General features: G+C 74.6%; 100 protein-coding genes and 4 tRNA genes (1 of these 104 running past the window's edge). 58 read left to right on the top strand and 46 right to left on the bottom strand.

Features of this window, described 5'->3' with window-relative positions:
* The 3 genes from KOV94_RS10245 to KOV94_RS10235 all read left to right on the top strand — a co-directional run.
* A protein-coding gene (locus KOV94_RS10245) for a winged helix DNA-binding domain-containing protein (RefSeq protein ID WP_218051963.1) crosses the window boundary here: on the top strand, positions 1–974 show its 3' portion. Its footprint begins 106 nt before the window's first position; the window shows 974 of its 1,080 coding nt (coding positions 107–1,080); the start codon falls outside the window, past its left edge; the stop codon is at positions 972–974.
* A gap of 99 nt (positions 975–1,073) precedes the next feature.
* Entirely contained in the window at positions 1,074–1,589 is a 516-nt protein-coding gene (locus tag KOV94_RS10240; RefSeq protein ID WP_124343419.1) for a mycothiol transferase, read from the top strand.
* A gap of 94 nt (positions 1,590–1,683) precedes the next feature.
* On the top strand, positions 1,684–3,138 hold the full coding sequence (locus KOV94_RS10235; protein WP_124343420.1) for a hypothetical protein: 1,455 nt from the start codon (positions 1,684–1,686) through the stop codon (positions 3,136–3,138).
* Between the two features lie 36 nt (positions 3,139–3,174).
* Here the strand turns inward: KOV94_RS10235 and KOV94_RS10230 are convergent, their stop codons facing one another.
* Together KOV94_RS10230 and KOV94_RS10225 are read right to left on the bottom strand one after the other, a co-directional pair.
* On the bottom strand, positions 3,175–6,666 hold the full coding sequence (locus KOV94_RS10230; protein ID WP_218051962.1) for a WD40 repeat domain-containing protein: 3,492 nt from the start codon (positions 6,664–6,666) through the stop codon (positions 3,175–3,177).
* Entirely contained in the window at positions 6,651–8,726 is a 2,076-nt protein-coding gene (locus tag KOV94_RS10225) for a CHAT domain-containing protein (RefSeq protein ID WP_218051961.1), read from the bottom strand. Before KOV94_RS10225 ends, KOV94_RS10230 begins: the two co-directional genes overlap by 16 nt.
* 159 nt (positions 8,727–8,885) lie before the next feature.
* On the opposite strand from KOV94_RS10225, the gene KOV94_RS10220 reads away from it, so the two are divergent.
* Entirely contained in the window at positions 8,886–9,161 is a 276-nt protein-coding gene (locus tag KOV94_RS10220) for an acylphosphatase (RefSeq protein WP_124343423.1), read from the top strand.
* Between the two features lie 87 nt (positions 9,162–9,248).
* Here KOV94_RS10220 and KOV94_RS10215 read toward each other — a convergent pair whose 3' ends face one another.
* From KOV94_RS10215 to KOV94_RS10195, 5 genes are all read right to left on the bottom strand, one after another.
* Positions 9,249–9,971: a 5'-methylthioadenosine/adenosylhomocysteine nucleosidase gene (locus tag KOV94_RS10215; protein ID WP_124343424.1), complete on the bottom strand. Its 723-nt coding sequence runs from the start codon at positions 9,969–9,971 to the stop codon at positions 9,249–9,251.
* Positions 9,968–10,420 (bottom strand): S-ribosylhomocysteine lyase, encoded by a 453-nt coding sequence (locus KOV94_RS10210; protein ID WP_124343425.1) that lies wholly within the window; start codon positions 10,418–10,420, stop codon positions 9,968–9,970. Before KOV94_RS10210 ends, KOV94_RS10215 begins: the two co-directional genes overlap by 4 nt.
* Positions 10,421–10,547: 127 nt before the next feature.
* Positions 10,548–11,462: an ABC transporter permease gene (locus KOV94_RS10205; protein WP_124344136.1), complete on the bottom strand. Its 915-nt coding sequence runs from the start codon at positions 11,460–11,462 to the stop codon at positions 10,548–10,550.
* Positions 11,449–12,444 carry an ABC transporter ATP-binding protein gene (locus KOV94_RS10200; protein WP_372449460.1) on the bottom strand — a complete coding sequence of 332 codons (996 nt, stop codon included), beginning with the start codon at positions 12,442–12,444 and terminating at the stop codon, positions 11,449–11,451. The genes KOV94_RS10205 and KOV94_RS10200 overlap by 14 nt, the downstream gene beginning before the upstream one ends.
* Positions 12,441–13,703 (bottom strand): LolA family protein, encoded by a 1,263-nt coding sequence (locus tag KOV94_RS10195; RefSeq protein ID WP_218051960.1) that lies wholly within the window; start codon positions 13,701–13,703, stop codon positions 12,441–12,443. Before KOV94_RS10195 ends, KOV94_RS10200 begins: the two co-directional genes overlap by 4 nt.
* A 95-nt stretch (positions 13,704–13,798) precedes the next feature.
* On the opposite strand from KOV94_RS10195, the gene KOV94_RS10190 reads away from it, so the two are divergent.
* Both KOV94_RS10190 and KOV94_RS10185 read left to right on the top strand, forming a co-directional pair.
* Positions 13,799–14,452, top strand: a complete 654-nt coding sequence (locus KOV94_RS10190; protein ID WP_124344133.1) for a response regulator transcription factor — start codon at positions 13,799–13,801, stop codon at positions 14,450–14,452.
* Between the two features lie 4 nt (positions 14,453–14,456).
* Positions 14,457–15,806, top strand: coding sequence for a sensor histidine kinase (locus KOV94_RS10185; protein ID WP_308160474.1), 1,350 nt, complete (start codon positions 14,457–14,459; stop codon positions 15,804–15,806).
* A 99-nt stretch (positions 15,807–15,905) separates the two neighbouring features.
* Here the strand turns inward: KOV94_RS10185 and KOV94_RS10180 are convergent, their stop codons facing one another.
* Both KOV94_RS10180 and KOV94_RS10175 read right to left on the bottom strand, forming a co-directional pair.
* Positions 15,906–18,566: a sodium-translocating pyrophosphatase gene (locus KOV94_RS10180; RefSeq protein WP_308160473.1), complete on the bottom strand. Its 2,661-nt coding sequence runs from the start codon at positions 18,564–18,566 to the stop codon at positions 15,906–15,908.
* Between the two features lie 158 nt (positions 18,567–18,724).
* Positions 18,725–19,573: a pentapeptide repeat-containing protein gene (locus KOV94_RS10175; RefSeq protein WP_218051959.1), complete on the bottom strand. Its 849-nt coding sequence runs from the start codon at positions 19,571–19,573 to the stop codon at positions 18,725–18,727.
* A 136-nt stretch (positions 19,574–19,709) separates the two neighbouring features.
* Here KOV94_RS10175 and KOV94_RS10170 point away from each other — a divergent pair, with 136 nt between their 5' ends.
* From KOV94_RS10170 to KOV94_RS10160, 3 genes are all read left to right on the top strand, one after another.
* A complete protein-coding gene (locus KOV94_RS10170; protein WP_218051958.1) occupies positions 19,710–20,135 on the top strand; it encodes a ChaB family protein in 426 nt (141 codons plus the stop codon).
* Positions 20,136–20,231: 96 nt separating this feature from the next.
* Positions 20,232–21,485: a sensor histidine kinase gene (locus KOV94_RS10165; RefSeq protein WP_124344130.1), complete on the top strand. Its 1,254-nt coding sequence runs from the start codon at positions 20,232–20,234 to the stop codon at positions 21,483–21,485.
* The gene (locus KOV94_RS10160; protein WP_124344129.1) at positions 21,482–22,150 is read left to right on the top strand and encodes a response regulator; all 669 of its coding nucleotides are present in this window, start codon (positions 21,482–21,484) and stop codon (positions 22,148–22,150) included. The genes KOV94_RS10165 and KOV94_RS10160 overlap by 4 nt, the downstream gene beginning before the upstream one ends.
* Before the next feature lie 45 nt (positions 22,151–22,195).
* On the opposite strand, the gene KOV94_RS10155 is transcribed toward KOV94_RS10160, so the two are convergent.
* Positions 22,196–22,735: a hypothetical protein gene (locus KOV94_RS10155; RefSeq protein ID WP_218051957.1), complete on the bottom strand. Its 540-nt coding sequence runs from the start codon at positions 22,733–22,735 to the stop codon at positions 22,196–22,198.
* A 116-nt stretch (positions 22,736–22,851) separates the two neighbouring features.
* Here KOV94_RS10155 and KOV94_RS10150 point away from each other — a divergent pair, with 116 nt between their 5' ends.
* Together KOV94_RS10150 and KOV94_RS10145 are read left to right on the top strand one after the other, a co-directional pair.
* Positions 22,852–23,271, top strand: a complete 420-nt coding sequence (locus tag KOV94_RS10150) for a helix-turn-helix domain-containing protein (RefSeq protein ID WP_124344127.1) — start codon at positions 22,852–22,854, stop codon at positions 23,269–23,271.
* Positions 23,272–23,294: 23 nt separating this feature from the next.
* Positions 23,295–23,705, top strand: a complete 411-nt coding sequence (locus KOV94_RS10145; protein WP_124344126.1) for a VOC family protein — start codon at positions 23,295–23,297, stop codon at positions 23,703–23,705.
* An 81-nt stretch (positions 23,706–23,786) separates the two neighbouring features.
* Here KOV94_RS10145 and KOV94_RS10140 read toward each other — a convergent pair whose 3' ends face one another.
* Together KOV94_RS10140 and KOV94_RS10135 are read right to left on the bottom strand one after the other, a co-directional pair.
* The gene (locus KOV94_RS10140; protein WP_124344125.1) at positions 23,787–24,014 is read right to left on the bottom strand and encodes a hypothetical protein; all 228 of its coding nucleotides are present in this window, start codon (positions 24,012–24,014) and stop codon (positions 23,787–23,789) included.
* Positions 24,015–24,108: 94 nt separating this feature from the next.
* Positions 24,109–25,068, bottom strand: a complete 960-nt coding sequence (locus KOV94_RS10135; protein WP_308160471.1) for a DNA-3-methyladenine glycosylase family protein — start codon at positions 25,066–25,068, stop codon at positions 24,109–24,111.
* Between the two features lie 52 nt (positions 25,069–25,120).
* On the opposite strand from KOV94_RS10135, the gene KOV94_RS10130 reads away from it, so the two are divergent.
* Together KOV94_RS10130 and KOV94_RS10125 are read left to right on the top strand one after the other, a co-directional pair.
* A complete protein-coding gene (locus KOV94_RS10130) occupies positions 25,121–26,008 on the top strand; it encodes a DUF72 domain-containing protein (protein WP_218051956.1) in 888 nt (295 codons plus the stop codon).
* Positions 26,005–26,325 carry an STAS domain-containing protein gene (locus KOV94_RS10125; protein WP_218051955.1) on the top strand — a complete coding sequence of 107 codons (321 nt, stop codon included), beginning with the start codon at positions 26,005–26,007 and terminating at the stop codon, positions 26,323–26,325. The genes KOV94_RS10130 and KOV94_RS10125 overlap by 4 nt, the downstream gene beginning before the upstream one ends.
* Positions 26,326–26,329: 4 nt before the next feature.
* On the opposite strand, the gene KOV94_RS10120 is transcribed toward KOV94_RS10125, so the two are convergent.
* The gene (locus tag KOV94_RS10120; protein ID WP_124344457.1) at positions 26,330–26,701 is read right to left on the bottom strand and encodes an RNA-binding S4 domain-containing protein; all 372 of its coding nucleotides are present in this window, start codon (positions 26,699–26,701) and stop codon (positions 26,330–26,332) included.
* Between the two features lie 175 nt (positions 26,702–26,876).
* Here KOV94_RS10120 and KOV94_RS10115 point away from each other — a divergent pair, with 175 nt between their 5' ends.
* Positions 26,877–28,007, top strand: coding sequence for a GDSL-type esterase/lipase family protein (locus tag KOV94_RS10115; protein ID WP_218051954.1), 1,131 nt, complete (start codon positions 26,877–26,879; stop codon positions 28,005–28,007).
* 135 nt (positions 28,008–28,142) lie between these two features.
* On the opposite strand, the gene KOV94_RS10110 is transcribed toward KOV94_RS10115, so the two are convergent.
* From KOV94_RS10110 to KOV94_RS10080, 7 genes are all read right to left on the bottom strand, one after another.
* Positions 28,143–28,451, bottom strand: coding sequence for a DUF2249 domain-containing protein (locus tag KOV94_RS10110; RefSeq protein WP_124344455.1), 309 nt, complete (start codon positions 28,449–28,451; stop codon positions 28,143–28,145).
* A gap of 149 nt (positions 28,452–28,600) precedes the next feature.
* Positions 28,601–29,356, bottom strand: coding sequence for a respiratory nitrate reductase subunit gamma (gene narI, locus KOV94_RS10105; protein ID WP_218051953.1), 756 nt, complete (start codon positions 29,354–29,356; stop codon positions 28,601–28,603).
* Entirely contained in the window at positions 29,353–30,027 is a 675-nt protein-coding gene (gene narJ / locus KOV94_RS10100) for a nitrate reductase molybdenum cofactor assembly chaperone (RefSeq protein WP_218051952.1), read from the bottom strand. Before narJ ends, narI begins: the two co-directional genes overlap by 4 nt.
* Positions 30,024–31,709, bottom strand: coding sequence for a nitrate reductase subunit beta (gene narH / locus KOV94_RS10095; protein ID WP_218051951.1), 1,686 nt, complete (start codon positions 31,707–31,709; stop codon positions 30,024–30,026). The genes narJ and narH overlap by 4 nt, the downstream gene beginning before the upstream one ends.
* Before the next feature lie 34 nt (positions 31,710–31,743).
* The gene (locus tag KOV94_RS10090) at positions 31,744–35,523 is read right to left on the bottom strand and encodes a nitrate reductase subunit alpha (protein ID WP_218051950.1); all 3,780 of its coding nucleotides are present in this window, start codon (positions 35,521–35,523) and stop codon (positions 31,744–31,746) included.
* A 32-nt stretch (positions 35,524–35,555) separates the two neighbouring features.
* A complete protein-coding gene (locus tag KOV94_RS10085; RefSeq protein ID WP_218051949.1) occupies positions 35,556–36,866 on the bottom strand; it encodes an MFS transporter in 1,311 nt (436 codons plus the stop codon).
* 132 nt (positions 36,867–36,998) lie between these two features.
* Positions 36,999–37,712: a helix-turn-helix transcriptional regulator gene (locus KOV94_RS10080; protein ID WP_218051948.1), complete on the bottom strand. Its 714-nt coding sequence runs from the start codon at positions 37,710–37,712 to the stop codon at positions 36,999–37,001.
* Positions 37,713–37,798: 86 nt separating this feature from the next.
* On the opposite strand from KOV94_RS10080, the gene KOV94_RS10075 reads away from it, so the two are divergent.
* The 3 genes from KOV94_RS10075 (at position 37,799) to KOV94_RS10065 (ending at position 43,187) form a co-directional block, all read left to right on the top strand.
* Entirely contained in the window at positions 37,799–39,079 is a 1,281-nt protein-coding gene (locus KOV94_RS10075; RefSeq protein ID WP_235843484.1) for a DUF8744 domain-containing protein, read from the top strand.
* A complete protein-coding gene (locus KOV94_RS10070; RefSeq protein WP_218051947.1) occupies positions 39,076–41,838 on the top strand; it encodes a multicopper oxidase domain-containing protein in 2,763 nt (920 codons plus the stop codon). Before KOV94_RS10075 ends, KOV94_RS10070 begins: the two co-directional genes overlap by 4 nt.
* Before the next feature lie 89 nt (positions 41,839–41,927).
* On the top strand, positions 41,928–43,187 hold the full coding sequence (locus KOV94_RS10065) for an amidohydrolase (protein WP_218051946.1): 1,260 nt from the start codon (positions 41,928–41,930) through the stop codon (positions 43,185–43,187).
* Between the two features lie 153 nt (positions 43,188–43,340).
* Here KOV94_RS10065 and KOV94_RS10060 read toward each other — a convergent pair whose 3' ends face one another.
* Both KOV94_RS10060 and pgi read right to left on the bottom strand, forming a co-directional pair.
* A complete protein-coding gene (locus KOV94_RS10060; RefSeq protein WP_124343337.1) occupies positions 43,341–44,681 on the bottom strand; it encodes a pectate lyase in 1,341 nt (446 codons plus the stop codon).
* Between the two features lie 254 nt (positions 44,682–44,935).
* Positions 44,936–46,606, bottom strand: coding sequence for a glucose-6-phosphate isomerase (gene pgi, locus KOV94_RS10055; RefSeq protein WP_124343336.1), 1,671 nt, complete (start codon positions 46,604–46,606; stop codon positions 44,936–44,938).
* A 205-nt stretch (positions 46,607–46,811) separates the two neighbouring features.
* Between pgi and KOV94_RS10050 the strand changes: the two genes are divergently transcribed.
* From KOV94_RS10050 to KOV94_RS10040, 3 genes are read left to right on the top strand one after another with little or no spacing between them, the layout of a single operon-like run.
* Positions 46,812–47,384, top strand: coding sequence for a hypothetical protein (locus KOV94_RS10050; RefSeq protein ID WP_218051945.1), 573 nt, complete (start codon positions 46,812–46,814; stop codon positions 47,382–47,384).
* Complete coding sequence (locus tag KOV94_RS21240; protein WP_124343333.1) at positions 47,381–47,917, top strand: OmpA family protein; 537 nt, start codon at positions 47,381–47,383, stop codon at positions 47,915–47,917. Before KOV94_RS10050 ends, KOV94_RS21240 begins: the two co-directional genes overlap by 4 nt.
* Before the next feature lie 34 nt (positions 47,918–47,951).
* Complete coding sequence (locus KOV94_RS10040; protein ID WP_124343332.1) at positions 47,952–48,275, top strand: hypothetical protein; 324 nt, start codon at positions 47,952–47,954, stop codon at positions 48,273–48,275.
* A 101-nt stretch (positions 48,276–48,376) separates the two neighbouring features.
* Here the strand turns inward: KOV94_RS10040 and KOV94_RS10035 are convergent, their stop codons facing one another.
* Positions 48,377–49,429, bottom strand: a complete 1,053-nt coding sequence (locus tag KOV94_RS10035; RefSeq protein WP_218051944.1) for an LLM class flavin-dependent oxidoreductase — start codon at positions 49,427–49,429, stop codon at positions 48,377–48,379.
* Between the two features lie 225 nt (positions 49,430–49,654).
* Here KOV94_RS10035 and KOV94_RS10030 point away from each other — a divergent pair, with 225 nt between their 5' ends.
* The 9 genes from KOV94_RS10030 (at position 49,655) to KOV94_RS09990 (ending at position 58,673) form a co-directional block, all read left to right on the top strand.
* A complete protein-coding gene (locus KOV94_RS10030) occupies positions 49,655–50,842 on the top strand; it encodes an ROK family transcriptional regulator (RefSeq protein WP_124343339.1) in 1,188 nt (395 codons plus the stop codon).
* A 92-nt stretch (positions 50,843–50,934) separates the two neighbouring features.
* On the top strand, positions 50,935–52,257 hold the full coding sequence (locus tag KOV94_RS10025) for an extracellular solute-binding protein (protein WP_225916457.1): 1,323 nt from the start codon (positions 50,935–50,937) through the stop codon (positions 52,255–52,257).
* 115 nt (positions 52,258–52,372) lie between these two features.
* Positions 52,373–53,314 (top strand): carbohydrate ABC transporter permease, encoded by a 942-nt coding sequence (locus KOV94_RS10020; RefSeq protein WP_218051942.1) that lies wholly within the window; start codon positions 52,373–52,375, stop codon positions 53,312–53,314.
* Positions 53,311–54,258, top strand: a complete 948-nt coding sequence (locus tag KOV94_RS10015) for a carbohydrate ABC transporter permease (protein ID WP_124343839.1) — start codon at positions 53,311–53,313, stop codon at positions 54,256–54,258. Before KOV94_RS10020 ends, KOV94_RS10015 begins: the two co-directional genes overlap by 4 nt.
* A gap of 1 nt (position 54,259) precedes the next feature.
* Positions 54,260–55,219 carry an ROK family protein gene (locus tag KOV94_RS10010; protein WP_218051941.1) on the top strand — a complete coding sequence of 320 codons (960 nt, stop codon included), beginning with the start codon at positions 54,260–54,262 and terminating at the stop codon, positions 55,217–55,219.
* 40 nt (positions 55,220–55,259) lie between these two features.
* Entirely contained in the window at positions 55,260–56,042 is a 783-nt protein-coding gene (gene nagB / locus KOV94_RS10005; protein WP_124344286.1) for a glucosamine-6-phosphate deaminase, read from the top strand.
* 50 nt (positions 56,043–56,092) lie between these two features.
* Positions 56,093–56,461, top strand: a complete 369-nt coding sequence (locus KOV94_RS10000) for a DUF3039 domain-containing protein (RefSeq protein WP_124344285.1) — start codon at positions 56,093–56,095, stop codon at positions 56,459–56,461.
* The gene (locus tag KOV94_RS09995) at positions 56,458–58,272 is read left to right on the top strand and encodes a DEAD/DEAH box helicase (protein WP_168679404.1); all 1,815 of its coding nucleotides are present in this window, start codon (positions 56,458–56,460) and stop codon (positions 58,270–58,272) included. Before KOV94_RS10000 ends, KOV94_RS09995 begins: the two co-directional genes overlap by 4 nt.
* A 242-nt stretch (positions 58,273–58,514) precedes the next feature.
* Complete coding sequence (locus KOV94_RS09990; protein WP_168679405.1) at positions 58,515–58,673, top strand: hypothetical protein; 159 nt, start codon at positions 58,515–58,517, stop codon at positions 58,671–58,673.
* A 97-nt stretch (positions 58,674–58,770) separates the two neighbouring features.
* On the opposite strand, the gene KOV94_RS09985 is transcribed toward KOV94_RS09990, so the two are convergent.
* Positions 58,771–60,129: a nicotinate phosphoribosyltransferase gene (locus KOV94_RS09985; protein WP_124344636.1), complete on the bottom strand. Its 1,359-nt coding sequence runs from the start codon at positions 60,127–60,129 to the stop codon at positions 58,771–58,773.
* Positions 60,130–60,196: 67 nt separating this feature from the next.
* On the opposite strand from KOV94_RS09985, the gene clpS reads away from it, so the two are divergent.
* From clpS to KOV94_RS09945, 8 genes are read left to right on the top strand one after another with little or no spacing between them, the layout of a single operon-like run.
* A complete protein-coding gene (clpS, locus tag KOV94_RS09980; RefSeq protein ID WP_124344637.1) occupies positions 60,197–60,490 on the top strand; it encodes an ATP-dependent Clp protease adapter ClpS in 294 nt (97 codons plus the stop codon).
* On the top strand, positions 60,490–61,119 hold the full coding sequence (locus KOV94_RS09975; RefSeq protein WP_124344638.1) for a DUF2017 domain-containing protein: 630 nt from the start codon (positions 60,490–60,492) through the stop codon (positions 61,117–61,119). Before clpS ends, KOV94_RS09975 begins: the two co-directional genes overlap by 1 nt.
* Positions 61,120–61,129: 10 nt before the next feature.
* Entirely contained in the window at positions 61,130–61,945 is an 816-nt protein-coding gene (murI, locus tag KOV94_RS09970) for a glutamate racemase (protein WP_124344639.1), read from the top strand.
* Positions 61,942–62,730 carry an MBL fold metallo-hydrolase gene (locus tag KOV94_RS09965; RefSeq protein WP_218051940.1) on the top strand — a complete coding sequence of 263 codons (789 nt, stop codon included), beginning with the start codon at positions 61,942–61,944 and terminating at the stop codon, positions 62,728–62,730. The genes murI and KOV94_RS09965 overlap by 4 nt, the downstream gene beginning before the upstream one ends.
* Positions 62,731–62,789: 59 nt before the next feature.
* Positions 62,790–63,338, top strand: coding sequence for a hypothetical protein (locus KOV94_RS09960; RefSeq protein WP_218051939.1), 549 nt, complete (start codon positions 62,790–62,792; stop codon positions 63,336–63,338).
* A 10-nt stretch (positions 63,339–63,348) separates the two neighbouring features.
* Positions 63,349–64,176 (top strand): ribonuclease PH, encoded by an 828-nt coding sequence (gene rph / locus KOV94_RS09955; RefSeq protein ID WP_218051938.1) that lies wholly within the window; start codon positions 63,349–63,351, stop codon positions 64,174–64,176.
* Positions 64,173–64,799 (top strand): RdgB/HAM1 family non-canonical purine NTP pyrophosphatase, encoded by a 627-nt coding sequence (gene rdgB / locus KOV94_RS09950; protein WP_124344643.1) that lies wholly within the window; start codon positions 64,173–64,175, stop codon positions 64,797–64,799. Before rph ends, rdgB begins: the two co-directional genes overlap by 4 nt.
* Positions 64,796–66,505: an ABC-F family ATP-binding cassette domain-containing protein gene (locus KOV94_RS09945; protein ID WP_218051937.1), complete on the top strand. Its 1,710-nt coding sequence runs from the start codon at positions 64,796–64,798 to the stop codon at positions 66,503–66,505. The genes rdgB and KOV94_RS09945 overlap by 4 nt, the downstream gene beginning before the upstream one ends.
* A gap of 48 nt (positions 66,506–66,553) precedes the next feature.
* On the opposite strand, the gene KOV94_RS09940 is transcribed toward KOV94_RS09945, so the two are convergent.
* The gene (locus KOV94_RS09940) at positions 66,554–67,108 is read right to left on the bottom strand and encodes an NUDIX hydrolase family protein (RefSeq protein ID WP_124344645.1); all 555 of its coding nucleotides are present in this window, start codon (positions 67,106–67,108) and stop codon (positions 66,554–66,556) included.
* Between the two features lie 131 nt (positions 67,109–67,239).
* Here KOV94_RS09940 and trxA point away from each other — a divergent pair, with 131 nt between their 5' ends.
* Complete coding sequence (gene trxA / locus KOV94_RS09935) at positions 67,240–67,620, top strand: thioredoxin (protein ID WP_124344646.1); 381 nt, start codon at positions 67,240–67,242, stop codon at positions 67,618–67,620.
* A 292-nt stretch (positions 67,621–67,912) separates the two neighbouring features.
* Positions 67,913–70,879, top strand: coding sequence for a glycosyl hydrolase (locus KOV94_RS09930; RefSeq protein ID WP_218051936.1), 2,967 nt, complete (start codon positions 67,913–67,915; stop codon positions 70,877–70,879).
* Positions 70,880–70,935: 56 nt separating this feature from the next.
* Here KOV94_RS09930 and KOV94_RS09925 read toward each other — a convergent pair.
* Both KOV94_RS09925 and bcp read right to left on the bottom strand, forming a co-directional pair.
* Positions 70,936–71,021, bottom strand: a tRNA-Leu gene (locus tag KOV94_RS09925).
* Positions 71,022–71,102: 81 nt separating this feature from the next.
* Positions 71,103–71,570, bottom strand: coding sequence for a thioredoxin-dependent thiol peroxidase (gene bcp, locus KOV94_RS09920; RefSeq protein ID WP_162351546.1), 468 nt, complete (start codon positions 71,568–71,570; stop codon positions 71,103–71,105).
* A gap of 130 nt (positions 71,571–71,700) precedes the next feature.
* Here bcp and KOV94_RS09915 point away from each other — a divergent pair, with 130 nt between their 5' ends.
* The 3 genes from KOV94_RS09915 (at position 71,701) to KOV94_RS09905 (ending at position 72,465) form a co-directional block, all read left to right on the top strand.
* Positions 71,701–71,997, top strand: a complete 297-nt coding sequence (locus tag KOV94_RS09915) for a GroES family chaperonin (RefSeq protein ID WP_124343865.1) — start codon at positions 71,701–71,703, stop codon at positions 71,995–71,997.
* A 100-nt stretch (positions 71,998–72,097) separates the two neighbouring features.
* Positions 72,098–72,313: a hypothetical protein gene (locus KOV94_RS09910; RefSeq protein WP_218051935.1), complete on the top strand. Its 216-nt coding sequence runs from the start codon at positions 72,098–72,100 to the stop codon at positions 72,311–72,313.
* Positions 72,314–72,389: 76 nt separating this feature from the next.
* Positions 72,390–72,465, top strand: a tRNA-Lys gene (locus tag KOV94_RS09905).
* A 13-nt stretch (positions 72,466–72,478) separates the two neighbouring features.
* Here KOV94_RS09905 and KOV94_RS21235 read toward each other — a convergent pair.
* Entirely contained in the window at positions 72,479–73,465 is a 987-nt protein-coding gene (locus KOV94_RS21235) for a YrhK family protein (RefSeq protein ID WP_218051934.1), read from the bottom strand.
* Positions 73,462–74,883: a glutamate decarboxylase gene (gene gad / locus KOV94_RS09895; protein ID WP_218051933.1), complete on the bottom strand. Its 1,422-nt coding sequence runs from the start codon at positions 74,881–74,883 to the stop codon at positions 73,462–73,464. Before gad ends, KOV94_RS21235 begins: the two co-directional genes overlap by 4 nt.
* Before the next feature lie 162 nt (positions 74,884–75,045).
* Between gad and KOV94_RS09890 the strand changes: the two genes are divergently transcribed.
* Positions 75,046–76,524 carry a dihydrolipoyl dehydrogenase family protein gene (locus tag KOV94_RS09890; protein WP_124343855.1) on the top strand — a complete coding sequence of 493 codons (1,479 nt, stop codon included), beginning with the start codon at positions 75,046–75,048 and terminating at the stop codon, positions 76,522–76,524.
* Between the two features lie 184 nt (positions 76,525–76,708).
* Here KOV94_RS09890 and KOV94_RS09885 read toward each other — a convergent pair whose 3' ends face one another.
* The 3 genes from KOV94_RS09885 to KOV94_RS09875 all read right to left on the bottom strand — a co-directional run bounded on the left by KOV94_RS09885 (position 76,709) and on the right by KOV94_RS09875 (position 79,255).
* Positions 76,709–77,713: a glycine betaine ABC transporter substrate-binding protein gene (locus KOV94_RS09885; protein ID WP_124343856.1), complete on the bottom strand. Its 1,005-nt coding sequence runs from the start codon at positions 77,711–77,713 to the stop codon at positions 76,709–76,711.
* A gap of 70 nt (positions 77,714–77,783) precedes the next feature.
* Complete coding sequence (locus KOV94_RS09880) at positions 77,784–78,569, bottom strand: ABC transporter permease (RefSeq protein ID WP_124343857.1); 786 nt, start codon at positions 78,567–78,569, stop codon at positions 77,784–77,786.
* Between the two features lie 11 nt (positions 78,570–78,580).
* Positions 78,581–79,255, bottom strand: coding sequence for an ABC transporter permease (locus KOV94_RS09875; protein WP_124343858.1), 675 nt, complete (start codon positions 79,253–79,255; stop codon positions 78,581–78,583).
* A gap of 131 nt (positions 79,256–79,386) precedes the next feature.
* Here KOV94_RS09875 and KOV94_RS09870 point away from each other — a divergent pair, with 131 nt between their 5' ends.
* From KOV94_RS09870 to KOV94_RS09860, 3 genes are all read left to right on the top strand, one after another.
* The gene (locus KOV94_RS09870) at positions 79,387–80,520 is read left to right on the top strand and encodes an ABC transporter ATP-binding protein (RefSeq protein WP_124343859.1); all 1,134 of its coding nucleotides are present in this window, start codon (positions 79,387–79,389) and stop codon (positions 80,518–80,520) included.
* Complete coding sequence (locus tag KOV94_RS09865; RefSeq protein ID WP_162351554.1) at positions 80,517–81,446, top strand: ATP-grasp domain-containing protein; 930 nt, start codon at positions 80,517–80,519, stop codon at positions 81,444–81,446. Before KOV94_RS09870 ends, KOV94_RS09865 begins: the two co-directional genes overlap by 4 nt.
* 103 nt (positions 81,447–81,549) lie before the next feature.
* Positions 81,550–81,625 (top strand) — tRNA-His (locus KOV94_RS09860).
* 92 nt (positions 81,626–81,717) lie between these two features.
* Here KOV94_RS09860 and orn read toward each other — a convergent pair.
* The 4 genes from orn to KOV94_RS09840 all read right to left on the bottom strand — a co-directional run bounded on the left by orn (position 81,718) and on the right by KOV94_RS09840 (position 83,606).
* The gene (gene orn / locus KOV94_RS09855) at positions 81,718–82,398 is read right to left on the bottom strand and encodes an oligoribonuclease (RefSeq protein WP_124343861.1); all 681 of its coding nucleotides are present in this window, start codon (positions 82,396–82,398) and stop codon (positions 81,718–81,720) included.
* A gap of 61 nt (positions 82,399–82,459) precedes the next feature.
* On the bottom strand, positions 82,460–82,720 hold the full coding sequence (locus KOV94_RS09850) for a hypothetical protein (RefSeq protein WP_218051932.1): 261 nt from the start codon (positions 82,718–82,720) through the stop codon (positions 82,460–82,462).
* Positions 82,721–82,978: 258 nt separating this feature from the next.
* Entirely contained in the window at positions 82,979–83,188 is a 210-nt protein-coding gene (locus KOV94_RS09845; RefSeq protein WP_124343863.1) for a hypothetical protein, read from the bottom strand.
* 342 nt (positions 83,189–83,530) lie between these two features.
* Positions 83,531–83,606 (bottom strand) — tRNA-Arg (locus tag KOV94_RS09840).
* A gap of 163 nt (positions 83,607–83,769) precedes the next feature.
* Between KOV94_RS09840 and KOV94_RS09835 the strand changes: the two genes are divergently transcribed.
* From KOV94_RS09835 to KOV94_RS09805, 7 genes are all read left to right on the top strand, one after another.
* Positions 83,770–85,539, top strand: a complete 1,770-nt coding sequence (locus KOV94_RS09835) for a dynamin family protein (protein WP_218051931.1) — start codon at positions 83,770–83,772, stop codon at positions 85,537–85,539.
* Positions 85,536–87,056 (top strand): GTPase, encoded by a 1,521-nt coding sequence (locus KOV94_RS09830; protein WP_218051930.1) that lies wholly within the window; start codon positions 85,536–85,538, stop codon positions 87,054–87,056. Before KOV94_RS09835 ends, KOV94_RS09830 begins: the two co-directional genes overlap by 4 nt.
* A gap of 221 nt (positions 87,057–87,277) precedes the next feature.
* On the top strand, positions 87,278–87,832 hold the full coding sequence (locus KOV94_RS09825; protein ID WP_218051929.1) for a single-stranded DNA-binding protein: 555 nt from the start codon (positions 87,278–87,280) through the stop codon (positions 87,830–87,832).
* Between the two features lie 115 nt (positions 87,833–87,947).
* A complete protein-coding gene (ettA, locus tag KOV94_RS09820) occupies positions 87,948–89,630 on the top strand; it encodes an energy-dependent translational throttle protein EttA (RefSeq protein WP_218051928.1) in 1,683 nt (560 codons plus the stop codon).
* 217 nt (positions 89,631–89,847) lie between these two features.
* Positions 89,848–91,842 (top strand): dynamin family protein, encoded by a 1,995-nt coding sequence (locus KOV94_RS09815; RefSeq protein ID WP_218051927.1) that lies wholly within the window; start codon positions 89,848–89,850, stop codon positions 91,840–91,842.
* Positions 91,839–93,641: a GTPase family protein gene (locus tag KOV94_RS09810; protein ID WP_308160470.1), complete on the top strand. Its 1,803-nt coding sequence runs from the start codon at positions 91,839–91,841 to the stop codon at positions 93,639–93,641. The genes KOV94_RS09815 and KOV94_RS09810 overlap by 4 nt, the downstream gene beginning before the upstream one ends.
* Positions 93,642–93,693: 52 nt before the next feature.
* Positions 93,694–94,194, top strand: coding sequence for an acyl-CoA thioesterase (locus KOV94_RS09805; RefSeq protein WP_124343162.1), 501 nt, complete (start codon positions 93,694–93,696; stop codon positions 94,192–94,194).
* 96 nt (positions 94,195–94,290) lie between these two features.
* On the opposite strand, the gene KOV94_RS09800 is transcribed toward KOV94_RS09805, so the two are convergent.
* The 6 genes from KOV94_RS09800 to ptsP all read right to left on the bottom strand — a co-directional run bounded on the left by KOV94_RS09800 (position 94,291) and on the right by ptsP (position 101,517).
* The gene (locus KOV94_RS09800; RefSeq protein ID WP_200829725.1) at positions 94,291–95,046 is read right to left on the bottom strand and encodes a glycosyltransferase family 2 protein; all 756 of its coding nucleotides are present in this window, start codon (positions 95,044–95,046) and stop codon (positions 94,291–94,293) included.
* Positions 95,043–96,878 (bottom strand): SDR family oxidoreductase, encoded by a 1,836-nt coding sequence (locus KOV94_RS09795; RefSeq protein ID WP_225916440.1) that lies wholly within the window; start codon positions 96,876–96,878, stop codon positions 95,043–95,045. Before KOV94_RS09795 ends, KOV94_RS09800 begins: the two co-directional genes overlap by 4 nt.
* A 127-nt stretch (positions 96,879–97,005) precedes the next feature.
* On the bottom strand, positions 97,006–98,007 hold the full coding sequence (locus tag KOV94_RS09790) for a DNA topoisomerase IB (protein WP_218051925.1): 1,002 nt from the start codon (positions 98,005–98,007) through the stop codon (positions 97,006–97,008).
* A gap of 95 nt (positions 98,008–98,102) precedes the next feature.
* Positions 98,103–98,975 (bottom strand): acyl-CoA thioesterase, encoded by an 873-nt coding sequence (locus KOV94_RS09785; protein WP_218051924.1) that lies wholly within the window; start codon positions 98,973–98,975, stop codon positions 98,103–98,105.
* Between the two features lie 381 nt (positions 98,976–99,356).
* Positions 99,357–99,740 (bottom strand): globin, encoded by a 384-nt coding sequence (locus tag KOV94_RS09780; RefSeq protein ID WP_124344512.1) that lies wholly within the window; start codon positions 99,738–99,740, stop codon positions 99,357–99,359.
* An 85-nt stretch (positions 99,741–99,825) separates the two neighbouring features.
* A complete protein-coding gene (gene ptsP / locus KOV94_RS09775) occupies positions 99,826–101,517 on the bottom strand; it encodes a phosphoenolpyruvate--protein phosphotransferase (RefSeq protein ID WP_218051923.1) in 1,692 nt (563 codons plus the stop codon).
* 150 nt (positions 101,518–101,667) lie between these two features.
* Between ptsP and KOV94_RS09770 the strand changes: the two genes are divergently transcribed.
* Positions 101,668–101,898: a PTS sugar transporter subunit IIB gene (locus KOV94_RS09770; protein ID WP_124343219.1), complete on the top strand. Its 231-nt coding sequence runs from the start codon at positions 101,668–101,670 to the stop codon at positions 101,896–101,898.
* A 118-nt stretch (positions 101,899–102,016) separates the two neighbouring features.
* Here the strand turns inward: KOV94_RS09770 and KOV94_RS09765 are convergent, their stop codons facing one another.
* Entirely contained in the window at positions 102,017–103,204 is a 1,188-nt protein-coding gene (locus tag KOV94_RS09765) for a mechanosensitive ion channel family protein (RefSeq protein WP_124343220.1), read from the bottom strand.
* Positions 103,201–105,378: a prolyl oligopeptidase family serine peptidase gene (locus KOV94_RS09760; RefSeq protein ID WP_218051922.1), complete on the bottom strand. Its 2,178-nt coding sequence runs from the start codon at positions 105,376–105,378 to the stop codon at positions 103,201–103,203. Before KOV94_RS09760 ends, KOV94_RS09765 begins: the two co-directional genes overlap by 4 nt.
* 153 nt (positions 105,379–105,531) lie before the next feature.
* Here KOV94_RS09760 and malQ point away from each other — a divergent pair, with 153 nt between their 5' ends.
* Both malQ and KOV94_RS09750 read left to right on the top strand, forming a co-directional pair.
* Positions 105,532–107,688, top strand: a complete 2,157-nt coding sequence (gene malQ / locus KOV94_RS09755; protein ID WP_124343222.1) for a 4-alpha-glucanotransferase — start codon at positions 105,532–105,534, stop codon at positions 107,686–107,688.
* 32 nt (positions 107,689–107,720) lie between these two features.
* Complete coding sequence (locus KOV94_RS09750) at positions 107,721–108,302, top strand: P-loop NTPase family protein (protein ID WP_218051921.1); 582 nt, start codon at positions 107,721–107,723, stop codon at positions 108,300–108,302.
* A gap of 178 nt (positions 108,303–108,480) precedes the next feature.
* Here KOV94_RS09750 and pepN read toward each other — a convergent pair whose 3' ends face one another.
* Positions 108,481–111,081, bottom strand: a complete 2,601-nt coding sequence (pepN, locus tag KOV94_RS09745) for an aminopeptidase N (RefSeq protein WP_124343224.1) — start codon at positions 111,079–111,081, stop codon at positions 108,481–108,483.
* Between the two features lie 209 nt (positions 111,082–111,290).
* On the opposite strand from pepN, the gene KOV94_RS09740 reads away from it, so the two are divergent.
* Positions 111,291–111,905: a mycothiol-dependent nitroreductase Rv2466c family protein gene (locus KOV94_RS09740; RefSeq protein ID WP_218051920.1), complete on the top strand. Its 615-nt coding sequence runs from the start codon at positions 111,291–111,293 to the stop codon at positions 111,903–111,905.
* 148 nt (positions 111,906–112,053) lie between these two features.
* On the top strand, positions 112,054–112,560 hold the full coding sequence (locus tag KOV94_RS09735; protein WP_124343226.1) for a hypothetical protein: 507 nt from the start codon (positions 112,054–112,056) through the stop codon (positions 112,558–112,560).
* A 111-nt stretch (positions 112,561–112,671) separates the two neighbouring features.
* On the opposite strand, the gene KOV94_RS09730 is transcribed toward KOV94_RS09735, so the two are convergent.
* The gene (locus KOV94_RS09730; RefSeq protein WP_218051919.1) at positions 112,672–114,657 is read right to left on the bottom strand and encodes a M13 family metallopeptidase; all 1,986 of its coding nucleotides are present in this window, start codon (positions 114,655–114,657) and stop codon (positions 112,672–112,674) included.
* Between the last annotated feature and the right edge of the window lie 38 nt (positions 114,658–114,695).

Genomic DNA, 114,695 nt, shown 5'->3' with positions numbered 1-114,695 from the left:
CGCAGGAGGTGCCGATGTCGCGCTGGTCGCTCGGCATGCGCAGCGGCACCGACGACGCGACCGTCCGGGCCGCGCTCGACGACGGGCGGATCGTGCGCACGCACGCGCTGCGGGCCACGTGGCACTACCTCGCCGCGGAGGACCTGCGCTGGGTCCAGGCGCTGACCGGCCCGCGCGTCGTGCAGGTCAACCGGTCCGTCGAGCGGCAGGTCGGCATCGACGACGAGGCGGTCGCGCGGACGCACCGCGCCGTCACCACGGCGCTGCGCGGCGGCGAGCACCTCACGCGCGGGGAGCTCGGCGACGTCCTGGCGCGCGCCGGTGTCGAGGCGTCCGGGCTGCGGCTGGCCTACCTGCTCATGCGCCTCGAGCTCGACGCCGTGGTCGCCAGCGGCGCGGTGCGCGGCGCGCAGCAGACGTACGCGCTGGTCGACGGGCGCGTCGCCGAGGGCCCCGACCTGCGGGGAGACGACGCGCTCGCGGAGCTCACCCGGCGGTTCTTCACCGGGCACGGGCCGGCGGCGGAGAAGGACCTGGGGTGGTGGGCCACACTCACGCTCACGCAGGTGCGGCGCGGGATCGCGCTGTGCGAGGGCGAGCTCGTCGAGGACGAGGTCGACGGCGTGCGGCTGTGGTCGGCGCCCGGCCCGGCACCCGCAGCCGACCCCTCGCCGACCGTGCACGTGCTGCAGGGCTACGACGAGTACGGCGTCGCGTATACCGCGAGCCGGTTCGTCACCAACGTCGCCGGGCTGAGCATCGCCCCGCCCGGGTCGAACATGGTGATCGCGCCGCTGCTGGTCGACGGGCAGGTCGTCGGGTGGTGGCGACGGGTCGTCGCGCGCGACGGGGTCGTCGCGCAGCCGCGCCCGGCACGCGCGCTCACGGACCCTGAGCGGGCTGCCGTCGAGACGGCGTTCGCGGCGTACGCGCGGTTCGCCGGCCTGTCCGTGCGCGTCGACTGGGACGCCTGAACCCCGGGCGCGGCGAGCGCCTGCGCGGGCGGGCCACCGCGCCCGTGGCTACCGTCGAACGGGTCGGTCGCCGCCCGTGCGACCCACCGAGGAGGACGCATGGACGTCGCCGACCTGCTCGTCGAGGCCCTGGGCCGCGTCGGACCCGTGCTGCACGGCACGGTCGACGGTCTGCCGCCCGAGGCCCTGACGTACCGGCCCGACCCGGGCGCGAACTCGATCGCGTGGCTCGTGTGGCACGCGGCGCGCGGGCAGGACGCGCAGATCGCGCACGTCGCGGGCGTCGAGCAGGTGTGGACGGCCCGGGGCTGGGCCGAGCGGTTCGGGCTGCCGTTCACCGCCCGGGCGACCGGGTACGGGCAGTCGCCCGACGACGTCGCCGCGGTCGACGTGCCGGGCGACCTGCTGCTCGGCTACTACGACGAGGTCGCCGCGCAGACCGTCGCCTACCTCGAGCGTCTTCAGCCGGACGACCTCGACACGGTCGTCGACGAGTCCTGGGACCCGCCCGTGACGCTCGGCGTCCGGCTCGTCAGCATCGTCGACGACGACGTCCAGCACGCGGGCCAGGCCGCCTACGTGCGCGGTCTCTGGGAGCGCAGCACCGGCGCCTGACGGCGGGTGAGATCCGCCGGCGCACCTTCCCGCGTCGCACGCCGCCCCCTAGCGTGACGAGCGGACGAGGGCACCCGCAGCGGGGAGGTGTGCCGTGGACGATCCCGTGGGCCCGGACGACCTGCTCGTCGTCGACGGGCTCGACGTCGCGACCGGCACGTACCTGACCCCGCCGACCGCGCTCGGCGACCTCGCGGCGGCGCTGCGGGACGCACCCGTGCCGGGTGGCGGTGACGAGCGGCGGCTGCGGCGGCGGAGCCAGGCGGACGAGCGGCACCTCGGGGTGACGGTCGGCTTCGACGCCGACGACCTCGGCTCGGTCGGGTGGGGGATCGTCACCGCGCCCGACGTCGACGCGGCCGTCCTGGCGGCGCTCGAGCCCCTGCTGGCCCGGCGCCGGCAGCAGGCCGGCGACCGGTTCCGGCACCTCGTCGTCGAGGACGGGGAGGACGCCGACACGTTCCTCGTGCGGTACGGCGCGACGCCGACGGTCGTCGACCCGCGCGTCGTGCCGTACTACCTGCTCCTCGTCGGCGGACCGGGCGCGCTGCCGTTCGACCTGCAGTACCAGCTCGGGGTCGCGTACGCGGTCGGCCGTCTGGACCTGCCCGACGCGGCCGCCTACGCCGCGTACGCCGCGTCGGTGCTGGCCGCGGAGGACCGCGACGCGGCTGCCGCCGCCGCACAGCACGGGGCGCGTTCCGCCCGGCTGTTCGGCCCGCGCAACCCCGACGACACGGCGACCGACCTCAGCAGCCGCCTCCTGCTCGCGCCCCTGCTCGACGAGGTCGGCCGGTCGGCGTCGGCGTGGTCGGTCGCGGCGGACGCGGGGGAGCCCGCGACGAAGCAGCGCCTGCGCACGCTGCTGCACGCGCCCGACGGTCCCGACGTGCTGTTCACGGCGAGCCACGGCCTCGGCGGCCCCCAGGCGACGGCGCTGGGGCTCGGCGGCGCGCTCGTGTGCCAGGACTGGCCGGGACCCGTCCAGCAGCGCGGGCCGCTGACCCCCGCCCAGTACCTCGCCGCGACCGACGTCGACGCCGCCGCACCCGTCCGCCCCCGCGTCGTGCTCGCGTTCGCCTGCTACGGCGCGGGCACGCCCCGGTACAGCGACTACCCGGCGGGGCCGGGTGCGACGCTCGTCGAGATCGCTGCCCAGGACGCCACGGCTCCGCTGCCCGCACGGCTGCTCGGCCACCCAGCGGGCGGTGCGCTCGCGTTCGTCGGGCACGTCGACCGCACCTGGTCGTGCGCGTTCCTGTGGCACGGCACGACCGCGCAGACGGGGGCGTTCCGCGGCGCGCTGCTCGGCCTGCTCGACGGGAGGCGCGTCGGCCACGCGCTCGAGGACCTGACCTCGCGGTACGCGTCGCTCGCGACGCTGCTCACGGCCCGGATCGACGCGTCGGAGCGGCTCGGCAAGCCGTTCCCCGACGCCGACCTGGTCGCGCTGTGGACCGCCGTGCACGACGCGCGCGGGCTCGTGGTCCTCGGCGACCCGGCCGTGCGGGCGGCGCCGCCGGGGGCCGGTGGCCTCGTCCCGCTCTGACGGGACGACGGCACCCCGCGCCGACGACGCGCGCGCTCAGCCCGTCTCGACGAGCCGCTGCTCGACCCCGTCCACCAGACCGCGGTCGTCCAGCGGCACCTCGACGACCTGACCGCCCCAGAGCGTGACGACGACGTCGCCCGCGCGCCCCGACACGGTCGCGACGTCGAGCCACGTGCTCGACGGGATCTCCCGCACGACCCGGCCGCGCCGGGCGTCGACGACGTCGATGCCGCGCTCACCGGTCGCCACCACGAGGCCGTCGCTCGTGAAGGCGAGCGTCTGCGGCCGCAGGTGCGGGAGTGGCGTGCTCCACAGGAGCCGTCCGGTCGTCCGGTCGAAGAGCCCGAGCACGCCGGCCTGCGTCGTGACGGCGACCTGCCGCGCGCCGGACCCGACGGCCACGTCGGACGGTGCGTCGCCGCGCGCCAGCGGCATGCGCAGCCGCACCGGGATGCCCCCCGCGGTGGGCAGGATCTCCCCGACCTCCGCGACGGAGGTCGCCGGGTCCGTCGACGCGGCCGCGGCGTAGGCGACCACGGCGGCCGATCCGTCCGGGAGCAGCTCGACGTGCCCGGCGTCCTCGGCCGGCTGGAGGGCGCCCACGGCCGCCCCGGTCGCGACGTCGACGAGCCGCACCTCGCCCGCGACGGCGAGCGCGAGCAGCCCGCCCGCGACGCTCGCGTCGTCCACGAACGGCTGGTCGGGCCCCGACAGCACCTCGTGCAGCAGCGCGCCGGTCGTCGTGTCCCACACGCGCACGGTGCCGTCCGGGTTGACGGTCGCCACGCGGGCGCCCGGCTCGTCGGCGTCGATCGTCCACGGGCTGTCGGGTGCGACGACGGGCGTCGCGGTCGCGATCCCCGTGTCGTCGCTGCGGACGACGGTGCCGTCGGCGCGCACGCCGTAGGCGACCCCCTCCGACACGTCGACGGCCCGCGCGTCCCCGTCGTCGGCGAGCTGCCACACGCCGGTGCGGCCGTCCGACGCGAGCACGAGCGCCTGCCGCGGCGTCGTCTCGTCGGGGAGCACGCCGCTCACGCCCGTGCCCGGCAGGAACGCCGTGCCGTCCCGTGCGCCGGTCGCGACGTCGAAGCGCTGCACGGCGCCCCACGAGGCGGACGCGAGCACGGTCGTCAGGTCGGGGCCGAACACGAAGCCGGTGAGACCGGGGTCGGTCACGGTCGCGGACTTCTCGCCCGTCGCGAGGTCCCACACGACGGCGCCGGAGTCGTCGGACGTGCCGAGCGTCGCGGCGCCGGGCCCGAACCGCAGCTGCTGCACGGCTCCGCCGACCTCCAGGCGCTGCAGGAGGCGGCCCGCCGCGACGTCCCACAGCTGGACGGTGCCGGTGTCGTCTCCCGTGGCGAGCGTCCGGCCGTCCGCGCTGAACGCCGCCGTGAAGGGCCAGGCGGTCGCGGCGTCGGCGTCGCCGGCCTGCGCCGCGGTCGCGTCGAACAGACGGTGCCGGTCGGCCCGCCGGCCGCCGTCGACGGCCCACAGGGTGGCCGACGTGTCAGGTCCCAGCGACACGACCGAGCGGCCGTCGGGTGCGGCGACGACGGTGTGCAGCCCGGCCGGACCCGCCCAGCGTGCGGTGGACCCGTCGGCCCGCTCCCAGACGACGATCGTGCCGTCCTCGAGGCCCGCGACGACGACGGAGCCGTCCGCGCTGACGTCGGCGGCGACGGGCGACTCGCCGTCGAGGAGGGTCGCGGCACGCGCGAACGTGGTGCGCCCGGCGTCGTCGACCTCCCGCGCCCAGACGGTCACGGCGGAGTCGACGGTGACGACCGTCTGCCCGTCGAGCGACTCCACGAGCACGTCGACGGGTCCGTCGGTGTCGAGCAGCGCGACGACGGGCGTCGACGTCGCGGCGAGGTGGAGCAGGTCGCGCGTGTTGGACCCCAGCGGCTCGTCGCCGCTCAGGTCGTCGCGTCCGACGTCGACGGCCGCGCGGGCGGCCTTCTCGGCGTCCTGGTCCAGGTCGGCGAGGGCGGTGAACAGCGTCCGCTCCCGGGCCCGGTCGGCCTTCGCCGTGCCGAGCACGCGTTGCGTCTGGCCGTACAGCCCGATCGCGGCGACCAGGAGCACCGCGAGCGCGAGGACGAGCACCCGCATCCAGAGGCGCCGCCGCCGGTCGCGCCGCCGGTCGGCCTCGAGCGCCTGGGACGCCTCGAGGAACTCGCGCTCGTGCGGCTGCAGCGGCCGGCGCCGGGTGGCGACGTCGGCCGTCGCGGACGCGAGGTGGGACCCGGTGAGCAGCAGGCGGCGCTGCCGCCCGTTCTCGTCCCACAGCGCGGCGGCCTGCTCGAACCCGGTGAGGTGCTGCGCGCGCCAGCGGGCGTTGCTGCGCCGGACGGGCTCGATGAACCGGTCGTGCGAGAGCTCGTACCAGGTCGCCTGCCGCCGGGTCTCGGGGCGGATGAGGTGCTCGAGCTCGCGCAGGATCGGCCCGTCGGCCTCGGCGGTGCCGAGGGGGCCCTCGAGCACCTGGCCGCGCAGCCCCTGCGGCGTGATGAGGCGACGCTCGAACCAGTCCCGGATGACGTCCTCGCGCACGTCGGTGACGCGTGCGGCCTCGGCGACGCGCCGGTCGTAGTAGTCGGCGAGCGCCTGCTCGACAGATCCGCCGGCGACGCCGTCGGCCGTGGTGATCTCCGTGCTGCCGGGGTCGCGTCGCGCCCAGATGGTGGTGCACGCGAGCTGGAGCTGGACGGGCTCGACGTACGCGCCGAGCACGTCGACGGTGCCGTCGAGCCGCTGCGCGCGGACCTGGCGCAGGTCGTCGACGAGCGCGTGCGCCGCCTCGGCGCGGAACTCGACGCCGGCGTCCTGCGCGGGCCGCACGACGGCGTCGAACGCCTCGTCCGCGGTGAGCAGGTCGAGGCGGTACCGGGTGCGCAGCCGCGTCGGCACGGCCCGCAGGTAGGGCTCGAGCCCGGCGAGGTGGTCCTCGCGGATCGCGAACAGGGCCCACAGCCGGTGGGCCCGCAGCGCCTCGCCGACCTGCGCGAAGAACTCCCGCTTGGCGTCCTCGTCGGTCGGGTCGAGGCTGAGGACCTCCTCGAACTGGTCGAAGACGAGCACCTCGTTGCCGGGGATGCCGTCCTGGTCGGGCCGCTGCTCGAGGTACTCGGCGAGCGTCATGTCGCGCAGCCGGTCGAGCGGGACCTGCCGGTCCTCGGGGACGTCGGACTCGAGCGACATGAGCGTGCTCATGAGGTACCGGTTGCGCGGGGGTGGCTGCATGGTCGCGACGTGCGGGGTGTTGACCCGGATCACGGGCAGCACCTCGAGCCCCTCGCGGTTCAGGTCGGGGATCAGGGCGGCGTTGATGAGCGACGACTTGCCCGCGCCGGAGGGGGAGTAGAGCAGCACGATGCGCTCGGCGACGACCAGGTTGAACAGCGTGTCGAGCGCGACGGCGCGCCCGTAGAGGTGCTGCCCGGCCCGGAACGACTGCGGCCCGACGTACGGGTTGCCCGTCTGCACGTCGGGCAGGACGCCCGTCACCGGGACCCCCACTGGTCGTGCAGCTCCTTGACGAACCGTTCGGTGCTGCCCCAGTAGAGGCTGACGCGGGCGCCGTCGCGGAAGTAGCCCTCGAGGTAGGCGCGGGCGCGGGCCGGGTCGCTGGTCGAGCCCTCCTCGGGGTCGACCTGCACCGCGACGTGCGTGTGGTCGTTCGCCGACTTGCCCTCGTAGTTCATGACGCTGCGGTACAGGACGCGGAAGTCCCACTCGTCGAGGCGGAAGCCGACGAACATGAGCGCGGTCCGGGTCAGCGCGCCGCGCACGTGCCGGGGGACCAGCTCGCGGTTCTGGGTGACACCGATGAGGTAGTCGAAGTAGTCGTCCTCGGTGAGCACCAGTGACTCGGGCACCTCCAGGAGTCCGAGCAGGTGGTAGACGAGCGGTCGCTGCACGGTGGGCCGGTACGCGGGCTCGCGCTCGTAGACCGACTCGGGCCAGTCGATGTCGTCGTTCCAGCGGCACAGCTCGACCTCGGGCTGCTTGCCGGCGGCCTCGAGCGCGTTCGCGAGCAGCCGGGTCGGCTGCGTCGTGATGTAGACGGGTGCGGTCAGGTCGGCGAGCACCGAGTACGGCTCGATCGCGCCGCGGTCGCGCAACGCGTGCCAGCCCGCCGCGAGCACGTCCTCGATGGGTGGGCGGCCCGTGCGCAGCAGCTCGGGGATCTCGTCACCGAACCGCTCGATCACCGTGCGGCGCACGTGCTGCTCGAGCTCGGAGCGCGGGAACGACCGGCTCTGGTTGATCGCGAGGTACTGCGCGACCTGCGGGAGGCTCTCGCGGTTGTGCGGCGCCATCGGGAACCGGTACCGGTTCGCCCACGCGCGGGCCACCTCCTGGCGCGACCCCAGCAGCAGGTCGCTGATCCCGGGCCCGATGATCGGCGTGCACTTCTCGTCCTCGATGTCGCGCACGACCGACGGCCACTTCTCGAACAGCCCCTGCGAGCCGCCCGAGTCGTACCACATGCGCCCGCTGCGCAACCGCATGAACAGCGTCGGGACCCACCAGTCGTACCGGTCGCGCACCGCCGCCCGCCCGACCGCGCACGCGCGGTCGACGAGCCCGTCGCTGTCGAGGCTGCGGAAGAACGCGGACGCGAACGTGCCGGCCGTCGCCATGGTGACGTCGCCCTGCATCGCGACGACCGCCGGGACACCCGCCGCGGCGAGCCGCGGACCGAGGGCCGCCAGGACGCCCGCGTCGTCGGACCGCGCGTCCTCGCCCTCGCCCGCGCTGCGGCACGACGCGAGGAACACGAGGCCCGGCGTGCGGGACAGCTCGCCGAGCTGCTGCACGAGGTCGCTGCCGAGCATCGGTGCGCCCGCACCGTCGTCGTCGACGAGCAGCAGCACGGGTTCGTGGTGCTGCAGGTAGCCGTGGCACACCAGGTAGACGATGTCGTACCCGCGCCGGAGCTCCGCGACGACGTGCGCCGCCGTCGGCGTCGCCTCCCCGGGCAGCACGGTGACGGCCATGCCGCCGAGCGCCGTCCGCGCGCGTTCGACCTCCTCCTCGACGTCGAGCGGTGCGAGCGCACCCCGGCCCTGCGGTGCGTACTCGCCGACGTCCGTGGGCGACGCGACCACGACGAGCGCGCGCAGGTCGCCGCGCGAGCGCGGCCGCACCGGGCGCCAGTCGCGGCTGCCGAGGAAGCGCGAGAACAGCACGTTCTCGTCCGTGAGGAGCGTCCGGTCGTCGTCGGGGTCGCGCAGCGTCTCCCAGCGCACGCCGTGCAGCGCCGCGGCCTCGGGTGCCGGGTCGACGACGAGCCGCACGCGCAGCCGCACCCCGTTGCTGGACGCGGTCTGCGCCGCCTGCCGGAACGCGGCGCCGAACCCGCCGCCGAACAGCCCTTTGCCGAGCGCGCGGCCGTACTCCGTCGGGTCGAGGTCGCGCAGCGCGTCGGGGTCGATGTGCGCCACGAAGCCCGCGCTGTCGCCGTCGAGGCGCGCGTCCGCGTCGCTGCGCGGCAGCGTGAGGGCGGGCCAGATGCCGTAGGTGACGTCGTCCTTGCGGTACAGCTGGATCTCGAGATCGGCGTACTCGTCCATCACGGGCCCCCGCGCGGCCAGGTGGTCGGGCCCGGCGACCCCGCCCCCGAAAGGCGCCGGCGTTCACCCTCGAAGGTGCTCCCCGACCGGGCGCAGATACCGGGCACCGGTGGCACGATCGACGCGGGGTCCCGGCCGGGACGCGGGAGGGGGAGCGGGATGGCGCACGTGGCGCGACGCGTGGTCGTGCACGGGGTCGTGCAGGGCGTCGGCTACCGGTGGAGCGCGGCGCGCGAGGCCGCGCGGCTCGGCGTCGCCGGGTGGGTGCGGAACCGGTCCGACGGGGCCGTCGAGGCGGTCGTCGAGGGCGACGCGGAGGCGGTCCACGAGTTCGTCGGCTGGGCGCGGCAGGGGCCGCGCGGGGCGTCCGTGACGTCGGTGGACGTGACCGACGAGGCGCCCGGGCACCGGGTGTCGTTCGAGATCGAGCCATGACGGTCACGTCGACCGCGGGTCGGTGGCCGGAGGTTGCCGGACGCGAGCGGACCGGGCACCACGACGGCGCCCGGTCCCGCTCGGGCGTCAGGGCACGAGGTGCGGCGTGGGCTCCTCGGCCATCGCGCGGAGGAGCTCGATGACGACCGCGGCCGAGCGGTCCGCGGCGTCGTCGACGTGCGTGAGGAAGTCGTCGTTCGCGACGGGCCCGCACAGGTCGGAGATGCCGCGCACGGACAGGAACGGCACGCCGTACAGGTGGCTGGTGTGCGCGAGCGCCGCGGACTCCATGTCGGTCGCGAGCGCGCCCGGGAACGCCGAGCGGATCGCGTCGACGCGAGACGCGTCGATGAACGCGTCGCCCGACAGCACGGTGCCGGACAGGACGCGCAGGTCGACGGTCGCCGCGGTGGCGGCGTCGTGCAGCGCGTGCTCGGCGGCGTAGACCTCGGGCATGCCGGGGACCTGGCCGAGCTCGTAGCCGAACGCGCGCGCGTCCGCGCCCGAGTACACGTACTCCGACCCGACGACGACGTCCCCGACCCGCACCTCGACGCCCACCCCGCCGGCACTGCCCGCGCTCACGAGCGCGCGGGGGTGCGTGGCGTTGATGGCGACGGCCGCGGCGGTCGCGGCGTTGACGAGCCCGATGCCGCTGACGACGAGCAGGACCTGCCGTCCGGCGAGCGTGAGCATGCGGTGCTGCGCGTGGCCCACGCGCGTGACCGGCCCGACGAAGTCGGCACGCGCGACGAACGGTGCCGCCTCGTCGGCCATGGCCGTGACGACGACGGCGTCGACGGCGATCACGCGGTCACCGTGCTCCAGCCGGCGCGCTCCGCGAGGAACCCGCGCGCGGCCTCCTGGGCACCCTCGAGCGTGTGGTTCGCGCCCCACCCGCACTGCACCTCGTTCGCGGCGGGCACCTCGGTCGCCTCGACGACGTCCTCGAGCGTCGACTGCACGAGGCCGAGCACGTCGTCGTAGTCCCACTCGCCCTGGAGGATCAGGTAGAAGCCGGTCTGGCAGCCCATCGGCGAGAAGTCGATCACGCGGTCCGAGTGGTTGCGCGAGTGCTCGGCGAACAGGTGCTCGAGCGAGTGCACGGCCGGCATCTCGAGGTGGCCCTTGTTGGGCTGCGTGAAGCGCACGTCGTACTTCTGGATCACGTCGCCCGCGGGCAGGACCTTCTGGTCCGCGAGGCGGACGTACGGTGCGGCGACGGTGCGGTGGTCGAGGTTGAACGACTCGACGTTCATACGAGGCTGGTTCACGGCACGCTTCCTGTCGGACGATGCGGAGACACCATTGTCAACCGTCCGGGCACCGTGCTGCTTCCGGCGGTCACGGGCGTCCCGCGTCGTGGACGCCCGCGACCGCACCGGGTCAGGACGACACGTCGGCCGTCGTGAAGCGCGCCCACGCGAGCGACGCGAACACCGCGACCCACGCGGCCTGCACCCCGAGCCCGCCGAGCACCACGCCCCAGTCGGGGGAGATGCGCAGCAGCTCGGCGAAGTCGAGCCAGTGGTGCGTGAGCAGGCCGGGCCGGATCGCGTCGAGCGCGGGCAGCGTGTCCAGGACGCCGGACACGATCGCGACGACGACGGTCGCCGCCATCGCCCCGACCGGGACCTCGGTGAGCGTCGAGAAGAACAGCCCGACCGCGACGAGCCCGGTCATCGACAGGCCGACGAACGCGACGATCCCCGCGACGCGCAGCGCACCCGCCGCGAGCGGCACCGTGTCGCCCGAGAGCAGCACGACGTCCCGCAGCCCGAACAGCAGCGCGCCCGCGACGAGCCCGACGACCGCGATCGCGAGCACCGCGGCCGCGACGAACGCGAGCGCCCCGATCGCCTTGACGACGAGCAGGCGGCTACGGCCGACGGGCGTGACGAGCAGGTAGCGCAGCGTGCCCGTCGACGCCTCGCCCGCGACCGCGTCGCCTGACGCGATGCCGACCGTGAGGGGCAGCAGGAACGGCAGGCAGACGAACACCGACGCGACGACGAGGAACAGCCCGTTCTCCGTGACCCGCCCGATGAAGCCGGGTCCCTCGCCCGCCATCGCGGTGTCGCGCGTGAAGAACACGACGAGGCCCAGCAGCAGCGGGACGGCGCCCAGGCCGGACAGCAGCACGAGGTTGCGGCGCCGGCCGAGGACGAGCCGCAGCTCGCTGCGCAGGAGGCGTCCGAACGCGCCGCGGACGGGCCGCAGCGGGGGTGTGGCGGTCGCGACCGCCGCCGTGGCGCCCGCTCCTGCGGGTGCGACGCCCGGTCGCGGGTCAGCGTGCGACATCGAAACCCTCCCCGGTCAGCTCGACGAAGATCTCCTCCAGGCTCGGGTGCCGCACCTCGAACCCGACGAGGTCGACCCCCGCGGCGACGAGCGCCGCCGACACCTTCTCGGGCGCGACGTCGCCGAGCAGCGCGTCGACCTGGATCCCGTCGACGGCGACCTCGTCCAGCCCGAGCGTGTCGAGCACGCGCGCCGCGGCACCGGCCAGACCCGTCGTCGTCGTGACCCGCAGCCGCGACGCCCCGCGCGCCACGAGCACGGACCGGTCGCCCTGCAGGACCATCCGCCCCGCGCGCATGATCCCGACGTGCGTGCACACCTGCTCGATCTCGGCGAGCAGGTGCGACGAGACGAGCACCGTCGTGCCCGCGTCGGCGAGCTCCCGGACCAGGTGGCGGACCTCGCGCGTGCCCTGCGGGTCGAGGCCGTTGGTCGGCTCGTCGAGCACGAGGAGGTCGCGCGGGCGCAGGAGCGCGGCGGCCAGCCCGAGCCGCTGCTTCATGCCCAGCGAGTACTGCCGGTACCGCTTGTCGGCCGCAGCGCCGAGCCCGACGCGGTCGAGCGCCTCCGCGGCGCGGCGGTCGGCGGTCCGCGGGTCGGCGGTCGCGTCGGCGGCCTCGAGCCGGGCCAGGTTGTCCCGCCCGGACAGGTACGGGTGGAACGCAGGCCCCTCGACGAGCGCGCCCACGCGCGGCAGCACCGACGCGGACGCCTCGGGCACGGGGGCGTCGAGCAACCACGCGGAGCCCGCCGTCGGCCGCACGAGTCCCAGCAGCATGCGGATCGTCGTCGTCTTGCCCGACCCGTTGGGCCCGAGGAAGCCGTACACCGCGCCGCGCGGCACGCGCAGCGCCAGGTCGTCGACCGCGACCTGCCCGCCGCGGAACCGCTTCGTCAGCCCCTCCGTGCGCACGGCCAGGGGCCCGGTGTCGTCACCGGACCCCTGACCGACCCGCGCGGGGTCGAGCACGGTCGTGCTCACGCCAGCCCTTGCAGCGTCTCGGGGGACACGGCGCCGACCAGCACCCGGCCGTCGTCGGTGAGCAGGACGCTGAACAGGTCGGAGGTGACCACGCGGCCGCCCGGGACGGGCGTGGCGATCGAGTCGAGCAGGGCCGACGGGTCGATCTCGCCCATGTCCGCCTTGTCCGACGGGTCGCCGCCGAAGTCCTCGAGCAGCGCCTGCGCGCTGTCCGACCCGATCGTCGGCTCGTGCTCCTGCAGCTCGGCGAGCGCCTGCGGGTCGCCCGCCAGTGCGCCGGTCACGTCGACGCCGCTGACCTCGACCACGGTGTCCCAGCCCTCGCCGTGCACCGTGACGCCCTGCGGCAGCGCACCGTCGGTGTGCTCCTGCTGCGCGGCGGCCATCTCGGCGTCCGTCGGCAGCGGCACGACGACCTCGCGGACCTGCGCGCCCGCGGGCGGCGAGAACGTGAGGACGGAGTCGGACGGCGTGGAGAACGACACGTCGGTGAACCCGACCTCGAGCGCGGGCTCGGTGTCGTCCGACGCGCTCCACACCTGCACGCGCAACGGCGTCCACTCGGTCGCGTCGACCGCGACGACGACGCGCCCGACGAGCGTCGTCGTGCTCTTCGGCGTGACGACGAGCTGGTACGCGTCGCGCCCCGCGACCGTCGTCTGGCCGTCGACGGACACCGTCGAGAGCTCCTGAGCGTGCGCGAGTGCCTGCTCGGCGGCGTCCTGCGGCGTGGGCAGGTCGCCCTTGACCGCCGGGCCCTCGGTCGCGAGCTTCTCGAGCGTCGCGGCGTCCGCCGGGTCGACCGTGTAGTGCACGACCTCGTCGTCGTCGCTCGAGTACGTCCATGCCTGCGTGCCGTCGTGCACGACCGAGTACTCGGACGCGGCGCCGAGCAGCGCGACGCGCGAGCGCTGCTCGCCGTCGGACCACAGGCGCAGCGTCGACGAGCCGGACATGAGGTTGACGGGGTCGGCGCTCGCGCCGCCGGGGCCGAACGGCAGCGACGGCAGGCCGAGGCGCGCGGTGTAGACGACCGTGCCGGACAGGGCGGGGGCGTCCTTCTCGACGACCTTCGCGACGAGCTGCTCGGGCGTCACGGGCGGCAGGCCGTCGTCGCCCGCGCTGGCGAACAGCGGCGGGCCCATCACGGCGGCGCCGACGGCGACGGCGGCCACGGCGGGCACCGCCCACCGGGCTCGGGGGGACAGGGACCGGCGTGCCGGGGCCGCCGGTTGCGGGGTGGGCTGTGTCTCGGTCATGAGACCACTGTGCGTCACGGCCCCTGTGGGCATCCTGAGACGCACTCCGTCCGCCGGGCGGCCCCCTGGCGTGCGGCGGGTGGCATGCTGCCGACGTGCGGGTACTCGTGGTGGACGACGAGCGCGGGCTGACGAGCGCGCTGCACCGCGGCCTGTCCGCGGAGGGCTTCGCGGTGGACGTCGCGCACGACGGCGACACCGGACTGCGCATGGCGCTCGACCACGAGTACGACGCGATCGTCCTCGACATCATGCTGCCGCGGCGCAACGGGTACGACGTCGTGACGGCCCTGCGCGCGCAGGACGTCTTCACGCCTGTGCTGCTGCTGTCCGCGAAGGACGGCGAGTACGACGTCGCCGACGGGCTCGACGTCGGCGCCGACGACTACCTGACGAAGCCGTTCGCGTTCGTGGTGCTCGTCGCCCGGTTGCGTGCGTTGCTGCGCCGCCCGCCGCAGGTGCGCCCGGCGGTGCTGACGGTGGGCGACCTGGTGCTCGACCCGTCCGCCCGGACCGTCACGCGGGGTGGTGCGGAGGTGGTCCTGACGGTCCGTGAGCTCGCGCTGCTCGAGTACCTCATGCGGCACGCCGACCGCGTCGTGGGCAAGGTCGAGCTGCGCGACCACGTGTGGGAGGGGACCGGCGAGGACGTCAACGTCGTCGAGGTCTACGTCGGGTACCTGCGCCGCAAGCTCGGCCGCGACACCGTCGCGACGGTCCGCGGTGCCGGGTACCGCGTGGCCGGCTGACGCCGTGGCGGGCCGACGGGTCTGGCGCGGGTCGCTGCGGCTGCGGCTGACCGCGCTCACCGCGGGGCTGCTCATGGTGACGCTCGCCGTCGGGGCGGTCGTGCTCACGTCCGTGCTGTCGGCGGGCCGGGTGTCCGCGCTCGACGAGACCGTGCGCGACCGCGTCGACACCGTCGCCGACCTCGCCGACGCCGACCGCGTGCCCGACCCGCTGCCCGTCGCCGAGCGCGGCGAGATCGCGCAGCTCCTCGACGCCGACGGGCGCGTCCTCGCGACGTCCGCCAACGCGTCCCGCACCCTGCCGCTGCTGCCCACCGACACCCTCGCGGCGCTGCGCCCGCACGGCGACGAGGTGATCGTCTCCACCACGACCGACAGCGGCTACGACCCCGACGCGCGCGTCGCGCTGCGCAACGCGACCTACCGCGGCGAGCCGGTCGTCGCCGTCGCGACCGTGCCGCTCGACGAGGTGCGCGGGCTGGTCGGTGCGCTGCGGCTCGCGCTCGTCGTCGTCGTGCCCGTGCTCACCGCGCTGCTCGCGGCCTCGATCTGGGCCGTCATCGGCCGCGCGCTGCGACCCGTCGACGAGCTGCGCCGGGCCGCCGCCGACGTCGCGCGCACCGGCGGTTCCGGGTCGCTGCCCGTGCCGCCCGTCGACGACGAGCTCGCCGCGCTGGCCCGGACGCTCAACGACATGCTCGACCGCCTCGAGACGAGCGCCGCCCGGCAGCGGTCGTTCGTCGCCGACGCGGCCCACGAGCTCCGGTCGCCGCTCGCGTCGCTGCGCGCGACCCTCGACGTCGCGCGCGCCCACCCCGACGCCTACCCCCAGGCGGAGGTCGTCGCCGACGCCGAGCGCGAGGCGGCGCGTATGCAGTCGCTCGTCGACGACCTGCTGCTCCTGGCACGGGTCGGTTCCGCACCGCTGCGCGCCGAGGACGTCGACCTGGCCGCGCTCGTGGCCGACGTGGTGGACGGCGAGACCGGGGCGACCCCGGCGGTGACGGTCGACGTGCACGGTGCCGGGCACGCGCGCTGCGACGCCGTCGCGACCGGCCGGGTCGTGCGCAACCTCGTCGGCAACGCGCTCCGGCACGCCGCGTCGCGCGTCGTCGTGACCGTCGCCGAGGGGTCGGTCGTGGTCGAGGACGACGGCAGGGGCATCCCGGCCGAGGACCGCGAGCGGGTGTTCGAGCGTTTCGTGCGCCTCGACGACGCCCGCGAGCGTGAGGCGGGCGGCAGCGGCCTGGGCCTGGCCATCGCGCGTGAGATGGCCCGCGAGCAGGGTGGCGACGTCGTCCTGGCCGACGCGGTCCTCGGCGGCCTGCGCGCTGAGGTCCGCCTGCCCGGCTGACGTCCTCGCGCTGCGCCCGGGGCGGGCCGGAGGGCCCACGACAGGGCAGGCCCGGACCGGACGGGGGTCGGCTTCCGCGTCCGGTCCGGGGGCGTGGGGTCAGACGCGCGTCGGGACCGCGTCGTCGACGGGGTTCGCCTGCTGCGGGAGCAGGGCCCCGGTCGTGTCGTCGTCCGCAACCGCGTCGTCGTCCGTGGCGGGCACGCCTTCGGCGTCGCCCGGCGTCGCGTGCGACTCGATCCGCATGCCGTAGAAGGACCGGTGCACGAAGTACGTCGACGCGAGGAAGAAGACCCCGGCGAGCACGAGCACGAGCGCGTGCCGGCCCTGCCCGGACAGCTGCACGGCGAGGTCGACCGCGAGGAGGCCGAAGAGCGTCGTGAACTTGATGACCGGGTTGAGCGCGACGGACGAGGTGTCCTTGAACGGGTCGCCGACGGTGTCGCCGACGACGGTCGCGTCGTGCAGCGGGGTGCCGTTCGCGTGCAGCTCGGTCTCGACGATCTTCTTCGCGTTGTCCCAGGCGCCGCCCGCGTTGGCCATGAAGATCGCCTGGTAGAGGCCGAACAGCGCGATGGAGACGAGGTAGCCGACGAAGAGGTACGGCTCGACGAACGCGAACGCGAGCGTCGCGAAGAACACGCCGAGGAACATCGTGAGCATGCCGCGCTGCGCGTACTGGGTGCAGATCTCGACGACGCGGCGCGAGTCGGCCTCGCTGGCCGCGGCGGTGCCGTCGAGGCGGATGTGCGTGCGGATGAACTCGACGGCGCGGTAGGCGCCGGTGGTGACGGCCTGCGTGGAGGCGCCCGTGAACCAGTAGATGACCGAGCCGCCCGCGACGAGGCCGAGCAGGAACGGCGGGTGCAGCAGCGAGAGGTTCTCGAGGCCCGTCGTGAGCCCGTCGGTGAGGCCCATGATGATCGAGAAGATCATCGTGGTGGCGCCGACGACGGCCGTGCCGATGAGCACGGGCTTGGCGGTCGCCTTGAACGTGTTCCCCGCGCCGTCGTTCTCCTCGAGGAGCTGCTTGGCGTGCTGCCACGCCGGTGCGCCGCCGAGCTCCTCGGACAGCGCGTCCTCGTCGGCCTGCTCGATGCCCGACAGCTCGTAGACGCTCTGCGCGTTGTCGGTGACCGGGCCGTAGGAGTCGACGGCGATGGTCACGGGACCCATGCCCAGGAACCCGAACGCGACGAGCCCGAACGCGAACACCGCGGGCGCGTGCATGACGTCGGCGAGCCCGAGCTCGCTCACCAGGTAGGCGGCGCCCATGAGCACGACGATCGCCATCCCGAGCCAGTAGGCGGAGAAGTTGCCCGCGACGAGGCCGGACAGGATGTTGAGCGACGGGCCGCCCTCGCGGGACGACGCGACGACCTCGCGCGTGTGCCGGCTGCCGGTGCTGGTGAACACCTTGACGAGCTCGGGGATGAGCGCGCCGGCCAGGGTGCCGCAGGAGATGATCGTCGCGAGCTTCCACCACAGGCCCGGGGTGCCGTCGGCGAGGACGAGCCACGTCGTCGCGAACGTCGCGGCGATGCAGACGGCCGACGTCAGCCAGACGAGCGACGTGAGCGGCTTCTCGAAGTCCATGCGCTCGGCACCCGCGTACCGGCGCGACGCCCACAGGTCGTTGACGGTGTAGGACACGCCCGACGCGGCGATCATCACGGCGCGCACGACGAAGATCCAGACGAGCAGCGCGGCCTGGACGCCCGGGTCGGGGACGCCGAGCAGCACGAAGGTCACGAGCGCGACGCCGGTGACGCCGTACGTCTCGAACCCGTCGGCGCTCGGGCCGACGGAGTCGCCCGCGTTGTCGCCCGTGCAGTCGGCGATCACGCCGGGGTTGCGGGCGTCGTCCTCCTTGATCTTGAACGCGATCTTCATGAGGTCGGAGCCGATGTCGGCGATCTTCGTGAAGATGCCGCCCGCGATGCGCAGCGCCGCGGCGCCGAGCGACTCGCCGACCGCGAACCCGATGAAGCACGCGCCCGCGAGGTCGCCGGGCAGGAACAGCAGGATGACCAGCATGATCGCGAGCTCGAGGCTGATGAGCACCATGCCGATCGCCATCCCGGACCGCAGCGGGATCCGGTGCAGCGGCAGGGCGCGCCCCCGCAGCGCGGCGAACGCCGTGCGGGAGTTCGCGTAGGTGTTGACGCGGATGCCGAACCACGCGACCGAGTACGACCCGGCCATGCCGACCAGGCTGAACGCGATGACGACCGCGACGCGCCCCCAGTCGAACCCGACGAGGACGCGGTAGTAGACGACGATCACCGCGGCGATGAAGCCCCACAGCACGAGCAGGAAGCGTCCCTGCTGCACGAGGTACGCCTTGCACGTCGTGTAGATGAGCTCCGACACGGCTCGCATCGACCCGTGCACCGGCAGCCGCTTGAGCTGCGCGACGACGGTCACCCCGAACGCGAGCCCCAGCGCGCACACGACGAGGCCGACGCCGAGCCAGACGCGCCCGGGCAGCCCGGCGATCGTGACGGTCCCGAGATCGGGGAGGGCGAGACCGGCCTCGCCGCCGTGCGGCGTGCCGCCGGTGGTGGCGGCGTCGGCGGAGGTGGTGCCGGCGCACCCGGACAGGAGGGCGACGACGGCGGCGAGCGCGACCCAGCCGGCGGTCGTCGTGGCGGTGCGGGCGCGGCCGGCGGTGCGAGCCGGGGGAGGGGTGTGTCGTGCGGCGGGACGGGCGATGGGACAGGTGGTGGTCGCGCTGTCGCGCGACGGTGTTGTGGACACGGTCTTCCTCGGCTCGTGCGGAAACCCTTTGCTCGTTCTTCGAACGTAGAGCGGTGGGTCTTGGCGCACGTGTGACCAAAGTCTCGGGCGCTCGGCCGTGCGGGGGAGTCTCGGCCCGCGTTGACGGCGTGTCGGTCGTGACACGCCGTCGTCGCAGGTCAGCGGGTGGGTGCGGCCGTCCAGTGCGTGGGACGCGGCACGCGGTCCGGCAGTCGCGTCGTGGCGTCGCCGCGCGCCGCGGCGGCCTGCGGACCCGTGACGAAGAGCGCGTCCGAGAGGTCCGCGCCGCGCAGGTCGGCACCGCGCAGGTCGGCGCCGACGAGGTCCGCGAGCCGCAGGTCCGCACCCCGCAGGTCCGCGCCCATGAGCCACGCGCCGCGCAGGTCGACCGTGCGCAGGTCCGCGTCGCGCAGCCGCGCCCCGACCAGGTCGGCGCGTCGCCGGTCGCGCCGCCGCCCGGGCAGCGACCGCCGTGCCGCACCGCGGACGGCCGCGCTGATCCGCCCGAGCACGTCGACGACGGACCCGTGGAGGTCGTCGACGTCACCTCGGTCGGGTGCGTCGGGCGCGGCGTCGGCGACGGCGCTGACGCGGGCGAGCAGGGCACGGGCCTCGTCCCGCAGCGGTGCGTCGACCGGGCGGTCGACCGCGTCGACGAGGTACCACGCGAGCTCGTGCAACCGGCGCTGCACCCCGAACGCCGTGAACATCCGCCCCGCGACGTCCGGCCCGTCGCGCCAGTCCCGGCCCTCGAACGCGGCCGTCACGTGCTGCCCGGCGCCGAAGCAGTCGAACACCGTGCACCCGGCGAACCCGCGCTCGCGCAGCTGCGCGTGCACGCCGCACCGCAGGTCGTCGCGCAGGTTCCCGCACGGCACCCCACCGGGCTTGTCGAACGCGAAGTCCGCGGACCGCTGGAACGGCAGACCCGCGCAGCACAGGGCCGCGCACCGCGTGCAGTCGGCCCGGAGCTCGAGGACGGTCCGGCCGTCGGGCGTCGCCGCCATCGGCGTCACCTCCCTGTCGTCCGACCGCGCGAGCCTACTCGTGGGCCGGTCGACGGCTCGGTGCGGTCGTGCTGCGGTGGCGTGGCGCAGGTCGCACGATGGGGCAGGAGACCGGTCCACGCGAAGGAGCCGCACCGTGCCCAAGACGAAGCGCAACGGCGACCCGATCCCGGACGAGCTGCCCAGCACCCTGCAGCGCTCGGACGACAAGGCGCAGCGGACGTTCGCGCACGCGCACGACGCCGCGCTCGAGCAGTACGGCGGCGACGAGGAGCGGGCCTACCGCGTCGCGTTCGCCGCGCTCAAGCACACGCACGAGAAGGTCGGCGACAGCTGGCGGCCCAAGGAGGAGTACGGGCCCTCCGACGCGCGCTCCGAGGAGGGCGGGCTCGACAGCGACGCCCCGACCGCCGGCGGCGTCGACGCGAACGCGTCCAAGACGCACCTGTACGAGGTCGCCACCGAGCTCGAGGTTCGCGGGCGCTCGCGCATGACGAAGGCCGAGCTCGTCGACGCGATCCAGCACGAGAACGACCGCCGCTCGCGCGCCGCCCTGCGCTGACGGTGCCCGCTCGCCCGGACGGCCTCCGCACAAGGGTGGAGGCCGGCCCGCCCGACGGCTGACCTGCGCCGTGGGCGCCGCCTCTACGCTGGCGGCATGTCCTCCGTCGTCGTCGCGCCCCCGACGCCCGACGTCTGGCTGCACCCGCGGTGGCGGGGGTGGTCGCGCGCGTGGCGGTACCTCCTCGCCGCGGGTCTCGGCGTCGCGCTGTGGATGGCGCAGGTCGTCGCGCTCGCCATGCCCGAGGCCGTCGGCGAGACCGCGTCGCCGCCGCCCGACGAGGTCGTCGGAGGCGCGATCGTCCTCGACCTCGCGCTCGGCGTCGCCACGCTCGCGCTCCTTCCGCTGCGACGCCGGTACCCGCTCGCGATCGCGGTGGCGGCGACCGCGGCGACCGCCGTGTCCGTGGTGGCCGTCGGGCCGGCGACCTTCGCGATCGTGTCGCTCGCGACGTGGCGCCGCGGCCGCTGGCTCGTCGTCGCCGGCCTCACGTGGCTCGCCGCGACCCTCTACTCGACGTTCGTCCACGTGCCGCGCGTGTGGGCGACCAGCACGTCACCCGTCACGCACCTCACCGACGTCCTCATCGGCGTCCTGGTCCTCGCGGTCACGATCGGCACGGGTCACGGGATCGCGACCCGCCGCGAGCTGGTCGCGTCGCTGCACGCCCGTGCGCAGGCCGCCGAGCGCGAGCAGGCGCTCGCGGCGGAGGTCGCGCGCGAGGCGGAGCGCACCCGCATCGCGCGCGAGATGCACGACGTGCTCGCGCACCGCATCTCGCTCGTCGCGCTGCACGCGGGTGCGCTCGCGTACCGGGACGACCTCTCGCGCGAGCAGGTCGTCGAGACGGCCGGCACGATCGCGGCCGCGGCGCACGCCGCGCTCGCCGAGCTGCGCGACGTGCTCGGCGTCCTGCGGGACCCGTCGCAGCCCGACGCCGTCGAGCGGCCGCAGCCGACGCTCCAGGAGATCCCGGCGCTGGTCGCCGAGGCGCGCGAGGCGGGTGCGGAGGTGAGCCTCGACACGGGTGCCCTCGCGCCCGAGGCGACGCGCGACCTGGCCGCGTCGGTGTCGCGCACGGCCTTCCGCGTCGTGCAGGAGGCCCTGACGAACGCCCGCAAGCACGCCCCGCGCCAGCCCGTCGAGATCGTGCTCGCGGGAGCGCCGGGCGGCGCCCTCGCGGTCGAGGTCCGCAACCGGGCGCTGCTCACCGTCGGCGCCGGGCACCGGCCGGGTGTCGGGCTCGTCGGTCTGACCGAGCGTGCGACGCTCGCGGGCGGCGAGCTCGAGCACGGCTACCAGGCCGACGGCACGTTCGTGGTCCGCGCACGGCTGCCGTGGCCGGCGTGAGCCCGGTCGTCCGGGTCGTCGTGGTCGACGACGACCCGCTCGTGCGCACCGGGCTCGGGCTCATCCTCGGGGGCGCTCCCGACCTCGAGCTCGTGGGCGAGGCGGCCGACGGCCAGCAAGGTGTCGACGTGGTCGTCCGGACCGCGCCCGACGTCGTCCTCATGGACGTCCGGATGCCGCGCATGGACGGGCTCGCCGCGCACCGGCGGCTGCGCGACCTCGGCTCGCGGGCGCGCGTCCTCGTCCTCACGACGTTCGACGCCGACGACCTCGTGCTCACCGCGCTGCGCCAGGGGGCGGCGGGGTTCCTGCTGAAGGACACCCCGCCGGCCGACCTGGTCGCTGCCGTCCGGCGCGTCGCGCAGGGCGAGCCCATGCTGTCGCCGAGCGTGACCTCGCAGCTCATCGCCGCGGTGACCGCCGCCCCCGCCGGCGACCCGCCCCGTGCGCGGGCGCGTGCGCTGCTCGCGACGCTGACCGACCGCGAGCGTGAGGTCGCCGAGGCCGTCGGGGCGGGCATGTCGAACGCCGAGATCGCGCGGGCGCTGCACCTCGGTGTCGCGACCGTGAAGACGCACGTCGGGAACGTCCTCACCAAGCTGGACGCGACGAACCGGGTGCAGATCGCCCGCTGGGTGCACGAGGCGGGGGACGAGCGGGCCTGACGCCTCAGCGCCCGGGACCGACCCGCCAGACCTCGCCGCCGAGGGTCACGACCCAGGCCGTGCCGTGCACGACCTGGAACGACGTCGGCTGGTCGAGACCGTCCGCGACGAGCCGCAGCGCGCCGTGGTGGCCGACGGAGTACAACCGGCCCGTGCCGGGCGCCGCGGGGGAGCCCGCCTCGCCGCCGAGCGGCCAGTCGCCCTGCGCGAGCGCGTACAGCCGGTGCCCGCGGGCCCACTCGACTCCACCATGAGCGGACCGCCCGCCGCGACGGTCGTGGCGCTGGACGCGCGCGGGCCGAACGCGCCGACCTTGCCGTCCTGCGGCAGGTGCGGCAGCGGTCCGGACTCCGCGACGAACACCGTCGACCCCTTGAGGGCCAGACCCGTCGGGACGACGTTCGGCAGCGCCAGCCGCACCGACACGGCGCCGTCGTGGCGCACCTGGTGGAGGCGGTTGTGGTGCCCGTCGGAGACGAGGAACCCGTCGCGGTACGGCTCGAACGCGAACTGCACACCGGTCGGGACGAGGAAGTCGGACGCGGGCGGGTTCGCGGTCGCGAAGGCCCCGATGTCCGCGACCACCGTGCCCTTCGCCGCCGGGACCGACGCTCGTCCTCCCGGGTGGTCGGGATCCACGGCCTCCCGACGGCCCGTCCGCGACGGCCGGACGCGCCTGACGGGCGCCCGACGGTGGTTCGATGACGGGCGTGAGCAAGGCCGTCGAGGACACCAACCGGCGCATGCTGCGCGCCCGCGACGCGATGGACCGCGCGTACGCCGAGCCGCTCGACGTGCCGTCGCTCGCGCGCGTCGCGCACGTGTCGGAGGCGCACTTCATCCGCACGTTCCGCGCGACGTTCGGCGAGACCCCGCACCGCTACCTGCAGCGTCGGCGCGTCGAGCGCGCGATGCTGATGCTGCGCGAGACCGACCGCAGCGTCACCGAGATCTGCCTGGCCGTCGGCTTCACGAGCCTCGGCACGTTCAGCCGCACGTTCCGCGACGTCGTCGGCGAGTCGCCGACCCAGCACCGTGCGCGCGGGCCGCTCGCCATCGCACCGACGTGCTTCACCAAGGCGTGGGTCAGGCCGAGCAGTTTCGGAGAAGCGTCGACCTGACGGCGCTCAGTAGCGTCGGCGGCATGCTGAACTCCATCTCCATCACCCAGATCTACGTGCTCGACCAGGACGAGGCGCTCGACTTCTACGTCGGCAAGCTCGGCTTCGAGATCGGGACCGACCAGGACCTCGGCTTCATGCGCTGGCTCACGGTCCGCGTGCCCGGTGCTCCGGACCGGGAGGTCCTGCTGGAGCGCCCCGGTCCTCCGTCGCTCGACCCGGCGACCGCCGAGCAGGTGCGCGAGCTCGTCGCGAAGGGCGCGACGGGCGGCCACCTGTTCCTCACGACCGACGACGCGCACCAGACGTACGCGACGCTCAAGGAGCGCGGGGTGGAGCTCACCGAGGAGCCGACCGAGCGGCCGTACGGCATCGACTTCGGCCTGCGCGACCCGTTCGGGAACCACGTCCGGATCGCGCAGACGCACCGCTGACGGGCGCCCGGCGCGGGTGAGGGTCCGCGCCGGGCTCGCCGCTCTGCCGTCGAGCCCGGCGGGGTCGCCGGACCGGTGCGGTCAGTCGCCTTCGAGCGCAGGCAGGATCGTCGTCGGGATCATGAACGACAGCGTGATCGACGCGATCGCGCCGACGAACGTCCAGTGGCTCCAGTCGGGACCCTGGAACGACAGCGCGAACAGCACGATCCCCGCCGCGAACAGCAGGAACGCGAAGAACGCGCCGACGACGCGACCTGCGGACTCGGTCCGCTCCTCGTCGCGCGGCGCGATGACCGGATAGCTCATGGGACCCACCTTTCGTCGGGGTCGATCCTGCCCCGTGGCGGGCGGCGTGGCCAACCGCGCGCCGGCCGGGCGTCGCGACGTCAGCGCAGGGACGTCAGCGCAGGGGGAGCGCGCGCGGCGAGCGCGGACCGAACTTGGGGGCGCGACCCGCGAGCGTGGTCTCGATCAGCCGGATGACGCGCTGCCGGTGACCGCGCCACGGCTCGAGGAGCTCGAGCATGCCCGCGTCGTCGGTGCGGCGGCCCGTGAGCGCCCACCCGACGAGGTGCGCGAGGTGGAAGTCGCCGACCGACACCGCGTCGGCGTCGCCGAGCGCGCGGGACGTCGTCTCGGCGACGGTCCACGGCCCGATACCCCGGACGGTGAGGAGCCGTCGTCGCGCCTCGGTGAGCGGCAGGTCGACCGCCTCGTCGAGCCGCCGACCGACCTCGGCCGCGCGGCGGATCGTCGACGAGCGCTGGTCGTCGACGCCGGCCTGCCGCCACTCCCACACGGGCATCTCCCGCCAGACGACCCACGGCGGCGGCACGCGCATCGACGCGGGCACCGGCCCGGGCGCGGGCGTGCCGTGCCGCGTCACGAGCCGTCGCCACGCGGCGCGCGCGTCCGCCCCGACGACGCGCTGCTCGAGGATCCCGGCGACGAGCGCCGCGACCATGTCGCCGCTCGCGCCGATCCCCAGCCCCGGCAGCCCGCGGTGGGCGTCCCGCACGACGGGGTGCAGGGTCGGGTCGAAGCCCGACGGGTCGTCGTGCGCCCCGAGCAGGCGCGGCACGCCCGCGACGGCACGCTCGGCGCCCGGCCCCCACGCGGCGACGTGCACACCGTCGCGGTGCACGGCCAGCCGACGCGTCGCCGGGCCGTCGGGCGTCGCGAGCGCGTGCCACAGCGCGCCGTCCGGCGCGGTCCACCAGCACGGGTCCGCGGCACCCCGACGGTGCGGCGCGACCGTGCGCCGCACGTCGAGCCGACCGTCCGGACGGTAGACGTCGACGAGCACCGGGGCCGTCGCGTCGCCCTCAGGGCCACGCGCGGGGGAGCTCTCGACGGTCACCCGACCAGTGTGCGCCCTTCCGGATGCCGGTCCGGCGTCCGCCGTGCAGGCTGTGCCGGTGGCCATCCGGGTCGGGATCAGCGGCTGGCGCTACGCCCCCTGGCGTGGCGTCTTCTACCCGCGCGGCCTGCCCCAGCGGCTCGAGCTCGCGTACGCGTCGCAGCGGCTGACGAGCATCGAGATCAACGGCTCCTTCTACTCGCTGCAGCGCCCCGAGAGCTACCGCGCGTGGGCCGATCAGACGCCCGACGACTTCCTCTTCTCCGTCAAGGGTCCGCGGTTCGTCACGCACATGCGCAAGCTCGCCGACGTCGAGACGCCCGTCGCGAACTTCCTCGCGAGCGGCGTCCTCGCGCTCGGCGCCAAGCTCGGGCCGGTCCTCTGGCAGCTCCCGCCCAACCTCGGCTTCCACCCCGACCGGCTCGCCGCGTTCTTCGACCTGCTGCCGCGCACGACGGCCGCCGCGGCCGAGATGGCGACGCGGCACGACGAACGGCTCGACGACCGCGCGTGGACGACGACCGACGCCGACCGCCCGCTGCGGCACGTCCTGGAGGTCCGGCACGCGACGTTCGAGACGCCCGACCTCGTCGACCTGCTGCGCGCGCACGACGTCGGCCTGGTCGTCGCCGACACAGCCGGGCGGTGGCCCGTGATCGAGGACGTCACGTCCGACGTCGTCTACGTCCGCCTGCACGGCGACACCGAGCTCTACACGAGCGGCTACGAGGACGACGCCCTCGACCGGTGGGCCGCGAAGATCCGGACCTGGGCAGACGGGGGCGATCCGGCCGACGCGCGACGGCTGCGCGGCGCGGCACCCGCGTCGGACGGCCGCGACGTGTTCGTCTACTTCGACAACGACGTGAAGGTCCGCGCGCCCGTCGACGCGATGGCCCTGTCGGCCCGGCTCGGGCTGCGGACGGAGGTGAGCGCGTGAGCGGCGGCATCGCGGTGGCGACCGAGGGGACGACGCTGCGCATCACCCTGGAGGGCGCGGTCGACCTCGCGGTGCGCGAGTCCGCCGCACCCGTCTGGGCGGCGCTCGCCGCCGGCGACCAGGACGTGGTCCTCGACTGCGCGGACGTGACGTTCGTCGACTCGACGGGGCTGTCGCTCCTGGTCCGCCTCGTCCGCGACGTCACCGAGTCCGGTCGCCGCGTGCGCGTCCACGGCGCCCCGCGTGCGGTGACCGAGATCCTTGCCGTCACGGGCGTCGACGCCTGGATGCGCGCGCAGGGCGTCGAGGGCGTCTAGGCGGTCAGTGGCCGCGGAGGCGTTCGATGAGGCGGCGGTCGCGCTTCGTCGGGCGGCCCGCGCCGCGGTCGCGCTGCCCGGCGACGGCGACGTGCTCCTTGGGCGGGACCGCGGGGGAGCGATCGAGGTAGCACGCGACGGCGACGTCGGCGCCGACCCGCTTCACGATGAGGCGCTGCACGATCACGACGCGCTCGCGGGCGCCCCCGCGCACGTGCACCTCGTCACCGGGCACGACCTGCGTCGCGGGCTTGGCGCGCTCACCGTTGACGCGCACGTGACCGGCCCGGCACGCGGCCCCCGCCGCGGAGCGCGTCGGGAACAGTCGCACCGACCACGTCCACGCGTCGACGCGGGCTCGGGTCACCTCGGGCATGCCCCGACTCTCTCACGGCCGACGCGCCGGGGATCGTCACGACGAAACGCTTCGTCGAAGCGCTCCAACTGGCCCTCGGTGCGCCCGCGCCACCACGCTGCGACGAGGCGGGCCGCAGGTGCTCCGCCGGACGCGCGGGACGTGCCCGTGCGCCGTCCCCACGGGAGGACCACGCATGACGACGACGTTCTCGCGGCGGCTCGCGGGCGCCCTGACCGCCGTGCTGCTGCTGCTCGCCGGCGCGCTCGCGCTGGCCGGGCCGACGCAGGCCGCCGACCCCGTGCGGATCATGCCGCTCGGCGACTCGATCACCGGCAACCCCGGCTGCTGGCGCGCGCTGCTGTGGCAGAAGCTCCAGCAGAACGGGTACACGAACATCGACATGGTCGGCACGCAGGGTCCGCAGGGCTGCGGGATCGCGCACGACGGCGACAACGAGGGCCACGGCGGCTACCTCGTCACGAACGTCGCCGCGCAGGGCCAGCTCGTGCCGTGGCTCGCCGCGACCCGGCCCGACGTCGTCCTCATGCACTTCGGCACGAACGACGTGTGGAGCGCGCGGTCGACGCAGCAGATCCTCGACGCCTACACGACGCTCGTGCAGCAGATGCGGGCCAGCAACCCGCACATGACCGTGCTCGTCGCGCAGATCATCCCGGTCGCGCCGCCGACCTGCGCCGACTGCCCGGGCCGGACCGCCGCGCTCAACGCCGCGATCCCCGCGTGGGCCGCGGGCCTGTCGACCGCGCAGTCGCCGATCGTCGTCGTGGACCAGGCGACCGGGTGGGTGCCGGCGACCGACACCTACGACGGCGTGCACCCCGGCGACGCCGGCATCGTCAAGATGGCCGACCGGTGGTACCCCGCGCTCGCGGCGGTCCTGTCGGGTTCGACGCCGACACCGACGGTCACACCGACCCCGACGGTCACACCGACGCCGACCGTGACACCGACGCCGACCGTGACACCGACGCCCACGCCGACCCCGACCCCGACCCCGACGTCGGGCGGTGCCGCCTGCACCGCGCGCTACACGCTCGCGAGCACGTGGCCCGGGGGCTTCGTGACGAGCGTGCGGGTCACCGCGAACCAGTCGATCGCAGGCTGGAAGGTCGCTGTCACGCTGCCGAACGGCACGGTCGCGAACGCGTGGAGCTCGCAGAGCAGCGTCAGCGGGCAGACGTGGACGTTCACGAACGCCGCGTGGAACGGGACGCTCGCGGCGGGTCAGGCCACCGAGATCGGCTTCCAGGGCACCGGCTCGGGCGAGCCGTCGTCGGTCACCTGCACGGCCACCGTCCGCTGACGACGACGGACGCGGTCGAGCACAACATCAGGGGCGTCTGGCGTGGCCGGAGTGCTCCTGATGTTGTGCTCGACGGACGGGTACGGGCCGCGACCATGCGGGGCGGCCGGTCGTGGGGCGTTCGGGTCGTCCGCGTCAGGCGGTGCGGGTGATCTTCACGTGCCAGGCGTCGGGGCCGTCGACGAGCACCTCGGACTCGATGGGCGCGCGCTCGGCGAGCTGGGCCAGCAGCGGCCGCGGCAGGTGCGGCGCGACGAGGATCAGCGACTTCCCCGGGGCGATCGCCTCGAACGCGCCGAAGACGGTCGCGTGGCGGATGGCGTGCGGGATCGTGCGGACGTCGAGGACGGGGTCGGCCTCGTCGTGACCGCCGCAGCCGCACGTGTGGCCGGCGGGCTCCGCGACGGGGGCGGTGGTGAGGATCTCGACGTTCTCGGCTGCCATGGGGGTCTCCCTCTCGGTGCGGTCGGTGCGGGCCTTGCTGGTCGTGCGTCGTCCGAGGTCGGACGGGGTGGTGCAGGTCGTCGGGGTGGTGCGGCGAAGCGGCTGACCGCGTCGCGCGGACGTCGTCCCGGACGGCCGTCGTCAGCGTGTCATCGGTGCTCGGCCGGAGCCCTGGGACGTTCGGCCCGTTCCCAGCCGGGGCGTGTGACACGCGTCCCACGCTGGGCGTCGCGGGTGCGGTAGACGACGTACGGGCGGACCAGGTAGCCGACGGGCGCGGACAGCACGTGCACGAGCCGCGTGAACGGCCAGATCGCGAACAGGACCATGGCCGAGAGCACGTGCGCCTGGAACATCCCGGGCACGTCGGCCATCAGCGACGCGTCGGGGCGCAGCGACATCAGCCCGCGGATCCACGGCGCGATCGAGCCGCGGTAGTCGTAGCCGCCGCCGAGGACCTGGAACAGGACGGTCGCGGCGGTGCCGCAGAACAGCGTCACCGCGAGGACGACGTACATGACCTTGTCGGAGGTCGTGGTGGCCCGGCGGACGGCGGCGACGACGCGACGCCGGTAGACGAGGATCGCGAGCCCGGCGATCGTCAGCACGGCCGCGATGCTGCCCGCCCACGTCGCGACCAGGTGGTACGCGTGCTCGTGGATGCCCACCGCCTCCAGCCAGGCGCGTGGGACGAGCAGCCCGACGACGTGCCCGCCGATCACCATGAGGATCCCGACGTGGAACATCGGCGACCCGATGCGCAGCAGGCGGCTCTCGTGCACCTGCGACGACCGCGTCGTCCAGCCGAACTGGTCGTGCCGGTACCGCCACACGTGCCCGACCACGAACACGGTCGCGGCGACGTACGGGACCACGACCCACAGCAGCACGGCGGTGGACGTCATGCGGGCACCTCCGTCGGGCGCACGGTCGGGAAGGGGAGCAGGGGCGCGGACAACCCGACGGTCTCGCCGGGCGGGCCGGACGCGACGAGGTCGGCGAACCGCTCGGCGGTCGCGGCGTCGACGGCGGGCAGCGTGCGGCACACCGCGTCGAGCACGTGCGCGTACGGGCTGCGGGCGTCGTGCAGCGCGGACCGCAGGAGCTCGAGGCCCTCGCGGTGCGTGCCGAGCAGCGCGTCGACGACGGGACCGGGAGCCCGTGCGGACAGCTCCAGGACCGCGGGCAGGAAGTCGGGCAGCTCGTCGTCGCTCGCCTCGAACCCGCACGCGCGGTACGCCTCGCGGAACGTCACGAGCGCCATGCCGCGACGGCGCGTGTCGCCCGCCGAGTAGTACGACAGGTAGAGCGCGCAGCGTCGCCGCAGGTCGAACGTCGCGACGTAGTGCCCCTGCTGCTCGGCGAGGTCCATCGCGGCGACGGCGTCGAGGTGCACGCGGAACGCGTGGGCGACACCGTGCGGGAGCCCGGCCACGGTCGAGCGCAGCAGGTCGTGGTGGGCGCGCACGTGCTCGGTCGGGTAGTCGAGCAGCATCGCGGCGGCGAGGTGCGCGACCGCGCGCTCACCGGTCGTGACGCGCACGGGGTCGAGGAACGGCAGCGTGCGGCGGCTCATGCGTGCGCCCCCGTCGGGCCGTCGCCGTAGCCGGGCTGACCCTTCGTGGGTGGGAAGAGTCCCGCGTCGCCCTTGTCGCCGCCCCAGTTCAGCAGGTTGACGCGCGTCGGCCGGTCGGACGCGGACGCCGGAGCCGCCGGGTGGAACGACTCGACGCCCACCGCCGGTCGGGCGAGCGCAGCCGGACGCTCGCCGCGCGCTCGCGGTCCGCCCATGCCGGGACCGCCCGCGCCGTCGAGCGAGCACCCGAGCCCGCCCTCCGCGATCTCGTCGAGCGCCCGGGCCGACTCCGCGTGGGCGGGCGGGACGACGTAGCGGTCCTCGTACTTCGCGATCGCGAGCAGCCGGTACATCGCCTCGACCTCGTCGCCGGTCATGCCGACGGTCGCCGCGATGCGTGGGTCCTGCTCGACGCCGAGGTTGACGTTGCGCATGTGCGCCCGCATCGCCGCGAGGCGGCGCAGGACGGCGGTGACGGGGCGGGTGTCGCCCGCGGTGAACAGCCCGGCGAGGTACTCGACGGGGATGCGCAGCCGGTCGATCGCGGCGAACAGCGTGCGCGCGTCCTCGCCGTCGTTGCCGGAGCCCGACACGACGTCGACGACGGGCGACAGCGGCGGGACGTACCAGACCATCGGCAGCGTCCGGTACTCGGGGTGCAGCGGCAGCGCGACCTCGAACCGTGAGATCAGCGCCCACACGGGCGAGCGCTGCGCGGCGAGGACCCAGTCGTGCGGCACGCCGTCGCGCTCGGCGGCGGCCATCACCGCGGGGTCGGACGGGTCGAGCAGCACCGAGCGCTGTGCGGCGAGGAGCTCGTGCGGGTCCTCGACCGACGCGGCCTGCAGCACACGGTCGGCGTCGTAGAGCACGAGGCCGAGGTAGCGCAGCCGGCCGACGCACGTCTCCGAGCAGACGGTCGGCAGCCCGACCTCGAGGCGCGGGTAGCACAGCGTGCACTTCTCGGCCTTGCCCGTGACGTGGTTGAAGTAGACCTTCTTGTACGGGCAGCCCGACACGCACATGCGCCAGCCGCGGCACGCGTCCTGGTCGACCAGCACGATGCCGTCCTCCGCGCGCTTGTACATCGCGCCCGACGGGCACGACGCGACGCACGACGGGTTGAGGCAGTGCTCGCAGATGCGCGGCAGGTAGAACATGAACGCCTGCTCGAGCTCGGCCTTCACGCGGTCGCTCATCTGCGCCAGGACCGGGTCCTTCTGCATCGTCGCGGCCGACCCGCCGAGGTCGTCGTCCCAGTTCGCCGACCACGTGATCTTCGTGTCCTCGCCGGTCAGCAGGGACTTCGGCCGGGCGACGGGCGTGTGCTCGCCCTGGGGCGCCGAGAGCAGGACGTCGTAGTCGTAGGTCCACGGCTCGTAGTAGTCGCTCACCTCGGGGAGCCGGGGGTTGGCGAAGAGGTGCGACAGCGTGGTGAACCGACCGCCCGAGCGCAGGCGCAGCCGGCCGCGCTTGTTCCGCGTCCAACCGCCGCCCCAGCGGTCCTGGTCCTCGTACGTGCGCGGGTAGCCCTGGCCGGGCCGCGTCTCGACGTTGTTGAACCACACGTACTCGACGCCCGCGCGGTTCGTCCACGCCTGCTTGCAGGTCACCGAGCACGTGTGGCACCCGATGCACTTGTCGAGGTTCATGACCATCGCCATCTGCGCCATGACCTTCACCGCAGCCACCCCCCGCGCGTCCCGACGGAGCCCATCAGTACGTCACCTCCTGCGACCGGCGGCGGATGGTCGTGACCTCGTCGCGCTGGTTGCCCGTCGGACCGAGGTAGTTGAACGCGAACGACAGCTGCGCGTACCCGCCGACCAGGTGGCTCGGCTTGAGCAGCACACGGGTCAGCGAGTTGTGGATGCCACCGCGCAGGCCCGACGTCTCCGACCGGGGCACGTCCACCGTGCGGTCCTTCGCGTGGTACATGAACACCGTCCCGGCGGGCATGCGGTGCGAGACCACCGCGCGCGCGACCACGACGCCGTTGCGGTTGTACGCCTCGACCCACTCGTTGTCGGTGACGCCGATGGTCGCGGCGTCCTGCGGCGACATCCAGATCGTCGGGCCGCCGCGCGACAGCGTGAGCATGTGGAGGTTGTCCTGGTACTCCGAGTGGATGGACCACTTGGAGTGCGGCGTCAGGTAGCGGACGGCGACCTCGGCGTGCCCGTCGGAACCCGGAGCTCCCGACGCGGCGGTCGAGCCCGGGCGCGCGTCGCCGAACAGCCGGTGCAGGTCGAGCGGCGGCCGGTAGACGGGCAGGTTCTCGCCGAGCTCGCTCATCCAGTCGTGGTCGAGGAAGAAGTGCTGGCGGCCCGTGAGCGTGTGCCACGGCTTGAGGTGCTCGACGTTGATCGTGAACGCCGAGTACCGCCGGCCGCCGTGCTCCGACCCCGACCACTCGGGCGACGTCACGACGGGCACGGGCCGCGCCTGCACGTCGGCGAACGTGATCCGTTTGCCCTCGTGGTCGCGGGCCAGCGACGCGAGCTCGGTGCCGGTGCGCTTCTCGACGCGCTCGAAGCCCTGCACCGCGAGCCGGCCGTTCGTCGTGCCGGACAGCGCGAGGATCGCCTCGCACACGTGCTTGGCGTCGTCGAGGCGCGGCTGCCCGGCGGCGACGCCGTCCCGGACGGTGCCGTTGACGCGGCCGAGCTCGGCGACCTCGACGTCGGGGGAGAACGCGACGCCCTTCGTCACCATGCCGGCCTTCGCCGTGAGCGGCCCGAGCGCGGCCCACCGGTCGGCGATCGTCGCGTAGTCGCGCTCGACGACGACGAGCCTCGGCATCGAGACGCCCGGCACGCGGCCCACCGCGTCGGGCACCGCGCCGTGCGGCGTCGCGAGCTCGTCGGGGGTGTCGTGCAGCAGCGGCACGGCGACGAGGTCCTCGCGCGTGCCGAGCCGGTCGGCGGCAAGGTCCTGGAACGCGCGGGCGAGGGTGTGGAAGACGTCGAAGTCCGTGCGCGTCTGCCACGGCGGCGCGATCGCCGGGTTGAACGAGTGCACGTAGGGGTGCATGTCGGTCGTCGACAGGTCGTGCTTCTCGTACCAGGTCGCCGCGGGCAGCACGACGTCGCTGAACAGCGTCGTCGACGTCATCCGGAAGTCGCTCGTGACGAGCAGGTCGAGCTTGCCGCGCGGTGCCTCGTCCCGCCACGTCATCGACTCCGGTCGCCGCCCGGGCTCGGACTCGGGCGCGCGCACCGCGGAGTCCGTGCCGAGCAGGTGCCGCAGGAAGTACTCGTTGCCCTTGCCCGACGAGCCCAGCAGGTTGGCACGCCACACGGTGAGCACGCGCGGGAAGTTCGCGGGGTCGTCGGGGTCCTCGCACGCGTAGCGCAGCCGACCGGCCTCGAGCTCGTCGACCACGTGCTGCGCCGGGTCCACCCCGGCGGCGCGCGCCTCGTCGACGAGGTCCAGCGGGTTGCGGTCGAACGTCGGGTAGGACGGCATCCAGCCGCGCTGCGCGCTCTCCACCAGGCAGTCGGCGGTCGTGCGGCCCGCGAACCGGCCCTCGGCCAGCGGCGACGCGAGCGCGTCGGCGGGCAGCCCGTCGTAGCGCCACTGGTCCGTCGCGAGGTACCAGAACGCGGTGCCGATCATCTGCCGCGGCGGCCGCACCCAGTCGAGCCCGAACGCGTACTGCGCCCAGCCCGTGACGGGTCGGCACTTCTCCTGGCCGACGTAGTGCGCCCAGCCGCCGCCGTTGACGCCCTGGCAGCCGGTCATCGACATGAGCGCGAGGAACGTGCGGTAGATCGTGTCCGAGTGGAACCAGTGGTTGGTGCCCGCGCCCATGAGGATCATCGAGCGGCCGCCCGAGTCCTCGGCGTTCTGCGCGAGCTCGCGCCCGATCCGCGCCGCCGTCGCCGCGGGCACGGACGTGATCTCCTCCTGCCACGCGGGCGTGCCGGGCGTGGACGCGTCGTCGTAGCCGGTCGGCCACTCGCCCGGAAGGCCGTCACGGCCGACGCCGTACTGCGCGAGGAGCAGGTCGAACACGGTCGTGACGACGCGGCCGCCGACCCGCGTCACGGGGACGCCGCGGCGCACGACGCCCGCACCCCCCTGGTGCTCGGCACCCGCCTCGGGGGCGAGGTCGAAGCGGGGGAGGTCGACGGCGACGGCCTCGGGGGCCCCGCCCGCGGCCGCGTCGAGGTCGCGGACGGACAGCACGGGCTCGACCCCGCCGAGGTCGAGGTTCCAGCGGCCCGCCTGCGCGGGGTCGAACCGGCGCCCCAGCGAGCCGTTCGGCACGTGCGGGGTGCCGGCGGCGTCGAGCACGACGGTCATGAACGCGGCGTCCCGGGCAGCGGCGTCGGCACCCGCGGCGTCACCCAGCGCGTCGGCCGTGAGGAACTTGTCCGGCACCCACGCGTCGCCGCGCTGCTTGAGCGTGACGAGGTGCGGCGCGTCGGTGAACGTCTGCAGGTAGTCGACGAACCGCGCGGTGCGCTTCTCGACGAGGAACTCGCGCAGCACGACGTGCCCCATCGCGAACGCGAGCGCGCCGTCCGTGCCCGGGTGCGGGGCCAGCCACTCGTCGGCGAGCTTGGTGTTCGCCGCGTAGTCGGGGGAGACCGCGACGACCTTCTGCCCGCGGTAGCGCGCCTCGGCGAGGAAGTGCGCGTCCGGCGTGCGCGTCACCGGGACGTTGGAGCCCCACATGACGAGGTACGACGCGTTCCACCAGTCCGCGGACTCGGGCACGTCCGTCTGGTCGCCGAACACCTGCGGCGACGCGACGGGCAGGTCGGCGTACCAGTCGTAGAACGACAGCATGGTCCCGCCGAGCATCGAGACGAACCGCGCGCCCGACCCGTGCGACACCATCGACATCGCGGGGATGGGGGAGAAGCCCGCGACGCGGTCCGGTCCGTACTCGGCGATGGTGTGCACGTGCGCGGCCGCGACGATCTCCGACGCCTCGTCCCACGTCGCCCGGACCAGCCCGCCCTTGCCGCGCGCCGACTTGTACGCGCGCGCCGTCTCCGGGTCCGACGTGACCTCCGCCCACGCGGCGACCGGGTCGCCCGTCCGCGCCTTGGCCTCGCGGTACGCCCGCAGCAGCACGCCGCGCACATAGGGATACCGGACGCGCGTCGGCGAGTACGTGTACCAGGAGAACGACGCGCCCCGCGGGCACCCCCGCGGCTCGTACTCGGGGGAGTCCGGGCCGACCGTCGGGTAGTCCGTCTGCTGCGTCTCCCACGTGATGATGCCGTCCTTGACGTACACCTGCCACGAGCACGACCCCGTGCAGTTCACGCCGTGCGTCGACCGCACCACCTTGTCGTGCGACCAGCGGTCCCGGTAGAACGCGTCGCCCTTCCGGCCGCCCTCCAGGAACAGGCTGCGCAGGTCCGGCGACACCGTGCCGGGCCGCAGGCGCGAGCCGAGGCGCAGGAGCGCGTCGACGGCCGGGTGGTCGGTCCCGGGCGGGGACGACGCGGGGGCGGCGGGCTGGTGACGTGCGGGCACGGAGACCTCCGGGGGGAAGAGGGCGGACCGGGTCAGCTGGGGCGCGGGGCGCCGGGACGCGCGTACTGCACCCACGTGAGGGCGGTGCAGGCGGCGAAGTAGACGGCGCACCCGACGAAGAACGCCGTGGGCGACCAGGCGGACAGCGCCATGCCGACGAGGAACGGGCCGAACGCTGCGCACGCGGACGTGAACCCGATGACGCCGCCCGCACGCCGGCGGTCGAAGATCATCGGCATCTGCTTGAACGTGCCCGCGTTGCCGATGCCCGCGAACGTGAAGATCAGCAGCATCCCGGCGAGGAACCAGCCGAACGAGGCCGTGTCCGTCGGGCGCAGGAAGAACAGCGTGAAGACGGTGCTGACGGTCATGCCGAGGCCGGAGACGAGCGTCCACACCGCACCGCCGAACCGGTCGCACAGCGGACCCCACGCGGCGCGCGTGATCGAGCCGAGCAGCGGGCCGAGGAACGCGAACTTCAGCGGGTCGGGCGCGTTCTCGAACCCGCCGAACAGGTTGAGCGTGAGCAGGCCGAGCTGCGCGGCGAACCCGGAGAACGCGCCGAACGTCATGACGTAGATCGCGGTCATGAACCACGTGTGCCTGTCGCGGAAGATGTCCGCCTGCTCGCGGATGTTCGCCGTCACCGGCACGCGCTTGAGGTACAGCGCCGCGAGCCCGATGCCGAGCAGCACCCACGGCACCAGGACGAGGCCCGCGTTGTGCAGCCACAGCTGACCGCCGCCGTCGGCCTTCTGCTGCGGCGTCAGGACGGCCGTGCCGAGCAGGCCGAACCCGATGACCCACGGCACGAGGAACTGGATGAGGCTCACGCCGAAGTTGCCCAGCCCCGCCTGCAGGCCCAGCGCGGTGCCGGCCATCCGCTTCGGGAAGAAGTAGCTCGTCGACGGCATGAACCCGGCGAAAGCTCCGCCTCCCAGGCCCGCCGCGACGGCGAGCAGCAGCAGCACCGCGTACGGCGTGGACGGGTCGCGGACCGCCATCGTCCAGCCCGCCATCGGCAGCAGCATGAGCGTCGCCGTCCCGCCGACCAGCGTGCGCGTCCCCAGCATCGGCGGCAGGAACGTGTACGCCATCCGGAACAGGCCGCCCGCGAGGCCCGGGATCGCGACCAGCCAGTACAGCTGCTCCTTCGACAGGTCGTACCCGATGACGTTGAGCCGGGGCGCGATCGCGCTCACGAGGTACCAGACGCAGAACGCGAGGGTCAGGTTGTACGTCGTGATCCAGAGCGTGCGCCACGCGAGCTTCTTGTCCCACGTGGACTCGTCCTCGGGGTTCCAGTTCGCCAGGTCGGGCGCGAGTGCCGTCGTTGCCGCCATCGGGTCCTCCTCGTGCGTGCGCCGGGGTGTGGCGCCGAGGACCGGTGCCGGTCCCCTCGGCGTGAGCATCGCGGCTCCCCGGCGGGCCGCTCCACCGCGAGTGCCGTGGAAAACCGCCCGGCGCTCAGGTCGTCAGGAGGCGGCGGACCGGAGGGTCAGGACGCAGTGGTGGGGCTCGACGAACGGGTGCAGCTCGGCCGCCTCGACCGGGCCGCCGACGGCGTCGAGCACGCCCTGCGCGAGGCCCAGGTGCACGCTGCACACGATGTCCGGGCGCTCGCGGGCGAGGTCGAGGAACGGGCAGCGCCACAGGTGGAACCGCAACGGCTCGTCCTCGAGGTCGGGGTCGAACCCCAACCGGTCGAGGTGCGCGGTGAGCGCGTCGAGCTGCCGCTGCTCGGGCGGCGCGTCGGGCGACGAGCGCGGCGTCGGCGTGTGCAGCGCGGTCACGGCGCGGGCGGCGAGCTCGCGGCCCGCAGCACGCGCGGTCTCCGGGACGGACTCGACGGGCGTGCCGTAGCCCTGCAGCAGCACGCGGCTCAGCGCGGCGCCCGCGATCGCGTCCTCCAGCCGGCGCGCGGCGACGGGGTCGGTCCGCACGTCCTGCGACGTCACGGCGCGGTAGACGATCCGCGGGCGCCCGCGTGTCGTGCGGACCTCGGGTTCGCGGTGCACGAACCCGTCGAGCACCAGGCGCTGGAGGTGCTCGCGTGCGGTGTTCTCGTGCAGGCCGGTCCGGTCGGCGAGCTCGCCGACCGTCTGCGGGCCGCCGCTCTGCAGCAGGTGCAGCAGGTCGACGCGGCTGCCCGAGCCCAGCGTGCGGGCCGCTGCGGTGCGTCGGGACATGCGCCGATCATCGAGGTGGAGTGACGTGCGCGGCTCGGGACCTCCGTCCCATCCGCAGGCCAGGGGCGCAAATCTACGGTCGAGCCGTGAATACTCCTGGCCTGCGCGGACGGACCGCCCTCATGGTCCCCGTCGCGGTCGCCCTGCTCGCGGGGCTCGACGCCGCGCTCGTCCTGCTCGGGCTCCCGGCACCCGTCACGACGCAGCGGTTGCCCGACGTGCACGGCGCGCTCATGGTGCTCGGCTTCGTCGGTGCGCTCGTCGCGCTCGAGCGCGCGGTCGCCGTCGGTCGGCTGCTCGGCTACGCCGCGCCCGCGCTGCTGGGTCTCGGCGGGCTCCTGCTGCTGTCGCCGCTGCCGCTCGTGGCCGGGCGGGTCGCGCAGCTCGGCGGGGCCGTCGCGCTCGTCGGCCTGTACGGCGCGGTGTGGCGGCGCCAGGCCGCGGCCGCGGTCGCCGTGCAGGGCCTCGGCGCGCTGATGGCGGTCGGCTCGGCCGTGCTGTGGCTCGGCGACGTGCCCGTCCCGCGCCTCGTCCCGTGGTGGGTGGGTTTCCTGGTGCTGACCGTCGCGGGCGAGCGGCTCGAGCTCATGCGCGTCGCGGCACCGCCGCCCGTCGCGGAGCGCGGCGTCGTCGGGGCGTCCCTCGCGTTCCCCGTCGCCGCCGCGCTCGCGCTGCTGTGGCCGTCCGTCGGGTACGCCGCCCTCGGCGTCGTGCTGCTCGTGCTCGTCCTCTTCCTCGTCCGGTACGACGTCGCGCGCCGGACCGTGCGGGCCACCGGGCTGCCGCGGTTCATGGCCGTCGCGATGCTCGCCGGGTACGCCTGGCTCGCGGTCGCGGGCGCGCTGTGGCTCGTCGGCGGCCCGCAGCTCGCCGGACCGGGGTACGACGCGGTGCTGCACGCCGTGTTCCTCGGGTTCGTGATCTCGATGGTCATGGCGCACGCGCCCGTGATCCTGCCCGCCGTGCTGCGCCGCCCGCTGCCGTACCGGCCGCTGATGTACGGACCGCTCGTCGCGCTGCACCTCACGCTCGTGCTGCGGGTCGCCGTCGGGGACGCGCGCGACCTGCCGGTCGTCGTGCAGGTCGGCGGCGTCGGCAACATCCTCGCCGTCCTCGCGTTCCCGGTCGTCGCGGCGCTGTCCGCCCGCGCGGCCCGCCGGCCCCGACCCGGTCCGGCGACCGTCGACGGCCACCCCGACCGCCCCGTCGCCGTCACCGCTGACCCGGCGACGGGGCTCCCGACCACCGCGACCGGTGCGGACGAGATCCCGGGCGACGATCGCGCGCCGTCCCGCCCGCCCGCCGCGAGGCAGCGCGCGCAGGCGGGCGCCCCCGGCCGGCCCGACCCCGCGGAGGTGACCGCGTGACCCGGGCGTCGTGGCACCTGCGGGCCAACGCGCTCGTGGGTGCGTGGCTCGTCGCGGCCGTCGCCGCGACGCTCGTGCACCGGAACGTCCCGGCGGCGCCGTGGCTCATGGTGCACCTGCTGCTCCTCGGCGCCGTGAGCACCGCGATCCTGGTGTGGAGCCAGCACTTCGCCGACACGCTGCTGCGCCGACCTGCGCCCGGCGGCCGCCGCGGCCACACCGCCCGGCTGGCGGCCCACACGCTCGGCGCGGTCCTCGTCGTCGCCGGGCTGCTCGCGTCCGTCTGGGCGCTGGTCGTCGCGGGCGGCGTGCTCGTCGCGGCCGGCGCGGTCGCGCACGTCGTCGTCCTCGCGCGGCAGGGCCGCGGTGCGCTGCCGTCGCGGTTCGGGCCGATGGTCCGGTACTACGTCGCGGCGAGCGCGCTGCTCCCGGTCGGCGTCACGCTGGGCGTGCTCATGGCGCGCGGCGACCTGTCCGACGAGGCGCACGGCCGCGCGTACGTCGCGCACGTCGCGCTCAACCTGCTCGGCTGGGTCGGGCTGACGGTGCTCGGCACGCTCGTCGTGCTGTGGCCGACGGTCCTGCACGCCCGGATCGACGAGCGCGCGGAGAAGGCGGCGCCGCGCGCGCTGCCCGTCGTGCTCGCCGGGCTCGCGGTCGTCGGTGCCGGGTCCGCGACCGGGTGGCGCCCGCTCGTCGGCGTCGGCTGTCTCGTCGTCGTCGCGGGCTGCGCCGTCATCGCGCGGTCCATGGCCGACCAGGCGCGCACGGCCGTCCCCCGCACGTACGCGGCGTGGACCGTCGGGGCCGCGGTGCTGTGGCTCGTGGGCTGCACGCTCGCGTACGGCGTCGTCGTCGCGACCGCGCCGTCGTGGGCCGCTGCGGTCGACGACGTCAAGGTGCTCGTCGCGCCCTTCGCGGTCGGGTTCGCCGCCCAGGTGCTCGTCGGGTCGCTGTCCTACCTGCTGTCCGTCGTCCTCGGCGGCGGCCCGTCGACGGCCCGCGCGACCGCCGCCGAGCTCGACCGCGGCGCGCTCGTCCGGCTGGTGCTGGTCAACGGCGGGCTGCTCGTCTACGTCGCTCCCGTGCCGGCCGCCGTCCGGGTCGTGTGCTCGTTCGTCGTGCTCGGCGCGCTCGCGACGTTCCTCGTGCTCGCCGTGCGGGCTGCGCTCGTCGCCCGACGTGCCGCGCCGCCCTCGCCGGTGTCGCGACCGGGCGCAGGCGCGACGTCCGCCGCGACCGAGCCGCGCCCCACCGACGGTCCGAGCCCTCGCGCTGCCGCGTCGGGGTCCGCCCGGGGTGCGACGCGCACGACGGTCGGGTCACAGCATCACCGGTCCGGCGCTGCGGCTGTCGGTGTCGGGGTGCTCGCGCTCGTCGTCGCGGTCGGTGTGGCCGTCGACCCGCCCGCGGCGGGGATCGGCCTCGTGTCCGCCGCCGGCGCGGACGGCGTCGCGCCCACGGGGCGCACCACGACCGTCCAGGTCGAGGCGCGCGACATGCGCTTCTCGCCCGACCGCATCGAGGTACCCGCCGGCGACCGGCTCGTGATCGAGCTCGTCAACGCGGACGACGACGTGCACGACCTCACGCTCGCGACGGGGGCGACGACGGGGCGGGTCACGCCGGGGCAGTCCGCGACGCTCGACGTCGGCGTGGTCGGGCGGTCCGTCGACGCGTGGTGCGCGGTCGCCGGGCACCGGTACATGGGCATGACGCTCGACGTCGTCGCGGTCGGCGGGCCGGTGACGGCGGACGGGGCGGACGGCGCGCACGGCGAGGGCAGCGGCGTCGACCCGACGGGCACCGCGCACGCCGAGCACCCGGGGCACGGCGCACCGGACGGCACCGCGACAGGCCCGTCGGCGGCGGACGACCTGGACCTGATGGCCGCACCGGACGACGGCTTCGTCGCGCGCGACGCCGCGGCACCGCCGTCGGAGGCCGCCGGCCGCACGCACCGCCGCACGCTCACGGTCCGCGAGGTCGAGCGCGAGGTCGCCCCGGGCGTGACGCAGACGCTGTGGACGTTCGACGGCGCCGCGCCCGGGCCGGTGCTGCGCGGCCAGGTCGGCGACCGGTTCGAGATCACGCTCGTCAACGACGGGTCGATCGGCCACTCGATCGACTTCCACGCGGGCGAGCTCGTGCCGGACGACACCATGCGCACGATCGCACCGGGGACGTCCCTCACGTTCTCCTTCACGGCGACGCGCAGCGGGATCTGGATGTACCACTGCTCGACGATGCCGATGAGCCTGCACATCGCGAACGGCATGTTCGGCGCGGTCGTGATCGACCCGCCGGGGCTGCCGCCGGTCGACCACGAGTACGTCGTCGTGCAGTCGGAGCTCTACCTCGGGCCGCAGGGCGGCGTCGCGGACCCGGCGCGCATCGCGACGCGCGTGCCCGACCTCGTCGTCCTCAACGGCTACGCGCACCAGTACCGCGACCGCCCGCTGGAGGTGACCGCGGGGGAGCGCCTGCGCTTCTGGGTCCTCGACGCGGGACCGAACCTGTCGTCGGCGTTCCACGTCGTCGGGGCGCAGCTCGACACGCTGTACCGCGAGGGCGACTGGGTGCTGCGCGACGGCGGCTCGACGGGCACGGGCGGCGCCCAGGTGCTGTCTCTCGCGCCCGCCGAGGGCGGCTTCGTCGAGCTGACGATCCCGCAGCCCGGCACCTACCCGTTCGTGTCGCACGCGATGAGCGACGCCGAGTCCGGCGCGTCCGGCCGGCTCGTCGTCACCGCCCCCTGACACCCGGCGCCGGCGCACCCCCGGGCCGGCGCCGGGCCCGCCGCCACCCGACCCGAGGCGTCGGGCGGCGGCGACGTACGGTGGACGACATGACCACCAGCACCTCGTCGCCGTCCCCTGCCCAGCGTCCGGACCGCACCGTCGCGATCACCGGTGGCTACGTCGTGCCGGTGTCGGGGCCGCCGGTCGAGGGCGGCACGGTGCTCGTGGTCGACGGCCGGATCGCCGCGGTCGGCGCGGACGTCGAGGTGCCCGAGGGGACGCGCGTGATCGACGCGACCGGGCGCTGGGTCCTGCCCGGGTTCATCGACGGGCACGCGCACGTCGGCCTCCACGAGGAGGGCGAGGGAACCGCCGGCAACGACACCAACGAGATGGTCACGCCCAACACCGCAGGCGTCCGGGCGGTCGACGCCGTGAACATCGAGGACGAGGGCTTCCGCGACGCCCTCGTCGGCGGCATCACGGCGGTCGTCGTGAAGCCCGGTTCGGGCAACCCGATCGGCGGCCAGTCGGTCGCGATGAAGACGTGGGGCGGCCGCACGGTCGACGAGCAGGTGATCTCGGCGTCGGTGAGCGTGAAGTCGGCGCTGGGGGAGAACCCGAAGCGCGTGTACGGCGAGCGCAAGCAGCTCCCGTCGACGCGCCTCGGCACGGCGCTGGTCATCCGCGAGGCGTTCACGAAGGCCCGGCACTACGCGGCCGCGCGGGCCGCGGCGGCGACCAAGGGCGAGCCGTTCGCCGCCGACCTCGCGCTCGAGACCCTGGCGCGCGTGCTCGACGGCGAGCTCGTGTGGGACCAGCACACGCACCGGCACGACGACATCGCGACCGCGCTGCGCCTCGCGGACGAGTTCGGCTACCGGCTGGTCGTGAACCACGGCACCGAGGCGCACAAGATCGCCGACGTGCTCGCGGAGCGCGACGTGCCGGTGATCTTCGGCCCCATGTTCACGAGCCGCTCCAAGGTCGAGCTGCGCGACCGCGCGATCGAGAACCTCGCGGCCATCGCGGCCGCGGGCGTGCGCGTCGCGATCACGACCGACCACCCCGTCGTGCCGATCAACTTCCTCGTGCACCAGGCGACGCTCGCGGTCAAGGAGGGCCTGCCGCGGCAGACCGCGCTCGAGGCGCTCACGACGAACCCCGCGTCGTTCTTCGGGCTCGACGGCCGCGTCGGCGCGCTCGAGCCGGGCCGCGACGGCGACGTGGTCGTGTGGTCGGGCGACCCGCTCGACGTGCACGCCCGCGCGGAGCACGTGCTCATCGACGGCCGCACGGTCTACACGTGGGACGAGGCCGCGCACCGGGGCCGCGTCGTCGAGCGCGCGGAGCGCTTCGCCCGCTGACCGCGGCGACGCCCGCCGGCACGGCCCCGCCTGCGTCGGGCGGGTGACGACGGACCGTCGACGACCGACGGCACCGTCCCGGGAGCGTGGGACGGTGCCGTCGGTGGTGCGGGACGTCAGGCGGGACCGGTCACCGGTCCGCGCCGGGACGGCTCAGCGGTAGGTGATCGACGAAGTCGAGTACCCGCACGCCGCGGACGGCCCGGACGAGACCTTGCTCGGCTCGCCCGAGGTCACCCCCTTGTACTCCTCGCAGATCGCGATCTTCTTCGACGAGTCGTTGATGATCGTGACGCCGCTGATCGTCGCCTTGTCGCCCAGGTTGGAGTTGATCCCGACCAGCGACTTGCCGGGCGCGGTCACCTGCACGTTCTGCACCACGACCGTGCGGGCGTACTGCTTGGAGCAGTTGCCGCACGAGCGGTAGAGCTTGCCGAAGTCGGAGACCTGGACGTTCTTGATGACGAACGTGCCGGGGCCGTTGTGCTGGAAGACCTTGTCCGACGCCGAGCGCGCGCCGCCGCCGTTCACGGTCATGACCTGCGACGACGAGGTGCCCTTGAACGTCGCGGCGTCCTCCTCGACGTCCTCCCACCACACGTTCTCGAGCGTGCACGTGCCGGTGCAGTGGACACCGTCGCCCGCACCCGAGCCGAGGATGACGTTCTTGAGGACGGCACCGTCGGACAGCAGGAACATGGGCGGCTGCGACTCGCTCTGCCCGCCGGACGAGATGCCGTAGTAGCGGACGAGCCCGCCGTCGAGCGTGCCGCTCACGGAGATGGTCGACGAGACCTTCTTCTCGCCCGTCGCCGTCGGCCACGACGGGAACGAGCCGGGGTTGGACGTGGTCGTCGGCTTGGGGGTCGACGTCGCGGTCGCCGTGGGCTTCGGGGTGGACGTCGACGTGGCCGTCGGCTTGGGCGTCGACGTCGCGGTCGGCGTGCTGCCCGAGCCGACCTTCACCAGCTGCCACTGCTGGTGGTACGACTTGCCGTCGGTGAGCTGCACGACGGCCGCACCGGCGGACGTCGAGGCGCCGGCGATCGACACGACCTTGCCCGAGTTCCGGTTGACCAGGCGCACGTAGTCGCTCTGGTCGACGAGCGAGAACTGCTGCGACCAGCTGCTCTGGTCGGTCGCCTGCACGAGCGCGGCGCCGTCGGACGTGCTCGCGGACGCGACGGCCAGCACCTTGCCGGACGCGCGGTTGTGCAGCTCGTAGTAACCGCTGCCGACGGACACGAACTGCCACTGCTGCGAGGCCGCGTCCGTGCGGTTCGCGGTCACGGCCGCGGCACCGTCGGACGTCGAGGCGCCCTGCACGTCGACGACCTTGCCGCTCTTGCGGCTGACGAGCACGTACGTCGCGCTGCCGTCGGGCGTCGCCGCGGAGGCGGCGGGAGCGACGGCGAGGGCGGTCGCGGTGGCGAGCACGCCGGCGACGGCGAGTGCGACGGCCTGGCGGGCGCGGCGCGTGGGACGGGATGTCATGAACGACCTCCGATGGGGGAAAGCGGTTGCTGGGACACCCAACCACCGCAAATCGCCCAGCGGGAGCGCTATGAGACGTTTCTCATGGCTCTACCGGTCCAGACTTTCGATACCGCCCCCGACTGCGTCACGGGCTGTGCCGCGCCCACTTCCGGTGCCGTGCGCACCACTGCTGACCTGGGCGGATATCGCTCACCGTGCGCAGTGGGCGCCGCCCGGCGATCCGGACGGCGCCCACTGGGCAGACGGCGGGGTCAGCCCCGCAGCTCCAGGTACTTCGCGATGAGCGCCTTCGTCGACGGGTCCTGCGCGTCGAGCGCGGACGCGTCGCCCTCGACCGCGGGCGCGATCTCGAGCGCGAGCTTCTTGCCGAGCTCGACGCCCCACTGGTCGAACGAGTCGATGCCCCACACGACGCCCTGCACGAACGTGATGTGCTCGTACAGCGCGATGAGCTGACCCAGCACCGACGGCGTGAGCGACGGCGCGAGGATCGACGTCGTCGGCCGGTTCCCGGAGAACACGCGCGCGGGGACGATGTCCTCAGCGGTGCCCTCGGCGCGCACCTCGTCGGCGGTCTTGCCGAACGCGAGGGCCTTCGTCTGCGCGAAGAAGTTCGCGAGGAACAGCCCGTGCACGTCGGTCTCGCCGTCCTTGAGCGGGTGCGCGGGGTTCGCGACCGCGATGAAGTCCGACGGGATCAGGCGCGTGCCCTGGTGGATGAGCTGGTAGAACGCGTGCTGGCCGTTGGTGCCGGGCTCGCCCCAGAACACCTCGCCGGTCTGCGTCGACACCGGGGTGCCGTCCCAGCGGACCGACTTGCCGTTCGACTCCATCGTCAGCTGCTGCAGGTATGCCGGGAAGCGGTGCAGGTACTGCGCGTAGGGGAGGACCGCGTGCGTGTGCGCGCCGAGGAAGTTGACGTACCAGACGTTGAGCAGACCCATGAGGACGGGCACGTTCTGCGCGAAGGGCGTCGTCGCGACGTGGGTGTCGACGGCGTGGAAGCCCGCGAGGAAGTCGCGGAACGCGTCGGGGCCGATCGCGATCGCGAGCGACGTGCCGATCACGGAGTCGACCGAGTAGCGGCCGCCGACCCAGTCCCAGAACCCGAACGCGTTCGCGGGGTCGATGCCGAACGCTGCGACCTTGTCGAGCGCGGTCGACACCGCCACGAAGTGCTGCGCGACGGCTGCGTTGCGCGCCTCGTCGGTGTCCTCGGTGCCGAGCTCGCGCCACAGCCAGTCGCGCGCCAGTCGCGCGTTCGTCAGCGTCTCGAGCGTCCCGAACGTCTTCGACGCGACGATGAAGAGGGTCGTGCGCGGATCGAGGCCCTTGACCTTCTCGGCCAGGTCGGTCGGGTCGATGTTCGACACGAACCGCACCTCGAGGCCGTCCTGCACGTACGGCTTGAGCGCCTCGTACGCCATGACCGGGCCGAGGTCCGAGCCGCCGATGCCGATGTTGACGACCGTGCGCACCCGCTCGCCGGTGACGCCCGTCCACGCGCCCGACCGCACCCGGTCGGCGAACGCGGACATCTTCGTGAGCTCGGCCTGCACGTCGGCGTCGACGTCCTGCCCGTCGACGACCAGCGCGGGCGACGCACCCGCGGGCCGGCGCAGGGCCGTGTGCAGCACCGCGCGGTCCTCGGTGACGTTGATGTGGTCACCGCGGAGCTGCGCCTGCACCCGGTCGGCGAGCCCGACCTCCTCGGCGAGCCGCACGAGCAGCGCGAGCGTCTCGTCGGTCACGAGGTTCTTCGACAGGTCGACGTGCAGGTCGGCGAGCGGGAACGACAGGCGCTCCGCGCGGGCCGGGTCCGTGGCGAACCAGCCGCGCAGGTCGGCGTGCAGCTCGGCCTCGTGCGCGGACAGGTCCTGCCACGCGCTCGTGCTGGTGGCGTCGATGGGGTGCGAGGACACGGGTCTCCCTCTCGGAGCGGGTGATGGGTGCGCGACCGCGCTGGCCGTCCCAACCTAGCCCGGGCGGCGACCCGCCCGCACAGGACGTCCGTCGGTCCTCGCGCTGGTCCGACCGGGTACCGTCGCGGCCTCCGTCCGGGTGAGCGGGCCGTGCGGCCGGTGGGACGGCCGCGAGGGAACCAGACGGATCGGGCATGATCGCGGGATGCCTCGGACAACCCGGACCCTGCTGGCGCGCCGTCGTGCGACGCTCGCCGCTCTCCTCGTGCTCGCCGCCCCGCTGGCCGCCTGCACGGGCGGGTCGGACCCCGACCCGAGCCCGACGGCCGCGTCCCCGAGCGCGTCGGCGGACGCGGGCGGCACCGGCGGCGACGAGACGACCGTCGCGGAGGCGGAGGCGACGCTCCCGAAGGGCATCGGGACGGTCGACGTCGCGGTGCGCTCGCTCACCCTCGACGGCAACGGCTCGACGATGACGCTGCGCGTGGCCTTCACGCCGCACCTGACGAACGCCGACGACGAGGTCTCGCTGTCGGAGATGAACGACTTCTTCTTCGTGCACCCGGTGCTCCTGGACCGGCAGAACCTCAAGCGCTACTCCGTGGTCGAGGGCGAGGGAGTCCAGGACTGGCTGACCAACGACGACGCCGTCACGCGCGACGGCGAGCCGCTGGAGTCGTGGTTCGTGTACGCGGCGCCCGAGGACGACGTCGACGAGATCACGTTCACGATCGACGAGTGGTCGGTCGAGCTGCCCGCGATCCCGGTGGCGTCGTGAGCACGGTGCACCTCGCCGTCGCGGCGGCCCTCGCGCTCCCGCTGGTGGTCGTCCCCGCGGGGTACGTCGACCGGTCGGACGCCCCCGAGCCGTCGACGGCGAAGATCGAGAAGTCGATCGACCGCTACTCGACCGACGGGTCCGTCGAAGCCGTCGAGCCGCCCCAGCAGGAGGGCACCACGACGGTGCTGACGATCGGGTCGGACGTGCTGTTCGCGTTCGGCAGCGCCGACCTCGACCCCGCCGCGCTGGCCGCCGTCGAGCACCAGGCGCAGCAGGTGCCGCAGGGCGCCGAGGTGTCGGTCGTCGGGCATACCGACTCGCGCGGCGGCGACGCGATCAACCTGCCGCTGTCGAGCGCCCGCGCGGAGGCCGTCGCGGCGGTCCTGCGGTCGTCGCGGCCCGACCTCGTCCTCGCAGTCGGCGGTGCCGGGTCGAGCGAGCCGCTCGCGTCGGAGTACGCCGGCACGACGCCCGACCTGGAGGCGATGGCCCGCAACCGCCGCGTCGAGATGCGCTGGGCGACGGGCTGACGGCCCCTCCGGGCGTGCGACGTAGGGTGAGCCGGTGCACCGGATCCCCACCGCGCTGATCGCCGCGCTCACGCTCGTCGTCGGGTTCGCGGTCGCGCAGGCGACCGACGTGCGGGCGCTCGGCGGGGCGGTGCTCCTGGCCGGGGGCGCATGGTGCGCGGTGCGGTCGTGGCGCCCCGCCGGCCCGGTGCGGACCGTCGCGGTGCTCGTCGTCGCGGCTCTCTGCTTCGTCGTCTCGCACCTGCTCGCACCGCACCTCGGTGCCTGGCCGTCCGTCCTGCTCGTGGCCGTCGTCCTGGCTGCCGTGACCTGGACGCTCGTCGACCGCCCGGCGACGCCGCTGCGCGCGCGGTCCTGACCGCGGGGCGGTCCTGACCTCCGCACCGTCCTGCCCGCCGCGCCGTGCTGACGTTCGACGCCGTCAGCCCAGCGCGTCCGCGGACCAGCCGTTCGACGCCGTCAGCCGAGTGCGTCCCGGACCAGCGGCGCGACGCGCGTGCCGAGCAGCTCGATCGCGTGCATCGACTCGGCGTGCGGCACGCCCGACAGGTCCATCTGGAACGCCTGCCGGTCGTGGTGCAGCACGCCGTGCAGCGCGACGATCCGCTCGGCGACCTCCTCGGGGTGCCCGACGAAGTAGGCGCCGCCGCGCGCGGCCTGCGACTCGAACGCGATCCGGTTGGGCTGCGCGAACCCGCGCTCGGACGCGATCCGGCGCAGGGAGTCGTGCCAGTACGGGTAGAAGAAGTCGCGCGCGGCGCGCGGGTCGTCGGCGACGAAGCCCATGCCGGCGACGGAGACGAACGGCTGCTCGGGGCGCCCGGGCCGCGTCGAGGCGGCGTAGGACTCGCGGTAGAGGTCGACGAGCGGCGCGAACGACGCGGGCTGGCCGCCGATGATCGCGTAGGAGACGGGCAGGCCGAGCGTGCCCGCGCGCGCCGACGAGCGAGGGTTGCCGCCGGTCGCGATCGCGAGGCGCAGGTGCGGGCCGAGCCCGGGCTTGTCGAGCGGGCGGGGCAGCACGAGGGCGTCGTCGAGCGGCGCGCGGAACCGGCCCGTCCAGGTGGTGCGCTCGGCCTCGTCGAGGCGCAGGAGGAGGCCGATCTTCTCGTCGAAGAGCGCGTCGTAGTCGTCGAGGGACGCACCGAACAGCGGGTAGGACTCGATGAACGAGCCGCGTCCGGCGAGCAGCTCGACGCGGCCGCCGGAGTAGAGGTCCATGGTCGAGAACTGCTGGTGCACGCGGACGGGGTCCTCGGTGGACAGCACGGTGACGGCGGAGCCGACGGTGATCCGCGACGTCTGCGCGAGCGCGGCGGCGACCACGGTCGCGGGGGAGGAGATCGCGTAGTCGGGGCGGTGGTGCTCGCCGATGCCGACGTAGTCGAGGCCGACGTCCTCGGCCAGGCGGATGCGCTCGAGGATCTCCCGCAGCCGCTGCGCGGGGGAGACCGTCGCGCCAGACGTCGGGTCGGGGTGAATGTCACCGAACGTGTACAGGCCGAGCTCCATGCGTCGTCCAACGTGGGACGGCGCCGCGGTGTTCCGATCAGCGGCCAGCACGATCGTGGCGTCGTCGCACGTCGGACGGTCTGGACACGCTCCCACCTCGGCAGATGTCGCCCGCGTGTCGCGCAGGACGACCGCGCGTCGGCCGTGTGAACGGTCGGTCACGATGTGGTCACGGTCACAGATGGACACTTGACCGAGATTAGTAAGGACGCTCTACTAACAAACGTGACGACGACCACCACGCCCGGCTCGGCAGCCGGCAGCGGGACCGCCCGGCCCGTCGGACGCGCGCTGCGTCCCACGGCCAAGGCGCTGCCCGAGCACGGTCGCGCGCACAACCGGTCGATGGTGCTCGCGCACCTCTTCCACGTCGGCCCGTCGTCGCGTGCCGACCTCGCGCGGAGCACGGGGCTCACCCGGGTCACCGTCTCGGGCCTCGTCGCGGAGCTCATCGCGGAGGGCCTCGTCGAGGAGCTCGGGGTCCGCGCCGAGGGCAAGGTGGGCAAGCCCGCGACGCTCGTCGGGATGCGCACCGAGGCGTACCAGGTCGTCGCCGTCGACCTGACCGACGACGCCCGCCTCCACGGCGCGGTCATGAACCTCGACGGCTCCGTCGTCGCCCGGCGCTCCGTGCCGCTCGACGGTCGCACGGGGGAGGACGCGGTCCAGCTGCTCGACGCGCTGTGCCGCGACCTGCTCGGTGCCGCGCAGCGGACCGTCATCGGCGTCGGCATCGCGTCGCCCGGTGTCATCGACCCCGCGGGCGTCGTCGTCCAGGCGCCCAACCGGGGCTGGTACGGCGTGCCGCTCGCCGCGCGCCTCACCGACTCGCTCGGCGTCCCCGTGCACGTCGCGAACGACGCCAACACGCGCGCGCTCGCCGAGTTCACGTACGGCGACGCGAGCGGCAAGGGCACGATCGTCGTGACCGTCGGGCAGGGCGTCGGCGCAGGCATCGTCGTCGACGGCGCCCTCGTGCTCGGGCGGCACCACGCCGCGGGCGAGATCGGCCACGTCACGGTCCTCGACGGCGACACCCCCGAGCGGCCCGCGCCGTGCGCGTGCGGCCGCGAGGGCTGCCTCGAGACCGTGCTCTCCGTCCCCGCGCTGCGCCGCCGCACCGCAGGACGCGACCCCCAGGACTCCGACGCCGAGCTGGCGTCGGTCGGACGGCTGCTGGGCATCGCCCTCGCACCCGTCGTCAGCGCGCTCGACCTCGCGGAGGTCCTGCTCTCCGGCCCCTCGGAGCTGCTGGACGGCCCTCTCCGCGAGTCGGCGCTCGCCACCCTCCGCACCCGCACCATGCCTGTCATCGGCGACGGGCTGGCGCTGCGGATGGGCTCACTCGACGAGGACGGGACCCTCGCCGGCGCGACGGTCCTCGTCCTGTCAGGTCAGCTCGGGGTCACGTGACGACCCCGAGCCGACCCGTTGCAGTCGGAATCACCACCCCGGCGACGCCGTTCGGCGCTCGCCTCGCTCACGGGAGGAACCCCAACGTGAAGATGCTACGTTTCGCGGCCGTCGGCGTGGCAGCCGCGCTCACCCTGACGGCGTGCAGCCAGGGTGACGGAGGCTCGGACGACGACGCGACCGGCAACGGCACCCCGGAGCCGGCCACGATCAAGCTGTGGCTCAACGGCACCGACACCGGTGACGCGCTCCGCGAGTACCTCGTGACGACGTTCGAGAAGGAGAACCCCGGCTCGAAGCTCGTCATCGAGGAGCAGGACTGGAGCGGCCTCGTGCCGCGCCTCCAGACCGCGCTCGCCTCCGAGGAGCAGACCCCGGACGTCGTCGAGATCGGCAACACCCAGTCCGCGACGTTCACCTACGCGGGCGCGTTCTCGGACATCAGCGACCTGTACACCGAGGTCGGCGACGCGAAGCTGCTCCAGGGCTTCGTCGACGCGGGCATGGTCGACGGCAAGAACTACGCGCTGCCGTACTACTCGGGCGCCCGTGCCGTGTTCTACAACAAGGACATGTTCGCGGCGGCCGGCGTCGAGGTGCCGACCACCCTCGCCGAGTTCAACGAGACCGCCAAGAAGCTGCAGTCCGACGCGGTCTCCGGCTTCTGGTTCCCCGGCCAGGACTGGTACAACGGCGCGACCTGGCTCTACACCGCGGGAGGCGACTTCGCGGTGCAGGACGGTGACCAGTGGGAGGGCGCGCTGTCCGACCCGAAGTCGGTCGAGGGTCTCGAGCAGGTCGCCGACCTGTTCGCGAACGCGACCAACGCGCCGGCCGACGCCGACTCGAACGAGCCGTGGGTCCCGTTCAACGCGGGCCAGGCCGCGATGTTCTCCGCGCCGACGTGGGCGCGCTGGAGCATCGACCTGCCGCAGTGCAACAAGGGCGTCGACCCCGACGACACCTCCGACGAGGCCAAGGCGCTGCGCGGTGAGCAGCAGGCCTGCAACGAGGAGCACACCGGCATCTTCGCGATGCCCGGCACCACCAAGGGCGAGTTCGCCACGGCCTTCGCGGGTGGTTCCAACATCGCGGTCGCCGCGAAGTCCAAGAACCAGGAGCTCGCGAAGAACCTCATCCGCATCATCTACTCGCCCGAGTTCCAGCAGATGCTCGGCCAGAACGGCCTCATCCCGGGCAACACCGAGTACACGTCGTCGATGGGTGACGACGTCTACGCCCAGGCCGCGGTCTCGGCCGCGATCAACGCCAAGCTGACGCCGGCCGCCGAGAAGTGGGCCGACGTCGAGGGCGACCGCATCCTGGAGGACTTCTTCCAGCAGATCGCCACGGGCACCCCCGTCGAGCAGGCCGCGGCGGACGCGGACAAGCTCCTCGAGGACACGCTCAACTGATCCACCGGCCGGCCGGGCCCCGCGAGGAGCGGACCCGGCCGGCCCCGGTCAGGCGCGGCCGGGCCGCCGGCGCACAGCCCCGGCCCGGCCGCACCCTGCGAAGGAGCACTCCCGCATGGCAGCCACCGCCCTCGCGACGGACGCGCCCGACGCCCCGACCACACCGGTCCGCCGTCGCCGCCCCCAGCTCGGCGTCTACGGACTCCTGGTCCCCGCCGCCGCCGTCATCGCCGTCGCCCTCGGCTACCCCCTCGTCCGGCAGTTCGTCATCTCCTTCCAGGAGTACGGGCTGCGCCAGCAGTTCGGCCAGCCCGCGGAGTGGGTCGGCCTGCAGAACTACACCGACCTGCTGTCCGACCCCTACGTGTGGACGGTCATCGCCCGGTCCATCGCGTTCTGCCTCGTCAACGCCGCCGTCACGATGGTGATCGGCATGGCGCTCGCGGTGCTCATGTCCCGCGTCGGCCGGGCGGCGCGCACCGCGCTGCAGGTCTCGCTGCTCCTCGCCTGGGGCACGCCCGTCCTCGCGTCCATGACGGTGTGGCAGTGGTTGTTCGACACGCAGTACGGCGTCATCAACTGGGTGCTCGTGCACGTCTTCGGGATCGACTCGATGGCCGGCCACTCGTGGATCGTCCAGCCCGCGTCGTTCTACGTCGTCGCGACCGTGATCGTCGTGTGGATGTCGGTGCCGTTCGTCGTGTTCTCCGTCTACGCGGGCCTGCTGCAGGTCCCGGAGGAGACGATGGAGGCCGCGCAGCTCGACGGCGCCTCCGCACGGCAGCGGTTCTGGAGCATCGCGATCCCGATCATGCGGCCCGTCCTGTCGATCGTCCTGCTGCTGCAGGTGATCTGGGACCTCAAGGTGTTCACGCAGATCTACGTCCTGCAGCGCGCCGGTGCGCCCACGCGGGACACCAACCTGCTCGGCACCCTCATCTACTCGTACTCGGACGAGTTCTCGAAGGCCGGTGCGCTGGCCACGATCATGCTCGTCATCACGCTCGCCCTGACCGGGTTCTACATCCGGCAGATGCTCAAGGAGGACGAGCTGTGAGCGCGCTCGCCACGCCCCCCGCCCCGGCACCGCACGGTGTGCCCGACCCCGCCGCGACCGACGCGGTCGCCCGCACGGCGCCCCGGCGACGCGCGTCGTCGGACTCCGGCCGGACGCAGAGCCCGCTCGCGCGGCGCCTGCTCGGCCTCGTCGCGGTGCTCGTCGCGCTCGTCTGGGTGTTCCCCGTCTACTGGATGATCAACAGCGCGTTCCTGCCGCTCAACAAGCTGCAGGCGCCGGACCCGACGTTCCTTCCGCTCGGCGGCACGTGGTCGAACTTCCGCCGGGTCGTGAACGACGACTCGTTCTGGGCGTCGATGCGCGTGTCCCTGTCCGTCGTCGTGATCGTGCTGGTCGCGGCGCTGCTGTTCGCGTTCCTCGCGGCGCTCGCCGTGAGCCGGTTCCGGTTCAAGGGCCGCAAGTCGTTCATCCTCACGATCCTCGTCGTGCAGATGATCCCTGCCGAGGGCCTGTTCATCTCGCAGTACCAGCTGCTCGACGGCTGGAACCTGGTGAACCGCGTCGGCGGCCTCGCGCTCGTCTACACGGCGGCGATCCTGCCGTTCACGATCTGGATGCTGCGCGGCTTCGTCGCGGGCGTGCCGATCGAGCTCGAGGAGGCCGCGATGGTCGACGGGCTGTCCCGCACCGCCGCGTTCTTCCGCATCACGTTCCCGCTCCTGGCCCCCGGCCTGGTCGCCTCCGGCGTCTACGGGTTCCTGCAGGCGTGGAACGAGTACACCCTGGCCCTCGTCGTCATGACCGACCCTGCGCAGCGCACCCTGCCGCTGTGGCTCCAGGGTCTCGTCGAGGCGAACCGGGCGACCGACTGGGGTGTGGTCATGGCCGGTGCGGCGATCATCGCCGTCCCCGTGATCGTGTTCTTCCTGTTCGTGCAGGGGAAGATGACGTCCGGCCTGGTGGCGGGCGCGGTGAAGGGCTGACGTGGACGTGCGGGTGAGGTCCGGCGGCTGGTCCGTCGGGCTGGACATCGGGGGCAGCAAGGTCCTGGGAGTGGTGCTCGACCCGTCGGGCGTCGTCCGGCACCAGGTGAAGGCGGGGACCGTGCGCGGCCTCGACGGCGTGGTCGCGGGTGCGGTCGCGGCGGTCGAGGAGCTCGCGGGGCTCGCGGGCGTGGCAGTCGACGACCTCGTCGGCGTCGGGCTGGGCCTGCCGGGGGTCGTCGACGTGGCCGCGGGCACCGTCGAGCACGCGGTCAACCTCGGCATCGACGAGCGCGTGGCGCTGGCGGCGCTGGTCGCCGACCGCCTGGGGGCCGTCCCCGTGCGGCTGGAGAACGATCTCAACGCCGCCGTCGTGGGCGCGGCGCGGTTCGTCGAGCCGCACGCCGACGGTGCGCAGCACGACCTCGCGTTCCTCGCGCTCGGCACCGGCATGGCGGCCGGGCTGCTGCTCGACGGCCGGCTGCGGCGCGGCTCGCAGGGTGCGGCGGGGGAGATCGGGCACCTGACGTTCGTGCCCGACGGCCTGCCGTGCAAGTGCGGCCAGGTCGGCTGCCTCGAGCAGTACGCGTCGGGCTCCGCGCTCGACGCCGCGTGGCCCAGCCGCTCGGGCGCGCCGGCTCCGGCCGAGGTGTTCGCCGCGGCCGCCGCCGGCGACCCGGTGGCCGTCGCGCTGCGCGACCAGTTCGCCGCGGCGGTCGCCGCCGCGGTCCGGGTGCTCGTGCTCACGTGCGACGTGCGGCACGTCGTCATCGGCGGCGGGGTGAGCGCCGTGGGTGCGCCGCTGCTCGACGCCGTGCGGGACGTGCTCGACGCCGCGGCCGGCACGTCGCCGTTCCTCGCGTCGATGCGGCTCGCGGACCGGGTGACGCTCGCGCCGGAGGGGGTGCCCGTCGGTGCCGTCGGCGCGGCGCTCGTCGGACGCGGGGAGCACGGCGCATGACTCGCCGTGGCGCTGCCGCGGCCCGACAGGAGGACAGCTGATGGAGGTCGTCATCGCCCCCGCGGCGCAGCTCGCGGTCATCGCGGCCGACGCGGTCGAGCGGCTGCTGCGCGCACGTCCGACGGCGGTGCTCGGGCTCGCGACCGGCTCCAGCCCGCTGGCCGTCTACGACGAGCTCGCACGCAGGTACGCCGACGAGGGGCTGTCGTTCGCGCACGCGCGGGCGTTCATGCTCGACGAGTACGTCGGCCTGCCGGCCGACCACCCGGAGCGGTACCGCAACGTCATCGAGAAGGAGATCGCGTCGCGCGTCGACTTCGCCGAGGGCGCGGTGCAGGGGCCGGACGGTCTCGCGGAGGACGTGCCTGCGGCCTGCGCGGCGTACGAGCAGGCGATCGCGGACGCGGGCGGGGTCGACCTGCAGATCCTCGGCATCGGCACCGACGGGCACGTCGCGTTCAACGAGCCGGGCTCGTCGCTCGCGTCGCGGACCCGCATCAAGACGCTCACGCGCCAGACGCGCGAGGACAACGCGCGGTTCTTCGGCGGCGACGTCGACCAGGTCCCGACGCACTGCCTCACGCAGGGGCTCGCGACGATCATGGCGGCCCGGCACCTGGTGCTCCTGGCGACCGGGCGGGGCAAGGCCGAGGCGGTGCACCAGCTCGCCGAGGGTCCGGTCAGCGCGATGTGGCCGGCGACCGTCCTGCAGCACCACCCGCACGTCACGGTGCTCGTCGACGACGCCGCCGCGTCGCGCCTGCAGCTCGCGGACTACTACCGCGAGACGTACGCCGCGAAGCCCGGCTGGCAGGGTCTCTAGGGGCGGTGTCGATCCCGGCGGCGTCGGGGGCGCGACGTAGACTCCTGCGCATGACTGAGCCCCTCCCGCCGACCGGCCCCGCCGACCCGAACGACCCGGGCCAGGGCACGTCGACGAGCGTGCTCGAGCGCCAGGAGACCCACGAGCAGGTCGAGCCGGGCGACCACGAGCGCTTCGCGCACTACGTGCGCAAGGAGAAGATCATGGAGTCCGCGATGAGCGGCAAGCCCGTGATCGCGCTCTGCGGCAAGGTCTGGGTCCCGGGCCGGGACCCGAACAAGTTCCCGGTCTGCCCCGTCTGCAAGGAGATCTACGAGGGGCTGCGCGACCCGCAGGACGGTGAGGGTGCGTCCGGCGACGGCGGCTCCGAGGGCTCGGGCGGGGGTCGTCGCTGGGGCTTCGGCCGCGGCGGCAAGTGAGCGCGGCCGCACGCCCGTCCTCCACCACGTCCCACGCGTCCACGTCGGCGGCCTCCCACCTGCCGCCGGCGTTCCCCGGGCGTGCGCCGTGGGGGACCGCGGGCAAGCTGCGTGCGTGGCAGGCCGAGGCCCTGGACCTGTACCGGGAGCGCTCGCCGCGTGACTTCCTCGCCGTCGCGACGCCCGGGGCGGGCAAGACGACCTTCGCGCTCCGCATCGCGACCGAGCTGCTCGAGGCCCGCGTCGTGCGGCGCGTCACGGTCGTGGCGCCGACCGAGCACCTGAAGAAGCAGTGGGCGGACGCCGCGGCACGCGTCGGGATCCGGCTCGACCCGAACTTCTCGAACGCGCAGGGTCGGCACGGACACGGGTTCGACGGCGTCGCCGTCACGTACGCGCAGGTCGCGTCGAAGCCCGCGCTGCACGCGGCGCGCACGACGGCCGAGCGCACCCTCGTGATCCTCGACGAGGTGCACCACGGCGGCGACGCGCTCTCGTGGGGCGACGCGGTCCGGGAGGCGTTCGAGGACGCGACCAGGCGCCTCGCGCTCACGGGCACGCCGTTCCGGTCCGACACCGCGGCGATCCCGTTCGTGCAGTACGCGCGCGACCACGAGGGGATCCGCCGGAGCGTCGCGGACTACACGTACGGCTACGGCGACGCGCTGCGCGACCACGTCGTGCGGCCCGTGATCTTCCTGTCCTACAGCGGCTCGATGCGCTGGCGGACGCGCGCGGGCGACGAGGTGAGCGCCCGCCTCGGCGAGCCGTTGACCAAGGACATGACCGCGCAGGCGTGGCGGACCGCGCTCGACCCGAACGGCGAGTGGATCCCGAGCGTCCTCGCGGCCGCCGACCGGCGGCTCACCGAGGTGCGTCGGGCGGTGCCGGACGCGGGCGCGATGATCATCGCGACCGACCAGACCGACGCGCGCGCCTACGCGGGCCACCTGGCCCGGCTGACAGGGGAGTCGCCCACGGTCGTGCTGTCCGACGACGACGGCGCGAGCGACCGGATCGACGAGTTCTCCGCGAGCGACTCGCGCTGGCTCGTGGCGGTCCGCATGGTCTCGGAGGGTGTCGACGTGCCGCGCCTGGCGGTCGGCGTCTACGCGACGAGCACCGCGACGCCGCTGTTCTTCGCGCAGGCCGTCGGGCGGTTCGTGCGCGCCCGCAAGCGCGGCGAGACGGCGTCGGTGTTCCTGCCGTCGGTCCCGCAGCTGCTGGGTCTCGCGAGCAGCCTCGAGCTCGAGCGCGACCACGCCCTGGACCGGCCGCAGACGGCCGAGGAGCAGGGTGTCGACTTCAACCCCGAGGACGCGCTGCTCGCGGCCGCGAACGCCGAGCAGAACGGTCCCGACGCGGTCGGGCCGGACGGCAAGCAGGGCACGTTCGAGGCGCTCGAGGCGCAGGCGTCCTTCGACCGCGTGCTGTTCGACGGTGGCGAGTTCGGCACCGAGGCGGCGGTCGGCTCGGACGAGGAGCTCGACTTCCTCGGCCTGCCCGGGCTGCTGGACGCCGACCAGGTGTCGGCGCTGCTGCGGCAGCGGCAGGCGGACCAGCTCAAGGGCAAGCGTCGCCCGGCGGCGTCGGAGCCCGCGCCCGAGATGGACCACCGCAAGCAGGCGGAGCTGCGCAAGGAGCTCGCGCAGCTGGTCGGGGCCTGGTCGCGGCGCAGCGGGCAGCCGCACGGCGCGGTGCACGCCGAGCTCCGTCGGCGGTGCGGCGGGCCGGAGGTCGCGCTCGCGGACCCGGCGCAGCTCACGGCTCGTGTCGCGATGCTGCGCGGCTGGTTCGTCGGCAAGAAGTGACGTCCGTTACGCCTCGGTAGCGTGACCAGACAACCCCCGTCTCACCATGCGAGACGGTGACAAATCCCTCATCTGTGCAGGTCAGAGCCCTGGACGCGCGACCACATAGCAGCGACCGGTGTGCGCGCAACTCGTCCTCTCGGCGTGCGGAGCCGTCACCCGTTCGGCAGCCTCGTCCTCGTGCTTCACGGCGCCGGGTTCCCCCGGACGCTCACGGTGACCACGTAGAAAGGGGTCGCACCATGCCCAGCTGGCTCATCCTCGTCCTCGTCGGAGCGGTTCTCCTCATCCTCGGCTTCGCCGGGGTCGGTGAGTTCCTCCTGTGGATCGGTATCGCCGTCCTGGTCGTCAGCCTGATCCTCGGCCTGGTCGGCCGCGGCCGCGGCCGCGCCCGGATCTGACCGGGCCGCGGCGCGGGTGGCGGGGGCCTAGCCCCCCTGTGCTCCCGCCCCGCGTCCGCGGCCTGGTCCTCGCGCAGCGGTCTGGCTGGACGGTCCCTCAGTCCCGTCCGGCCAGCCGCAGCGTCACGGTCGGCACCGCGGCCTCGTCGGCCGACAGCCGTCGCGCTCCGCGCGGCAGCTCGTCCCGCGAGGCGCGGTGCCGATCCCGTGCCCGGCGCACCCCCTGCGGACCCGTCCACGACAGGTCCACCTCCCCGCCGGTCACGAGCGGCACGTGCAGCGCACGCAGCTCGCCGCCCTCGGGCTCCCACGACGCGACCGCCTGGTCCGGTCCCGTCACCAGCACCTCCTCGACGGCCCGCCCGTCCGGCCCTCGCCGCCGCGCCGCCGTCTTGCGGCCCCCGACGCTCGTCTTCGCCGACGACCTCTTCTCGACCGGGGCGAGCGCACCGTCCCGCCCCTCGCGGGCCACGAGCTTGTAGACCATGCCGCACGTCGGCGCCCCCGAGCCGGTCACGACCGACGTCCCGACGCCGTAGACGTCCACCGGTGCCGCGGCCAGCGCGGCGATCGCGTACTCGTCGAGGTCCGACGTCACCACGATCCGCGTGTCGTGGGCTCCCGCGGCGTCGAGCTGGGCGCGCACCTCCTGCGCGAGCACGCCCAGGTCGCCCGAGTCGAGCCGCACCGCACCCAGACCGGTGCCGGCCGCGGCGAGCGCGAGCTCGACGCCGCGCTTCACGTCGTACGTGTCGACCAGGAGCGTCGTGCCGGGTCCCTGGGCCGCGACCTGCGCCGCGAAGGCGGCCTCCTCGTCGTCGTGCAGCAGCGTGAACGCGTGCGCGGCCGTGCCGATCGTGTCGAGGCCGTAGCGGCGCCCCGCCTCGAGGTTCGACGTGGCCGCGAACCCCGCCACGACCGCGGCCCGGGCCGCCGACACCGCGGCCTCCTCGTGCGCGCGCCGCGCGCCCATCTCCAGCACCGGCCGGTCCACCGCAGCGCTCGTCATGCGAGAGGCCGCCGACGCGACCGCCGAGTCGTAGTTGAGGATCGACAGCGCGAGCGTCTCGAGCAGCACGGCCTCGGCGAACGTCCCCTCGACGACCAGCAGCGGCGACTGCGGGAAGAACACCTCACCCTCCGCGTACCCGCGGACCGACCCCGTGAACCGGTAGTCCGCGAGGAAGGCGAGCGTCGCGTCGTCGACGACGCCCTCGTCGGAGAGCCAGTCGAGCTCGCGCGACGTGAACCTGAACGCGGGCAGCGCCTCGAGCAGCCGGCCCGTGCCGGCGACGACCCCGTACCGGCGGCCGGGCGGCAGCCGGCGCGTGAACACCTCGAACACGCAGCGGCGGTGCGCGGTGCCGTCGGCGAGCGCGGCCTGCAGCATCGTGAGCTCGTAACGGTCGGTGAGCAGCGACGTCACGGGGACGGCGGCGGGCTGCGGGTGCGTCATGCCGCCAACGTAGGACGCCCGGGACCGGGCGGCGCGCCCGGCGCGCACGGGCACCTACAGTGGTCGGGTGCCCGTCCAGACCGCGCCCGACGAACGCGTCGAGGCCGCCGAGCAGGCGGCCGTCGCCGACCCGTGGGTCACCATCGTGTGGAACGACCCCGTCAACCTCATGTCCTACGTGACCTACGTGTTCGAGACGTACTTCGGCCACCCCCACGAGAAGGCCGAGAAGCTCATGCGCCAGGTGCACGAGGAGGGGAGGGCGGTCGTGTCGAGCGGGTCGCTCGAGGGCATGGAGGTCGACGTGCAGGCGATGCACGGGTTCGGCCTGTGGGCGACGCTCCAGCGCAGCGGGGTCTGATGCGCGCGTTCACGGAGAAGCACGGCGCGTTCGTCGCGCGGCTCGACGCCTCGGAGCGCGAGGTCGTCGCGGCGCTCGTCGCGGACGTCGCGCAGCTGCTGGGAGCACCCCGGTTCGACGAGGCCGGACCGGCCGCCGCGCCCGAGGGCCCGCTCCTGCGCACCGAGCGGATCCCGCCGCCGCAGGACCCGGCGGTGCGCCGGCTGCTGCCCGATGCGTCGCAGGACGACCCGGACGTCGCGGCCGAGTTCCGCCGCCTGACCGAGGACGACCTGCGGGCACGCAAGGTCGCACGCCTCGGGGTGATGTGGACGCTGCTGACGACGCCCGGAGACGGCCGGCGGCAGGACCTCCTCACGGTCGCCCCGCAGGACGCCCCCGAGGTCGCGGCGGCCCTCACGGACCTGCGGCTCGTGCTCGCCGAGCGGCTCGACGTGCGGACGGACCACGACGCCGAGCAGCTGTACGACGTGCTGTCCGACGAGGCCGAGGGGCAGGACGTCGACGTCCGGCGCTACCTCGTGTCGCTGTACGGCGCGCTGAGCTGGCTGCAGGAGTCGCTCGTCGGGCTCATGCTCGAGCACGCGCGGCGCGGCGGGGCGTCCGGCCGCTCCGCGCACGAGGGTTAGGCTCTCGCCCGTGAACGACGCCCCCCTCGGCATCTTCGACTCCGGCGTCGGCGGTCTCACGGTGGCGCGGTCCATCCTCGACCAGCTGCCGCACGAGTCCACGCTCTACATCGGCGACACGCTCAACACCCCGTACGGGCCCAAGCCGCTCGCCGCGGTGCGCGCACACGCGCTCGAGGTCATGGACGACCTGGTCGACGCGGGCGTGAAGCTGCTGGTCATCGCGTGCAACACCGCGTCGGCCGCGATGCTCCGGGACGCGCGCGAGCGGTACACGCTGCGCCGCGGGATCCCCGTCGTCGAGGTCATCCTCCCGGCCGCCCGGCGGGCGGTCGCCGCGACGCGGACCGGCCGGATCGGCGTCATCGGCACGCGCGCGACCGTCGAGTCCCGGGCGTACGACGACGCGTTCGCCGTCGCGCCCGGCGTGACGCTCACCACGCAGGCGTGCCCCCGGTTCGTCGAGCTCGTCGAGGCCGGCATCACGTCGGGGCCCGAGGTGCTGGCGGTGGCCCGCGAGTACCTCGCGCCGGTCAAGGAGGCCGGCGTCGACACGCTCGTCCTCGGCTGCACGCACTACCCGCTGCTGACGGGCGCGATCTCGTACGTCATGGGCGACGAGGTCACGCTGGTGTCGAGCGCCGAGGAGACCGCGAAGGACGTGTACCGCACGCTCGTCGCGCACGACCTCGAGCGCGACCCCGCGGCCGGCCCGCCGACGCACCGCTTCCTCGCGACGGGCGACCCCGACTCGTTCCACACGCTCGCGCGCCGCTTCCTCGGACCTGAGGTCGGGTCGGTCGAGTCGCGGATGGCCCTGCGATGAGGCTCGTCGTCGTGGGCTGTGCGGGTTCCTTCCCCGGCCCCGACGCGGCCGCGTCCGGCTACCTGGTGCAGGCCGACGACGCCGACGGGCGCACGTGGACCGTGCTGCTGGACCTCGGCAACGGCGCGCTCGGGCCGCTGCAGCGGTACGGCGACCCGACCCGGATCGACGCGATCGGCCTGTCCCACCTGCACGCGGACCACGTCGCGGACATGGTCGTGCTCAACGTGCTGCGGCGGTACCACCCCGACGGCGCGCTGCCGCCGGTCGACGTGCACGGGCCCGAGGGGACCGCGCAGCGGCTCACGCAGATCGCGGGCGGCGACCCGGCGACCGACGTCGGCGGGCAGTTCACGTTCCACGCGTGGGACCCCGCGGCGCCCGTCGTCGTCGGCCCGCTGACGCTGACGCCCGTGCCCGTCGAGCACCCCGTGCCGGCCTTCGGGGTCCGCGCCGAGGGGCCGTCCGAGGCCGACCCGTCGCGGCGCGTCACCCTCGCGTACACCGGCGACACCGACGCGTGCGCCGGTCTCGACACGCTCGCGGACGGTGTCGACCTGCTGCTCGCCGAGGCGGCGTTCGTCGAGGGGCGCGACGACGCCGTGCGCGGCGTGCACCTCACCGGCCGGCGCGCGGGCGAGGCCGCGTCGCGGGCCGGTGCACGGCAGCTGGTCCTCACGCACATCCCCGCGTGGAACGACCCGCAGGTCGCGGTCGCGGAGGCACGCGCGGCCTACGACGGTCCCGTCGCGCTCGCCCGCCCGGGCGACGTGCACATGCTCTGACGCGACCCCCGCCGGGAACCTCCCGCGGGGCGCGCCCGCACCTGGCACGCTGTGCGCTCATGCGCACCCGTACCGTCCGCACGCCCGTCGGGCCGTCCTTCGACGTGGCCGTCCAGTGGGCGCCACGCTGGGCGCGCGTGTTCCGCCGCGCGCGCCGCCGGCACCGCCGCAGCCGTGAGGGTGCCGACGTCGCCTTCGAGGGCGTCGGCGAGCTCGCAGGCGGGCTCGACGACCTCGGCGGCGTCGTCGTGTGGATCGTCGGGGCGGTCGCGTTCGTCTTCGGTGTGCTGCTCGTCTGGCTCTTCCTCGTGCCCCTGCTGCTCGTCGTGCTCGACCTGCTCGTCGTGGTCGTCGTCCTCACGCTCGCGTTCCTCGGGCGGCTGCTGCTGCGTCGTCCGTGGACCGTCGCCGTCACGCCCGCGGGCGACGACGACACGCCCGTCGCGCTCGCCGACGTCATGGGCTGGAACCGCGCGCTGCGCGTCCGCGACGCCATCGGCGGTCGCCTCGCCGCCGGGGCCTCGCCCGAGCAGGCCGTGCTCGACGCCGCGCTGGGCGACAAGGCGGTGACCGCCCGCGTCGCGGGGGGCGTGGGCCTGCGCGGTTAGGCTCGTCCGCATGACCGCCACCACCCCCGCGCTCCGCGCCGACGGCCGACGCCCCGACGAGCTGCGCCCCGTCACGCTCACCCGCCGCTTCCTCGACGCGGGGGAGGGCAGCGTCCTCGTCGAGTTCGGCGGGACCAAGGTGCTGTGCGTGGCGTCGTTCACGGAGGGTGTGCCGCGCTGGCGCAAGGGCTCGGGCGAGGGCTGGGTGACCGCCGAGTACGCGATGCTGCCGCGCGCCACCACGACGCGGTCGGACCGCGAGTCGGTCAAGGGCCGCGTCGGCGGCCGTACGCAGGAGATCTCGCGCCTCATCGGCCGCTCGCTGCGCGCCGTCGTCGACGTGTCCGCGCTCGGCGAGAACACGATCGTCCTCGACTGCGACGTCCTGCAGGCCGACGGCGGGACCCGCACCGCGGCCATCACGGGCGCGTACGTCGCGCTGGCCGACGCGGTCGCGTGGGCGACGCAGCAGCGCATCGTCAAGCCCGGCCGCACGGTGCTGCGCGACTCGGTCGCCGCCGTCTCCGTCGGCATCGTCGAGGGTGTCCCGGTGCTCGACCTGCCCTACGTCGAGGACGTCCGCGCCGAGACGGACATGAACGTCGTCGTCACCGGCTCGGGGGCGTTCGTCGAGGTGCAGGGCACGGCCGAGCACGCCCCGTTCGACCGTCGCGAGCTCGACGCCCTGCTCGACCTCGCCGTCGCGGGCGGCGCGCAGCTCACCACGCTGCAGCGCCTGGCTCTCGCGTCCGCGCCCGGCGACGGCTCCGCGACGCGTCTCGTCGCGGGCGTGGACGGGGTCGACTCCGTGGCCGTGGCGGACGAGGTGGGCGCGTGACGGTGCCCGTCGGCGCGCGGCTGGTCCTCGCGACGCACAACGCGCACAAGATCGGCGAGCTCCGCGCGATCCTGTCCCCGTCGTTGCCGGGCCTCGACCCCGCCGCGGTCGTGGGTGCGGGCGACGTGGGCGCGCCCGAGCCCGTCGAGGACGGCGTCACGTTCGCGGAGAACGCGCTGCTCAAGGCGCGCGCGCTCGCCGCGTTCACCGGCCTGCCCGCGGTCGCCGACGACTCCGGTCTCGCGGTCGACGTGCTCGGCGGCGCGCCCGGCATCTTCTCCGCGCGCTGGGCCGGTCGGCACGGCGACGACGCCGCGAACCTCGACCTGCTGCTCGCGCAGCTGCGCGACGTGAAGCCCGAGCACCGGGGTGCGCGGTTCGTGTGCGCCGCCGCGCTCGTCACGCCCGACGGGTTCGAGCACGTCGAGACGGGCGCGCTCGTCGGCACGCTCGCGGACGCGCCCCGCGGCGCGCACGGGTTCGGCTACGACCCGGTGCTCGTCCCGCTCGGCGAGGAGCGCACGTGCGCCGAGCTCGACCCGGCCGAGAAGAACGCCATCAGCCATCGCGGTCAGGCGTTCCGCGCGCTCGCGCCGACGCTCGTGCGGGTGCTGGGCGGATGACGCTGCCCGCCCGGCGGGACGCGCACGCGGTGGTCGACCACGTGCACGTCGCCGCCGACGCGGTGACGTTCGGCTACGGGGAGCAGGTCGTCCTCGACGCCGTCGACCTCGTGGTGTCCGCGGGCGACCGCGTCGGGCTCGTCGGGGAGAACGGCGCGGGCAAGACGACGCTGCTGCGGCTGCTCGCGGGCGACTTCGCGCCGCTGTCCGGTGCCGTCCGTCGCGCGGGCACGCTCGCCGTCGTCGAGCAGGAGCTCGACGAGCCCGCCGGGACGACCGTAGGCACCCTCGTCGACCGGGCGCTGCGCGCGGTGCGGGTCGCGTCGGACGAGCTCGAGGCCGCCATCGAGGGCTTCGACCACGAGTCCGGCGACCTGGCCCGCCTCACGGCCGCGATGGCCCGGTACGAGCACCTCGCCGCGTGGGACGCCGACCGGCGCGTCGACGAAGCGCTCACGCGGTTCGGCGCACCGCGCGACCGGGAGCGGCCGCTCGACCGGCTCAGCGTGGGCGAGCGCTACCGGGTCCGGCTCGCGTGCCGGATCGGCGAGCGCGCGGACGTGCTGCTGCTCGACGAGCCGACCAACCACCTCGACGCCGCGGGCGTCGACTACCTCACGGCCCAGCTGCGGGACTGGCCCGGTGCGGTCGTCATCGTCACGCACGACCGTCGGCTGCTCGACGACGTCATGACCGCGATCCTCGACCTCGACCCGTCGATGGACGGCCGCCCCGCGCTGTACGGCGCGACGCGCTACGCGGACTACCGGTTCGCGAAGGACCAGATGCTGCGCCGCTGGCGCGCCCGGTACCGCGCGGAGCGCAAGCGTGCGTTGCAGCTCGCCGTGCGGCTCGACACCGCCTACGAGGGGCTGTCCGACGAGTGGCGCCCGCCCAAGGGCTCGCAGAAGCACCGTCGCGGCACGCGCGCCCGCGTCCACGTGAAGGCAGCGGACCGCCTGATCCAGCGCCTCGAGGCCGACGCGGTCGAGGTGCCCGTGCCGCCACCGGCGCTCGCGTTCCCCGACCTGCCGTCGGTGCCCAAGCCCGTCGCGGGCGACCGCGGGGGCGGCGGCCCGCTGCTCGAGCTGCGCGCGCCCCGCGTCGACGGCGGCCCAGGCGGACGTCCCCGGCTCGACCTGCCCGGGCGACGCATCGAGGTCCCGCCGTGCGGCCGGCTGCTCGTCACCGGTCCGAACGGGTCGGGCAAGTCGACGCTGCTCGCGGCGCTGGCCGGGACGGTCGCGCTCGACCGCGGCGCGCGCGTGCTCGCGCCCGGAGCCCGGCTCGGCGTGCTCGCGCAGGAGGGACCGACCGAGCACGCGGCTCCCGCGGCCGCCGACGGGTCGTCGCCGAGCGCGTTCGACGCGTACGCGCGGCACGCGCTCGACCTGCTCGAGGCCGGTCGGATCGACCCCGAGCAGCTCGTGCCGGTGGCGGCGCTCGGGCTGCTGAGCGAGGCCGACCTCGAACGGCCGCTGCGCGAGCTGTCCGTGGGTCAGCGCCGCCGTTTCGACCTCGCGTGCGCGCTGCTCGCCGCACCGCACCTGCTGATCCTCGACGAGCCCACGAACCACCTGTCCGTCGGTCTGGTCGACGAGGTCACCGACGCGCTGCGGCTCACGTCGGCGGCCGTCGTCGTGGCGACGCACGACCGCCGGATGCGCGCCGACCTCGCCGACTGGCCGGAGCTCACGCTCGGCTGAGGGCGGTCGCGCCGACCGGCGGCGCGCCCGCTGCGTCGTCGCGGACCGTCAGGGCAGGCGGCCGACGTGCGCCATCGCCTGGCGCAGCAGCAGCCCCTGGCCGCCGTTCATCTCGACCTGCACCTGCTCGGCGCACGCCTCCTCGGGCGTGAGCCACGCGAGGTCGATCGCGTCCTGCTGCGGCCGGCAGTCGCCGGACACGGGCACGACGTAGGCGAGCGACACCGCGTGCTGGCGCGGGTCGTGGTAAGGCGTGACGCCCGGCGTCGGGAAGTACTCGGCGACGGTGAACGGCTGCGGCGACGCGGGGATCTGCGGGAGCGCGACGGGCCCGAGGTCCTTCTCGACGTGCCGCACGAGCGCATCGCGCACGCGCTCGTGGTACATGACCCGGCCGCTGACCAGCGCGCGCGACATCACGCCCTCGGGCGTGACGCGCAGCAGCAGCCCGACGGCGACGACGTCGCCCGAGTCGTCGACGCGCACGGGCACGGCGTCGACGTAGAGGATCGGGATCTGCGAGCGGACCTTGGCGATGCGCTCGGGGCTGAGCCAGCCCGCGGGGCGCTCGGGTCCGGGAGGGAACTCGGCGGTGTCGGTCACGGTGCAGTTCTACCCCGAGCCGCGGGTGGTCGCGGCCAGGCGCGCGCGCCCGGGTGGTCGTGGCGGCACCGGGAATATCGGCCGGGGCGTACGCGCTCTAGGTGGCGGACCTGACAACCAGGAGGTGCCACGTGGCGACGACCACGCTGACGGCCGAGACGATCGGCCAGGTCATCAACGAGAACGACATCGTGCTCATCGACTTCTGGGCCGAGTGGTGCGGACCGTGCAAGATGTTCGGCCCCATCTACGAGAAGTCGTCCGAGGAGCACCCCGACGTGGTGTTCGCCAAGGTCGACACCGAGGCCGAGCAGCTCATCGCGGCGCAGCTCCAGATCTCCGCGATCCCGACGATCATGGCGTTCCGCGAGGGCGTGCCGGTGTACCGGCAGTCCGGCGCCCTGCCGGGCCCGCTGCTCGAGAAGGTCGTGGCCGCGGTGAAGGACCTCGACATGGACGAGGTGCGCGAGAAGATCGCGGCCGCCGAGCAGTCGGCGGGCGCCGAGGCCTGACGCCGCCGCACCGGCACGACGACCCCGCACGGTCGTCGTGGCGCTGACGAGCCAGGACGCAGACGACGGCCCGGCCGTGGGGGACCACCCCCGCGGCCGGGCCGTCGTCGTACCCGGCGTGCCGGGGCCCGGAGCCGGGGTTACGGTTTCCTGACACCGCTCTCACACCGAGCGCGTCCAGAGGGGGCCGCGCGGGGAGCGGTGGCGGCGGGTCGCAACGGAGCGGCCGGCCGGTCACGCAGGGGGCTGCCGCACGACGTCGTGCCGCTCACCCCTGCCCAGAGGGGCTGACATGAGCACATCACCACACCGGCGTCGCCCGGGATCACGCGCACTGGTCATGGTCGCCGCCGGCCTGCTCGCCGGCACGGTCGTCGTCGCACCGGCCGCCACTGCGGCCGACACGGTGCCCGTGGGGCGGGGGAGCTACCTGACGTCGCCGCCCGGTCCGACGCCCGAGGGGTGCGACGCCTTGGAGGCGGACCCGCGCGTGTACCTGACGGACGACGCGCCGACCGGTCCGCTGCCGACGAACGACTGGTGGTCCTCGCTGTTGTTCAAGCGGTGGAACTGCACCGCGTCCGAGCCGCTGCACGCCCACCCCGTCTCGTACCAGCCGACGGAGGCTGGTCTCGGGCTCTCGGTGACACGTGACACCGTGGTGTCCGGCACGCCCGGCGGGATCGGCGAGTTCCACTACCCGTACCGCCAGGACGTGCTCGTCGGCGTCTCCGGCCTGCGCGCGCCGGTCGTCGAGGTCGCCGGATGGAGCGACTGGACCGTGACGCCGTCGTGGGAGAGCGGGGGCAAGCGGCTGCGCGCCACGATCGGGCACGGCCTGCCGATCAGCTGGTACCACCTGACCGGCGGCGATGCGGTGCTGACCGCGGCCGCCGACCTGCGCGTCTGGCTGCGCGACGGGTCCACGCTCGGCTTCACGGCGGGCGGCAGCGACTACGTGGCGTACGCACCGAGCGGCGCGTCCTGGACGGTGTCCGGCACGACGCTGACCAGCGGGCTCGCCGGCCAGGGCTTCCTCGCCGTCGCCGCGCTCACGACCGCGGCGGGGTCGACCGACGCGCAGCGCACCGCTCAGGCCCGTGCGCTCGCGCCGTACGCGTTCGACGAGGTGACCGACGCGCGCGTGTCGTGGTCGTACGACGAGACGGCCTCGCGTGTCCGCACGACGTACGCGCTCACGACCGAACCGCTCCAGGGCCGGTCGCGCGGCACGGTCGTCGCGCTGTACCCGCACCAGCAGCGCTACGTCACGGCGACGACGGGCCCGGGCTCGACGGGCACGCTCGGCACCTACGTCTCCCCGCGCGGCGCGATGACGGCGTACACGGGCGCGACGTCGTTCACCACCACGACGCCGTTCACCGGGATCCTCCCCGAGGTGCCCGCGGTCGCCACGTCGACCGGCGCCGCGCGCGACCGGCTCGACGCGCTGCTCGACGAGGCCGCGACCGACGACCTCGGGGTCCTGCGCGCCGACACCTACTGGACCGGCAAGGCGCTCGGGCGGGCCGCCCGCATCGCCGAGATCGCCGACCAGCTCGGCCGCACCGACGTGCGGGACCGCACGCTCCGCGCGATGCGTACGACGCTCACCGACTGGTTCACCGCGACAGGCGGCAAGACCGAGCGTGTGTTCGCCTACGACGCGCGCTGGGGCACGCTCATCGGCTACCCCGCGTCGTACGGGTCCGACACCGAGCTCAACGACCACCACTTCCACTACGGCTACTACGTCGCGGCCGCCGCGACGCTCGCGCGGTTCGACCCGCAGTGGGCGGCCGACTACGGCGGCATGGTCGACGTGCTCGTGCGCGACGCCAACGGCTACGACCGGTCGGAGGAGCGGTTCCCGTTCCTGCGCGACTTCGACCCGTACGCCGGGCACGACTGGGCGTCGGGTCACGGCGCCTTCGCGGCCGGCAACAACCAGGAGTCGAGCTCCGAGGGCATGAACTTCGCCGCGGCGCTCGTCCAGTGGGGCGAGGCCACGGGACGCCAGTCCGTCCGCGAGGCGGGCGCGTACCTCTACGCGACGCAGGCCGCCGCGATCCAGGAGTACTGGTTCGACCGTGCCGAGGCGATCCCCGACGGGTTCGGGCACACCACCGTCGGCATGATCTGGGGCGACGGCGGGGCGTACGCGACGTGGTTCAGCGGCGAGGCGGAGATGATCCAGGGCATCAACACCCTGCCCATCACGGGCGGGCACCTCTACCTCGGGCTGCGTCCCGACGACGTGCGCGCCAACTACGCCGAGCTCGTCCGCGTCAACGGCGGGCCGCCGACCGTCTGGCAGGACATCCTGTGGAGCTACCTCGCGCTCGGCGACGGGCCCGCCGCGCTCCGGGAGCTCCAGGCGAACCCCGGCTACTCGGTCGAGGAGGGCGAGTCCCGCGCGCACACGTTCCACTGGGTCGCCAACCTGGCGGCGCTCGGGACGCTCGACGCGACGGTCCGCGCCGACCACCCGCTGGCCGCGGTGTTCCGCGGGTCGGGCGGCCGGACGTACGTGGCGTCGAACGTCACCGCGACGACGCTGACCGTGCGGTTCTCCGACGGCACGACGCTGCGCGTCCCGGCCGGGCGGACCGTGACGTCGGGTGCGCACACGTGGAGCGGCGGCAACGGGCCGGGTGGTCCGACGACGACGCCCACCCCGACCCCGACGGCCACGCCGACCCCGACACCCACCCCGACGGTCACGCCCACGCCGAAGCCGACGCCGACGCCGACGCCGACGCCGACGGTGCCGCCCTCGGACGCGTCGACGCTCTACCTCGACGGCGACGGCGGGCTCGTGACCAGCCCGGTGACGTCACCGGCGACGGTGACGATCCCGCGCGCCGCGGGCATCGACACCGTGACCGAGCCGGCCGACGCGGTCGTCGCGACGATCGACGGGGTCAGCGGCAGCCCGACGACCGCGGGGACCCGGTTCGACCTCGCGCTCGACGCGGGCGGCGTCGTCGGGAACGGCACGCGCGTGTCGGTCTCGTACGACCTGACGGGCGACGGCACGTGGGACCGGGTCGAGGTCTACCGCTACTTCGCGACCGACCCCGTGCCGGGCGTCGAGCGGTACACCGAGGCCGTCGGGACGGAGCGCGTCACCGGCACGCTGGGGCGGCTGACGAACGGCACGGTGCGCGTCGCGGTGTGGAACGCGATCGGCTCGGGCCCGTCGACGGTGCGCCTCGCCGACTCGGTGGTCCGTCTGCCGCTGCGCGCCGCGAGCTGACGCCGGACGCACCACGGCCCGGCACCGGGATCCTCCCCGGTGCCGGGCCGTCGTCGTGGTGCGGGAGACGGGACTCGAACCCGCACGCCCTCTCGGGCACCAGGACCTAAACCTGGCGTGGCTACCGTTTCACCACTCCCGCGCGCCGAGTGTGGCACACCCGCCGCGCGCGTCCCGGGGGTCGCCGGGCGGGCGCGCGGCCCGGTGCCCCGGTCGGCGGTCGTCAGGCGATCTTCAGGTCCCGGCGCAGCTTCGCGACGTGGCCGGTCGCCTTCACGTTGTACTGCGCGAGCTCGACCTTGCCCTCGGGGTCGACGACGACCGTCGAACGGATCACTCCGGTCACCGTCTTGCCGTAGAGCGACTTCTCGCCCCACGCGCCCCACGCCTCGAGCACGGCCCGCTCGGTGTCCGACGCGAGCGGGAACGTCAGGTGCTCCGCCTCGGCGAACGCCGCGAGCTTGTCGACCGGGTCGGGGGAGACGCCGACGACCTTGTACCCGGCACCCTGCAGCGACGCGAGCGAGTCGCGGAAGTCGCACGCCTGCGTCGTGCAGCCGGGCGTCATCGCGGCCGGGTAGAAGTACACGACGACGTGCTCGCCGCGCAGGTCGGACAGCGTGACGCTGCCGCCGTCCGCGGTGGGCAGCGTGAAGTCGGGGGCGAGGTCGCCGACGGCGAGACGAGGCACGAGGACGCTCCGGTGGTCGCAGGGGAGGCGTCGGCCGGTCGACGCCGCGGTCAGCCTACGTCGCGCGCAGGGTAGCGTCGTGCGGGTGACCGCTCCCGCTCCCGACGCCCGTGCCGGGCTGCCGATCCGCATGCTCAACGACCGCCTCCTCGTGTCCGTCGACGGCGACCCCGCCGAGCGCCGGTCGTCCGCGGGCATCGTCATCCCGGCGACCGCGGCGGTCGGCAAGCGGCTCGCGTGGGCGTCGGTCGTGGCGGTCGGCCAGCACGTGCGCCAGGTCGAGCTGGGAGACCGCGTCCTGTTCGACCCCGAGGACCGCGCCGAGGTCGAGCTGGCGGGCGCGACGTACCTGCTGCTGCGCGAGAAGGACGTGCACGCGGTCGCGACCGACCGTGGCTCCGGTGAGGGCACCGGTCTGTACCTGTGACGATCCTGCGGAACCAGGACACCGACCTTGCACGACGCGGTCCCGTGGTGTGCCATGGAGACAGCCGGACGCCTGACCGAGGAACACCCAGGAGCCCCCGATGAGCGACGACACCCCCGAGACCCTCGCCGTGCCCGACGCCGAGCGTGTCCGCGAGCTGCTCGAGGCGCACGTGCCGCTCACCCTCATCGCCGACCTGACGGCCGCCGAGGCCATGCCGTCGCAGGAGATCCTCGAGAAGGAGGGTCTGCCGGAGGAGGAGTGGTGGCAGCCGGAGAACGGCACCCCGCAGGCGAGCGGGGACGGCCGTTCCTGACGTCGCGTGACGGTCGTCACGCCGGCCGGATCCGATTGGCTTCCCAGGCCGGACGGCTGCTAACGTTCTCAACCGCGCGCCATTAGCTCAATTGGCAGAGCAGCTGACTCTTAATCAGCGGGTTCGGGGTTCGAGTCCCTGATGGCGCACCAGCACGAAGGCCCTTCACCGCACGGTCGGTGAGGGGCCTTCGTCGTGCGGGACGGGTGCGCTCGGGGCCGCTGCGGGTGTGCGGTCGCGCGCCGACTCGACCGGCAGCAGCACGGCCCCGCCGAGGAAGCACACCGCGCCGACGAACGTCCCGGCGTTGACGAGCGCGACGTTCGCCATCTCGTCCGTGCCGTGCAGGTACCGGGCCGCGACGGCGGCGACGCCGAACGCGACCGAGCCGGCCATGTTGAGCGCCGCGATCGTCCACCCGACCGACCGGTCCGGGCGGGGTAGGACGCCCCGGTTGACCTCCGCGTACGCGAACCAGCTCGCGACGAGGAAGCACACGGACCCGAGCACGTCAGGTGCCCACGCGAGCGTCTTGTCGCCCGCGACCGCGAGACCCGTGCGGGTCGCGCTGAACGTGCTGACGTTGAACAGCACCGTGCCGACCAGCTGCACGGCGGACGCCCACAGGTCGATGCGGTCCGCCCGGAAGCCCACGAGCGCCGCGAGCCGGCTGCGTGGTGGCGCGGTCGCGAGGAGGTCCCGCGGTGCGCGCGCCGCCTCGTCGTACTGCAGGTACGCGGCGCTCGTGAAGAACACCGACCCGACCGCGAACGTCCACGCCGTGACGGCCGGTGCGACGGCCTCGACGTACGCCGGCACGGACCCGAGCGCGAAGCACACCGAGCCGATCGCGAAGAGCGCGCCGATCCACCAGCTCCACGCGTCGGCCCCGTGGCGTCTCCCCGTGTCCGCCGGTGCCGGGGCGAGGGCCACGCCGGTCGGGGTCGGGGCCGTGGCAGGGCCCGCGGGACCCGGTGCCGCCGCTGCGCGTGCCCGCAGACCCAGTCCTTTGCGGTGCCGCCGCGACGTCCACTCCACCTCGGCGCCGTCCGGACGCCGCAGGACGGCGTGCGTGACGAACGGACCCGGACCGCGGGTGTCGACCGCGGTCCAGCCGTCCGGCAGGTCGGGCAGCGCCGAGGTGCGCGTCACGCCCGCAGACCGGTGCGGGCCTTCGCGTGCGCGGCGGCCTTGTCGGGTGCGGTCCAGACGTCCGGCTTGGGGGCGGGACGGGCGGTGGGCTGCTCGGCGGCGAGCGACTCCCAGGCGTGGTCGAGGTCGCGCAGGAGCATCTCGATCATCGTCCGGCTGAGGTCGAGCCGGACGACGACGCGCATGAGGTGCACGTCCTGCGCGTCGGCCGGGAGGCTGTAGGCGGGCACGATCCAGCCGTTCTCCCGCAGCCGGGCGGACAGGTGGTAGACGTCGAAGCCCGGGTCGTCCTTGAGGCGGAACGTCACGACCGGCTCGGCGAGCCCCGGGTTGAGGATCTCGAACCGGCCCGAGGCCTTGAGCGCCTCGTTGAGGTGGCGCGCGTTGGCCAGCATGGTCTCGACGATCGCGGTGTACCCGTCCCGGCCGAGCCGCAGGAAGTTGTACATCTGCGCCTGGATCATCGCGGACCCGCGCGAGAAGTTGAACGTGTACGTCGGCTGCGCCCCGCCCAGGTAGTTGACGCTGAACACCAGGTCCTCGGGCAGCCGCGACGCGTCGCGGAAGATCAGCCAGCCGACGCCGGGGTACACGAGCCCGTACTTGTGCCCCGACGCGTTGATCGACGCCACCTGCTCGAGGCGGAAGTCCCACCGCAGGTCCGGCTCGGCGAACGGGGCCACGAACGCACCGCTCGCGCCGTCGACGTGCAGGGGGATGTCCCAGCCCCGCTCGGCCTTGATCCGCACGAGCAGGTCGTTGATCTCCTCGATCGGGTCGGCCTCGCCGATGTGCGTCGTCCCCAGCACCGCACCCACCGCGATGGTGTTCTCGTCGACCTGAGCCTCGACGTCCGCCGCGCTCAGCACGTAGCGGTCGGACCGCATGGGGATCTTGCGCATCTCGACGTCGAAGTAGTTGGCGAACTTGTCCCACACGACGTGCGTCTCGGCGCCGAACACCACGTTCGGCCGGTCCGTGGGACGGCCCGCCGCGAGCTGCCGGTGCCGCCAGGCGCGCTTGTGGGCGAGCAGCCCGAGCATGATCGCCTCGGACGACCCGATCGTCGCGACACCCACGACCTTCGCCGGGTCCGGCGCGTGGAAGAGGTCGCCCAGCATGTGCACGCAGGCCTCCTCGACGAGCGACGCCGCCGGGTACTCCTCGTGGTCGATGTGGTTCTTGCGCAGCGAGTCGTGGATGAGCTGCTCGGCCTGCGGCTCCATCCACGTGGTGACGAACGACGCGAGGTTGAGCGTCTCGCGCCCGTCGAGCATGAGCCCCGTGTGCAGGAGCTCGTAGACCTCGTCGGAGCCGAGGCCGTGCTCGGGGAACCTGGACCTGTCGAACTGCTCGCGGAAGCTCGGTCGCCCGTGGATCGGTCCGAGCGCACCACTACCCTGGGATGTCTCGCTCACGTCGCCCCTCCGTCGTCGACGCCGGGAGCTCACGGCTGGTTGCCGTCTCCGGCGGACCCTCGGTGCGAACGTAGCAGCGCGGTCCGGACGAAAGCACCCAGGACGGACACGCCGACGACCCCGCAACCTGCGGACGGGGCCGCGGGCCGCCACGATGGGGCGATGCCGAGTCAGCAGGAGTTCGACGTCGTGGTGGTGGGCGGCGGCGCGGTCGGCGAGAACGTCGCCGACCGCGCGAGCCGCACCGGGTTGAGCGTGGCGCTCGTGGAGCACGCGCTCGTCGGGGGCGAGTGCTCCTACTGGGCGTGCATGCCGTCCAAGGTGCTGCTGCGCGCGGGCGCGGTCCTCGCAGCGGCGCGTGGCGTGCCCGGCGCGAAGGACGCCGTCGCGGACGCCACGGTGGACGCCGCAGCGGTGCTCGCCCGGCGCGACGAGATCGTGCACCACTGGGACGACTCCAGCCAGGTGTCCTGGGTCGAGTCGGTCGGGCTCACGCTGCTGCGCGGCCACGCGCGGCTCACCGGTCCGCGCACCCTGCTCGTCTCGGGCGAGACCGAGACCGAGGTACGCGCGCGGCACGCGGTCGTGCTCGCGACCGGGTCGGAGCCCGTCGTGCCCGACGTCCCCGGGCTGGCCGATGCGGGATTCTGGACGAGCCGCGAGGCGACCGCCGCCCGCGAGGTCCCGGCGCGGCTCGCGGTGCTCGGCGGCGGTGTCGTCGGCGTCGAGATGGCGCGCGCCTACGCGGACCTCGGCTCCGAGGTGACGATCGTCGTGCGGGGCGGCCGGCTGCTCGGCAACGCCGAGCCGTTCGCGGGCGAGGCCGTGGCCGACGACCTGCGCGCCGCCGGCGTGCGCGTCCTGCTGCACGCCGAGACGACGGCGGTCCGGCGCGACGACGGCGGCGTGCACCTCGAGATCGGCGCGGCCTCGGGCGGCCCGCACCCCGACGCGAGCGTCGTGCACGCGTCCGAGGTGCTCGTCGCGACCGGGCGCCGACCCCGCACCGGGCAGCTCGGTCTCGAGACCGTCGGCCTCACGCCCGGGGAGCAGCTGCACGTCGACGACGCGCTGCAGGTCGTCGGCGTCGACGACGGCTGGCTGTTCGCGGCGGGCGACGTGACCGGCCGCACCGCGACCACGCACCAGGGCAAGTACGACGCGCGGGTCGTGGGCGACGTCGTCGCCGCGCGCTTCCACCCGGACGGCGCCGACGCGGACGGCGGACCGCGCGCCGAACGGGACGCCGCGCCGTGGACCCGCTACCGCGCGACGGCCGACGTAGCCGCCGTCCCGCAGGTCGTGTTCAGCCGGCCCGAGGTCGCGTGGGTCGGCCGCACGGAGGCGCAGGCGCGCCGCGACGGGATCGACGTGCGGGTCCTGCGGTACGACCTCGCGGATGTCGCGGGTGCGTCGGTCGCCTCCGCGGACTACCCGGGCGCCGCGCAGCTCGTCGTCGACCAGGCGCGCGGCGTGGTCGTGGGCGCGACGTTCGTAGGCCCCGACGCCGCGGAGATGCTGCACGCCGCGACGATCGCCGTCGTCGGCGAGGTCCCGCTCGACCGCCTGTGGCACGCCGTGCCGTCGTACCCGACGGTCTCCGAGGTGTGGCTGCGGCTCCTCGAGGCCGCGGGCCTCTGACGAGGCGGTCGCACCCGACGACGGTCCGACGACGACGGCCGCGCGACGACGGTCCGACGACGACGGCCGCGCCACGACGGCCCCGCGACGATGCCCGCGCGGCGACGGTCATGCGACGACGGCCCCGTCGGCGGCGGGCTGAGCCGCTCGCCGACAGGGCCGTCGTCGCGTGGGTCGTGCGGGATCAGTCGGTCGCGAGCGAGCCGTCGCTCGACAGCACGAGGCCGATCGCCGCGTCACCCTGGCGCACCGCGGCGCCGATCAGGCCGAAGTCGTACGACTTGAACTCGCCGATCTCCATGCCGTACGTCTCCTCGAGACCCGGCTGGCAGAACGGGCGCTCGGGGCACTCGGGCGGGCCGGCGAGGACGAGCCCGCCGCACGCCTCGGCGAGCTCGCTCAGCGTGGTGACCTCGTGCTCGTCGGCGAAGGCCTTCGTCACGGCGAACGCGTTCTGGTCCTGCGCGGCCGACGGCTTGCCGACGGCCAGGCCCGACTGCTCCGCGAGGGGAGTGAGCGCTGCGACGGTCTCGTCGACGTCGTCGCTCGACACCGACGGTGCGTCGGCACCGTTGACCTTGGCGTTGAGGAAGTCGGCGAGGGTCGCCGCGTACTCGGGCACCGTCGACAGCGTGCCGTCGACGAGCGCCGGCAGGTACGTGTCGCGGTTGCCGATCGTGCGGACCTCGACCTGGTAGCCGGCGGACCGCAGCACCTCGCCGTAGATCTCGGCGAGGGTCGCGCTCTCGGAGAAGTTCGCGGCGCCCACGACGAGGGACTGGCCCGCGCCCGCGGACGCGTCGCTCGCGGCGAGGCCCTCGTCGGCGACGAACTCCTTCGCGACCTCGCTCGACGTGCGGCGGTCGATGTCGACCGCCTTGTTGAGGTCGATGAGCTTGTCGGTGTCGAGCGCGGCGGACACGCTGTCGAGCAGCTCGATCACCGCGGGGCTCTGCTGCGCCACGCCCGCGTTGACCGCGGGGATCACGTTGTCGGCGTTCTGCAGGCCCTGGTCGTCCTCGAGGACGACGAGCTGCTCACCCGCGACGGGGTCGCAGACGGCCTTGCCGGAGGTCCCCGACGACGTGGGGTCGGCCTCGCCGCCCCCTGAGCCGGGCGTGCCGCACGCGCCGAGCACGAGCACGGCGGTGGCGAGGATCGCGAGACGGGCGGGACGGGTCGTGCGCATGGCGGTCTCCTGACGTCTGTTGACGACGGTCACGGGTGGGTGCCCCCGCTGGTCGAGGGTGCGGAGCGGGTCATCTCGAGGGGGCTGGTTCATTGGACAGGTCGGGGGTGGCGGCGGCAAGCGGGGCAGCGGGACCGTGGTCCGCGTCACGTGGTCGTCCGCGTCGGGTCCGGGTCGGCCGTGCGGCGCGGTCGCGGGACCGCAGGCCGGCGGGCGTGACCGCGCGCTGCGCGAGCGCGAGCAGCCCCTCGGCGACGAGGCACAGCGCCGCGACGAGCAGCCCGCCCGCGAGCACCTGCCCGTAGCGCTGCGTGCCGAACCCGGTGACGACGATCGTGCCGAGGCTCCGCCCGCCCACGAGCGCCGCGAGCGGCACGGTCGCGAGCACCTGGACGGCCCCGGTGCGGACGCCTGCGGCGAGGAGCGGCACGGCGAGCGGGAGCTCCACGGCCCAGAGCCGCCGCGTGCCCGACATGCCGACCCCGCGCGCGGCGTCCCGGACGCCCGGGTCGACCTCGCCGAGGCCCGTGACGGCACCGGACAGCAGGGGCGGCACCGCGAACACCGCGCACGCGATGACCGTCGCGGGGTTGCCGAACAGGCCGCTCGCGGCGAGCAGCGTGAGCAGGGCGAGCGTCGGCAGCGCGCGCGTGGTGTTCGCGACGACCACGCCGACGGTCGCGCCGCGCCCGCGGTGCCCGAGCCACAGCCCCACGGGGAGCGCGACGACCGCTGCGAGGAGCACCGCCTGCACCGACACCACGACGTGCGCCCACGTGAGCGCGAGCACGCCGTTGCGGCCCGTCCAGTTGAGCGGGTCGTTGAGCCAGGCGAACGCCTCGGCCAGGATCTCCACGCGTCGCCCCCTCAGACCGGCCGTGCCGTGCGCGCCCACGGCGTGACGAGCCGCCCCACGCCGGCCAGGACGAGGTCGCACACGAGGGCCAGCAGCAGGCACAGCACCGTCGCCGTCATGATCTCGGCGTGGTAGTTGGAGCGGAAGCCCCGGAACATCAGCTGCCCGAGCCCGCCGTAGCCGACGACGACCCCGACGGTCACGAGCGCGACGGTCGTGACCGTCGCCAGCCGCAGGCCCGCGACGATGCTGGGCAGCGCGTTCGGCAGCTCGACGGTCAGCAGCAGCCGCGCCCGCCCGTAGCCCATGCCCCGCGCGGCGTCACGCACCGCGGGGTCGACGCCCTCGAGCCCGACGACGACGTTGCGCGTGAGCACGAGCAGCGCGTACACGACGAGCCCGATGAGGACGGTCGTGCGCTCGATGCCCGTGTAGGGCGCGAGGACCGCGAACAGCGCGAGCGAGGGGATCGTGTAGAGCACGCCCGCGACGCCGAGCACCGGACCCGCCCAGCGTGGGCGCACGTGCGCCCACGCACCCAGGGGGAGCGCGACGAGAGAGGCGAGGACGACAGCCTGGACGGTGAGGGACGCGTGCTGCCCGAGCGCACCGAGGACGTCGTCGGCGTTGCGCTGCAGGTACTCCCACGAGAACCACGGGTTGTCGGGCTGTGCTGCTGACAGCATCCGCCGACGGTAACCGCCACCACCGACAGGCGCACCCGGCGTCCGGTGCGCGACCGCTGCGCCGACCTGTGCCGACCTGCGCCGACGCCCGGGGGAGGCGGGCGTCGGACCTGGGCAGTAGCGTCCGGGGGGTGGTCCAGCCCGCCATCGCGTTCGAGCACGTGCGCAAGGAGTACCCCGCCGCCCACGGCCGCGGCGGTGCCGCCGTCGACGACCTCTCCCTCGACGTCCGGCCGGGGGAGGTGCTGGTCCTGGTCGGACCGAGCGGCTGCGGCAAGTCGACGACGCTGCGGATGGCCAACCGGCTCGTCGAGCCGACGTCGGGGCGCATCCTGCTCGAGGGCGACGACGTCACGCACGCCGACCCCGTCGCCCTGCGGCGGCGCATCGGCTACGTGATCCAGGACGTCGGCCTGTTCCCGCACCGCACCGTCGCGCAGAACGTCGCGACCGTCCCGCGCCTGCTCGGCTGGGACCGCCGCCGCACCGCGGCCCGCGTCGACGAGCTGCTCGCCCTGGTCGGCCTCGACCCGGCGAAGTACGCGCGCCGTTACCCGCACGAGCTCTCGGGCGGCGAGCGGCAGCGGATCGGCGTGGCGCGTGCGCTCGCGACCGACCCGCCCGTGCTGCTCATGGACGAGCCGTTCGGCGCGGTCGACCCCGTCGGTCGTCGCCGCCTCCAGACCGAGTTCGCACGCATCCAGCGCGAGGTCGGCACGACGGTGATGCTCGTCACGCACGACATCGACGAGGCGGTCAGGATGGGCGACCGCGTCGCCGTGCTGTCCGCGGGTGCGCACGTCGAGCAGCTCGCGTCGCCCCTCGACGTCGTCGCGCGGCCCGCGACCGACGCCGTGGCGGACCTCGTCGGACGCGGCCGGCTGGCCCGGCTGCTGGCCCTGGGCACGCTCGCGCAGGCGGACCTCGACGCGCCTCCGGTCGACCCCCCGGGCGGGGTCGACCCAGCCCGGCTCACGAAGGACGCCACCAGGGGCGCCGGACGCGGTGCGTCGGTCGCGGTCGGCGACGAGCTCGGCGACGTGCTCGCGACGATCCTGGCCACCCCCGACGCCGGGGCCGAGAGCCGCGTGCCGGTGCGGGACGGCGACCGCGTGGTCGGGTCGGCGTCCGTCGCGACGGTCCTGCGCGCCCTGCGGCGGGTCACGGACGAGGCTCCCGCCGACGAGACCGGCACCGACCGCGTGCCGGACGGGTCCGCCGACGCGGCGACGGGTGGCGACCCCGTCGGTACGCTGCCGACGTGACCACGCCCACGACAGCCCGGCTCGCCATCGCGACCTGCTCCGCGCTCCCGGACCTGGACCCCGACGACCAGCCGCTGCGCGAGGCGCTGCTCGCGCGAGGCGTCGCGACCGACGTCGTCGTCTGGGACGACCCGACGGTCGACTGGTCCACCTACTCGCACGTGCTGATCCGCTCCACGTGGGACTACACCGAGCGGCCGCGTCTGTTCACCGAGTGGACGCGCCGCGTCGGCCGGTCGAGCGTGCTGCTCAACCCCGCCGACGTCGTCGTCTGGAACATCGACAAGACGTACCTGCGCGACCTCGAGCAGCGCGGCCTGCCGATCGTCCCGACGATCTGGCTCGACCCCGAGCGCAACTTCGACGCCCGCGCGATCCACACCCGGTTCCCGGCCTTCGGCGACTTCGTCGTCAAGCCCACCGTGAGCGCCGGCTCGCGCGACACCGGCCGCTACCAGGCCGACGAGACGCCGTCCCGCGCGCTCGCCATCCGGCACGCCAAGAACCTGCTCGGCGTCGGGCGGCACGTGATGATCCAGCGCTACCTCAAGCAGGTCGACACCGTCGGCGAGACGGCGCTGGTGTACGTCGACGGTCGGTTCAGCCACGCGGTCCGCAAGGGTGCGCTGCTCGAGGGCCCGTACCGCGAGGGCGACACCGACGGCGTGCTGTACCGCCGCGAGGTCATGTCGGCGCGCGAGGCGAGCGACGCCGAGCGCGAGCTCGGGGACGGCGTGGTCGCGGCGCTGGGGGAGATCTTCCCGGAGCACGGCAACCCGCTGCTGTACGCGCGCGTCGACCTCATCCCCGACGACGCGGGCCGGCCCGTGGTGCTCGAGGTCGAGCTGACCGAGCCGTCGTTCTTCTTCGGCTACGCGCCCGGGTCGGTCGACGTGTTCGCCGACGCGCTGGTCCGCCGGCTCTGAATCGGGTTCCGGACCACCCTCCGGCACCCGGTACACTTCTCGTCGGCCCTGACGTTCGCGTCGGGACCGGTCCGTGGGTACCACCACCTGCGGGCGGATCGTGGTGGCTATAGCTCAGGTGGTAGAGCACCTGGTTGTGGTCCAGGGGGTCGCGGGTTCAAGTCCCGTTAGCCACCCCAAGCACGAAGGGCGTCGACGGTTCCCGTCGGCGTCCTTCGTCGTTCCCGGCGGCAGCCCACCCGCACACCCGTCGGGCGCGCGGGTGCCCCCGTCAGCCGTCGGTGGTCGCGCCCTTGACCGACGTGGCGACGACCTGCGCGGCGATCTGCCGGGCCGTCGCGGAGTCGGGTCCCGGCTGCGCCGGGAGGAGGGCCGCGCGGTAGTAGCGGAGCTCGTCGATCGACTCGAGGATGTCGGCGAGCGCCCGGTGCCCGCCGTTCTTGCGCGGCGACGCGAAGTACACGCGCGGGTACCAGCGGCGTGCGAGCTCCTTGATCGACGACACGTCGATGACGCGGTAGTGCAGGTGCGCGACCAGCTCGGGCATGTCGCGGTCGAGGAACGTCTTGTCGGTGCCGACCGAGTTGCCCGCGAGGGGCGCCTTCGACGGCTCGGGCACCCACGTGCGCACGTAGTCGAGCACCTGCGCCTGCGCGTCCTCGAGCGTCGTGCCCGCCGCGAGCTCGTCGAGCAGGCCGGACGTCGTGTGCATCGCGCGCACGAAGTCGTTCATCTGCGCGAGCGCCGCGTCGGGCGGCCGGACGACGACGTCCACGCCACCACCGAGGACCCGCAGCTCGGAGTCCGTCACGACGGCGGCGACCTCGACGAGCGCGTCGGCGCCGAGGTCGAGCCCCGTCATCTCGCAGTCGATCCAGACGATGCGCTCGGCGCTCTCGTGCCCGTTGGAGGTCGTGGCGGGGGACGTCGCGGGGGTCGGCGTGCTGGTCACCCGGCCAGCCTACGGGGGGAGGGCCGCCGACCGGCGAACCCGCGCGACGCGGGCGCCCGCGTCAGCGGCGGGTGGCGTCGCCCGGGTGCGGCGGCGGGACGGTCGAGGCGAGCGCCCCGGCGACGAGCACGAGCACGGCGACGCCGCCGACGCACCACCACGTCGTCGTCCAGCCGACTCCCGTCCAGCGGAGCACCGCGAGCGTCGCGGCACCCGCGCCGGCGGCGATGAGGAGCCGTTCGAGCCACCGGACCAGGAACGCCCGCACGCGCGCGCCGCGCGTCGGCCGGGCGGGTCCGTCGCCCGTCGTGTGCCGCCCCATCAGCGCGCCTCGCAGGTGCGGTGGCGGGCGGCGGCGGGCGGCATGGCGCACATGGTGGCACGACCGACCGGTGCGGGAGGCCACCGTCCTCCGCCAGGGTGAGGGGTCCCCCGCGGTCGCCGGCGCAGGGGCGGAAGCCGGCCGACGACGTCCGCTGGAGAGGATCCCTCCGCCTCCGCACCGGCGTGAGGGCCGCAGGGTCCGGGACATGACCGAGGCCGGCACCCCGGGTGGGGCACCGGCCTCGGTGCGGCGGCGTCAGCGGGCGACGGCGCCGGAGTAGCTGCCGGCGAACAGGCCGGCGAGGAGCAGGGGAAGCGCGACGCGCTCGGTATGCGGCGGACGCCTCGTGGCGTCGGACGCGTGTCTCTCGGCGGTGACGCGGGCACGCGCTCGGGCGATCGTCGCCTCCTCGAGGCGGCGGGCGTTCTCCTGGCGGGCGAGCTCGTGGGTCATGGTGGGGTGCACGGTGGGCTCCTCGGGCGCGACGACGGGACCGTCGCCGGTGGGTGGGTGTGGGTCACGTGGGCATGACGAAGCCGGGCCCTGATGGCCCGGTCGTCGGTGGATCAAGGACACCGAACCACGGCCCAGATACGCATGTCACACGGTTTTCTCGCGGGGTCCGCGCCCGTCCTGACGGGCCGTGCGGAGCGCTCCGACGCGCTCGCAGGACCTCGACGGTGGTCGTCCGCGCGCTCACGCGCATGCTCGTCGAGCTGACGTGCATCGAGCGGGGCGGCGTGACCCTCGGGACGCGGTCCCCCCTGCGCTGAGCGTGGACGCGGGACGGCGGACGTCGCGACCCTGTGGCGCCCCCGGCAGGACTCGAACCTGCAACCGACGGATTAGAAGGCCGTTGCTCTATCCGTTGAGCTACGGGGGCCAGCGGGGTCTCAGCCTAGTGTTCACGCCGCCCCACGAGCGTCCCGGCCGACTCCCGGAGGGCGCCGCACGAGGGCTGCACAACCCGCATCCGGTCAGGATCGGGGCACGCCTCACAGCGTGGCGCGTTTGTCCAGGTCAGATCGCGCCACGACAATGAGCGCGTGAGCGCGCAGCCCGGCACCGTCCCCGCGCCGCCGGCGCAGGGGTCGCACGCGGCGCCGCCCAGCCGTGCGCGGCACGCGGCGAGCGACCCGCGCGAGGTCCTCGCGCGTCCCCTCGCGGCGACCTCGCTGCTCGACGCCGTCAAGGACCTGCGCCGCGACGTCGAGCGCACCGGCTTCCCGCTGGACCTCGACGGCACCGCGTCGGCGCGGGCGTCGCGCGCCCGGCTGGTCGACCAGCTGGCCGAGCACCTGGTGCCGCGCCTGACGGAGCTGTCCGCGCCCGCGGTCGTCGTCGTGTCCGGCTCGACCGGTGCCGGCAAGTCGACGCTCGTGAACTCGCTCGTCGGGCGCGAGGTCAGCGAGGCCGGCGTGCTGCGCCCCACGACGCGTCGGCCGGTCCTCGTGCACCACCCGCTCGACCACGAGCTGCTGTCGCACCACCCCGTGCTCGAACTCGTCGAGGTCGTCGCCGACGAGGCAGTGCCGCGCGGCATCGCCCTGCTCGACGCGCCCGACCTGGACTCGGTGCTCGACTCGAACCGCGAGCAGGCGCACCGGCTGCTCGAGGCCGCTGACCTGTGGCTCTTCGTCACGACCGCCGCCCGGTACGGCGACGCGCTGCCGTGGCGGGTCCTGGAGGCGGCCGTCGAGCGCGGCACGTCGATCGCGATGGTGCTCAACCGCGTCCCGCCCGCGTCGCTGCCGACCGTGCGCGGCGACCTGCTCGACCGGCTGCGCACGCACGGGCTCGAGGGGTCGCCGCTGTTCGTCGTCCCGGACCTCGGGCCGCACGAGGGGCTGCTGTCGCCCGGCGTCGTCGCGCCCGTGCAGCGCTGGCTCATGATGCTCGCGGGGCCCGACCGGGCGCGGACCGTCGTCGGGCGCACGCTGCGCGGGTCGCTCTCCGCGCTGCGGCCCTGGGTCGACGAGCTCGCCGAGGCCGTCCAGGCGCAGTCCGACGCCGCCGCGCGGATCGCCCGCACGCTCGACGACGCGCTCGACGCGCCGACCCGCCAGGCGGTCGCGTCGCTGCGGCAGGGTGCCGTCGCGGACGGTGCGGTGCGCGCCCGCTGGGCCGAGCTGACCGCGGACGGGGCGCCGCTCGCGTCCGTGCTGCGCGCGTCGGGCCGCGTCTCCGGGTCGTCGCGCGAGGGCCGCGCACGCGCGGCCGCCGTCGGGCCGCTCGTCGAGGACCTCATGCGGTCCGCCGCCGCCGTGCTGGGCGCGGCGGGCGCGCACGCGCAGGAGGTGCTGCACGAGACGCTGACCGGCCCGGACGCCCCTGCGGGCGGGCCGTCGGTCGACGCCGCGTGGGACGTGCAGGCCGACCGGCCCGTGCGGCTGCGCAGCGCCGAGCTCACCGCTCGCGCGTGGACCGCGCAGGGCCCCCGTGCGCTGCGCGCCGCGCTCGCGGTCCCTCCGCCGACCAGCGACGCGGACGGGCGCCCGCGCAGGCCGCGGGACGTCGCGGCCGAGGGGCGCCGTCGGCAGAAGGCCGAGAAGGCGCTCGGCACCGAGGGGCTCGCCGCGCTCGCGCTCGCGGGCGCTGCCGGCGTCGACGAGGCGACCGAGCTGCTCGTCGACCTCCTCGGTGCCGCGGGGCACAAGGTCGTCGCCGACCTGCGCGACGACGTGGAGTCGCGTGTCGAGGCGCAGGTCGCGCTCGAGCGCGCATCGGTCGGCAAGGTGCTCGCCGACCCCGACCTCGCCGAGGACGCGGCCTCGCTGCTGCGCCTGCGGCTGGCCGTGCTGAAGGGACTGACGTGACGACCGAGGGGACCCGGAGCCACGCCGTGCACCGGCACGTGCTGGACGCGGCGCTGCACGGCGACGAGACCGTCCGGCTGGAGGAGCGCGTCGGTGCGCTCGACCAGGCGCTCGTCGTCGGCGGGGCGCGGCTCGAGCCGCCCGTCGTGGCGCGCGTCGGGCAGACCATCGACCGTGTGCGCGAGCGGCTCGAGCTCGGCGTCGACCACGCCGTCGTCGCGCTCGTCGGGGGCACCGGGTCCGGGAAGTCGAGCATGTTCAACGCGGTGTGCGGGCTGCCGCTCGCCGACGTGGGCGTCAAGCGCCCGACGACGTCCGACGTGACCGCGTGCGTCTGGGCGACGGACGGCGGCGCGCTGCTCGACTGGCTCGGCGTCCGGCCCGACCGCCGCACGGTGCGCGAGAGCCTGCTCGACGGCGAGAGCGAGGCCGCGCTGCGCGGGCTCGTGCTGCTCGACCTGCCCGACCACGACTCGATCGCGCCCGAGCACCGCGAGGTCGTCGACCGGCTGCTGCCGCAGGCCGACCTGCTCGTCTGGGTCGTCGACCCGCAGAAGTACGCGGACGACGCGCTGCACTCCGGCTACCTGCGCCGGCTCGTCGGGCACGAGGCGTCGATGCTCGTCGTCCTCAACCAGGTCGACACCGTGCCGCCCGAGGTCCGCCCCGAGCTCGTCGCGGACGTCGCGCGGCTGCTCGAGGAGGACGGGCTCACCGGCGTCCCGGTGCTGGCCGCGTCGGCGCGGACGCACGAGGGCGTGCCCGCCCTGCGCGCCCGGCTCGCGACCACCGTCGAGGGCCGCTCGGCGGCCGCACGACGTGCGGGTGCGGAGGTCAACGACGCCGCGACGGCCCTCGGGAGCCAGGTCGCCGACCGGGAGCCCGCACCGGCGTCGCTCGCGCTCGGAGGGATCGTCGACACGCTCGCCGACGCGGCCGGTCTGCCCGCGGTGGCCGGTGCGGTGGCCGCGGTCGTGCGCGGCGGGGCGTCGGCGTCGCCGTCGTTCGGGCCGGTCCAGGAGGACTCGGTCGCGCTCGCCCGGTCCGACTGGCTCGCGGCGTCGACCGCGGGGCTGCCGCGGTCGTGGAAGCAGGACGTCGCCACCCGGGTCGCGACGACCGCCGAGCTGCGGCTCGCGGTGACCGACGCGCTCGCGCAGGTCACCGTGGTCGCGCGACGCTCGGTCGCCGCCGCGTGGCTGCTCGGGCTGGGCGTCGTGCTCGCCGCGGCCGCGGTGACGGTCGGGTCGGTGGCCCTCGGGTCCGGGTTCGCGAGCGTGCGCGCCAACCCGTGGGCGCCCGTCGTGGCGCTCGTGCTCCTCGCGGCGGCGGTGCTCGCGGTGGTCGCGTCGTTCTCGACGCGCCGGGCCGCCGCGCGGCGACGTGCGTCGCGCGTCCTGAAGGACGGGCGTGCGGCGCTCGAGCGGGTGGCGCGCGGGCGGCTGGCCGACCCGACGCGGGCCGTGCTCGACGAGCACCGGTCGGTGCGCGAGCTCGTGGACGCGGCGCGCTCCTGACACGCCCTCGGGCCTGCCCCTGACGCACGCCCGGCGGTCGACCCGTGGTGCGGTGCGCAGCCCGTTCCGCGCGTGTCGATGCTCCCCATGAGCCGTCCACAGCCCGCCCAGGACGGCGTCGTCCCACCGGTTCGAGCCGCGCCCGGTCGGCACGGCCTGCGCGCGACAGACGCTGACCGCACACGCCCCGCACCGGCGGGGCCGCGGCACAGGAGACCAGCATGAGCACGCACTCCCTCGACCTGACGCTCGTCGGGTGGGTCGGCAGCGACGTCCGGCACTTCAACGGCCCCGGCACGGTGCCGTTCACGTCGTTCCGCATGGCCAGCACGCGACGGTGGTTCGACCGGCGCGAGGGCGCCTGGCGCGACGGCCGGACCGAGTGGTTCACCGTGAAGATCTGGCGGTCCGGCGCGCTGAACGTCGCCGAGTCGCTCCGCAAGGGCGACCCGGTCGTCGTGCACGGGCGCCTGTCGACCGAGGAGTGGCAGGCCGACGACGGCCCGCGCACGTCGCTCGTCGTCGAGGCGAGCGCGGTCGGTCACGACCTCACGTTCGGCACGTCGCGGTTCGCGCGGACCGTGAGCACGGGCGCCGACGCGGCCGACGGCGAGGTGGGCACGGACGCGGACGACGCGACCCGCGCGCCTGTCGACGTCACGGGGTTCGTGGAGGCCGGCGACGACCTCGTCCCCGGCGAGCACGTCGACGACGAGGGCCCCGGCGTGGTGTCCGGGCGCGTCGACGGGCCGCTCGCTCCGGTCGTCGTGGCCTGATCGCCTAGGCTGGGGGACCGCAACGACGACGCGGCCGGGCCGCCGGGTGCCCGACACCCCGAGCGGCCCGCCGACGTCGTCCACCATCCACGACACCGAGGCGGACGACAGGCCAGTGGCTGAGTTCATCTACTCCATGTACAAGGCGCGCAAGGCGCACGGCGACAAGGTCATCCTCGACGACGTCTCCCTGAACTTCCTGCCCGGCGCGAAGATCGGCGTCGTCGGCCCCAACGGCGCCGGCAAGTCGACGATCCTCAAGATCATGGCCGGGCTCGACCAGCCGTCGAACGGCGAGGCGCGCCTGAGCCCGGGCTACACGGTCGGGATCCTCCAGCAGGAGCCGCCCCTCAACGAGGACAAGACCGTCCTCGGCAACGTCGAGGAGGGCGTCGGCGAGATCAAGGGCAAGCTCGACCGCTACAACGAGATCTCGGCCCTCATGGCCGACCCCGACGCGGACTTCGACGCGCTCCTCGCCGAGATGGGCCAGCTGCAGGAGGCCATCGACGCCGCCGACGCGTGGGACCTCGACGCGCAGCTCGAGCAGGCCATGGACGCGCTGCGCTGCCCGCCGCCGGACGCCGACGTCAAGGTGCTCTCCGGTGGTGAGCGCCGCCGCGTCGCGCTCTGCAAGCTCCTCCTCGAGAAGCCCGACCTGCTGCTCCTCGACGAGCCCACCAACCACCTCGACGCCGAGAGCGTGCTCTGGCTCGAGCAGCACCTCAAGGACTACCCGGGCGCGATCCTCGCGGTCACGCACGACCGGTACTTCCTCGACCACGTCGCGGAGTGGATCTGCGAGGTCGACCGCGGGCGCCTCTACCCGTACGAGGGCAACTACTCCACCTACCTGGAGAAGAAGCAGGAGCGTCTCGCGATCCAGGGCAAGAAGGACGCCAAGCTCGCCAAGCGCCTCAAGGACGAGCTCGAGTGGGTCCGGTCCAACGCGAAGGGTCGCCAGACCAAGTCGAAGTCGCGTCTGGCGCGCTACGAGGAGATGGCCGCCGAGGCGGACCGCACCCGGAAGCTCGACTTCGAGGAGATCCAGATCCCGCCGGGCCCGCGCCTGGGCTCGATCGTCCTCGAGGCGAAGGACCTGGAGAAGGGCTTCGACGGTCGCACCCTCATCGACGGGCTGTCGTTCACGCTGCCGCGCAACGGCATCGTCGGCGTCATCGGCCCGAACGGCGTCGGCAAGACGACCCTGTTCAAGACGATCGTCGGGCTCGAGCCGCTCGACGGCGGCGACCTGAAGATCGGCGAGACCGTGTCGATCTCCTACGTCGACCAGTCGCGCGGCGGCATCGACCCGAAGAAGACGCTGTGGGAGGTCGTCTCCGACGGCCTCGACTTCCTCAAGGTCGGCAACGTCGAGATGCCCTCGCGCGCGTACGTCGCGGCGTTCGGGTTCAAGGGCCCGGACCAGCAGAAGCCCGCGGGCGTCCTGTCGGGTGGTGAGCGCAACCGCCTCAACCTCGCGCTCACGCTCAAGCAGGGCGGCAACCTGCTGCTGCTCGACGAGCCGACCAACGACCTCGACGTCGAGACGCTCGGCTCGCTCGAGAACGCGCTGCTCGAGTTCCCCGGCTGCGCGGTCGTCGTGTCGCACGACCGGTGGTTCCTCGACCGCGTCGCGACGCACATCCTCGCCTACGAGGGCACCGAGGAGGACCCGACGAACTGGTACTGGTTCGAGGGGAACTTCGCGTCCTACGAGGAGAACAAGGTCGCCCGCCTGGGCGCCGACGCGGCGCGCCCGCACCGGGTGACGTACCGCAAGCTGCGGCGCGACTGACCTGCCTGCGACGACGGGCCGTGCGGAGCGATCCGCGCGGCCCGTCGTCGTTCGTGGCCCCGAGCGCCGTCACCGGCTCGGCCGGCACCGCACGTGCCCCGCTCGTGCGGCCGGCGCCGTCGGCGCGCGGTGCGCGACGCGACGAGGCAGGCTGGGGCGGCACGGCCGACCTGCGGGTGCGGAGCGGCCGACCGGACGGACGACGGAAGGACGGCGCGTGACGACGAGCGAGACCCCGGGCCTCGTCGACGCGCTCGTGGGCCTGCGCGACGCGCTCGACGTGGTGTCGCTGCCGTTCGCGACGCCCGTCGCAGCCCCCGCCGCGGCGGAGCGGCGGCGGCTGCTGGACCAGCTCGACGACCACCTGCTGCCGCGCGTGCGTGACCCCGAGGCCGCGACGCTCGTCGTCGTCGGCGGCTCGACGGGCGCGGGCAAGTCCACGCTGCTCAACTCGCTGCTCGGCGAGCACGTGAGCACGGCGGGCGTGCTGCGGCCGACGACGCGCAGCCCCGTGCTCGTGCACCACCCCGACGACGCGCCCGACGTCGACGCGGCACGCGTGCTGCCGGGCCTCGCCCGGCTGCGCGAGCACACCGGCGGCACCGAGGCGACCCGCGAGCGGCGTCGCGGCGACCCGGGCACGGACGGTCGCGCGCTGCGCACCGTCGCCTCGGCGACGCTCCCGCGCGGGCTCGCGCTCGTGGACGCGCCCGACGTCGACTCGGTCGAGGAGGCGAACCGTGACCTCGCCGGTCAGCTGCTGCGCGCCGCCGACGCCTGGCTGTTCGTCACGACCGCCGCACGTTACGCCGACGCGGTCCCGTGGGAGCTGCTCACCGAGGCGCAGCGCCGCCGCACGCACCTGGCGATCGTGCTCGACCGGGTCGACGCGGGCACGGAGGACGCCGTGACCGCCGACCTGCGTCGCATGCTCGCGGAGCGCGGGCTGGGCGGTGCCGAGGTGCTCGTGGTCCGGGAGAGCACGCTGGCGGACGGGCTGCTGCCCGAGGCGGAGATCGCCGGTGTCGCGGACTGGCTCATGGCGCTCGCGCTCGACCCCGACGTGCGGGCGCGGGCGGTCGCCGCGACGCGCGACGGCGCCGTGCTCGACGTGGCCGTGCGCGCCCGGGTGGTCGCGGACGCGGCCGACGACCAGCGCGTCGCGGCCGACCGGCTGCGCGACGCCGTCGCCGCCGCCTACGACGCCGCGCGCGTCCGGGTCGCCGAGCAGACGTCCGACGGCACGATGCTGCGCGGCGAGGTGCTCGCGCGGTGGCAGGACGTCGTCGGGACCGGTGAGTGGTTCCGACGTCTCGAGGCGGGCGTGTCACGGGTCCGCGACCGCGTCGTCGGCGCGATGACCGGGCGCCGGGCGGCCGACCCGGGGCTCGCGCAGGCTGTCGGGCACGGCGTGACGGCGCTGGTCGTCGACGCCGCGGAGGACGCGGCCGCGCGCGCCCACGCCGACTGGCACCACGACCCCGCGGGCCAGCCGCTGCTGCACGGGCTCGCGCTGTCGCGCGCGTCGGCCGACCTGCGCGTGCGGGCCGAGGAGCAGGTGCGCGCCTGGCAGGACGACGTGCTCGACCTCGTGCGCGGCGAGGGCGCCGAGAAGCGGGCGACCGCGCGCGCGGTCTCCTTCGGCGTCAACGGGCTCGGTGCGGCCCTCATGGTCGCGGTGTTCGCGTCGACCGGCGGGCTCACGGGTGCGGAGGTCGGCATCGTCGGCGGTACGGCGCTGCTCGCGCAGCGGCTCCTCGAGGCCGTCTTCGGCGACGAGGCCGTGCGGCGGCTCACGCGCACCGCGCACGAGCGGCTCGACGCGCGCGTCGCGCGGCTGCTCGACGCCGAGGCGTCGCGGTTCACGTCGGCGCTCGAGACGCTCGCGGCGGGCGTCGTCGACGGCGGGGCGCTGCGCGCCCGCGCGTCGCTCGTCGAGGTCGCGGCGCGCACGACGTCCGGCGACGGGCTCGGCGCGCGCACGACGTCCGGCAGCGAGAAGCACGCACGGGGCGGAGCGGCGGACACCAAGGCGTCGACGTCCGGGCGCGGTGGCGGACGCCTGCGCGGGTCCGGGGTGGTGGGCCGACCGCCTGTCGGCTCCCACGCGGACGTGGGCGCCACGACCGCGGACGACGGGGCGCCGGGCCGACCGGAAGCGGGCGGTCTGCGCGGATGGTGGGCGCGCGTGCGCGGGGGAGGTCGCGCGTGAGCCCCGCGGACGTCGACCCCGCGTCGCGGCTCCTCGCGCTCGAGCAGGCGGTGGCGCTCGCGGCGGGGCGCGTGGACCCGCAGGTCGAGTCGTCGGCGGCCGAGGTCCTCGGCCGGGCGCGCGAGCGGCTCGCGCTCTCGGGCGAGTACACGGTCGTGGCGCTCGCAGGCGCGACCGGCTCGGGGAAGTCGTCGCTGTTCAACGCGCTCGTCGGTGCCGAGATCGCCCGCCCGGGCGTGACGCGTCCGACGACGGGCCGCCCCTTGGCCGTGGTGCTGCCGCCGCCCGGGCCGGCCGCGACAGCCGGGTCCGGACCGGCGAGGACGACCGCGTCCGGACCCGACGACCTGCTCGACTGGCTCGAGGTGCACGACCGCGTCGTCGTCGGGGGCGAGAGCCCGGACGCGGCCGGCGCCGCCGTCGTGAAGGCGCGGGGGAGGGCAGGCGGGCTCGGCACCCTCGGGACGCTCGTCCGGCGGCGTCCGCGCGCGGTCGACGGACCGCCCGACCTGCCGACGGGCGCCGTGCTGCTCGACCTGCCCGACCACGACTCGGTCGTCGATGAGCACCGGGAGGTCGCCGAGCGTCTCTACGCGCGCGCCGACCTGCTCGTCTGGGTCGTCGACCCGCAGAAGTACGCCGACGCCGCGCTGCACGTGCGCTACCTGCGCCCGATGGCGGGGCATTCCCCGGTCCTGCTGCTCGCGCTCAACCAGGTCGACCGGCTGACGCCGCGCGAGGTCACCGAGGTCGTGGCGGACGTCCGGCGGATCGCCGCGCAGGACGGGCTGCGGGACGTCACGGTGCTGCCCGTGAGCGCGGTGACGGGCGAGGGCGTCGACGCGCTGCGCGACCATCTCGCCGACGCCGCACGCCGCCGTCGGGCCGCCACCCAGCGCGTCGTCGCGGACGTCCGGGCCGCGGGCGCCGCGCTGCGCGAGGCCTGCGGCAGCGCACGGGACGCCTCGTCGGCGGGGGACCGGGCCGCGCCCCGCCTGGTCGGCGCGCTCGAGGTCGCCGCGGGCGTCCCGCTCGTCGTCGACGCGACCCGGCGGTCCACGGTCCGGCAGGCGCGCGCGGTGACCGGCTGGCCGGTCACGCGGTGGGTCGGTCGGCTGCGTGCCGACCCCCTGCGGCGGCTGGGGCTGGGGCGCCCGCCGGCGCTCGACGCGCTCACCGGCCGCGCCACGCCCGCGACGAGCCCTGCCATGCACGAGGAGGAGGCGGCGTCGCGCCGCTCGTCGATGCCGCGCCCCGCCACCACCGCCGGCGCGCAGGTCTCGATCGCCGTCCGCGACTTCCTGGACGCGGCGACGACCGGCGCCCCGGACGCGTGGACGCTCGCCGCCCGCGCGGCCGTCGCGCGCGACGCGATCCCCGACGCGCTGGACCGCGCCGTCGTCGCGTCGGCGCCCGCGGGTGCGCGCGACCCACGCTGGTGGCGCGCCGTCGGGGTCGTCCAGTGGGTGCTGCTCGCGGTCGCGATCGCGGGCGCGGCATGGCTCGCGGCGCTCGCCGGGCTGGCCTACCTGCGGCTGCCCGAGCCTCCCACTCCGACGTGGGGCGAGATCCCGTGGCCGACCGTGCTCACCGTCGGGGGTCTGCTGCTCGGCGTGCTCCTCGCGCTCGTGTCGCGCGTCCTCGCGGGCGTGGGGGCGCGGCGACGTGCCGCGCGGGTCCGGCGACGGCTGCGGTCGGGCGTCGAGGACGTCGCGCGGGACCTGGTCGTGCGCCCGGTGACCGACGAGCTGGGCGCGTGGGCCGCGTGCGCCGCCGCCGCCGAGCGGGCCGCGGCGTGACGCACGCCCGCTCGGCGGGCTCGTAGGATCGCTGGTCGGCGAAGGAGGTCGTGTGGCTCGGCTCGAGGTCCCCGTGCAGCTGCGCTGGTCCGACATGGACGCGTACGCGCACGTCAACAACGTGGAGATGCTGCGCCTGCTCGAGGAGGCGCGGATCGAGGCGTTCTGGCGCCACCCCGAGGCGCAGGACGGCACACGACCGGACGCGACGTGGCCGACGGCGGTGCTCGACGCGGGCCCCGGCGCGCAGACGTCGACGCTCGTCGCGCGGCAGGAGATCGAGTACCTCGTCCCGCTCGGGTACCGGCGCTCGCCCGTGGTCGTCGAGATGTGGCTCGGTCACCTCGGCGGTGCGAGCCTCGACGTCTGCTACGAGGTGCGCGACCGCCCGGCCGCCGACCCGACGAGCACCGTGTACGCGCGTGCGACGACGACGCTCGTGCTCGTCGACTCCGCGACCGGGCGCCCGCGACGGCTCGGCGACGTCGAGCGCGCGGCGTGGCAGAAGTACGTCGAGGCGCCCGTGCGGCACCGGCGCCGTCCGGAGGCCTGACCGGGCCACGAGGTCGACGCGTCCGCACGCGCGAGCCCGGTCACGCCCGGTCCGGGTCCCACACCGTCGAGGCGCGCGGCGGCTCGCACACCCGGCTCAGAGCGCCGCGCGTCCCGGGCGAGCCGCCCGCCAGCGCCGCAGGTGACGGCGCGACGGGGCGTCGTCGGGGCGGTGCAGGTCGATCGTGCGCAGCCCGCGCCGGACGCGCCCCCACAGCCCGCGCCAGTCGCGCAGCGGGCGTGCCGAGATGCCCACCACGAGCGTGGGGTCGTGCCGGATCGTCCCGACGTCGCCCACGTGGTAGCTGAGGTCGACGTCGTCGTGCAGGTCCTGGCGCGTCCGGTGGACGTCGTGCGCGACGTGCTCCCACACCGTCCGGCGCATCGCGAAGTTCGAGCCGAAGAGCGGCGGGTGCGCGAGCGCGCCGCCCATGAGGACGCGGTACGCGCGCATGTAGAGCACGTCGCCGAGGACCCGCAGCAGCCGCGACGGCCCGACGAACCGCCCGGGCCCTGTGACCGCCGCGAGCTCCGGGTCGGCGTCGAACGCCGCGGCCAGGTGCTCGACCCAGTCGGGCGGCGGCACGCTGTCGGCGTCGCAGCGGGCGATGACGTCACCGACGGCCGCGTCGTAGCCGGTCGCGGCCGCGGCCCAGATGCCCGTCGTGGCCTCGTGCAGGCACGTCGCGCCGTACCGCCGCGCGACGTCCGCGGTGTCGTCGCGCGAGGCGTTGTCCACGACGACGACCTGGACGGGGGCGACGGTCTGCGCGGCCAGCGCCGTGAGGCACCGGTCGAGCAGCGTCGCGTCGTCGCGCGAGGGGACGACCACGGAGACGGTCGGCAGGGTCATGCGCCCGCCGCCGCGTCCGAGCGGGTGGTGCCCGCACCGGGCGAGCCGGCGCCGGTCCGGTCTCGGTCACGACGGACCCGCGACCGGTCCGTCCGCGCCTGCTCGGCGCGCTCGGCCGCACGGGCCATGTTGCGCTGCATGCCGCCGAACACGACGCCGTGGAACGGCGCGACGGACCACCAGTAGAGCTGCCCCAGCAGCCCGCGCGGGTGGAACAGCGCACGCTGCGCGAAGACGGCGGGCGGGCGCAGCCACCGCGCGTCGTCGCCGGGTCGCACGACGCTGCCCGGGTCGTCGCCGGCCGGTGCGCCACCACCGCGGAGGTCGTCGGTGACGTCGCCGTTCGCGCCGGGCTTCGCGTCGGCGTCCGGGTCCGGCTCCGCCCTGCCGCTCCCGACGGCGTCGTCGTCCGTCTCCACCCGGAGCTCGAGCCACGCGAGCCCGGGGACGCGCATCTCGGCGCGCAGGCGCAGGAGCCGCCCGGGCTCGACCTCCTCGACGCGCCAGAAGTCCACGGCGTCGTCGACGAGCAGCCGCCACGGGTCCCTCCGTCCGCGTCGCAGGCCCGGGCCGCCGACCAGCCGGTCGCCGAGCCCGCGGACGCGCCACGCGAGCGGCCACGAGTACCACCCGTTCTCGCCGCCGACGGACTCCAGGACGCGCCACAGCGCGGCCGGCGATGCGTCGACGGTCACACGCCGTTCGTCGACGTAGAGCGAGCCGCCCGCCCAGCCCGGGTCCGACGGCAGCGGGTCGCTCGGAGTCCCCGGCGCCGACGCCGACGACCACCGGGTCGAGACGGCCGCGTCGTGCACGCGCCGCAGCGCGAGCCGCACCGCGCGGTCGAAGCCGACGAGCCCGTCGGGCGGGTCGGGCACCCAGCGGGCGATGTCGTGCTCGTCGCACACGACCTCGTGCACGAGCGACTCGACGAGCGGACGCGCGAGCCCGCCCGGCACGGGCGTGACGAGCGAGACCCAGAGGCTCGACAGCCGCGGCGTGAGGACGCCGACGCCCACGATCACCCGTCGCGGCAGCCCGGCGGCGGCGGCGTAGCGCTGCATCATGTCGCGGTACGTGAGGACGTCGGGACCGCCGATGTCGAACCCGCGGCTCACCTCGGGCGGCATCGCCGCGGCACCGACGAGGTAGCGCAGCACGTCGCGGATCGCGATGGGCTGGATGCGGTTCTCGACCCAGCGCGGCACCGTCATCGCGGGCAGGCGCTCGGTGAGGTAGCGCATCATCTCGAACGACGCCGAGCCGGACCCGAGGATGACGGCGGCCCGCAGCACGGTCGTCGGGACGCCCGACGCGAGCAGGATCTCGCCGACCTCGGTGCGCGACGCGAGGTGCGGCGACAGGTCCTCGCCCTCGGGGTAGAGGCCGCCGAGGTAGACGATCCGGCGCACGCCGGCCTCACGCGCCGCACGCGCGAACGTGAGCGCGGTCGTCCGGTCGCGCGACTCGAACGTCCGGCCCGACCCGAGCGAGTGGATGAGGTAGTACGCGACCTCGACGCCCTCGAGCGCCGCACGGGTCTGCTCGAGGTCCGACGCGTCCGCCTCGACGGCCTCGACCTCGCCGACCCACGGGCGCCCGCGCAGCCGCTGCGGTGACCGCGCGAGCGCGCGCACCCGATAGCCGGCCGACAGCAGCTCGGGGACGAGGCGTCCGCCCACGTAGCCGGTCACGCCGGTGACGGCGACGAGCGGGGCGTCGGGGCGCGGGCGCCCGTCCGGCCCGGGACCCGGCACGAGGCCCGGCAGCGTGGCGGCGACGGGCTCGGGCGCGAGGGCGGCGTCGTCGGCGCCCGGCGCGTCGGCCACCATCGCGCCGTCCGACGGCGGGGCGGGAGGCGGTCCTGCGGCGCTGGGGGTCATCCGGGAAGTCTCCGTGGGGTGCGGCCGCGCCGCACGTCGGACGGGACGCGGACGCGCGTGCGGCGAGCCGTGACGGTCACGACGACAGCATCCGCAGCGTCTCGCGCTCCGCGACGCGCTGGGACCGCGTGGGCCGGATCGTCTCGCCGCGCTCCCACAGGTCGACGACGCGCGGGTCGATGTACGACGCCCGGCACACCGCGGGCGTGTTGCCCAGCTCGTCCGCGACGTCCTTCACGACCTGCGTCACGACCTTGCGGCGCGCGCGGTCGCTGCGCGGCGCCGGCCCCACGGCCGCGAGCCCGCGCGCCGCGAGGACCGTCGCGTGCCACGTCCGGAAGTCCTTCGCCGACGCGTCGTCCCCGAGCCGCAGCTTGACGTACTGGCCGACGTCGGCGCTCGTCACGTCGTGCCAGCCGCCGTCGTCGTCCTGCCACGCGAGCAGGTCCTCCATGTCGTCGCGCCGCCGCACGAGCGTCCGCACGAGCGTCGCGACCACGTCGTCCTCGACGACCGTGTCCCGCACCTGCCCCGACTTCGCGGGGAAGTGCAGGTGGACGCGCCCCTCATCGGAGCCGGGCTCGGGCGGCAGGACGCGGACGTGGTCCTTGCGGAGCGTCGCGAGCCCGTACGAGCCGTGCTTCGCGGCGTAGCCCTCGCCCCCGACCCGCAGGTACGCGAGGTCGAGCAGCCGGAACGCGAGCGCGAGCGCCTTCTGCTTCGGCATGCCCGGCAGCTCGAGGTCGCGCTCGACGTGCTTGCGTGCCGTCGGCAGCCGGCGGGCGACGTCGAGCACGTGGTCGTGCTTGAGCCGGTCGCGCCGCAGCCGCCACTGCGCGTGGTACAGGTACTGGCGGCGTTCGGCGTCGTCGAGCCCGGCCGCCTGGATGTGGCCGTTGGGCCACGGGCTGATCCACACGTCGCGCCACGCGGGCGGGATCGCGAGCCCGGTGATCCGCTCGAGGTGCTCGACCTCCGTGATCCGCACGCGCTGCACGTCGAGGTAGACGAACCCCTTGCCCGCGCGGCGGCGGGTCCAGCCGGGGGCGTCGATGCGGACGCGGCGGAGGCGAGCCATGCCGGGAGTGTCACCCGGCGACGGCCGTCCCGCGCGGCGAGCGACCGTCGCGTGCCCGGTCGGCGCAGCACGCCCCGGGCTCGTCGACCGCCGGCTCAGTCCGGGAAGCGGACCATCCCCTCCTGCGCGATGGACGCGACGAGCGTGCCGTCGCGCGTGAACACGCGCGCGGCACCCAGGCCGCGGCCGCCCTGCGCGCTCGGGGACGTCTGCACGTACAGCAGCCAGTCGTCGACGCGCGCGTCCCGGTGCCACCACATCGCGTGGTCCAGGCTCGCGATCGACATTCCGGGCGTCACCCACGAGCGTCCCGACCGGCGCAGCACGGGCTCGAGCATGACCTGGTCGCACGCGTACGCGAGCAGCGCGCGGTGCAGCAGCCGGTCGTCCGGCAGCGGGTCGCGCGCCCGGAACCACACCTGCTGACGACCCGTGACCTCGGCGGCGCGGCCCAGGTAGATCGAGCCGTCGACGTGCCGCACGTCGAACGCCGACTCCTGCGCCCAGAACTTCGCCGCGGGGTGGTCGATCGTCCCCAGCAGGTCGAGCGCCGACGGCACGTCCTCGGGTGCGGGGACGCCGTCCGGCATCTCGTCCGCGTAGTCGACACCGTCCTGCTCCGTCTGGAAGGACGCGATGAGCGACAGGATCGGGGCGCCGCCCTGCAGCGCGTGCGTCCGGCGGGCCGTGAACGACCGCCCGTCCCGGAGCCGCTCGACCGCGAACGAGATCGGCTCCGTCACGACGCCCGCACGGAGGAAGTACCCGTGCAACGAGTGCGGCAGCCGGTCGGCGTCGACCGTGCGACCCGCCGCGAGCAGCGCCTGCGCGAGCACCTGGCCGCCGAACACGCGCCCGTTCGGCTGGGGGAGGCTGTGCCCGGAGAACTGGTCCGGGACCGTCGGGTCGGGTGCCAGGTCCAGCGCGTCCAGGACGGCGGCGGTGGGGGAGACGGGCGCGTCGCTCATGCTCCGAAGCGTGCCACGGCCAGGGCTGCGGTGTTGTCGGTCGGACTGAGGCTGCGCTCCGCTGCGGGCGCGTGCCGCCGGCGCGGCCCGCACCCTCCGCAGCGCTCCGCCTCAGTTCCGGTTCCTGTGGTCGGTCTTAGGCGGCGCGCCGCTGCGGGCGCGTGCCGCCCGCGCGGCCCGCACCCACCGCGGCGCTCCGCCTCCGTTCCGGTTCCGGTGGTCGGACTGAGGCGGCGCTCCGCTGCGGGCGCGTGGCGCCGGCGCGGCCCGCACCCTCCGCTGCGCTCCGCCTCAGTTCCGGTTCCTGTGGTCGGACTGAGGCTGCGCTCCGCTGCGGGCGCGTGCCGCCGGCGCGGCCCGCACCCTCCGCTGCGCTCCGCCTCAGTCCTCGAAGGTGTTGAGCAGCGAGTGCGCCGCACGCTCCAGGTAGTCCCACAGCTCGGCCTTGTGCAGGGGGGCCAGGTCGAGCGTGTCGACCGCGGCGCGCATGTGGCGCAGCCAGCGGTCGCGCGCGTCGGGGTTGACCTTGAACGGGGCGTGCCGCATGCGCAGGCGCGGGTGGCCGCGCTGCTCGCCGTACGTCGTCGGGCCGCCCCAGTACTGCTCGAGGAACATCGTCAGCCGCTCGGCGGCGGGGCCGAGGTCCTCCTCGGGGTACATCGCGCGCAGCACGGGGTCGTCGGCGACGCCGCGGTAGAACTCGTCGACGAGCCGCACGAACGTCTCGTGCCCGCCGACGGCCGCGTAGAACGAGTCGGGTCTCACGCCGACCATCCTCACACGCACGCGCGGACGTCGAGACGAGGCGTCGGTCACCTCGTCCGGACGCGGGGACCGCGTCGCGCCCGCCTCAGAGCCCGAGCTCCGCGAGCACCGGCAGCCCCGCCCGGACGACCTCCTGCGCGTCGGTCGCGGTCGACGCGGCGAGCGCGAGGGTCGCGAGGCGGCGGCACTCGTCGAGCGGGGTCGCGGCGAGCACGGCGGCGACGTCGGGGAGCGCGCGCGGCGTCATCGACAGCGACGCGACCCCGAGCCCGACGAGCACGACGGCGAGCGCGGGCACCGCGGCGGCCTCGCCGCAGACGCCGACGGGACGGCCCTGCTGGGCGCCGCCGCGGCACGTCGCCGCGACGAGCTGGAGCACGGCGGGCTGCCACGCGTACGACAGGTGCGCGACGGCACCGAGCACGCGGTCGGCGGCCATCGTGTACTGCGTGAGGTCGTTGGTGCCGATGCTCGCGAACGACGCGTGCGCGAGGATCGGGCCGGCGAGCAGCGCGGCGCTCGGCACCTCGACCATGACGCCGGCCGTCTCCAGCCCGTGCCGCGCGCACGCGGCGACGAACTCCTGGGCCTCGTCGACGGTCGCGACCATGGGGGCCATGACCCAGACGGTCGCCGACTCGGCCGCGGCCGCACGCGCGATCGCGGTGAGCTGGTCCTCGAGGACCTCGGGGTGCGCGACGGACGTGCGCAGGCCCCGCACGCCGAGCGCGGGGTTCGCCTCGGCGTCACCGGCGAGGAAGGGCAGCGGCTTGTCGGCGCCCGCGTCGAGCGTGCGGACGACGACCTTGCGCCCGGGGAAGGCGGCGAGGACCTGCCGGTAGGCGGCGACCTGCTCGTCCAGGCCGGGGGCTTCGTCGTGGTCGAGGAACACGAACTCGGTGCGGAACAGCCCGACACCCTCGGCGCCCTGCGCGGCGGCGTCGAGCGCGTCCTGCGGGCTGCCGACGTTCGCGAGCAGCTCGACGCGGTGCCCGTCGGCGGTGCGGCCATGGCCGTCGAACGTGCGGACCTGCGCGGCGAGCGCGCGGGCGGCGGCGACCTGCGCCTCGTCGGGCGCGACGGTCACCGTCCCCGCGCCGCCGTCCACGAGGACCTCGTCGCCCTCGCCGACCGTGGTCTCGATGCCGCGCGCGGCGACCACGCACGGGATGCCGCGTGCGCGGGCGAGGATCGCGGTGTGCGACGTCGGCCCGCCCGCGCCCGTGACGATGCCGAGCACCTGGGCGGGGTCGAGGGTCGCCACGAGCGCGGGGGCGATGTCGGTCGCCACGAGGACGTACGCGTGCGCACGCTCGGGCAGGCCCGGCGCGGGGCGGCCCGTGAGGTCGGCGACGAGCCGGTCGCGCACGTCCTCGATGTCGCGCACGCGCTCGGCGAACAGGCCGCCGAGGGCCGCGAACTGCTCGGCGACCGCGTCGGCGGCCTCCCACACCGCGCGCTCGGGCACGAGCCGGTCGGTGAGCACGCGCTGCTCGGCGTCGGCGACGAGCGTGGGGTCGGCGGCGATCGCCGCGGTGGCGTGCAGCAGGTCGGCGCTCTCGCCCTCGGCGCGCGTCGCGGCCGCGTCGAGCGCGGCCTGCACCCGGGCGGACGCCTCCCCGACGCGCGCGGCCTGCGCCGCGTAGTCGCTGCCGGGCGGGAGGCGGCGTCCCGAGGGCGGTTCGGCGACGGGCTCGGGCAGGAAGGCCGCGGGCCCGACGGCACGGCCGGGGCCCACCCCGATGCCGGTGACGACGGTGGGCGGGTGGGGGCTCACGGTGCTGCGACCTCCTCGTCGACGTTGCAGGGCAGTCTCATCCGTCGGGGCGCCCGATGGCCAGCGGACACGCACCAGCCCCGCGGCCGGAGCGGGGTTAGGCTTGACGACGCGCGCCGACCGGCCGGCGCCGATGACCTGGGGAGTTCCATGAGCAAGGCAGAGCAGATCCTCGCTGCGCTGGGCGGCGACGGGAACGTCGTCGACCTGGAGCCGTGCATCACGCGGCTGCGCGTGGAGGTCAGCGACGCCCACCTGGTCGACGAGACGGCTCTCAAGGCCAGCGGCGCGTTCGGCGTCGTGCGGTCGGGCCACATCGTCCAGGTGATCGTCGGCCCCGAGGCCGACAACCTGGCAGCGGAGCTCGAGTCGCTGCGCTGACCTGTCGACCTTCCCGGCCGGACCGCTCCTGCGGCCCGGCCGGTGGCGTTCCCGGGGTCGGACGCCGGCACCGGGTCACCGGGCGGACGCGGACCGACGCACCCGGTGAGCGTGACCGTCAGGCGGAGTCGCCCGGCGGTGCCGCGCGGCGCGCGTCGCGCTGGTCCACGGCGTCGTGGACGGGAGTGTCGTGCGGGTCGCGCGGGGGCGGCGCGTCCTGCGTCTCCTCGTCCTGCGGCCCGGTGGCGTGGTCCGGGTCGTCCTGACCCTCGTCGGGCTCGGCCGCCTGCGCGGACGGCTCGATGCCCGCGAGCTCGTCGCGGTGGGCCTTGAGCAGGTCGCGCTGACCGGCGAGCGGGACCCCGGCACGCTCGAGCACGTCGCGCGTCGCGGTCCTCAGCGCGCGCGCCACGTCCCACTGCATCGCCGGTGACGTGCGGACCTTGAGCCGCAGGGTGATCGCGTCGGCGCTGAGCCGCTCGATGCCCGTGATCGACGGCGTGCCCTGCAGGTGCGCGCCGAGCGCCGGGTCGGCCTCGACGCGCGCCGCGGCCTCGCGCAGCAGCGTGCGCACCTCGTCGAGGTCCGCGAAGTAGTCGACGTCGATCTCGACGACGGCGGTCGCCCAGCCCTGCGTCTTGTTGCCGACGCGCAGCATCGTGCCGTTGGGGACGTACCAGAGGGTTCCGTCCGAGTCGCGGATCTTGGTGACGCGCAGCGTCACGGCCTCGACGGTGCCCGTCGCGGGACCCACGTCGACCACGTCGCCCACGCCGTACTGGTCCTCGAGCAGCATGAACAGACCCGTGAGGAAGTCCTTCACGAGGCTCTGCGCGCCGAAGCCGAGGGCGACGCCGACGATGCCTGCCGACGCGATGAACGGCGCGATGTTGACGCCGAGCTCCGCGAGGATCAGCAGGACCATGATCGTCCCGACGACGACCGTGGCGGTCGACCGCAGGACAGAGCCCAGCGTGCGGGCGCGCTGCGCGCGGCGGGCGGTCGCGAGCGGGTCGGCGGCCCGCAGCAGGGTGCGGGCGACGTCGGAGTCGCCGAGCGGGCGCATGACGCCGCGCTGGAACCACGGGGTGCCGTCGGCGACGTGGTCGGTCACACCGCGGATCGCGCGCCGGAGCAGCACGAGGGTGATGCTGCCGACGGCGACGATGATGAGGATCCGCAGCGGCAGCCCGAGGAACCACTCGAGCCACGCGTTGGGCGACGTCTTGTCGTCCGGCAGCAGCTCCGGGTCCGACGATGACGGGCTGGGCGTGGGCGCCGCGGCGAGCGCGAGCGCGCGGCTCATCGGGTGGCCCCCGTGCGGTCGGCGACGAACTGCAGCTGCTCGACGGTCAGCGCGACCGAGCGTGACAGCGCGCGGGCACCGTGCCCCACGCCGGTCTCCCGGCGCACGAGGACGGGCGACCGGTCGACGTCGGCGCTCGTCGCGGCCTGGAGCGCGGCGGCGAGCTTGCGGGCGTGCAGCGGGTCGACGCGCGTGTCGCCCTCGAACACGGTGAACAGCGTCGCCGGGTAGGCGGTGCCGTCGACGACGCGGTGGTAGGGCGAGTACCCGAGCAGCCAGCCGAGCTCGACGGGGTCGTCGGCGTCGCCGTACTCCTCGGTCCACGTCACGCCGAGCCCGAACCGCTGGTAGCGCACCATGTCGAGCAGGGGAGCGGAGCAGACGACGGCCGCGAACAGGTCGGGACGCTGCGTGAGCGCGGCGCCGACGAGCAGACCGCCGTTGGACCCGCCCCAGCACGCGAGCCGGTCGGGGGTCGTCCACCCGCCCGCGACGAGGTGCTCCGCGACGGCGTGGAAGTCGTCGAACACGTTCTGCTTGTGTGCGCGCATGCCCGACCGGTGCCAGTCCTCGCCCTCCTCGCCGCCGCCGCGCAGGTTCGCGACGACGTACACGCCGCCGGCCTCGACCCAGGCGAGCGTCGCCGCGGAGTAGGCCGGGTCGAGCGAGATCTGGAACCCGCCGTAGCCGTAGAGGATCGTCGGCGCGGGTGCGAGCGGGCGTCCGTCGGCGTCGAGCGCGTCGGTCCGGGCGAGCACGAACGCGCGCACGACCGTCCCGTCGGCGCTCGTGACCTCGACCTGCTGCGCCCTCACGGGTGGCACGTCCGCGACGGTCCCGGGCGGGGCGGCCCACAACGACGTCGTGCGGGTCGTCGCGTCGAAGCGCCGGACGCTCGGCACGGTCGTGTGGTCGGTGTACGAGAACCACACGTCACCGCCGCCGTCGGGCCGCGTGACCAGCCCGGACACCGACCCCAGGCCGGGCAGGTCGACCGCCCCCTGCAGCGCACCCGTCGTCGGGTCGTGCAGCGTCACCTCGGACACCGTGTGGCGGCGCCAGGACGCGACGAGCAGCGTCGGCGTGCGGTCGTCGCCGCCCCCGTCGGTGAACGCGACGTCCTCCAGGACCGCGGTCCCGTCCTCCGCGAGCAGCGTGCGCCAGTGCGGCACCCCGGGGCTCGTCGGGTCGGTCACCGCGACCCGGCCGCGCGGCGCGTCGAGGTCGGTGTGCACGTACAACCGCCCGTCGCGACCGACCCACGCGCCCGTCTGCGCGTCGAGCCCGACGGCGACCTCGACGAACGACGGCGCCTCGACGCCCCCTGCGGCGGTGAGGTCGGCGATCCAGACGTCGGTCCGCGGAGCCGTGCCCGCCGACGCGGACACGATGAGCCACCGGCCGTCGCGGGACACCGACACCCCGTAGTAGTTCGTCAGGTCGAGGCCCTCGCCGAACACCTGCACGTCGGTGTCGGGCGACGTCCCGACCCGGTGGAGCCAGACCCGCCTGTGGTACTGCTGCTCGTCGGCCGGCACCAGGTCGGGTGCGAGCCGGCGCACGTAGAAGAACGCCTCACCGCCGGGCAGCCACGCCACGGGGGAGTAGCGGGCGCGGTCGACGGGACCGTCGACGAGCTCGCCCGTCGTCACGTCGAGCACGTGCAGCACGCTCTCCTCGGTGCCGCCGTGCGACACCTGGTACGCGAGCAGGCGGCCCTCCTTCGACGGCTGCCACGAGTCGAGCGTCGTCGTGCCCGCCGGGTCGAGCGCGACGGGGTCGATCAGCACGCGCTCGCGACGGCCACCCTCCGCCTCCAGGTCCGGGTCCGGCTCGGAGACCAGCACGACGGCGTGCTCCTGCTCGCCGGTGCGCCGCACGAAGAAGTACCGGTCGCCGCGCCAGGCCGGAGCGCCGACGACGCCCGCACCGAGCAGCTCGCGCAGCCGGGTCGTGAGCCGCTCCGCGGACCAGGGGCCGTCGCCGACCCGGGCCGTGAGCCCCTGGCGGTAGTCGGCGTACCGCTCGTCCTGCGCCTGCGACCACGTGCGGGTCGCGTCGTCGTCGGCGTCCTCGAGCCAGCGGTACGGGTCGGCGACACGGTGACCGTGCAGGTCCTCGACGAGATCCAGGCGGTGGGCGGACGGGTAGGGGCGCAGTGCAGGGGCCGTCATGGTCCGCAAGGCTACGACGCGCTCCTGACCGCCCGCGTCCGGTGCCCGCAGGCGTCGGCCGGCGCTCACGACACCCGGGTGCACCGGCGTCGCCGCTGGTCGGCGCGCCCTCTCGTCCTGCGTTCCGCGGGGGGCCTCTGGCAGGATCGGTGCGTGGCCGACGACCAGCAGACCCCCTCCGACGCGCTCCTGCGCCTCGCGGCCGCCTACGACATCACCCCCGACTACTGGGGGTTCGACGGGCAGCACAAGATCGCGTCGGCCGCGACCCTGCAGGGCGTCCTCAAGGCGCTCGGGGTCGACGCGTCGTCGCCGGAACGGATCGAGCTCGCGCTCGCGCACCGCGAGGACCAGCCGTGGCGGCGCACGCTCCCGCCGGTCGTCGTCGTCCGGGAGGGCCGCCAGGCGCACGTGCCCGTGCACGTGACGCACGAGGACGCCGTCGACGTCTGGCTCGAGCTCGACCCGGAGGTCGGCGGCGGTCGACGCGAGGTCACGCAGGCCGACGTGCCCGTGCCGCCCCGCTCGGTCGACGGCCGGCTCGTGGGACGTGCCACGTTCACCCTGCCCGCGGACCTGCCGCTCGGCTGGCACGAGATCCACGCCGAGGGCCCGAGCGCGAACGCCCGCAGCGCCGTCGTCGTGACCCCGGACCGGCTGGAGCTGCCCGACACGCTCGACGAGGGACGCGCGTGGGGCTTCATGGCGCAGCTCTACTCGGTGCGCTCACGCCGGTCGTGGGGTGTGGGCGACCTGGTCGACCTCGCTGACCTCGGCGCGATGACGGCCCGCCGCGGCGCCGACTTCCTGCTCATCAACCCGCTGCACGCCGCCGAGCCGCAGGTCCCGCTCACGCCGTCGCCCTACCTGCCGACCACCCGGCGGTTCGTCAACCCGCTGTACCTCCGCGTCGAGGAGGTGCCGGAGGCCGCGTACCTGTCGGCCGCCGACCGGACGCTCGTCGAGTGGGCGGGCGAGCAGGCCATCGCGCTCGACACCGACCCGGGCCCGATCGACCGCGACGCGGCCTGGACGGCCAAGCGCGCCGCGCTCGAGGTGGTCTTCGCGTTCGAGCGGTCCGCCGCGCGCCAGGCGGCCTTCGACGCCTTCGTCGAGGAGCAGGGTCCGGGGCTCGACACGTTCGCGCTGTGGTGCGCGCTCGCGGAGAAGCACGGGCCCGACCTGCGCACGTGGCCCACCGAGCTGCTCGACCCGGGCTCCGACGCGGTGGCCGCCGCGGGCGTCGAGCTCGCCGAGCGCGTGACCTTCCACCGCTGGCTGCAGTGGGTCGCCGACGAGCAGCTGTCCGACGCGCACCGCGCGGCGCTCGACAACGGGATGACGATCGGGATCATGCACGACCTCGCCGTCGGCGTGCACCCGCAGGGCGCCGACGTGTGGTCCCTCGGCGAGGTGCTCGCGCGAGGCGCGAGCGTCGGTGCGCCGCCCGACATGTACAACCAGCAGGGCCAGAACTGGTCGCAGCCGCCGTGGCAGCCCGACGCCCTCGCCCGCGCCGCCTACCGGCCCTACCGCGACATGCTCCGCACCGTGCTGCGGCACGCGGGCGCGATCCGCATCGACCACGTGCTCGGCCTGTTCCGCCTGTGGTGGGTGCCCGAGGGCGCGGCGACGCCGTCCGAGGGCGCCTACGTCCGGTACGACCACGAGGCGCTCGTCGGCATCCTCGCGCTCGAGGCCTATCGCGCCGGCGCGATCGTCATCGGCGAGGACCTCGGCGTCGTCGAGCCGTGGGTGCGCGACTACCTGTCCGAGCGCGGCATCCTCGGCACGTCGGTGCTGTGGTTCGAGCGGGACATGAACGGCGACCCGCTCGCGCCCGAGGACTACCGCCAGCTCGTCCTCGCGACCGTCACGACGCACGACCTGCCCCCGACCGCCGGCTACCTCGCGGGCGAGCACGTCGCGATCCGCGAGCGCCTCGGTCTGCTCACCGAACCCGTCGCGACCGTCCGGGCCGCGGCCGCCGCCGAGCGTGACCGCATGCTCGCCGCGCTGCGTGCGCGCGACCTGCTCGGGGACGACCCGTCCGAGCGCGAGATCGTCGAGGCGCTGCACCGGTACGTCCTCGCGACGCCGTCCGTGCTGGTCGGGGTGTCGCTCGCCGACGCCGTGGGGGAGCGCCGCGCGCAGAACCAGCCCGGCACGGACCAGGAGTACCCGAACTGGAAGGTGCCGCTCGCGGACAGCGGGGGACAGGTGGTCCTGGTCGACGACCTGTTCACCAACGCGCGCCTGCACTCGCTCGCGCAGGTGCTCAACGAGGGTCGCTGGTCGATCACCCCCTGACCGTGGCCGCGGCCGCGTGGGAGCATCGGCGGATGCCCGAACCGGTCCTCCGCCGCCTGCGTGTCGTGGGCAACACCGGCTCCGGCAAGACGACGCTCGCGCGCGCGGCCGCCGCCCGCCTGGGGGTCGGTCACCTCGAGCTCGACGCGGTGTTCTGGGCCGAGGAGTGGACGAAGCGCGACCTTCCCGAGGCGCACGCGATCGTCCGGCACTTCCTCGCCTCGCCCGAGGCGCGCGACGGCTGGGTCGCCGACGGCAACTGGAACTCGCACCGGCAGGGGCTGCTGGACGACGCCGACGCGCTGGTCTGGCTCGACTACCCGCGCCGTGTCGTCTTGCGGCGCGTCGTCGCCCGGACGCTGCGGCGCGGGCTGCTGCGGCAGGAGCTGTGGCACGGCAACCGGGAGCGGCTGCGCAACCTGCTGCGCCGGGACCCCGAGGAGAACGTCGTGCTGTGGTCGTGGACGCAGCACGCCCGGTACCGCACCCAGTACGGGGCGCTGCACGACGCGGGCGACGTCGCGATGATCCGCCTGCGGCACCCGCGCGAGGCCCAGCGTTGGCTGGTGTCCCTGAGTCCGGTCGCCGCGCGTTCGTCACCCGAGGCCAGCTGACTCCAGCGCCTCCACGCCGGACGCGCGGGACCGACGGCGGGCGACCGCCGCACCTCCACCGCGGGACCCGACGGCGCGTGACCACCGCAGCTCCACGTTGCGCGCTGGTCGACGCGGACGGGACGAGCCACTCACGACGACGGCCCGACGGCTTTCCCGCCGGGCCGTCGTCGATCCGTCACGCCTTGCGGCGGTCCGTCTCCTGCGCGGCGAGCGCGCGGCGCACGCCGTCGCGGTTCTCGGCGACGAGCCGGCGCAGCGCGGGCGGAGCGTCCGCCTGCGACGCGAGCCACGCGTCGGTCGCGCCGAGCACGTCCACGCCGGCGTGGTCGGCGAGGTCCGTCGGGTACAGGCCGAGGACGATGTTCTGCGCCATCTCGTTCGTCTTGTCGGCCCACACCGTGGCGAGCGCGGCGAAGTACGGCTCGACATAGGGGAGCAGCAGAGCGCGGTCGTGCACGCGCCCGAAGCCGGCGATGGTGGCGGCCTGGATCGCGTTCGGCAGGTCGTCGCCGTCGACGACGGCGGCCCATGCGGCGGCCTTCGCCTCGGCGGTCGGGACGGCGGCGCGCGCGGCGGCGGCGGCCCGCTGGCCGGTCGCGGTCGCGTCGGCCGAGAGCTGCACGGCGATGTCGGTCTCGCCCGCCCGGCCACCGGTGACGAGCGACGTGAGGAGCTCCCAGCGCAGGTCGGTGTCGATCGTGAGCCCGTCGAGCTGCTCGCGACCGTCCAGCAGGGCGGCGACCGCGTCGAGCTGGGTGTCGGTCTCGGCCCGTGCGGCGAACGCCTTGACGAGCTGGAGCTGGGTGTCGGAGCCCGCCTCGGCGGACCGGGCGAGCCCGAGCAGCCGGTCGGCGGCCGCGACGGCCGTCGCCTGCCGGTGCTCGGGTGCGACGTAGAGGTCGAGCGACGTCGTCAGCTGGCGCAGCAGCACGAGGACGACCGACGAGTCGGTCTCGTGCAGGATGTTGCCGAGCACGAGGTCGACGAAGTCGCGGGCGGGCGTCTCGCCGTCGCGCGTCGCGTCCCACGCCGCCGTCCACACGAGCGTGCGGGGCAGCGAGTCGTCGAACGCGCCGAGGTGCTCGATGGCGGCCGCGAGCGACTGCTCGTCGAGCCGGATCTTCGCGTACGCGAGGTCGTCGTCGTTCACGAGGACGAGGGCCGGGCGGTGCTGTCCGACCAGCTGGGGGACCTCGGTGCGCGGACCGTCGACGTCGAGCTCGAGGTGCAGCGTGCGGGCGAGCCGGCCGGTCGACGCGTCGAGGTCGTAGCCGCCGATCGCGAGGCGGTGCGGGCGCTGCACGGGGTGCTCGTCGGGCACCTCCTGCAGGACGGCGAACGACGTGATCGTGCCGTCCGCGTCGACCTCGATCTCGGGGCGCAGCAGCGTGACGCCGGCCTTCTCGAGCCAGAGCGCCGACCACGACGACAGGTCGCGGCCACTCGTGGTCTCGAGCTCGGTGAGCAGGTCGCGCAGCTCGGTGTTGCCCCATGCGTGCTTCGCGAAGTAGGCGCGCACGCCGGCGAAGAACTGGTCCTGCCCGACCCACGCCACGAGCTGCTTGAGGACGCTCGCGCCCTTCGCGTAGGTGATGCCGTCGAAGTTGACCTCGACGTCCTCGAGGTCGCGCATGTCGGCGACGATCGGGTGCGTCGACGGCAGCTGGTCCTGGCGGTACGCCCAGTTCTTCTCGAGCGAGGAGAACGTCGTCCACGCGCTGGTCCAGGCCGTGGCCTGGGCGGTCGCGAGGGTCGAGACGTACTCGGCGAACGACTCGTTGAGCCACAGGTCGTCCCACCACCGCATGGTCACGAGATCGCCGAACCACATGTGCGCGAGCTCGTGCAGGATCGTGACCGCGCGGCGCTCGATGGTCGCCTCGGGGACCTTGGAGCGGAACACGTAGGACTCGAGGAACGTCACCGCGCCCGCGTTCTCCATCGCACCCGCGTTGAACTCGGGGACGAAGAGCTGGTCGTACTTCGCGAACGGGTAGGGGACGCCGAACTTGTCCTCGAAGAACGCGAAGCCCGCGCGCGTGATGTCGAGGATGTTGTCGGTGTCGAGGTGCTCGGCGAGCGAGCCGCGCACGTAGACGCCGAGCGGGATCGTCCGGCCGTCGCTGCTCGTGAGCTCGCCGTGCTCGGCGTGGTAGGGCCCTGCGATGACGGCCGTGATGTACGACGACATGCGGGGCGTGGTCTCGAACCGCCACGTGGCGGTGCCCTTGTCGGCGCCGCCGTTGCGGTTGACCCCGCCCTCGACAGGCTCGGGCTCGCCGACCTGCGGGTAGTTCGACACCACGACCCAGTGGGCGGGAGCGGTCACGGTGAACGTGAACGTCGCCTTGAGGTCGGGCTGCTCGAACACCGCGAAGACGCGGCGGGAGTCGGCGACCTCGAACTGCGAGTACAGGTAGACCTCGTCGTCGACCGGGTCGACGAAGCGGTGCAGGCCCTCGCCCGTGTTCATGTACGCCGCATCCGCCACGACCACGAGCTCGTTGTCGGCGGCCAGGTCGTCGAGCCGGATGCGCGAGTCGGCGAACACGTCGGCGACGTCGAGCGCACGGCCGTTGAGCGTGACCTCGTGCACCGTCGGGGCGATGAGGTCGATGAACGTGCTCGCACCGGGCGTCGCCGTGAACCGCACGACGGACCGCGACGCGAACGTCGCCGGTCCGGTCGTCAGGTCGAGGGTGACGTCGTACGACTGCGGGCTGACGACCGCGGCACGCTCGCGCGCCTCGGCACGGGTGAGGTTCTCAGCGGGCACGCTGGCTCTCCTTCGAGAAGGGGTACGGCTCGTGGCCGGGACCGATCATCGCACGCGTGCCCGTGCGGTCCGCCGCCCTGCGCGCGCACTCCTGTGGGGGCGCGTCCCGAGGCGTGGGCTGTGGACGGCTCGATGTGCACCGGACGGTGGGCGCGGGTGAGACTGCGGTCGACCGCGCCCGCGGTCGACGCCTGACCCGAGGAGCACCCGTGACCGTCACCGACACCCGCCCCGTCGTGGACTTCTGGTTCGACCCGGCCTGCCCGTGGGCGTGGCTCACGTCGCGCTGGATGGACGAGGTGGCGAAGGTGCGCGACGTCGACGTCCGGTGGCACGTCATGAGCCTGTCGGTCCTCAACGAGGGCCGCGAGCTACCCGAGAAGTACCGCGCGCTGATGGACGACTCGTGGGCGCCCGTGCGCGTGCTCGTCGCCGCGGCGCGCGACCACGGCGACAAGGTGCTCAAGCCGCTCTACGACGCGCTCGGCACCCGCCGCCACACCGACCGCCGCACCGACACGGCCACGATCGTCGCCGAGGCGCTCGCCGAGGTCGGCCTGCCCGAGGAGCTCGCCGCCGTCGGCGCGACGGACGAGGTCGACGGCCTGCTGCGCGCGTCCCACGGCGAGGCGATCACGCTGGTCGGCGACGAGGTCGGCACCCCGGTCGTCGCGATCGGCGGCGTCGGCTTCTTCGGCCCGGTCATCACGCCCGCCCCGACCGGCGAGGACGCCGGGAAGCTCTTCGACGGTCTGGCACTCGTCACCCAGGTGCCCGGGTTCTACGAGCTCAAGCGCACGCGCACCGTCGGCCCCGCCGTCTGACGCGGGCGAGCAGGGGACCCCGCCGGGACACCGTCGGTCGGGGTCCTGCTGCCGTGCCCACCGCCGAGCGCCCACCGGCGCGGGTGGCTCGTCGGGTTCGTCCCGTGTGATCCTGGTCGACGCCCGCGCCCCCGGACTCAGGAGGACCATGACGTCGCAGCGGACGATCCGGACCCTGGTGATCGTCGACGCCGTCCTCGTCGTCGCGTTCCTCGTGCTCCTCGTCGTGACCCTCGCGACGCGCTCGGGCGGAGGCGGCGAGGCCGCCTCGACGGCGTCACCGACGACGTCCGCGAGCGCGAGCAGCGCCCCCGCGGACGAGTTCCGGCTGCCCAGCGGCAACATCGCGTGCGCGATGTCCGGCGACGGCGTGACCTGCACGATCGCGAGCTACACGTACGCCGCGCCCGAGGTCCCGGGATGCACCGGCGACACCGGTCACGTCCTCACGCTCGGAGCCGACGGGGTCGCCTTCGCGTGCGAGGAGGGTCCGGCGCCCACCGTCGCGGGGTCGGACGTCCGGACGCTCGAGTACGGGTCGGAGACGCGGGTCGACGGCTACACGTGCAAGAGCGGTACAGACGGCGTGACCTGCACGGACGCCGACGGCGTCGGCTTCCGGCTGGCCCGCGCCTCGTGGACCGCCCTGCCCTGACCTGTCACCGGCTCCGCGGGGCCCGCGCCGGTGCGGCGCCCGCTCGGGCTCACGAGCCGACACGACGGACGGGCCGGCACGCGTGCGCGCACCGGCCCGTCGTCGGGACGGTCACCAGATCCGGACGCGCTCCGCGGGGTCGAGGTACAGCGCGTCGCCGGGCTGCACGTCGAACGCCTCGTAGTACGCGTCGACGTTCCGCACGACGCCGTTGCAGCGGAACTCGTTGGGGGAGTGCGGGTCGGTCGCGAGCCGGCGCACGACCTCCTCGTCGCGGCCCTTCGACTGCCACACCTGCGCCCAGCCGAGGAACACGCGCTGCGCACCCGTCAGGCCGTCGACGACCGGCGCCTCGGCGAGCGGGCGGCCCAGCGCGATCTCGTACGCGGCGAGCGCGATCGACAGGCCGCCGAGGTCGCCGATGTTCTCGCCGATCGTCAGCGCGCCGTTGACCTTGTGCGAGCCGTTCAGCTGCGCGGGGGAGAACTCGCCGTACTGGTCGACGAGCGCCTTGGTGCGCTTCTCGAACTCGGCGCGGTCCTCCGCGGTCCACCAGTCCTCGAGCCGGCCGGCACCGTCGTACTTCGAGCCCTGGTCGTCGAACCCGTGCCCGATCTCGTGCCCGATGACGGCACCGATGCCGCCGTAGTTCACGGCGTCGTCGGCGTCGGCGTCGAAGAACGGCGGCTGCAGGATCGCCGCGGGGAAGACGATCTCGTTCATCCCCGGGTTGTAGTACGCGTTGACCGTCTGCGGGGTCATGAACCACTCGTCACGGTCGAGCGGCTTGCCGATCTTGTCGAGCTCGCGGTCCTGCTCGAACGCGTTCGCCCGGCGCACGTTGCCCAGCAGGTCGTCGGGGGAGACCTCGAGCGCCGAGTAGTCGCGCCAGCGCACCGGGTAGCCGATCTTCGGCGTGAACGCCTCGAGCTTGGCGAGCGCCTTGGCGCGCGTCTCCTCGCCCATCCAGTCGAGCCGCGCGATCGACTGCCGGTACGCCTCGACCAGGTGCGCGACGAGCTCGTCCATGCGCTCCTTGTGGTTCGGCGGGAAGTGCCGCTCGACGTAGACCTTGCCGACCGCCTCGCCGAGCACGCCCTGCACGAGTCCGACGCCGCGCTTCCAGCGGTCGCGCAGCTCCTGCGCACCCGTGAGCGTCCGGCCGTAGAAGTCGAAGTTCGCCTCGACGATCTCGTCGGTGAGGAACGGTGCCCGGTCGCTGACCACGTGGTACGCCAGCCAGGCCTTCCACGCGTCGAGCGGCTCGCTCGCCCACAGCGCGGCGAACCCCTCCGCGAACGACGGCTCGCGCACGACGAGGTCGTCGAGCGCACCCTCGGGCGCACCGAGCGCGTGTGCCCACGCGACCCAGTCGAACCCGGGCGCGCGTTCGGCGAGCGCCGCGAGCGTCATCGGGTTGTAGGTGAGGTCGGCGTCACGGTCCTTCACGACGTCCCAGTGGTGCGACGCCAGCTTCGCCTCGAGGTCGACGACGGCGCCCGCGAGCGCGTCGGCGGCGGCCTCGTCGGCCGCGACGCCCGCGAGCCCGAGCATCCGCGCGACGTGCGGCCGGTACGCCGCGAGCACCTGCGCGTACTGCGCGTCGCGGTAGTACGACTCGTCGGGAAGGCCGAGCCCGGACTGCGCGAGGTAGACGACGTAGCGCTCGGGGTCCTTCGCGTCGTTGTCGACCCAGAAGCCGACCGCCGACGCCGCTCCCGTGCGCTGCAGCGCGCCGAGCGCGGCGGTGAGCTCGTCACGGGTCGTCGCACCGTCGACGAGGTCGAGGTCCTCGCGCAGCGGCTGGAGCCCGCGGGCCTCGATCGTCGCGGTGTCCATGAACGACGCGTACACGGCGCCGATCTTCGCCTCGACGCCGTCGCCGGCGCCGGCCGCGGCGGTCGCGGCGGCATCCGCGATGATGTCGCGGACCTGCTCCTCCGCCTGGTCGTGCAGGGCGCGGAACGCGCCGTCCATGGCCCGGTCGGCGGGGATCTCGTGGGCCGCGACCCACCTCCCGTTGACGTGGGCGAAGAGGTCGTCCTGGGGTCGGGTGGCCGGGTCGAGGGCGGTGAGGTCGATGCCGCTGCGCGTCATGGGCACAGCCTACGGACGCGGGAGCGCTCGTCGCGGAC

The sequence above is a fragment of the Cellulomonas algicola genome (genome assembly GCF_019024305.1).
Taxonomy (GTDB): Bacteria; Actinomycetota; Actinomycetes; order Actinomycetales; family Cellulomonadaceae; genus Cellulomonas; species Cellulomonas algicola.
This window is presented reverse-complemented; position numbering and strand designations above follow the sequence as displayed.

Excerpts from the sequence above, each read along its gene's own strand:
- KOV94_RS09825 (WP_218051929.1), top strand. The coding sequence starts at position 87,278 with ATGAGCACGCACTCCCTCGACCTGACGCTCGTCGGGTGGGTCGGCAGC.
- KOV94_RS09985 (WP_124344636.1), bottom strand. The coding sequence starts at position 60,129 with ATGACGCACCCGCAGCCCGCCGCCGTCCCCGTGACGTCGCTGCTCACC.
- KOV94_RS09770 (WP_124343219.1), top strand. The coding sequence starts at position 101,668 with ATGAGCAAGGCAGAGCAGATCCTCGCTGCGCTGGGCGGCGACGGGAAC.
- KOV94_RS10240 (WP_124343419.1), top strand. The coding sequence starts at position 1,074 with ATGGACGTCGCCGACCTGCTCGTCGAGGCCCTGGGCCGCGTCGGACCC.
- KOV94_RS09735 (WP_124343226.1), top strand. The coding sequence starts at position 112,054 with ATGACGTCGCAGCGGACGATCCGGACCCTGGTGATCGTCGACGCCGTC.
- KOV94_RS09960 (WP_218051939.1), top strand. The coding sequence starts at position 62,790 with ATGCGCACCCGTACCGTCCGCACGCCCGTCGGGCCGTCCTTCGACGTG.
- KOV94_RS10115 (WP_218051954.1), top strand. The coding sequence starts at position 26,877 with ATGACGACGACGTTCTCGCGGCGGCTCGCGGGCGCCCTGACCGCCGTG.
- KOV94_RS09890 (WP_124343855.1), top strand. The coding sequence starts at position 75,046 with ATGCCGAGTCAGCAGGAGTTCGACGTCGTGGTGGTGGGCGGCGGCGCG.
- KOV94_RS10225 (WP_218051961.1), bottom strand. The coding sequence starts at position 8,726 with ATGGACGAGTACGCCGATCTCGAGATCCAGCTGTACCGCAAGGACGAC.
- KOV94_RS09795 (WP_225916440.1), bottom strand. The coding sequence starts at position 96,878 with ATGGTGGCCGACGCGCCGGGCGCCGACGACGCCGCCCTCGCGCCCGAG.
- KOV94_RS10165 (WP_124344130.1), top strand. The coding sequence starts at position 20,232 with ATGTCCTCCGTCGTCGTCGCGCCCCCGACGCCCGACGTCTGGCTGCAC.
- KOV94_RS09990 (WP_168679405.1), top strand. The coding sequence starts at position 58,515 with ATGCCCAGCTGGCTCATCCTCGTCCTCGTCGGAGCGGTTCTCCTCATC.
- narI (WP_218051953.1), bottom strand. The coding sequence starts at position 29,356 with ATGACGTCCACCGCCGTGCTGCTGTGGGTCGTGGTCCCGTACGTCGCC.
- KOV94_RS10120 (WP_124344457.1), bottom strand. The coding sequence starts at position 26,701 with ATGCCCGAGGTGACCCGAGCCCGCGTCGACGCGTGGACGTGGTCGGTG.
- KOV94_RS09875 (WP_124343858.1), bottom strand. The coding sequence starts at position 79,255 with ATGCTGTCAGCAGCACAGCCCGACAACCCGTGGTTCTCGTGGGAGTAC.
- KOV94_RS09945 (WP_218051937.1), top strand. The coding sequence starts at position 64,796 with ATGACGCTGCCCGCCCGGCGGGACGCGCACGCGGTGGTCGACCACGTG.
- KOV94_RS10145 (WP_124344126.1), top strand. The coding sequence starts at position 23,295 with ATGCTGAACTCCATCTCCATCACCCAGATCTACGTGCTCGACCAGGAC.
- KOV94_RS10060 (WP_124343337.1), bottom strand. The coding sequence starts at position 44,681 with ATGACATCCCGTCCCACGCGCCGCGCCCGCCAGGCCGTCGCACTCGCC.
- KOV94_RS10210 (WP_124343425.1), bottom strand. The coding sequence starts at position 10,420 with ATGAACGTCGAGTCGTTCAACCTCGACCACCGCACCGTCGCCGCACCG.
- KOV94_RS10195 (WP_218051960.1), bottom strand. The coding sequence starts at position 13,703 with ATGACCGAGACACAGCCCACCCCGCAACCGGCGGCCCCGGCACGCCGG.
- KOV94_RS10175 (WP_218051959.1), bottom strand. The coding sequence starts at position 19,573 with ATGGCGGCGACGCCCGACGGCCGGACCGTCCTCGAGCTCCGGGCCGAC.
- KOV94_RS09930 (WP_218051936.1), top strand. The coding sequence starts at position 67,913 with ATGAGCACATCACCACACCGGCGTCGCCCGGGATCACGCGCACTGGTC.
- KOV94_RS10150 (WP_124344127.1), top strand. The coding sequence starts at position 22,852 with ATGACGGGCGTGAGCAAGGCCGTCGAGGACACCAACCGGCGCATGCTG.
- KOV94_RS09785 (WP_218051924.1), bottom strand. The coding sequence starts at position 98,975 with ATGAGCGACGCGCCCGTCTCCCCCACCGCCGCCGTCCTGGACGCGCTG.
- KOV94_RS09790 (WP_218051925.1), bottom strand. The coding sequence starts at position 98,007 with ATGGCTCGCCTCCGCCGCGTCCGCATCGACGCCCCCGGCTGGACCCGC.
- KOV94_RS09765 (WP_124343220.1), bottom strand. The coding sequence starts at position 103,204 with ATGAGCCGCGCGCTCGCGCTCGCCGCGGCGCCCACGCCCAGCCCGTCA.
- KOV94_RS10000 (WP_124344285.1), top strand. The coding sequence starts at position 56,093 with ATGACTGAGCCCCTCCCGCCGACCGGCCCCGCCGACCCGAACGACCCG.
- KOV94_RS10050 (WP_218051945.1), top strand. The coding sequence starts at position 46,812 with ATGCCTCGGACAACCCGGACCCTGCTGGCGCGCCGTCGTGCGACGCTC.
- KOV94_RS10205 (WP_124344136.1), bottom strand. The coding sequence starts at position 11,462 with ATGTCGCACGCTGACCCGCGACCGGGCGTCGCACCCGCAGGAGCGGGC.
- KOV94_RS10140 (WP_124344125.1), bottom strand. The coding sequence starts at position 24,014 with ATGAGCTATCCGGTCATCGCGCCGCGCGACGAGGAGCGGACCGAGTCC.
- KOV94_RS09910 (WP_218051935.1), top strand. The coding sequence starts at position 72,098 with ATGAGCGACGACACCCCCGAGACCCTCGCCGTGCCCGACGCCGAGCGT.
- KOV94_RS09750 (WP_218051921.1), top strand. The coding sequence starts at position 107,721 with ATGCCCGAACCGGTCCTCCGCCGCCTGCGTGTCGTGGGCAACACCGGC.
- KOV94_RS10035 (WP_218051944.1), bottom strand. The coding sequence starts at position 49,429 with ATGGAGCTCGGCCTGTACACGTTCGGTGACATTCACCCCGACCCGACG.
- nagB (WP_124344286.1), top strand. The coding sequence starts at position 55,260 with ATGGAGGTCGTCATCGCCCCCGCGGCGCAGCTCGCGGTCATCGCGGCC.
- KOV94_RS10020 (WP_218051942.1), top strand. The coding sequence starts at position 52,373 with ATGGCAGCCACCGCCCTCGCGACGGACGCGCCCGACGCCCCGACCACA.
- KOV94_RS10110 (WP_124344455.1), bottom strand. The coding sequence starts at position 28,451 with ATGGCAGCCGAGAACGTCGAGATCCTCACCACCGCCCCCGTCGCGGAG.
- rph (WP_218051938.1), top strand. The coding sequence starts at position 63,349 with ATGACCGCCACCACCCCCGCGCTCCGCGCCGACGGCCGACGCCCCGAC.
- KOV94_RS10065 (WP_218051946.1), top strand. The coding sequence starts at position 41,928 with ATGACCACCAGCACCTCGTCGCCGTCCCCTGCCCAGCGTCCGGACCGC.
- KOV94_RS09975 (WP_124344638.1), top strand. The coding sequence starts at position 60,490 with ATGCGCGCGTTCACGGAGAAGCACGGCGCGTTCGTCGCGCGGCTCGAC.
- KOV94_RS09885 (WP_124343856.1), bottom strand. The coding sequence starts at position 77,713 with ATGCGCACGACCCGTCCCGCCCGTCTCGCGATCCTCGCCACCGCCGTG.
- KOV94_RS09965 (WP_218051940.1), top strand. The coding sequence starts at position 61,942 with ATGAGGCTCGTCGTCGTGGGCTGTGCGGGTTCCTTCCCCGGCCCCGAC.
- KOV94_RS09730 (WP_218051919.1), bottom strand. The coding sequence starts at position 114,657 with ATGACGCGCAGCGGCATCGACCTCACCGCCCTCGACCCGGCCACCCGA.
- KOV94_RS10085 (WP_218051949.1), bottom strand. The coding sequence starts at position 36,866 with ATGGCGGCAACGACGGCACTCGCGCCCGACCTGGCGAACTGGAACCCC.
- KOV94_RS10220 (WP_124343423.1), top strand. The coding sequence starts at position 8,886 with ATGGCGCACGTGGCGCGACGCGTGGTCGTGCACGGGGTCGTGCAGGGC.
- KOV94_RS10025 (WP_225916457.1), top strand. The coding sequence starts at position 50,935 with ATGCTACGTTTCGCGGCCGTCGGCGTGGCAGCCGCGCTCACCCTGACG.
- KOV94_RS09800 (WP_200829725.1), bottom strand. The coding sequence starts at position 95,046 with ATGACCCTGCCGACCGTCTCCGTGGTCGTCCCCTCGCGCGACGACGCG.
- KOV94_RS09760 (WP_218051922.1), bottom strand. The coding sequence starts at position 105,378 with ATGACGGCCCCTGCACTGCGCCCCTACCCGTCCGCCCACCGCCTGGAT.
- KOV94_RS09850 (WP_218051932.1), bottom strand. The coding sequence starts at position 82,720 with ATGGGGCGGCACACGACGGGCGACGGACCCGCCCGGCCGACGCGCGGC.
- KOV94_RS09915 (WP_124343865.1), top strand. The coding sequence starts at position 71,701 with ATGCTCAACGACCGCCTCCTCGTGTCCGTCGACGGCGACCCCGCCGAG.
- KOV94_RS10080 (WP_218051948.1), bottom strand. The coding sequence starts at position 37,712 with ATGTCCCGACGCACCGCAGCGGCCCGCACGCTGGGCTCGGGCAGCCGC.
- narJ (WP_218051952.1), bottom strand. The coding sequence starts at position 30,027 with ATGAGCCGCCGCACGCTGCCGTTCCTCGACCCCGTGCGCGTCACGACC.